General features: G+C 72.5%; 107 protein-coding genes and 5 pseudogenes (2 of these 112 cut by a window edge). 65 read left to right on the top strand and 47 right to left on the bottom strand.

All coding sequences use genetic code 11. The features are described from left to right. A protein-coding gene (locus ABZ215_RS03625) for an MBL fold metallo-hydrolase (RefSeq protein WP_354947527.1) crosses the window boundary here: on the bottom strand, positions 1-435 show its 5' portion. The gene continues 423 nt to the left of window position 1, outside the view; only the first 435 of its 858 coding nucleotides appear in the window; it begins with the start codon at positions 433-435; its stop codon lies off the left edge, out of view. Positions 436-502: 67 nt separating this feature from the next. Between ABZ215_RS03625 and ABZ215_RS03620 the strand changes: the two genes are divergently transcribed. The 4 genes from ABZ215_RS03620 to ABZ215_RS03605 are packed head-to-tail and all read left to right on the top strand — an operon-like array spanning position 503 to position 2,949. Then, the gene (locus tag ABZ215_RS03620) at positions 503-643 is read left to right on the top strand and encodes a hypothetical protein (RefSeq protein WP_354947525.1); all 141 of its coding nucleotides are present in this window, start codon (positions 503-505) and stop codon (positions 641-643) included. Further along, positions 630-1,934, top strand: coding sequence for an amidase (locus ABZ215_RS03615; RefSeq protein ID WP_354947523.1), 1,305 nt, complete (start codon positions 630-632; stop codon positions 1,932-1,934). The genes ABZ215_RS03620 and ABZ215_RS03615 overlap by 14 nt, the downstream gene beginning before the upstream one ends. 34 nt (positions 1,935-1,968) lie before the next feature. Continuing rightward, on the top strand, positions 1,969-2,391 hold the full coding sequence (locus ABZ215_RS03610) for a DUF5946 family protein (RefSeq protein WP_027936656.1): 423 nt from the start codon (positions 1,969-1,971) through the stop codon (positions 2,389-2,391). 9 nt (positions 2,392-2,400) lie between these two features. Continuing rightward, entirely contained in the window at positions 2,401-2,949 is a 549-nt protein-coding gene (locus tag ABZ215_RS03605) for a TetR/AcrR family transcriptional regulator (protein ID WP_354947521.1), read from the top strand. Between the two features lie 151 nt (positions 2,950-3,100). On the opposite strand, the gene bla is transcribed toward ABZ215_RS03605, so the two are convergent. Beyond that, positions 3,101-3,979, bottom strand: a complete 879-nt coding sequence (bla, locus tag ABZ215_RS03600; protein ID WP_354712532.1) for a class A beta-lactamase — start codon at positions 3,977-3,979, stop codon at positions 3,101-3,103. 73 nt (positions 3,980-4,052) lie between these two features. Between bla and ABZ215_RS03595 the strand changes: the two genes are divergently transcribed. Together ABZ215_RS03595 and ABZ215_RS03590 are read left to right on the top strand one after the other, a co-directional pair. Then, a complete protein-coding gene (locus tag ABZ215_RS03595; RefSeq protein ID WP_354712533.1) occupies positions 4,053-4,928 on the top strand; it encodes a LysR family transcriptional regulator in 876 nt (291 codons plus the stop codon). Beyond that, a complete protein-coding gene (locus ABZ215_RS03590) occupies positions 4,925-5,824 on the top strand; it encodes a serine hydrolase (RefSeq protein ID WP_020423277.1) in 900 nt (299 codons plus the stop codon). Before ABZ215_RS03595 ends, ABZ215_RS03590 begins: the two co-directional genes overlap by 4 nt. On the opposite strand, the gene ABZ215_RS03585 is transcribed toward ABZ215_RS03590, so the two are convergent. From ABZ215_RS03585 to ABZ215_RS03570, 4 genes are all read right to left on the bottom strand, one after another. After that, positions 5,821-6,162, bottom strand: coding sequence for a DUF1330 domain-containing protein (locus ABZ215_RS03585; RefSeq protein WP_354947519.1), 342 nt, complete (start codon positions 6,160-6,162; stop codon positions 5,821-5,823). The genes ABZ215_RS03590 and ABZ215_RS03585 overlap by 4 nt on opposite strands. Positions 6,163-6,838: 676 nt before the next feature. Then, positions 6,839-7,816: a TAXI family TRAP transporter solute-binding subunit gene (locus ABZ215_RS03580; RefSeq protein WP_354947517.1), complete on the bottom strand. Its 978-nt coding sequence runs from the start codon at positions 7,814-7,816 to the stop codon at positions 6,839-6,841. After that, on the bottom strand, positions 7,713-9,782 hold the full coding sequence (locus tag ABZ215_RS03575; RefSeq protein ID WP_020423280.1) for a TRAP transporter fused permease subunit: 2,070 nt from the start codon (positions 9,780-9,782) through the stop codon (positions 7,713-7,715). The genes ABZ215_RS03580 and ABZ215_RS03575 overlap by 104 nt, the downstream gene beginning before the upstream one ends. A 26-nt stretch (positions 9,783-9,808) precedes the next feature. Beyond that, entirely contained in the window at positions 9,809-10,522 is a 714-nt protein-coding gene (locus ABZ215_RS03570; protein WP_354947515.1) for a helix-turn-helix domain-containing protein, read from the bottom strand. Between the two features lie 82 nt (positions 10,523-10,604). Here ABZ215_RS03570 and ABZ215_RS03565 point away from each other — a divergent pair, with 82 nt between their 5' ends. Both ABZ215_RS03565 and ABZ215_RS03560 read left to right on the top strand, forming a co-directional pair. Next, entirely contained in the window at positions 10,605-11,699 is a 1,095-nt protein-coding gene (locus tag ABZ215_RS03565; protein ID WP_354947513.1) for a cytochrome P450, read from the top strand. Between the two features lie 11 nt (positions 11,700-11,710). Then, a complete protein-coding gene (locus ABZ215_RS03560; RefSeq protein WP_354947511.1) occupies positions 11,711-12,103 on the top strand; it encodes a hypothetical protein in 393 nt (130 codons plus the stop codon). Positions 12,104-12,139: 36 nt separating this feature from the next. Here ABZ215_RS03560 and ABZ215_RS03555 read toward each other — a convergent pair whose 3' ends face one another. Beyond that, complete coding sequence (locus ABZ215_RS03555) at positions 12,140-12,814, bottom strand: hypothetical protein (protein ID WP_354947509.1); 675 nt, start codon at positions 12,812-12,814, stop codon at positions 12,140-12,142. A 59-nt stretch (positions 12,815-12,873) separates the two neighbouring features. Then, a complete protein-coding gene (locus ABZ215_RS03550; RefSeq protein WP_354947507.1) occupies positions 12,874-13,764 on the bottom strand; it encodes an intradiol ring-cleavage dioxygenase in 891 nt (296 codons plus the stop codon). Between the two features lie 47 nt (positions 13,765-13,811). On the opposite strand from ABZ215_RS03550, the gene ABZ215_RS03545 reads away from it, so the two are divergent. The 7 genes from ABZ215_RS03545 to ABZ215_RS03515 all read left to right on the top strand — a co-directional run bounded on the left by ABZ215_RS03545 (position 13,812) and on the right by ABZ215_RS03515 (position 23,620). Then, positions 13,812-14,336 carry an Imm26 family immunity protein gene (locus ABZ215_RS03545; RefSeq protein WP_354947505.1) on the top strand — a complete coding sequence of 175 codons (525 nt, stop codon included), beginning with the start codon at positions 13,812-13,814 and terminating at the stop codon, positions 14,334-14,336. Positions 14,337-14,586: 250 nt separating this feature from the next. After that, positions 14,587-15,432, top strand: coding sequence for an ESX secretion-associated protein EspG (locus tag ABZ215_RS03540; protein WP_354947503.1), 846 nt, complete (start codon positions 14,587-14,589; stop codon positions 15,430-15,432). A gap of 19 nt (positions 15,433-15,451) precedes the next feature. Beyond that, positions 15,452-15,853: a hypothetical protein gene (locus tag ABZ215_RS03535; RefSeq protein WP_020423286.1), complete on the top strand. Its 402-nt coding sequence runs from the start codon at positions 15,452-15,454 to the stop codon at positions 15,851-15,853. Between the two features lie 27 nt (positions 15,854-15,880). Then, positions 15,881-17,755, top strand: a complete 1,875-nt coding sequence (locus ABZ215_RS03530; protein ID WP_354947501.1) for a hypothetical protein — start codon at positions 15,881-15,883, stop codon at positions 17,753-17,755. A gap of 5 nt (positions 17,756-17,760) precedes the next feature. Further along, positions 17,761-18,108 (top strand): type VII secretion target, encoded by a 348-nt coding sequence (locus tag ABZ215_RS03525; protein WP_020423106.1) that lies wholly within the window; start codon positions 17,761-17,763, stop codon positions 18,106-18,108. Continuing rightward, a complete protein-coding gene (locus ABZ215_RS03520) occupies positions 18,105-18,596 on the top strand; it encodes a YbaB/EbfC family nucleoid-associated protein (RefSeq protein ID WP_020423107.1) in 492 nt (163 codons plus the stop codon). Before ABZ215_RS03525 ends, ABZ215_RS03520 begins: the two co-directional genes overlap by 4 nt. After that, a complete protein-coding gene (locus tag ABZ215_RS03515; protein ID WP_354947499.1) occupies positions 18,590-23,620 on the top strand; it encodes an RHS repeat-associated core domain-containing protein in 5,031 nt (1,676 codons plus the stop codon). The genes ABZ215_RS03520 and ABZ215_RS03515 overlap by 7 nt, the downstream gene beginning before the upstream one ends. Positions 23,621-23,820: 200 nt before the next feature. On the opposite strand, the gene ABZ215_RS03510 is transcribed toward ABZ215_RS03515, so the two are convergent. After that, positions 23,821-24,834, bottom strand: coding sequence for a carbon-nitrogen hydrolase family protein (locus ABZ215_RS03510; protein WP_354947497.1), 1,014 nt, complete (start codon positions 24,832-24,834; stop codon positions 23,821-23,823). Positions 24,835-24,915: 81 nt separating this feature from the next. Then, the gene (locus ABZ215_RS03505; RefSeq protein ID WP_354947495.1) at positions 24,916-25,836 is read right to left on the bottom strand and encodes a helix-turn-helix domain-containing protein; all 921 of its coding nucleotides are present in this window, start codon (positions 25,834-25,836) and stop codon (positions 24,916-24,918) included. A gap of 110 nt (positions 25,837-25,946) precedes the next feature. On the opposite strand from ABZ215_RS03505, the gene ABZ215_RS03500 reads away from it, so the two are divergent. After that, positions 25,947-27,065: an NDMA-dependent alcohol dehydrogenase gene (locus ABZ215_RS03500; protein ID WP_354947493.1), complete on the top strand. Its 1,119-nt coding sequence runs from the start codon at positions 25,947-25,949 to the stop codon at positions 27,063-27,065. Here the strand turns inward: ABZ215_RS03500 and ABZ215_RS03495 are convergent, their stop codons facing one another. Beyond that, positions 27,066-28,577 (bottom strand): MFS transporter, encoded by a 1,512-nt coding sequence (locus tag ABZ215_RS03495; protein WP_354947491.1) that lies wholly within the window; start codon positions 28,575-28,577, stop codon positions 27,066-27,068. It abuts the gene before it with no gap. Positions 28,578-28,661: 84 nt separating this feature from the next. On the opposite strand from ABZ215_RS03495, the gene ABZ215_RS03490 reads away from it, so the two are divergent. Next, positions 28,662-29,252 (top strand): TetR/AcrR family transcriptional regulator, encoded by a 591-nt coding sequence (locus tag ABZ215_RS03490; RefSeq protein WP_354947489.1) that lies wholly within the window; start codon positions 28,662-28,664, stop codon positions 29,250-29,252. A gap of 52 nt (positions 29,253-29,304) precedes the next feature. On the opposite strand, the gene ABZ215_RS03485 is transcribed toward ABZ215_RS03490, so the two are convergent. Continuing rightward, positions 29,305-30,174 (bottom strand): exodeoxyribonuclease III, encoded by an 870-nt coding sequence (locus tag ABZ215_RS03485; RefSeq protein ID WP_354947487.1) that lies wholly within the window; start codon positions 30,172-30,174, stop codon positions 29,305-29,307. Positions 30,175-30,209: 35 nt separating this feature from the next. Next, positions 30,210-31,667, bottom strand: coding sequence for a phospholipase D-like domain-containing protein (locus tag ABZ215_RS03480; RefSeq protein WP_354947485.1), 1,458 nt, complete (start codon positions 31,665-31,667; stop codon positions 30,210-30,212). A gap of 49 nt (positions 31,668-31,716) precedes the next feature. On the opposite strand from ABZ215_RS03480, the gene ABZ215_RS03475 reads away from it, so the two are divergent. Together ABZ215_RS03475 and ABZ215_RS03470 are read left to right on the top strand one after the other, a co-directional pair. Continuing rightward, positions 31,717-32,010 carry a hypothetical protein gene (locus tag ABZ215_RS03475; protein WP_354947483.1) on the top strand — a complete coding sequence of 98 codons (294 nt, stop codon included), beginning with the start codon at positions 31,717-31,719 and terminating at the stop codon, positions 32,008-32,010. 442 nt (positions 32,011-32,452) lie between these two features. Continuing rightward, on the top strand, positions 32,453-33,424 hold the full coding sequence (locus ABZ215_RS03470; protein WP_020423119.1) for a nitronate monooxygenase family protein: 972 nt from the start codon (positions 32,453-32,455) through the stop codon (positions 33,422-33,424). Here ABZ215_RS03470 and ABZ215_RS03465 read toward each other — a convergent pair. After that, positions 33,390-34,328 carry a LysR family transcriptional regulator gene (locus ABZ215_RS03465; protein WP_237335361.1) on the bottom strand — a complete coding sequence of 313 codons (939 nt, stop codon included), beginning with the start codon at positions 34,326-34,328 and terminating at the stop codon, positions 33,390-33,392. The genes ABZ215_RS03470 and ABZ215_RS03465 overlap by 35 nt on opposite strands. Before the next feature lie 104 nt (positions 34,329-34,432). Here ABZ215_RS03465 and ABZ215_RS03460 point away from each other — a divergent pair, with 104 nt between their 5' ends. Both ABZ215_RS03460 and ABZ215_RS03455 read left to right on the top strand, forming a co-directional pair. Continuing rightward, on the top strand, positions 34,433-35,536 hold the full coding sequence (locus ABZ215_RS03460) for an LLM class flavin-dependent oxidoreductase (protein WP_354947480.1): 1,104 nt from the start codon (positions 34,433-34,435) through the stop codon (positions 35,534-35,536). Beyond that, entirely contained in the window at positions 35,533-37,890 is a 2,358-nt protein-coding gene (locus tag ABZ215_RS03455) for a glycoside hydrolase family 3 C-terminal domain-containing protein (protein WP_354947478.1), read from the top strand. Before ABZ215_RS03460 ends, ABZ215_RS03455 begins: the two co-directional genes overlap by 4 nt. Before the next feature lie 419 nt (positions 37,891-38,309). Here ABZ215_RS03455 and ABZ215_RS03450 read toward each other — a convergent pair whose 3' ends face one another. From ABZ215_RS03450 to ABZ215_RS03430, 5 genes are all read right to left on the bottom strand, one after another. Continuing rightward, the gene (locus ABZ215_RS03450) at positions 38,310-38,837 is read right to left on the bottom strand and encodes a hypothetical protein (protein WP_354947476.1); all 528 of its coding nucleotides are present in this window, start codon (positions 38,835-38,837) and stop codon (positions 38,310-38,312) included. 177 nt (positions 38,838-39,014) lie between these two features. After that, positions 39,015-39,791 carry a TIM barrel protein gene (locus ABZ215_RS03445; protein WP_354947474.1) on the bottom strand — a complete coding sequence of 259 codons (777 nt, stop codon included), beginning with the start codon at positions 39,789-39,791 and terminating at the stop codon, positions 39,015-39,017. A 14-nt stretch (positions 39,792-39,805) separates the two neighbouring features. Then, on the bottom strand, positions 39,806-40,750 hold the full coding sequence (locus ABZ215_RS03440; protein WP_020423125.1) for a TIM barrel protein: 945 nt from the start codon (positions 40,748-40,750) through the stop codon (positions 39,806-39,808). Beyond that, on the bottom strand, positions 40,747-41,685 hold the full coding sequence (locus ABZ215_RS03435) for a sugar phosphate isomerase/epimerase (RefSeq protein WP_354713230.1): 939 nt from the start codon (positions 41,683-41,685) through the stop codon (positions 40,747-40,749). Before ABZ215_RS03435 ends, ABZ215_RS03440 begins: the two co-directional genes overlap by 4 nt. 43 nt (positions 41,686-41,728) lie before the next feature. After that, positions 41,729-43,090 carry an MFS transporter gene (locus ABZ215_RS03430; RefSeq protein ID WP_354947471.1) on the bottom strand — a complete coding sequence of 454 codons (1,362 nt, stop codon included), beginning with the start codon at positions 43,088-43,090 and terminating at the stop codon, positions 41,729-41,731. A gap of 687 nt (positions 43,091-43,777) precedes the next feature. On the opposite strand from ABZ215_RS03430, the gene ABZ215_RS03425 reads away from it, so the two are divergent. From ABZ215_RS03425 to ABZ215_RS03365, 13 genes are all read left to right on the top strand, one after another. Further along, on the top strand, positions 43,778-45,166 hold the full coding sequence (locus tag ABZ215_RS03425) for an MFS transporter (RefSeq protein ID WP_354947469.1): 1,389 nt from the start codon (positions 43,778-43,780) through the stop codon (positions 45,164-45,166). Between the two features lies 1 nt (position 45,167). Continuing rightward, positions 45,168-45,647, top strand: coding sequence for a flavin reductase family protein (locus tag ABZ215_RS03420; RefSeq protein WP_354947467.1), 480 nt, complete (start codon positions 45,168-45,170; stop codon positions 45,645-45,647). A gap of 44 nt (positions 45,648-45,691) precedes the next feature. After that, positions 45,692-46,357 carry a TetR/AcrR family transcriptional regulator gene (locus ABZ215_RS03415; RefSeq protein ID WP_354947465.1) on the top strand — a complete coding sequence of 222 codons (666 nt, stop codon included), beginning with the start codon at positions 45,692-45,694 and terminating at the stop codon, positions 46,355-46,357. An 81-nt stretch (positions 46,358-46,438) separates the two neighbouring features. Further along, positions 46,439-47,428 (top strand): TIM barrel protein, encoded by a 990-nt coding sequence (locus tag ABZ215_RS03410; RefSeq protein WP_237335371.1) that lies wholly within the window; start codon positions 46,439-46,441, stop codon positions 47,426-47,428. Positions 47,429-47,438: 10 nt separating this feature from the next. Beyond that, positions 47,439-47,810: a DUF6379 domain-containing protein gene (locus ABZ215_RS03405; protein WP_020420829.1), complete on the top strand. Its 372-nt coding sequence runs from the start codon at positions 47,439-47,441 to the stop codon at positions 47,808-47,810. Further along, positions 47,807-49,252 (top strand): GMC family oxidoreductase, encoded by a 1,446-nt coding sequence (locus ABZ215_RS03400; protein ID WP_354947462.1) that lies wholly within the window; start codon positions 47,807-47,809, stop codon positions 49,250-49,252. The genes ABZ215_RS03405 and ABZ215_RS03400 overlap by 4 nt, the downstream gene beginning before the upstream one ends. Continuing rightward, positions 49,252-49,593: a hypothetical protein gene (locus tag ABZ215_RS03395; RefSeq protein ID WP_354947460.1), complete on the top strand. Its 342-nt coding sequence runs from the start codon at positions 49,252-49,254 to the stop codon at positions 49,591-49,593. Before ABZ215_RS03400 ends, ABZ215_RS03395 begins: the two co-directional genes overlap by 1 nt. After that, entirely contained in the window at positions 49,590-51,728 is a 2,139-nt protein-coding gene (locus ABZ215_RS03390) for a cytochrome P450 (RefSeq protein ID WP_354947458.1), read from the top strand. The genes ABZ215_RS03395 and ABZ215_RS03390 overlap by 4 nt, the downstream gene beginning before the upstream one ends. 53 nt (positions 51,729-51,781) lie before the next feature. Continuing rightward, on the top strand, positions 51,782-52,021 hold the full coding sequence (locus ABZ215_RS03385; protein WP_020420833.1) for an Atu4866 domain-containing protein: 240 nt from the start codon (positions 51,782-51,784) through the stop codon (positions 52,019-52,021). A gap of 27 nt (positions 52,022-52,048) precedes the next feature. Then, on the top strand, positions 52,049-52,549 hold the full coding sequence (locus tag ABZ215_RS03380; RefSeq protein WP_354947456.1) for a helix-turn-helix domain-containing protein: 501 nt from the start codon (positions 52,049-52,051) through the stop codon (positions 52,547-52,549). Between the two features lie 57 nt (positions 52,550-52,606). Beyond that, positions 52,607-53,113 (top strand): SRPBCC family protein, encoded by a 507-nt coding sequence (locus ABZ215_RS03375; protein WP_354947454.1) that lies wholly within the window; start codon positions 52,607-52,609, stop codon positions 53,111-53,113. After that, positions 53,113-54,189 carry an LLM class flavin-dependent oxidoreductase gene (locus ABZ215_RS03370; RefSeq protein ID WP_354947452.1) on the top strand — a complete coding sequence of 359 codons (1,077 nt, stop codon included), beginning with the start codon at positions 53,113-53,115 and terminating at the stop codon, positions 54,187-54,189. Before ABZ215_RS03375 ends, ABZ215_RS03370 begins: the two co-directional genes overlap by 1 nt. Positions 54,190-54,576: 387 nt before the next feature. Then, a complete protein-coding gene (locus tag ABZ215_RS03365; protein WP_354947450.1) occupies positions 54,577-55,371 on the top strand; it encodes an alpha/beta hydrolase in 795 nt (264 codons plus the stop codon). Between the two features lie 75 nt (positions 55,372-55,446). Here the strand turns inward: ABZ215_RS03365 and ABZ215_RS03360 are convergent, their stop codons facing one another. Further along, the gene (locus tag ABZ215_RS03360) at positions 55,447-56,649 is read right to left on the bottom strand and encodes a cytochrome P450 (protein WP_354947448.1); all 1,203 of its coding nucleotides are present in this window, start codon (positions 56,647-56,649) and stop codon (positions 55,447-55,449) included. A gap of 89 nt (positions 56,650-56,738) precedes the next feature. On the opposite strand from ABZ215_RS03360, the gene ABZ215_RS03355 reads away from it, so the two are divergent. The 4 genes and pseudogenes from ABZ215_RS03355 (at position 56,739) to ABZ215_RS03340 (ending at position 60,163) form a co-directional block, all read left to right on the top strand. Continuing rightward, positions 56,739-57,323, top strand: a complete 585-nt coding sequence (locus ABZ215_RS03355; RefSeq protein WP_237335377.1) for a TetR/AcrR family transcriptional regulator — start codon at positions 56,739-56,741, stop codon at positions 57,321-57,323. Between the two features lie 156 nt (positions 57,324-57,479). Further along, positions 57,480-58,501: pseudogene (locus tag ABZ215_RS03350) on the top strand (IS3 family transposase); the annotation flags it as partial. Between the two features lie 90 nt (positions 58,502-58,591). Then, positions 58,592-58,867, top strand: a pseudogene (locus ABZ215_RS03345) (transposase); the annotation flags it as partial. Between the two features lie 83 nt (positions 58,868-58,950). Next, positions 58,951-60,163 (top strand): annotated as a pseudogene (locus tag ABZ215_RS03340) (IS256 family transposase). Between the two features lie 64 nt (positions 60,164-60,227). Here the strand turns inward: ABZ215_RS03340 and ABZ215_RS03335 are convergent. Together ABZ215_RS03335 and ABZ215_RS03330 are read right to left on the bottom strand one after the other, a co-directional pair. After that, complete coding sequence (locus ABZ215_RS03335) at positions 60,228-61,145, bottom strand: dihydrodipicolinate synthase family protein (RefSeq protein ID WP_354947446.1); 918 nt, start codon at positions 61,143-61,145, stop codon at positions 60,228-60,230. 17 nt (positions 61,146-61,162) lie between these two features. Further along, on the bottom strand, positions 61,163-61,948 hold the full coding sequence (locus ABZ215_RS03330) for an SDR family oxidoreductase (protein ID WP_354947444.1): 786 nt from the start codon (positions 61,946-61,948) through the stop codon (positions 61,163-61,165). A 194-nt stretch (positions 61,949-62,142) separates the two neighbouring features. Here ABZ215_RS03330 and ABZ215_RS03325 point away from each other — a divergent pair, with 194 nt between their 5' ends. Together ABZ215_RS03325 and ABZ215_RS03320 are read left to right on the top strand one after the other, a co-directional pair. Further along, positions 62,143-63,234 (top strand): zinc-binding dehydrogenase, encoded by a 1,092-nt coding sequence (locus ABZ215_RS03325; protein WP_354947442.1) that lies wholly within the window; start codon positions 62,143-62,145, stop codon positions 63,232-63,234. 2 nt (positions 63,235-63,236) lie between these two features. Continuing rightward, positions 63,237-64,370 (top strand): DUF3500 domain-containing protein, encoded by a 1,134-nt coding sequence (locus ABZ215_RS03320; RefSeq protein ID WP_354947440.1) that lies wholly within the window; start codon positions 63,237-63,239, stop codon positions 64,368-64,370. 5 nt (positions 64,371-64,375) lie between these two features. On the opposite strand, the gene ABZ215_RS03315 is transcribed toward ABZ215_RS03320, so the two are convergent. From ABZ215_RS03315 to ABZ215_RS03290, 6 genes are read right to left on the bottom strand one after another with little or no spacing between them, the layout of a single operon-like run. Beyond that, a complete protein-coding gene (locus tag ABZ215_RS03315; RefSeq protein WP_354947438.1) occupies positions 64,376-65,278 on the bottom strand; it encodes a LysR family transcriptional regulator in 903 nt (300 codons plus the stop codon). Between the two features lie 9 nt (positions 65,279-65,287). Next, positions 65,288-65,848 (bottom strand): TetR/AcrR family transcriptional regulator, encoded by a 561-nt coding sequence (locus ABZ215_RS03310; protein WP_354947436.1) that lies wholly within the window; start codon positions 65,846-65,848, stop codon positions 65,288-65,290. Next, a complete protein-coding gene (locus tag ABZ215_RS03305) occupies positions 65,848-67,125 on the bottom strand; it encodes an amidohydrolase family protein (protein WP_354947434.1) in 1,278 nt (425 codons plus the stop codon). The genes ABZ215_RS03310 and ABZ215_RS03305 overlap by 1 nt, the downstream gene beginning before the upstream one ends. Then, positions 67,122-68,657, bottom strand: coding sequence for an FAD-dependent oxidoreductase (locus tag ABZ215_RS03300; protein ID WP_354947432.1), 1,536 nt, complete (start codon positions 68,655-68,657; stop codon positions 67,122-67,124). Before ABZ215_RS03300 ends, ABZ215_RS03305 begins: the two co-directional genes overlap by 4 nt. Then, on the bottom strand, positions 68,654-69,550 hold the full coding sequence (locus ABZ215_RS03295; protein ID WP_354947430.1) for an alpha/beta fold hydrolase: 897 nt from the start codon (positions 69,548-69,550) through the stop codon (positions 68,654-68,656). Before ABZ215_RS03295 ends, ABZ215_RS03300 begins: the two co-directional genes overlap by 4 nt. Further along, complete coding sequence (locus ABZ215_RS03290) at positions 69,547-70,359, bottom strand: alpha/beta hydrolase (RefSeq protein ID WP_354947428.1); 813 nt, start codon at positions 70,357-70,359, stop codon at positions 69,547-69,549. Before ABZ215_RS03290 ends, ABZ215_RS03295 begins: the two co-directional genes overlap by 4 nt. Before the next feature lie 59 nt (positions 70,360-70,418). Here ABZ215_RS03290 and ABZ215_RS03285 point away from each other — a divergent pair, with 59 nt between their 5' ends. Then, complete coding sequence (locus tag ABZ215_RS03285) at positions 70,419-71,102, top strand: TetR/AcrR family transcriptional regulator (RefSeq protein ID WP_354947426.1); 684 nt, start codon at positions 70,419-70,421, stop codon at positions 71,100-71,102. 129 nt (positions 71,103-71,231) lie between these two features. Here the strand turns inward: ABZ215_RS03285 and ABZ215_RS03280 are convergent. From ABZ215_RS03280 to ABZ215_RS03260, 5 genes and pseudogenes are all read right to left on the bottom strand, one after another. Beyond that, positions 71,232-71,318 (bottom strand): annotated as a pseudogene (locus ABZ215_RS03280) (hypothetical protein); the annotation flags it as partial. A 226-nt stretch (positions 71,319-71,544) separates the two neighbouring features. After that, positions 71,545-72,453, bottom strand: a pseudogene (locus ABZ215_RS03275) (AMP-binding protein); the annotation flags it as partial. A 290-nt stretch (positions 72,454-72,743) separates the two neighbouring features. Then, positions 72,744-73,748: a hypothetical protein gene (locus tag ABZ215_RS03270; protein ID WP_354947424.1), complete on the bottom strand. Its 1,005-nt coding sequence runs from the start codon at positions 73,746-73,748 to the stop codon at positions 72,744-72,746. A gap of 5 nt (positions 73,749-73,753) precedes the next feature. Beyond that, on the bottom strand, positions 73,754-74,080 hold the full coding sequence (locus ABZ215_RS03265) for a hypothetical protein (RefSeq protein ID WP_020420843.1): 327 nt from the start codon (positions 74,078-74,080) through the stop codon (positions 73,754-73,756). Between the two features lie 94 nt (positions 74,081-74,174). Next, positions 74,175-75,146, bottom strand: coding sequence for a LuxR C-terminal-related transcriptional regulator (locus ABZ215_RS03260; protein WP_237335520.1), 972 nt, complete (start codon positions 75,144-75,146; stop codon positions 74,175-74,177). Between the two features lie 197 nt (positions 75,147-75,343). On the opposite strand from ABZ215_RS03260, the gene ABZ215_RS03255 reads away from it, so the two are divergent. From ABZ215_RS03255 to ABZ215_RS03170, 18 genes are all read left to right on the top strand, one after another. Beyond that, positions 75,344-76,336 carry a substrate-binding domain-containing protein gene (locus tag ABZ215_RS03255; RefSeq protein WP_020420845.1) on the top strand — a complete coding sequence of 331 codons (993 nt, stop codon included), beginning with the start codon at positions 75,344-75,346 and terminating at the stop codon, positions 76,334-76,336. A gap of 35 nt (positions 76,337-76,371) precedes the next feature. Further along, a complete protein-coding gene (locus ABZ215_RS03250; RefSeq protein ID WP_354947422.1) occupies positions 76,372-77,865 on the top strand; it encodes a sugar ABC transporter ATP-binding protein in 1,494 nt (497 codons plus the stop codon). A 16-nt stretch (positions 77,866-77,881) separates the two neighbouring features. Continuing rightward, complete coding sequence (locus tag ABZ215_RS03245) at positions 77,882-78,886, top strand: ABC transporter permease (protein ID WP_237335381.1); 1,005 nt, start codon at positions 77,882-77,884, stop codon at positions 78,884-78,886. Then, positions 78,886-79,914, top strand: a complete 1,029-nt coding sequence (locus ABZ215_RS03240) for a zinc-binding dehydrogenase (protein WP_354947419.1) — start codon at positions 78,886-78,888, stop codon at positions 79,912-79,914. The genes ABZ215_RS03245 and ABZ215_RS03240 overlap by 1 nt, the downstream gene beginning before the upstream one ends. After that, positions 79,911-80,804 (top strand): DUF4380 domain-containing protein, encoded by an 894-nt coding sequence (locus tag ABZ215_RS03235; protein WP_354947417.1) that lies wholly within the window; start codon positions 79,911-79,913, stop codon positions 80,802-80,804. The genes ABZ215_RS03240 and ABZ215_RS03235 overlap by 4 nt, the downstream gene beginning before the upstream one ends. After that, complete coding sequence (locus ABZ215_RS03230; protein WP_354947415.1) at positions 80,804-81,544, top strand: SDR family NAD(P)-dependent oxidoreductase; 741 nt, start codon at positions 80,804-80,806, stop codon at positions 81,542-81,544. Before ABZ215_RS03235 ends, ABZ215_RS03230 begins: the two co-directional genes overlap by 1 nt. A gap of 13 nt (positions 81,545-81,557) precedes the next feature. Next, the gene (locus ABZ215_RS03225; protein ID WP_020420851.1) at positions 81,558-82,259 is read left to right on the top strand and encodes an FCD domain-containing protein; all 702 of its coding nucleotides are present in this window, start codon (positions 81,558-81,560) and stop codon (positions 82,257-82,259) included. Next, positions 82,256-83,401, top strand: a complete 1,146-nt coding sequence (gene dgoD / locus ABZ215_RS03220) for a galactonate dehydratase (protein ID WP_354947413.1) — start codon at positions 82,256-82,258, stop codon at positions 83,399-83,401. The genes ABZ215_RS03225 and dgoD overlap by 4 nt, the downstream gene beginning before the upstream one ends. Next, positions 83,401-84,279, top strand: coding sequence for an SMP-30/gluconolactonase/LRE family protein (locus ABZ215_RS03215; RefSeq protein WP_354947411.1), 879 nt, complete (start codon positions 83,401-83,403; stop codon positions 84,277-84,279). Before dgoD ends, ABZ215_RS03215 begins: the two co-directional genes overlap by 1 nt. Before the next feature lie 183 nt (positions 84,280-84,462). Further along, a complete protein-coding gene (locus tag ABZ215_RS03210; RefSeq protein WP_020420854.1) occupies positions 84,463-85,098 on the top strand; it encodes a TetR/AcrR family transcriptional regulator in 636 nt (211 codons plus the stop codon). A gap of 404 nt (positions 85,099-85,502) precedes the next feature. Then, on the top strand, positions 85,503-86,957 hold the full coding sequence (locus ABZ215_RS03205) for an NAD(P)/FAD-dependent oxidoreductase (RefSeq protein ID WP_354947409.1): 1,455 nt from the start codon (positions 85,503-85,505) through the stop codon (positions 86,955-86,957). After that, positions 86,957-87,859, top strand: a complete 903-nt coding sequence (locus ABZ215_RS03200; RefSeq protein ID WP_354947407.1) for a metal-dependent hydrolase — start codon at positions 86,957-86,959, stop codon at positions 87,857-87,859. The genes ABZ215_RS03205 and ABZ215_RS03200 overlap by 1 nt, the downstream gene beginning before the upstream one ends. Next, positions 87,856-88,845, top strand: coding sequence for a PDR/VanB family oxidoreductase (locus ABZ215_RS03195; protein ID WP_354947405.1), 990 nt, complete (start codon positions 87,856-87,858; stop codon positions 88,843-88,845). Before ABZ215_RS03200 ends, ABZ215_RS03195 begins: the two co-directional genes overlap by 4 nt. Before the next feature lie 8 nt (positions 88,846-88,853). Further along, positions 88,854-90,251 carry an aldehyde dehydrogenase family protein gene (locus tag ABZ215_RS03190; protein ID WP_354947403.1) on the top strand — a complete coding sequence of 466 codons (1,398 nt, stop codon included), beginning with the start codon at positions 88,854-88,856 and terminating at the stop codon, positions 90,249-90,251. A 5-nt stretch (positions 90,252-90,256) separates the two neighbouring features. Then, positions 90,257-91,144 carry a short-chain dehydrogenase/reductase gene (locus tag ABZ215_RS03185; protein WP_354947401.1) on the top strand — a complete coding sequence of 296 codons (888 nt, stop codon included), beginning with the start codon at positions 90,257-90,259 and terminating at the stop codon, positions 91,142-91,144. Positions 91,145-91,498: 354 nt separating this feature from the next. After that, positions 91,499-93,136: an ABC-F family ATP-binding cassette domain-containing protein gene (locus tag ABZ215_RS03180; RefSeq protein WP_354947399.1), complete on the top strand. Its 1,638-nt coding sequence runs from the start codon at positions 91,499-91,501 to the stop codon at positions 93,134-93,136. Positions 93,137-93,274: 138 nt separating this feature from the next. Then, positions 93,275-94,831, top strand: a complete 1,557-nt coding sequence (locus tag ABZ215_RS03175) for a penicillin-binding transpeptidase domain-containing protein (protein ID WP_354947397.1) — start codon at positions 93,275-93,277, stop codon at positions 94,829-94,831. Positions 94,832-94,936: 105 nt separating this feature from the next. Further along, positions 94,937-95,779 (top strand): phosphatidylinositol-specific phospholipase C/glycerophosphodiester phosphodiesterase family protein, encoded by an 843-nt coding sequence (locus tag ABZ215_RS03170; RefSeq protein ID WP_354947395.1) that lies wholly within the window; start codon positions 94,937-94,939, stop codon positions 95,777-95,779. Between the two features lie 657 nt (positions 95,780-96,436). On the opposite strand, the gene ABZ215_RS03165 is transcribed toward ABZ215_RS03170, so the two are convergent. Beyond that, the gene (locus ABZ215_RS03165) at positions 96,437-97,189 is read right to left on the bottom strand and encodes an NPP1 family protein (RefSeq protein WP_237335393.1); all 753 of its coding nucleotides are present in this window, start codon (positions 97,187-97,189) and stop codon (positions 96,437-96,439) included. A gap of 143 nt (positions 97,190-97,332) precedes the next feature. On the opposite strand from ABZ215_RS03165, the gene ABZ215_RS03160 reads away from it, so the two are divergent. Beyond that, positions 97,333-98,541: a YncE family protein gene (locus tag ABZ215_RS03160; RefSeq protein WP_354947393.1), complete on the top strand. Its 1,209-nt coding sequence runs from the start codon at positions 97,333-97,335 to the stop codon at positions 98,539-98,541. A 4-nt stretch (positions 98,542-98,545) separates the two neighbouring features. Here the strand turns inward: ABZ215_RS03160 and ABZ215_RS03155 are convergent, their stop codons facing one another. After that, entirely contained in the window at positions 98,546-99,037 is a 492-nt protein-coding gene (locus tag ABZ215_RS03155; RefSeq protein WP_020420869.1) for a MarR family transcriptional regulator, read from the bottom strand. A gap of 89 nt (positions 99,038-99,126) precedes the next feature. Between ABZ215_RS03155 and ABZ215_RS03150 the strand changes: the two genes are divergently transcribed. Beyond that, positions 99,127-100,038, top strand: a complete 912-nt coding sequence (locus tag ABZ215_RS03150) for an NADP-dependent oxidoreductase (protein WP_354947391.1) — start codon at positions 99,127-99,129, stop codon at positions 100,036-100,038. Positions 100,039-100,045: 7 nt separating this feature from the next. Here the strand turns inward: ABZ215_RS03150 and ABZ215_RS03145 are convergent, their stop codons facing one another. From ABZ215_RS03145 to ABZ215_RS03135, 3 genes are all read right to left on the bottom strand, one after another. Beyond that, the gene (locus tag ABZ215_RS03145) at positions 100,046-101,008 is read right to left on the bottom strand and encodes a DUF916 domain-containing protein (RefSeq protein WP_354947389.1); all 963 of its coding nucleotides are present in this window, start codon (positions 101,006-101,008) and stop codon (positions 100,046-100,048) included. A gap of 57 nt (positions 101,009-101,065) precedes the next feature. Further along, positions 101,066-102,622, bottom strand: a complete 1,557-nt coding sequence (locus ABZ215_RS03140; protein WP_354947387.1) for a metallophosphoesterase family protein — start codon at positions 102,620-102,622, stop codon at positions 101,066-101,068. Positions 102,623-102,743: 121 nt separating this feature from the next. Next, positions 102,744-103,943, bottom strand: a complete 1,200-nt coding sequence (locus ABZ215_RS03135) for a HupE/UreJ family protein (protein ID WP_354947385.1) — start codon at positions 103,941-103,943, stop codon at positions 102,744-102,746. Positions 103,944-104,083: 140 nt separating this feature from the next. Between ABZ215_RS03135 and ABZ215_RS03130 the strand changes: the two genes are divergently transcribed. Then, the gene (locus ABZ215_RS03130; RefSeq protein WP_354947383.1) at positions 104,084-104,737 is read left to right on the top strand and encodes a hypothetical protein; all 654 of its coding nucleotides are present in this window, start codon (positions 104,084-104,086) and stop codon (positions 104,735-104,737) included. A gap of 2 nt (positions 104,738-104,739) precedes the next feature. Here ABZ215_RS03130 and ABZ215_RS03125 read toward each other — a convergent pair whose 3' ends face one another. Beyond that, a complete protein-coding gene (locus tag ABZ215_RS03125) occupies positions 104,740-105,600 on the bottom strand; it encodes an RNA polymerase sigma-70 factor (protein WP_354947381.1) in 861 nt (286 codons plus the stop codon). Between the two features lie 55 nt (positions 105,601-105,655). Then, entirely contained in the window at positions 105,656-105,823 is a 168-nt protein-coding gene (locus ABZ215_RS03120) for a hypothetical protein (protein ID WP_354947379.1), read from the bottom strand. A 189-nt stretch (positions 105,824-106,012) separates the two neighbouring features. Between ABZ215_RS03120 and ABZ215_RS03115 the strand changes: the two genes are divergently transcribed. Beyond that, positions 106,013-106,402: an SRPBCC domain-containing protein gene (locus ABZ215_RS03115; RefSeq protein WP_354947535.1), complete on the top strand. Its 390-nt coding sequence runs from the start codon at positions 106,013-106,015 to the stop codon at positions 106,400-106,402. Between the two features lie 164 nt (positions 106,403-106,566). Continuing rightward, entirely contained in the window at positions 106,567-107,169 is a 603-nt protein-coding gene (locus tag ABZ215_RS03110; RefSeq protein WP_020420877.1) for a maleylpyruvate isomerase family mycothiol-dependent enzyme, read from the top strand. Here ABZ215_RS03110 and ABZ215_RS03105 read toward each other — a convergent pair whose 3' ends face one another. Further along, positions 107,170-109,473 carry a pyruvate dehydrogenase gene (locus ABZ215_RS03105; protein ID WP_354712232.1) on the bottom strand — a complete coding sequence of 768 codons (2,304 nt, stop codon included), beginning with the start codon at positions 109,471-109,473 and terminating at the stop codon, positions 107,170-107,172. It abuts the gene before it with no gap. A gap of 131 nt (positions 109,474-109,604) precedes the next feature. On the opposite strand from ABZ215_RS03105, the gene ABZ215_RS03100 reads away from it, so the two are divergent. Then, on the top strand, positions 109,605-110,084 hold the full coding sequence (locus ABZ215_RS03100) for an Lrp/AsnC family transcriptional regulator (protein ID WP_237335401.1): 480 nt from the start codon (positions 109,605-109,607) through the stop codon (positions 110,082-110,084). On the opposite strand, the gene ABZ215_RS03095 is transcribed toward ABZ215_RS03100, so the two are convergent. The 6 genes from ABZ215_RS03095 to ABZ215_RS03070 form a co-directional block, all read right to left on the bottom strand. Next, positions 110,081-110,269 carry a hypothetical protein gene (locus ABZ215_RS03095; protein WP_157358708.1) on the bottom strand — a complete coding sequence of 63 codons (189 nt, stop codon included), beginning with the start codon at positions 110,267-110,269 and terminating at the stop codon, positions 110,081-110,083. The two genes, ABZ215_RS03100 and ABZ215_RS03095, sit on opposite strands and share 4 nt — an antisense overlap. A gap of 109 nt (positions 110,270-110,378) precedes the next feature. Next, a complete protein-coding gene (locus tag ABZ215_RS03090) occupies positions 110,379-110,657 on the bottom strand; it encodes a hypothetical protein (protein WP_354947377.1) in 279 nt (92 codons plus the stop codon). Between the two features lie 204 nt (positions 110,658-110,861). Beyond that, positions 110,862-111,428 carry a dihydrofolate reductase family protein gene (locus ABZ215_RS03085; RefSeq protein ID WP_237335403.1) on the bottom strand — a complete coding sequence of 189 codons (567 nt, stop codon included), beginning with the start codon at positions 111,426-111,428 and terminating at the stop codon, positions 110,862-110,864. Between the two features lie 25 nt (positions 111,429-111,453). Continuing rightward, positions 111,454-112,032: a dihydrofolate reductase family protein gene (locus ABZ215_RS03080; RefSeq protein ID WP_354947375.1), complete on the bottom strand. Its 579-nt coding sequence runs from the start codon at positions 112,030-112,032 to the stop codon at positions 111,454-111,456. Between the two features lie 67 nt (positions 112,033-112,099). Beyond that, entirely contained in the window at positions 112,100-112,588 is a 489-nt protein-coding gene (locus ABZ215_RS03075) for a flavin reductase family protein (RefSeq protein WP_354947373.1), read from the bottom strand. 60 nt (positions 112,589-112,648) lie between these two features. Further along, positions 112,649-112,960, bottom strand: the final stretch of a protein-coding gene (locus tag ABZ215_RS03070) for an alpha/beta hydrolase (protein WP_020420885.1). Its footprint extends 522 nt past the window's final position; only the last 312 of its 834 coding nucleotides appear in the window; its start codon lies beyond the right edge, outside the window; the stop codon is at positions 112,649-112,651.

Below are 112,960 nucleotides of genomic sequence, written 5' to 3'. Positions count from 1 at the left end.
GTCCCGTTCGGCGCGTGAGGTCAGGTAGCGGGCCCGCGGGAAGGTCGGCACCCACTCGCCGTCCACCAGCCGCGTGTTCCAGCCGACGTGGTCGGTGTGCAGGTGCGTGAGCACCACCAGGTCCACCGACTCCGGCGCGAACCCCGCCGCCGCGAGCCGGTCGAGGTAACCGGTGCGCAGGTCATGCCACGCCGGGTTGGCGCGCTGCTTGCCGTTGCCGATGCCGGTGTCGACCAGGATCCGCAGACCGCCGGCCGTGACCGCGAAGCTGTGGCTGGCCAGGCGCAGCACGTCGCCGTCGGCGAAGTCGGGCCGCAGCCAGTCGTGCCGGTTCACGACGTCCGGCGTCGCACCTGGCAACAGCCAGGGACCGGTCTCGGGCGGCAGCAGCACCTCGTCGACCCGCTGCACGGTGATGTCACCCACGAACCACATGGCACCTCCTAAACGCAATGTGTTTGCGTTAAGCTTAAGGCAAACAGTTAGCTTTAGGAGGAGGATCATGTCATCCGAAGACCGGCCCGAGGTGGTGGCCACCGCCGACCACATCGACACCGTGGTCGGCGTCCTACGCGAACTCGACCTCGGCGAGACCGCGCCGGCGGCGGTCTACCAGGCGGGGGAGTCCGATGCGGCCCGCTGACCTGACCCTGGCCGCCGCGGCGGCGGCCGTGCGGAGCCGTGAACTGTCCCCGGTCGAACTGGTCGACGACGTGCTGACCCGCATCGAGGAGGCCGACGCCTGTCTCGGCGCGTACGTCGCCGTCACCGCCGACCGTGCCCGGGGCGTCGCCCGCGAGGCCGAGCGCGAGATCGCGACGGGCGGCGTGCGCGGGCCGCTGCACGGAATCCCGATGGGGCTCAAGGACCTGATCGACGTCGCCGGGCTGCCGACCACCGCGAGTTCCCGCGTGCGGGCCGGGCACCGGGCCGAGTCCGACAGCGCGGTCGCGGCCCGGCTGGCGGGGGCCGGCGCGGTCCTGGTCGGCAAGACCCACACGCACGAGTTCGCCTACGGGCTGATCACGCCGCAGACGGTCAACGCCCGCGATGGCGGGCGAATCGCAGGCGGGTCGAGCGGCGGGTCCGCGGTGGCGGTCGCGGCCGGGATGGCGACCTTCTCGCTGGGCACCGACACCGGCGGCTCGATCCGGGTGCCCGCGGCACTGAACGGGGTCGCCGGTTTCAAGCCGAGCTACGACCTGGTGCCGCGGGAGGGGGTGGTGCCGTTGTCCTGGTCGCTGGACCACGTCGGGCCGATCACGCGCACCGCCGAGGACGCCGCGCTCGTGATGGAAGTCCTGTGTGGAGTATCCACCGCGGAGCCGTCCGGGCTTCGGGTCGGCGTGCCGGGGAACTACTACTTCGACCACGTCGACCCCGAGGTCGAATCGGCGGTGCGGGCGGGGATCAGCCGGCTGGAGGCGCTCGGCGCGCGGCTGGTGGATGTCGAAATCCCCATGACGCGGTACGTTCAGGGAGTCCAATGGGGACTGATGGTCCCGGAAGCAAGCGCTTACCACGACCCGACTGTGCACGCGGTGTCCGAGCTCTACGCCGCGGACGTGCGGGTGCTGCTCGAAGCCGGGCGCCGGATGTCGGCTGTGGACTACCTGCGGGCCCAACGGGCGCGGACGCTCATGCGGCGTGAGTGGTCGCGTCTGATGGAGACGGTCGACGTGATCGCCGCCCCGGCCGTGCCGGTCACCGCGGTGCCGGTGGGGCAGGAGAGCGTGACCTGGCCCGACGGGACGACGGAGAGCGTCTCGGATGCCTACGTGCGGTTGTCGGCGCCGGCCAACATCACCGGGCTGCCGTCGCTGACCGTGCCCGTGGGGGAGGACCGGGCGGGGCTGCCGATCGGGATGCAGCTCATCGGCCGCGCCGGGGGTGACGGCGTGGTGCTGGGGCTGGGCCGGGCGTTCGAGCGTTGACCCTCCAGCCGGTGGAGACGCTAGCGTCGGACGCGTGACGTGTGCGGAGTGCGGTGGGGCCGGTCCCTGCGATGAGTTGTTCCAAGTGGTGCTGGCGCTGGACCACTCGCGGCAGGAGCCGTGGGGGCCGTTGCACGGGGTGACCGTGGGGTGTTTCCTGCTGCAGCACCCGAGCCGGCTGCCGGAGCGGGACCGGGGGCGGAACTGGGCGATCGTCCGCGCCTTCGTGGACGGTGGCCGCCCCGCGGTGGCCGGTCTCACCGCGGCGGTCCGCCGGGCCAACTCGCATCGGGCCCGTGGTGCGCTGCCGGAGTTCGATGCGCCGCCGGGTGGCGCGGGGCCGTTCGAGGTCACGATCGCCGACGTCGCCCAGGACGGGACGTTTCCGGCGGCGGGGTTCGAGGAGCGGGTCCGGGCCTGGGCGCGGGCCACGCTTGACGCACAATCGTTGCGTTAAGCTGGGGGTGTGAGCCGCAAGCCGATGGTGCGCCCCGGCGGCCGCAGCGCGCGGGTGCAGGAGTCCGTGCACGCCGCGGTTCGTGCCCTGGAGGCCGAGGCCGGGCGGGAGGCGCTGACGGTGCCGCTGATCGCCGCGCGGGCCGGCGTGACGCCGTCGACGATCTACCGCCGCTGGGGAGACCTGCACGAGCTGCTGTCGGACGTCGCGGTGGAACGCCTCCGGCCCGAGTCGCCGCCCGAGGACCACGGCTCGCTGGGGGCTGACCTGGCGGCGTGGGCGGAGCAGTTCCTGGAGGAGATGTCCGCGCAGCCCGGGCGCGCCTACATCCGGGACGCGCTGCTCGGGGACGACACCAACGCCGGCCGGTGCTCGGCGTACGCGGCGGAACAGATCGAGGTGATCCTGGCGCGAGCGGCCCAGCGCGGCGAGGCGGCGCCGGAGGTGGAGACGGTGCTGGACCACGTGGTGGCGCCGATGATGTACCGGATCCTGTTCCGCCCGGACGGCCTGTCGCCCAGCTACGCGCGGCGGCTGGTGGAGGAGTTGCTGGGCTGAGCTTTTGCCGGATGGCTGGACCTCTCGCGCGGTCACCGCTGTTCCTGCCGTGGGCACGAGCGGGCCGCCAACCGGAGCGCCGACTTGATTGGCTGGGCAATCGCGCGCACACGATTGGCCCAACCCCGATCAAGCCGCAGAGCAACCCCACCTACCGCAGCGCTTCGACCACCCGCGAGGTCGCCTCGGCGAGCAGCTTGTTGTCGTACGAAGCGTCGGCGGTCGCTCGGCTCGACATCAGCGCCAGCACGATCGGCGCACGGTTCGGCGGCCAGATCACCCCGATGTCGTTGCGGGTGCCGTAGTCGCCGGTGCCCGTCTTGTCCGCCACCGGCCACTCGGACGGCACGCCGGCGCGGATGAGCTCCGTCCCGGTCTTGTTGCGGCGCATGATCCCGGCCAGCAGATCCCGCTTGTCGGCAGGCAACGCCTCGCCCAGGAGGAACGCTCGCAGGCTGCCCGCCATCGCCCGCGGAGTGCTCGTGTCCCGGACGTCGCCGGGAATGGCCGAGTTCAGCTCGACCTCGAGCCGGTCCGGGTGGGTCGTCGTGTCGCCGATCTCGCGCAGCACGGCCGCCAGCCCTGCCGGGCCGCCCACCTCCGCGAACAGCAGGTTCGCCGCCGTGTTGTCGCTCTGCAGCAGCGCCGCCTCGGCCGCCTCGCGCACCGTCACGCTCCGCCGGTCCTTCGTGATCGGCGAGTTCGGCTGGATGTCCGCGTCGGTGTAGGTCACCACTTTGTCCAGGTCGACGTTCCGCCGCAGCACGGCGCCCGCCAGCAGCGACTTGATCGCCGACGCGTAGTTGAACCGCTCGTCGGCCCGGTGCGTGATCTCCCGCCCGGTCCCGGTGTCGATCGCGTACACCCCGAGCCGCGCGTCGAACCGCGCTTCCAGATCGGCGAAGTCCACCTGCGGCGCCGGCGCCACAGTCGAAACGGCGGGCGGCGGCGGGGGCGGTTCCGCGGCACACGCCCCGACCAGCCCGAAGACGAGCAGGACCACCACGGCGCGAAGAGTTCGAACAAGCATGGCCCCAGCCTCCCGTGCCCACTCGATGCCGTCGAAGACGAAAAAGACAGTTTCCATGCGGATCCGGCATAAGATGCGCGGCGTGGATCTCGTCGGCGCCTGCCGGGCCTTCGTCAGCGTCAGCGAGCGCGGCAGCTTCACCCTCGGCGCGGCCGCGGCCGGCATCCCCCAGCCGGTCGCCAGCCGCCGCATCGCCGCGCTCGAACAGCACCTCGGCGACCGGCTCTTCGACCGCTCGACCCGGCGCGCGGTGCTGACGCCGTTCGGCCGCGACGTGCTCCCCGCGGCCGCCCGGCTGGTCCGCCTCGCCGACGCCTTCGAACACGACGCCCGCCGCGCGCGCCGCCGCCCGTTGCGGTTCGCCGTGCCGGACTGGTGCTCCGCCCGCGAGCTCGCCCACCTCGACGCCGAAGCCCGCGACCACGACCTCGTCCTCGACTTCCGCCCCGCGCCGCCCGCCGAACGCGCCGGCCTCGTCCGCACCCAGGAGGTCCGCGCCGCCCTCACCGCGGTCCCCGAGGACGAAGCCCGCTGGCGGGTGCCGCTCGGTGTGGCCGCAGCGGTGCCGCCGGCCGCGCACACGGTCTACCTGGAAACCCTGCGCGTCGGCCGCGGCGACGACGGCCCGGCCCGGCGCGTGTGGCTGCAACCCGAGGACGACGTGCCGCACATCCGCGACCGGCTCACCCACCTGCGTGACGCCCTCGGGCTGCGGCCCTCGCAGGTCGTCACCGCGGAGTCGCTGGTCACCGCGGTCGCCGACGTGCTCGGCACCGCCGACCTCCTGCTCTGTTCGGAGGCGCAGGCCGCCGAGCTGGACCTGCACTGGCGGCCGCTCGGCGAGGTCCGCCTGGTCCGCGGCTACGCGCTGGCCACGACGTACAGTGACGACAGCGAGCGCCTGCGGCCGCTGTCGCGGTCGATCGGCCGATGCCTGGGGGAGACGTGAACACCGAAGCGCTGCTGCGCGAGCTGCGGGACCAGCTCGACGACGCCGGCCTGCGCGGCTCGTTCCTGGTGCGGGACCTGCGCAGCGGCGAGGAGATCGCGATCGAGCCGGACGCGCAGTGGCCGTCCGCGTCGCTGGTCAAGGTGCCGCTCGCGGTCGCCACGCTGGAACGGATCCGGCTCGGCGAACTCGACGGCGCCACCCAGCTGGACATCGAACCCGGCCGCATCACCACTCCCGGCCCGACCGGGCTGAGCCGGTTCCGCCACCCGGCGCGCGTCGCCGTCGACGACCTGCTCTACCTCAGCACGGCGATCAGCGACGGCGTCGCGGCCGACGCGTTGTTCGGCCTCACCCCGCCGCCTGAGGTCGCCCGGATCCTGAAGGGGTTCGGCATCGAGGGCATCACCGTCCGGCACCCGGTGCAGGAGCTGGCCGACACACCCGCGGAACGCTTCGAGCGCGGCGAGGTGCACCTGGCGTACGCGCTGGCCGTGGACGCGGGCACCGCTGGGCGCGGGCACCGCATCCCGCAACTCGACGTGACCCGCGCGAGTTCCGGTTCGGCGCGGGCGTTCGCGGACCTGCTGCAGGCGTTGTGGACGCCGTCGGCGATCCCCGCCGAGGTCGCCGCCCGGGTGCGGGAACTGATGCGGCACAACGTGGTCCGGCACCGGCTCGCGCCGGACTTCGTCTCCGACGCGTCGGTGTGGTCGTCCAAGACCGGCACGGTGCTGACGCTGCGGCACGAGATCGGGGTGGTCGAGCACGCCGACGGGCAGGCCTTCGCGGTGGCGGCGCTGACCGAGTCGCGCGTGGCGGCGGCGCAGCAGCCCGGCGCGGAGGCCGTGATGGCGCGGGTCGCCCGCCGGCTGCGGGACCACCTGCGGCTCTAGGCCATCGCGGCGCGCATCGCCTCGCCCATCGCCGCGGAGTCGTGGCCGGCCTCGACGCCGTCGACGATCACGACGCTGCCCGGGATGTGGTCCGCGCGCAACGGCACGATCTCCTGGTAGGCGGGGGAGTCGTACCAGGTGCGGGCGTCGGCGGCGGTGGGGAAGCCGATCATCACCAGGTGGCCGGGCCAGTCGCCCTCGCGAACCTCGACGGGCGCGCCGTGGACGAGGAACCGGCCGCCGAAGGGATCCAGGGTCGACTGGATGCGCTCCAGGTACTCGGCGATGTCGGGGTGCGGCTCGGCGGGCATCAGGTGGGCGATGACGTAGGCGGTCATGGGGTCCGTCCTTTCCGGAGGCTGATGACCCCATCCTGTGGCCTGCGGCGCGGGGCGTCGATTACGCGGGAGGTAATGCGGGGGCGGAAGTCGCGGGTAACGGCGCTTCCCGCGCCGGGGCACGGCGCGGGAGGTGGCCGGTCGCGAGCGGGTGGCGGCCTGGTTTGGGGGAGGCGGGGTGTTTCCGGCGGTTGGCGGCCGGAACCGGGCGGTTGGGTGGCCGGGGTTGCGGCGAGGTGGCCGGCCCGAGCAGGTGGCGGCCTGCTCCGGGGGAGGCTGGCTGTTTCCGGCGGCGGGCAGCCTCGTTCCGGGCAGGCGGCGCGGTTCCGGCGAGTGGTGACCGGGCTCGTGCGGGAGCCCCCGGCGTGCCCGCTCCGGCGGTTGGTCACCGGAGCGGTTCCGGCTTTGCTCGCGCGTAGGCATCCGCCCGGGCTTCCTCGGGAAGCCACCGCGTCCCGGAAGCTACCGCGTCGCGGAAGCTACCGCGTCGCGGAAGCTACCGCGTCCCGGAAGCCACCGCGTCCCGGAAGCCACCGGCGCGTCCCCGAGGTCACCGGCGCGGCCCGGCACCCTCCGGAAGCCACCGCGCCCCGGAGGTCACCGGCGCGGCCCGGCCTCCTCCGGGACGCCACCCTTCCTGAAGATCACCGGCGCGAGCCGCCCCCACCACCGCCGCTCACGGAGTCGCCAGCGCCTGCTGCGATCCAGGGTGCATCGGCACCGGCTCGGTGCGCGTCGCGTTCTCCCGGGTGATCTCCTTCGCCGCCGGGTGCACGCTCTCCAGGTCGGCCTTCTTGTCGAAGATCAGCTTCGTGATCGCGCACGCGTCGCTCGCCGGGAAGTCCTCCCGCACCAGCAACAGGTTCGGCACCACGATCGTCGGCACGTCCGCGGGCTGCCCGTACGTCGCCGCGGGGATCGTGCCCGTGTCGTACACCGGGTTGATCTGCTTGAGCGCCGCCAGCTGCGGGGTGATGTCGATGAACTTCACCTGCCCCTTCATCGTCGTCGTGATGTCGGTGATCTGCGCCGTCGGCAGGCCACCGGACCACACCAGCCCGTCGATCGTGCCGGACTTGATGCCGTCCGCGGTCTTCGCCAGGTCCAGCCGCTGCGCCTGCACGTCGGTGTCCGGGTTGAGCCCCGCCGCCTGCAGCAGCCGGTTCGCGATCACCTCGGTGCCGGACTTCGGCGAACCCGTCGAGATCCGCTTGCCACGCATGTCGGCGATGCTGTTGATCCCCGAGTCGGTGCGCACCAGCACCTGCGTCGAGTTCGGGTAGATCCGCGTCAGCGCCTGCACCTTCTGCGGCTTGCCGTCGAAACTCCCCTTGCCCTGCACCGCGTCCGCCGCGGTGTCGGCCAGCGAGAACGCGATGTCGTAGGTGCCGTCGACCAGCTGCTGGATGTTCTGCACGGACGCGCCGGTCTCCGCGGCGGTCGCCTTCAGCCCGGTGTTGTTGCTGATCAGCTGCGCGAGCCCGCCGCCGAGCACGTAGTACACGCCGCCGCTGTTGCCGGTGGCGATGGTGAGCCTGCCGCTGCCGGCCTCACACCCCTGGCTCCCGCCCGCCGCCGGCTGGTTCGGTTGCTTCCCGCCGCAGCCCGTCGCGATCAGGGCCGCCGCCACCAGCACCGTCAGCAGTCGTTTCATGCCGCCTCCTTCTGATCACGAGGTGCGCGGCCGTCGCGGCCACGCCGAAGGCCAGGCCCGCCACGATCGGCCCCGGCTCCAGGTAGAGCAGGCACACCGCGGCGGGCACGAAGAGCACGCGGACCACCGGGTGGACCGGCCCGAACAGCCACCCGCCGGTCACCACGCCGAGCGCGGCGACGGCGAGCGCGGACACCGCCAGCACCCACACCACCGTCACCGCCCCGGACTGGAGCAGCAGCGCCGCCCCGTTGTCGGTGAGCACGAACGCGATCGGCACCAGGAACGCAGGCAGCGTGTACTTCCAGCACTGCCACATGGTCTTCATGACCCGGCCACCGGTGATCGCCGCCGCCGCGACCGCCGCCAGCGCCGTCGGCGGCGTCACCTCCGACAGCACCGCGTAGTAGAAGATGAACATCGCGCGCTCGGCCGGCGCCACGCCCAGCGTCTCCAGCGCCGGCGCGATCACCACCCAGGCGATGATGAACGACGCCGTCACCGGCACCGCCAGCCCGAGCACCCCCACCGCGACCGCGGACAGCAGCACCGTCAGCACCAGCACGACCGTAGCGTTGTCGGTGACCGCCCGCGCCACGTCGACCAGCGCGTCGGCGAGTTCCAGGCCCAGCCCGGTCTTGGTGATCGTGGACGTGATCACCCCGGCCGCGGCGCACACCGCGATCACCGGCAGCGCGCCCCGCACACCCCGGGACAGCGCGCCCACCATGTCCACCGCCCAGCCGCGCAGGTCCCGCCGCCGGGCGATCAACGCGAACAGCGCCGCCACCCCGGTCGCGTACACCACGGCCGCGAACGGCGGGATGTCCAGCGCCAGGAACACCACGATGATCGCCAGCGACAGGAAGTGGTAGCCGCCGCGCAGCAGCAGCCGCCACGGGTCGCCGCGCTCGACGTCCACCGGCTTGGCGTGGAAGCGGCGGGCGTCGGCCTCCATCGCGAACACGATGCCCAGGTAGTAGAGCAACGTCGGCACCGACGCCCAGATCAGCACGGTCAGGTAGGAGGTCTGCAGGTACTCGGCGATGATGAACGCGGCCGCGCCCAGCGTCGGCGGCGACAGGATCGCCCCGATGCCCGACGCGGCGAGCAGGCCGCCCGCGTGCTCCTTCGGGTACCCGGCGCGCTTGAGGATCGGCCAGGTGATCGAGCCGAGGCTGACCGCGGTCGCGGTGCCCGAGCCGGACACCGTGCCCAGCAGGAACCCGGACAGCACCGTCGTGCGGCCCGGCGCCGTGCGGGACCGGCGGAACGCGGCGAAGGAGATGTCGACGAAGAACCGTCCCGCGCCGGAGGCCTCCAGCACCGCGCCGTAGATCGTGAACAGCACGATGTAGCTGGCGGCCACGTCCAGCGGGGTGCCGAAGAAGCCGCTCGCGTCGTTGTAGAGGGCGTTGATGATCTGGCTGAAGTCCACGCCGGCGTGCGCGATGCCCCAGTCCGGCGGCAGGTAGCCGCCGTAGTAGGCGTAGGCGAGGAACAGCAGGCAGACGACCGGCAGCACCCAGCCGGTGGTGCGCCGGGTGGCCTCCAGGATGAGCAGGAGCAGCAACGCGCCCGCGACGATGTCGAGCGTGGACAGCTGGCCCTGCCGGTCGAGGAAGTCGTCGTAGCCGGACAGCACCGGGTACAGGCCCACGACCAGCGCGACCACGGACAGCGCCCAGTCCAGCAGCCACGGGTTGTCCGGGGAGCGCCGCGACCGCGCCAGCGGCCGGTAGCAGAGGAACACCAGCGGCAGGGTGCAGCCGAGGAAGATCACCAGGTAGAACTGGTTGCCCTTGCTGTAGGGGAAGAAGACCTGCTTCAGCACGAGCAGGGCGACCGCGAGCGCGGCCAGGTACACCAGCAGGTCGGGCCCCCGCGACAACCGCCGCGCTGGCCGTTCTTCGTCGTGCTCGGCGACGATGTCGCTGACCTCGTCGCCCTTCACGGGCTTGGTCATCACCGCTCCTTTGCGATGATCACACCTTAGGTCGCGTACCCGTCATACGGAAGGTTTCGCCAGTGCTCGGCCGCCTGCGCCATGTCGCGGCGCAGGTGCTCGAAGAACCGGCCGGTGTCCCGCAGCCGGGCGCCGGCGGGGGAGTCGCCGAACACCTGCGCGCCCTGCCGCGCGCAGTCCGCCCACAGCGTCATCGACCGGACGCTGACCAGCCACGCCTGGTACCAGACGTGCTCGTCGATGACGTACCGCTGGCGGCGGCCGTCGCGTTCGCGCCGCGCCAGGCCGCGCTCCTCGAGCCAGCGGACCGCCTTGGACACCGAGGCGGGGCTGACCCGCAGCCCGGCGGTGAGCTCGGCCGCGGTGAGGCTTCCGGTGTCGCAAGTGAACAGGCGGACGAGGACCTTCGCCATCATCGGCGGCACCCCGGTCTGGACCATCATCGCGGCGAAGTCCTGCTCGAACCGCCGCGGATCGCCCCCGCTCGCCGCGGGTGGTTCCGGCGCCGGGGCCGGCCTGCGGCGGTGGGCACGCCAGGCGGTGGCCTGCTGGGCGCGGTCGGCGCGGTAGCCGTGGGCGCCGCCGTTGCGGGCGACCTCGCGGATGACCGTCGACTTGGGCCGTCCCAGCCTGCGGCCGATCGCCGCGTAGCTGAGCCCCATCGCCAGCCCGGCGGCGATGCGCCGGCGTTCGCCGAACGTCAGCCGGGTACGGGCCGGTGCATTCGACTCCACACTCATTGCATCGATGCTAGATCATCGACCTGGGAGTTCCTTGTTTGCCGGTTGCTCCGCGTTCGCCGGTGTTCCTAGCGTTCGCGAAATGCTGAAGCGATTGACCTACCCGGACGGGCACCTCGGCTGGGTGGCGACGAGCTACCAGACCGTCCGCGCGGTGCTGGCCGACCCGCGGTTCAGCGCCCGGTCGGACCTGCGGCACATGCCGGTCCCCGGCGCGCCCGGCAACGGGGTGCCGGCGCGTCCCGGGATGTTCAACTCGATGGATCCGCCGGAGCACACGCGCTACCGCCGCCTGCTCGCCGGCCAGTTCACCGTCCGGCGCATGCGGCAGCTGACGGGGCGCGTGCGCGAGATCGTCGACGAGCACCTCGACGCCATCGCCGCGGCGAGCGGGCCGGTGGACCTGGTGCGTGTCTGGGCGCGGCCGATCCCCGCGCAGGTCATCTGCGAGCTGCTCGGGGTGCCCTACGCGGACCGGGTTCGGTTCCAAGGGCACGCGCTGGACCTGTTCCGCGTGGACCGGACGCCGGAGCAGGCCGCGGCGGCGTACTCGGCGGTGCACGAGTTCGTGCGCGACCTGGTGGCGGCCAAGCGGGACGCGCCTGCCGACGACCTGCTGAGCGGCCTCACCGCGGCCGACCTCACCGACGAGGAACTGGTCAACATCGGCTTCGTGCTGCTCGGCGCGGGCCTGGACACCACAGCGAACATGCTCGCGCTGGGCGCGTTCACGCTGCTCACCCACCCCGGCGCGGCGGAGGTCCTGCGCGCCGAGCCGGGGCGGGCGGTCGAGGAGCTGCTGCGCTACCACAGCGTCATCCCGTTCACGGTGCGCGCGGCGCTGGCGGGCATCGAGCTGGACGGCGAGCGGATCGCCGCGGACGAGTGCGTCACCGTGTGCCTGCCCGAGGCCAACCGCGACCCCGCGCGCTTCCCCGATCCGGACGTGCTCGACCTGCTGCGGCCGTCCGCCGGGCACGTCGCGTTCGGCCACGGCGTGCACCAGTGCCTCGGGCAGCAGCTCGCCAGGGTGGAGCTGCAGGTCGCGTTGCCGGCGCTGGCGACGAGGTTCCCGTCGCTACGGCTCGCGGTGCCGGCCGCGGATGTCGTGGTGCGGACGGGAAGTCTGGTGCGCGGGGTGGCGCAGTTACCGGTGATCTGGGCGACTGAGCGGTAAAGGTGTCTCTGGTGACGGGGATGTCGACCGGGATCGTGGCGCGGATGGCGGCGTTGCGGGAAGCCGGAGAGCACGCGCTGCCGATGGACGCCTGCGAGGGCGAGGACCTCGAACGCGCCGCCGCCGGCGGTGGAGGACGTGCCGCTCGTCTTGGCGCGGGACCAGTTGGCGGTCAACCTGCTCGCACCGGCGCGGCTGGTCCAGCTCGTCAGCTGCGCGGCCGTCCCATCCTCGGAACCGGTTCTGATGATGCCGGGCTGGACGACCACGACGTCGATCCCGAACGGCGCGACCTCCACGCAGAGACCCGCTACGCCATCGGCTGGATGGCGGAGAAATTGCTGGAGCTCAACCGAACCCTGCCGCTCCGCGAGTTCGACGCGCTGGTCACCTGCGTGTGGTAGGGCCACTGTGGACGGTCAGGCGTGTTCGCCGAGGTTTCACTCCCAGCCGTTGAAACCGTCCAGTCCGTACGGGGCCAGCACGAGGCTTCCGGTGGTGTTGCGGGAATCCAGGACCACCGTGCCGACGTAGTTCTGGCCCGGCGAGAGCGCGAGCGGGAACAGCTTGCTGCGCGACAGGCAGCCGATCGCCGGTGCGCTGCTGAGGCTGCCGCCGGTTTCGGTGACGCCGTCCGGGCCGATGATCGAGAAGTTGTTCGGGTTCAGCAGGCTCGGCGCGAAGTCGCCGCTCATCGACGACGAAGTCGTCACCGTCATGTCCAGGAAGATGAACCGCCCGTTCTCCGGCTTCTGCGCGTACGGCTCGGTGCAGCGGCCGCCGACGGTGACCTTGGTGAGCGTGAAGGCGACCTCCGGCCGGCCGGCGTAGCTGCCGAAGCCGATGGTCTCGCCGATCTTCACCTCGACGTTTCGCCGGGGGTTGACCGGGATCACCGGCGTGGGCGACTTCGAGGTCGTGGGCCGGGGCCGGGAGGTGGTGGCGGGCGCGGCCTTGATGCTGCCGTTGTCTGCCGTGACGGCGAGCGTCACGCCGACCGACACCCCGGCGACGACGAGCGCACCGGCGATCGCGAGGGCGACGATGGCGCCGATGTTGCGCCGCGGCGGCTGTGGCCACTGCGGGTAGGGGTAGCCGGGCGGCTGACTGGTCACGAAGATCCTCCTGATCGGTGCGCACGGCTTGTCGTGAGCAGGAGGATCTTCGTTACCGGCTAGCGCGACGGCGGCGTCCCACCCGGACCGGCGCCGGCGGACGGGGTGGTCTGGGTGTCCACGCGCACCGCGAGGCTCACGGTGTAGCCGCCGGTGACGTCCCCGGTGACGGTCGCCAGCTGGGAGGCGCCGCCGTCGTCACCGAAGACGTTGTCGCTGGACAGGCTCACCTTCCGCAGGTTCGCGACGGAGTCCTCGTAGCCCGATTGCTGGTAGACGGTCTGGCACACGTCCTGCGGCAGCGCGACCTGCGAGGTGGCGATCGCGTTCGACGAGTCGGCGATGCTCGCCTGATCGGGGTAGACCTCGAAGTGGATGTGCGGCCACCGGCCGTCGTAGCAGGCCGGGAAGACGCTGGTGAACCGCACGCGCCCGTCGGCGTCGGCGATCTGCACGCCACGCAGGAAGTTCTGGTCCTCGACGCCGTCGGAGTACATCGAGTAGCCGCCCTCGCGGGTGCAGTGCCACACGTACACCGCGACGCCGGCGAACGCGGCACCGCCGTTGGCCAGGTCGGACACGGTCAGCTCCAGCGTCATCGGCACGCCCTCGGCGGTGCCGGTGGACTCGCCGAAGCTGGAGCGGATGTCGCTGCGCACGATGCCGCTCTGCGCCAGCACGTCCGGCCCGTTGGAGCCGTCGCCGGGGTAGGGGCCCGCCGTTTCATCCGGGATCTCGCCCGTCGCGGCCGAGGTGGTGGTCGTCGTGGAGCCGGTCGACCCGGCGCCGCACGCGGTGAGCGCGACACCGGCCGCGCCGATGCCGAGGAACCGCAACGCCCGGCGGCGGTCGAACAGGGTGCCGATGTCGAAGCCGAGCCCCTGGTCGACGACTTCGTCGTGCGGGCGGGGGAGGGGGCGGCCCTGGTAGGCGGGCTGGTTGTCTCGCATGGGCACCATCGTCGGGTCTCGTGCTGTGTGCCGGGTTTGCCTAGTCTGTGAGGCAGGCAAGCGTTCTGGGAAGAGGGCGGGGCGGGACGATCACCGGAGCGACCGAGCCGCGGCTCAACTTCCGCAAGCCGGCGCCGTCGCTGCGCGCGGGCGACGTGTTCGCGATGCTGATGCCGGACGATATGTACCTTTTCGGCCGCATCGTCACGACGAACGCGGCCGGCCCGATGGGCAAGGGCATCGTGGTCTACGTGTTCCGAGCCCGGTCCGCGACCCTGGCGCCGCCGCCGCGAGCCGAGCTGGTGCCGGATCGGCTCCTGCTCCCGCCGCAGTTCGTCAACCGGTACCCCTGGTCCCAGGGCTACTTCGAGACCATCGAGCACCGGCCGCTGTTGCCCGGCGAGGTGTTCCCGGTGCATTGTTTCCACGAGGTGATCCGGGACCGCTACGTCGACGAGAACCGCGCGCCCCTGCCGGGGCCCGTGGAACCCGTGGGGCAGTTTCTGCGCAACAGCGTCCGCACCCTGGACGATGCCGTCAGCGAGGCGCTCGGGATCCCGCTCACCCCATGACACCCGTGCTCAAATGAGCGCTCCGCCGCGGTGCCCGCGTGCCCCTGATTCGCGGCTCTTTCGGGCAACGCCGGAGGAAAACGGCGTTCCGTCACCCCTCCGGTGCGTTGTGATCTCCACCGTGTGCCGGTGGGTCGCTCGACAGCGGGCGCCCCGGCGCCGACACTGATCAACGAACAAGCCACACTGGCCGTCCACGCCTCACGGCCCCGCGTCCGAGGCCGGAATCCGAAAGGTGACACAAGCGTCGATGGTGTCTCGGTTCGACTTCACGCTCGGCAGCGTGGAGGCCGTCGTCGTCGGGCGGGCGCTGGGCGTCGACGTCCGCGTGTTCCCCCTGCGCATCAGCCACACCACCGTGGACCCGCTCCGCTTCGCCAGACTCGCGCTCCGGGTGCACGCCGACCTCGAGGACCGCGGCCTGTCCACCCGCGGCCGGCTCGACCCGGGCGTGCGCACCGCGTTCGAGCTGCTCGGCGACCACCGCGTCACGGTCACCGCGAGCGGGACCGACTCCCGCGCCGGTGACCTCGCCGTGCACGCCGCCACCGACGGCGCGCAGGCGCTCGTGATCCGCCAGGCCCCCGGCGAGGACAGGCTGTGGTTCTCCCTGTTCCCGGACGAGGACCTGGTGCCCCGCGTGGCCGGCTCGCTCACCCCGGCCGACCCCGCGCCGGGCACCCCGCTGTCGGTGTCGCGCCGCGAGGACGAGCGCCCGCGCTCGGCGCTGGCCGCGCTGCGCCAGGCCGAGGAGGAGTTCGACGAGGAGGAGACCGAGGCCTTCGGCAGCCTCCAGGTCACCACGGTCGTGCGGTCGCGGCGGCCGGCGCGTGCCCGCGCGGTGTCCGAAGAGGACCGGCTCGAAGAGGTCTTCGCGGCGCCGCGGCGCGGCGGCGGCTACTTCACCGCGCACGGCCGCGGACGCCACGGCGAACGCCGCTCGGCCACCCCGGTCACGTGGCTGGACACCGACGACGGGCGGTACCTGGTGAGCACCCGGACCGACGCGACCGGGACGATCACCGCGACCTACACGCCCGCGGGGTTCCCGGCGGTCGCCGAAGCCGTCCGCGACATGATCGCTGCCGTCTACTGAGATCGGGGAGGAACCGGGGATGAGCGAGGAAGCGCCGAAGGCGGAGAAGGCGGTCCGGATGGTGCAGGCGGTCGCGTTGAAGCGGCTGGCCACCGAGGGCGGGTTCGCCGTCGACGAGCGGACCGGCGACAAGATGATCCAGGCGCTGCAGGGCATCGTCGACGCGCTCGAGTCGCGCTGGTCGGCGCTGCAGGCGTTCGGGCAGGCGCCGCCGATGAGCGACACCACCACCGCGAAATGGGTGTCGGACGTGATGGTGAAGACCGCGAGCGACGAGCGCGGCCTGCTCACCCAGCTCACGCAGGCCAAGGCCGAACTGCCCACCTACATCGAGGCGATCAAGCTCGCCCAGAAGAACTACCGGTCCCAGGATGGCGACACCGGGACCACGTTGCGGCGATACCGCGCCGAGCAGGCCTGACCGAGCAACCTCGAAGGGGAGAAGATCGTGGAGCTGTCCGACGTCGGCGGTGGGGTGCAGGACGTCACCGCGGACCCGAGCTCGCCGTACTACATCGGTCCCATCGGCCACGACCACACCTCGGGTGACGAGATCCGCGAGGAGGTCACCAAGCAGGTCGACGAGGAGATCGCGAAGGGCTGGCTGGGGGACGTCGTCACCCCGCTGCTGCGCGACGAGACCATCCAGCGGCGCTACGAGCAGCGCATCGTCGCCGTCCGCGACAGCGTCGACGACGGGGTCGAGATCCGCGACCACGGCCCGGCGCCCAGCTCGCTGTGGGACAACGCGACCCACCAGCAGATGCTCGACGCCATCACCACCAACGCCGACTCCGCCGCGGTCGCCGTCACCTCCGAGGAGTGGGTGCGGCTGGGCAAGGAACTCACCGAGCACCAGCAGAACCTGGCCGACGCCATCAACGACAGCCTCGCCGACTGGCAGGGGGAGGGCGGCGACGCGGCCCGCAAGCACCTCGCCGACGTCGGCCTGTGGCTCGGCAACACCGCCAAGGGCGCCACGCTCACCGGCCGCCAGCAGGAGATCCACTCGCAGGCGCTGAACGAGACGCAGAAGCAGATGGCGGCCAACCCGCCGGTGAACTTCGACGTGCAGGCCGCCAACGCGCACCTGCAGACGATCACCGACCCGGTCGTGTACGCGCAGCAGGCGCAGCTCGACCAGCAGGCGCTGCAGCAGTCGGAGGCCGCACGCCAGCAGGCCGCGCGGATCATGACCCAGTACGACGACACCGTCGCCGGCGCCACCATCACCCCGGCGTTCGTCGCGCCGCCCAAGCTCGGCGGGCCGAACGCGCAGATCGCGTCGCTGCGCACCGGCGCGACCGGGCCGGCTTCGGCGCGGATCCCGGCCACCGAAGCCGGTGCCGCGCAGGCCGCGAGCCTGCGCTCGGCTCCCACCGCGGGCGCTCCCGCGGCCGCCGGCGCGGGCACCGGGGACGTGACCGCGGCGGTGGCCGCGGCGAACCTGAACTCCCCGCCGCTGCCGACCGGGACCTCCGTCCCCGGGACCGCCGTGCCCGGCCTGGACACCTCGGGCGCAGGCACCGGGGTCGGCGCGCCCGCGCTGAACACCTACAGCGGTGCGTCCGGCTACGGCAGCGGAACCGGCGCCGTGCCGCATCTGTCCACTCCGGACTACCCGACCGGGACCCCCGCGAACTACAGCGGCGGCACGCTGCAGAACCACTCGTCGGTGCCCGACCTCGACATCCCGGACTCGACGGTGGCCGCCTCGGCGGTCGACACTGGCACGTCCGGCAGCTCGTCGGCGCGCATGCCGACCATCGGCTACTCCGGCGGGATCAACGGCGACAGCATCGCCAGCCGTCTCGGCGGGCCCACCGTGAGCGGCAACCCGCTGGCCGGGCTCGACTCCGTCAGTGGCCCGGCGGGCACCCCGCTCGGCGGCGGCACCAGCACCGGGGCCAAGGGCCTCGGCGGCGCGGGCGGTGCCGGCGCGGCGGCGCTCAAGGGCCTCGGTGGTGGCGGCGCCGGTGGCAGTGGCCTCGGCGGCCTCGGCGGCGTCGGTGGCGCGTCGGGCGCGAGCGGTGCCCGGCTCGCCGCGGGTGGGGTCGCCGGTGCCTCCGGTGCGGCGGCGGCCGCCGAAGAAGCCGCGGCGGCGCGTGGCGCGGCGGGCGCGACCGGCGCGGCGGGCCGCGCAGGCACCCCGGCCGCGGGCGGCATGGCCCCGCACGGCGGCAAGGGCCAGGGCGCGGAGGACAAGGAACACCGCGTCGCGGACTACCTCGAAGGTGACCCCGACCTCTTCGAAGGCGGTGACGTGGTCGCCCCGCCGGTCATCGGCGACTGGAAGAAGAACAAGCAGGAAGAGAAGAAGTAACCCTCGTGTCCTACGAAGTCGACCCAGACGAGCTGCGCACGCACGGCAGTCACCTCGACGCCCTGTCCGACCGGCTGAACACCGCGGTGGACGCCGCCAACACGGTCGTCATGGACGACTCCGCCTACGGCCTGCTCTGCGCCTTCCTGCCGCCGATCGTGAACGCGACGACGCAGGGCGACGCGGTCGAGGCCCTCAAGGCCGCGGCCGAGGGCGTGCGGATCACCGCGGAGAACATCCGCACCGCGGCCACCAGCTACGAGGACCAGGACGCGACCAACGCCGAGCCGTTCGAGCGGCAGCTGCGCGAGGCCACCCCGGTGAGCCCGCGGATCGGCACGGTGATCCGGTGACGTCGGCGAACGGACTGGGCGACCTCATGCGCGACCCCGACGAGGCGGCCGCGCGGATGAACGCGTGGGCGCAGGGGCTGGCGGAGAAGGCCGAGCGCTACCGCGCGGCGCAGGCGCGTACCGAGGAGATTCGGCTGACCTCGGCCAACACCGACGGCTCGGTGCGCGTCACGGTCCGCGCCGACGGCAGCGTCACCGATCTGGACCTGTCCGGGCGGGCCCGCACCATGCCGCTGGACGAGCTGTCCGCGCAGATCCTGGCCACCATGCGCCGCGCGCAGGCGGGCATCGCCGCGCAGGTCGCCGAGGTGATGCAGGAGGAGGTCGGCGACGAGGACCCGCAGACGCGCTCGCTGCTGGTCGACAACCTGCGCAGCCGGTTCCCCGATCCGGACGCCGACACCGACGACGAGCAGGCGGCCGCCGAACCCGCCGAGGAGCGGCCGCAGGCCCGCACGGACGACGACGAGGAGAACAACCCGTGGTGAACCCCCTGGTCGCGCAGGAGCAGAGCTCGACGACCGCGATCTCGGGGATCTCCCTCCTGGAGGGCGCGCAGGACCTCAAGAAGGCCATCGAAAGCGGCGACTGGGCCTCCGGCGCGCTGGGGGCCGCCGCGGCCGGGCTCGACGCGCTCGGGTTCGTGCTCGACCCGTTCGGCTCGATCCTCGCCGCCGGCGTCGGCTGGCTCATCGAGCACGTCGGCCCGCTCAAGGACGCCCTCGACGCGCTGGCGGGCAACCCGGACGCAGTCAAGGCCCACTCCGAGACGTGGAAGAACATCGCGGCCGAGCTGGGCGAGATCGGCACCGACCTGGCCAACGCGGTCAACAGCGACCTGACCGGCTGGACCGGCCCGTCCGCCGACACCTACCGGCAGCAGGCCAAGGACGTCGGCGACCTGCTCGCCGCGGCGAAGGAAGCCGGGGAAGGCACCGCGAGCGGCATCGAGACCGCGGGCACCGTCGTCGCCGCCGTGCGGACCCTGGTGCGCGACATCATCGCCGAGGTCGTCGGGCACATGATCTCGTGGGCGCTGCAGGTGATCGCCACCCTCGGCATCGCGCTGGCGTGGGTCGTGCCGCAGGTGATCAGCGAGGTCGCCAAGACCGCCGCCAAGATCGCCGACCTCACCGGGAAGCTGACCCACGCGCTCAAGGCGCTCTCGGAGCTGCTGAAGAAGGCCGGCGGCATCTTCACCGACACCGCGGGCAAGCTGAAGAAGATCAAGACCGACAAGCCGCCGACGTCGGCCAAGCCGGACAGCCTCCCCGCGGGCCCGAAGAGCGTCGACCCCATGGCGGGCAAGGGCGGCGGCACCATCCCGAACAGCACGCCGAAGACGCCGCCACCGGACGCGGCGAAGGTCGCCCCGCCGCCCAAGCTCAACGACACCCCGGGCGACACGACCAGGGCATCGTCCACACCGGACACCCCGCCGGTCTCGGCCCCGCCGAAGCTGGACGGCCCGCCGCCGGGCGGCACGGCCAAGTCCGCACCCGAGCCCGGCCCGGCCCCCGTGTCGGCGCCGCCGAAGCTCAACGACGTCACCACGCCGTCCGGCGCCCCGAAGAGCCCGCCGAAGACCGACGGCACGCCGAAGCTGAAGGACCAGGGCGACAACCCGCGCTCGATCGAGAAGCTGCGCTGCGAGAAGGACCCGATCGACGTCGCCACCGGGCAGATGGTGATGGCCGAGGTCGACGCGGAGTTCCTCGGCACGCTGCCGCTGGTGTTCGAGCGCACGCACTTCTCGTCGTTCCGCGCCGGACGGCTGCTCGGCGCAGCCTGGGTGTCCACACTGGACCAGCGGCTGGAGGTGCACGACCGCGGCGTGAGCTTCGCCGCCGCCGACGGCACGCTCCAGCACTTCCCGCACCCGGCCGACGGCGCCTGGACGACGGCGGCCCGCGGCCCGCGGCGCTCACTCACTCGCACCGACGACGGCGGGTACCTGATCGAGGACCGCGAGCAGGCGCGGGTGCTCTACTTCGCGCCCGGCTCCGGTGAACTGCCGCTGACCTGGACCGGCGACCGGCACGGCAACCGGATCGAGTTCGTCCGCGACGAGCGCGGCCTGCCCGCCGAGATCCGGCACAGCGGCGGCTACCGTGTCCGCGTCGAGACCGACGGCGAGCGGATCACCGCGCTGCACTCGGTCGCCGCGGGCGGCGAGGTCGAGCTGGTCCGCTACGGCTACACCGCGGGCCGCCTCACCGACGTCACCAACGCCTCCGGCGCGCCGTTCCGCTACTCCTACGACGCGGCCGGCCGGGTCGTCGCCTGGGCCGACCGCAACGGCGAGTGGTACCGCTACGTCTACGACCACGCCGGCCGCGTGGTGCGCACCGAGGGGTCCGGCGGGTTCCTCACCGGCACCATGGAGTACAGCGACGGCGTCACCTACTCGACCGACTCCCTGGGCCACCGCACGGAGTTCCACCTGAACGCGGCGGGCCAGGTGGTCCGGGAGGTCGACCCGCTCGGCCACGCCACCGCCTTCGAGTGGGACGACGCCGACCGCCTGCTGAGCACGACCGACCCGCTGGGCCGCACCACCCGGTACCGCTACGACGACGATGGCGACCTGGCCGCGGTGATCCGGCCGGACGGCGCGGAGACCACGATCGAGCGCGACGCCGCCGGCCTGCCGGTGACCATGACCGAGGCACCCGGCGTCGTCACGCGCTGGGAGTACGACGAGCGCGGCAACCTGAGCCGCGTGACCGAGCCCGACGGCGCGGTCACCACTTACACCTACGATGCGCGCGGCAACGTCACCGCCGTCACCGACGCGCTCGGCAACACGCTCACCGTGGCCTGCGACGCGAGCGGCCTGCCGGTCGCCGTGACCGACCCGCAGGGCGCCGTGACCCGGTACGACCGCGACCGGTTCGGCCGTGTCGCCGCGATCACCGGCCCGCTCGGCGAGGTGGAGCGCTTCGGGTACACGGTCGACGGCAAGCTCGCCTGGCACCGGCACGCCGACGGCGCGCTCGAACAGTGGGTGTTCGACGGCGAGGGAAACAACCGGGCGCACACCGACGCGACCTCGGCGGTGACCCGCGCCGAAGTCACCCACTTCGACCTGCCTTCGGCCGAGATCCGGCCGGACGGCACCCGCGTCTCCTTCGCCTACGACACCGAAATGCGGCTGACCGCCGTCACCAACGAGCAGGGGCTCGTGTGGCGGTACACCTACGACCCGGCGGGCAACCTGGTGCGGGAGACCGACTTCACCGGCGCCTCGGTCGGCTACCGCTACGACGCCGCGGGGCAGCTGGTCGAGCGGACCGGCCCGGCCGGGCAGACCACCACCTACCGCTACGACGCGGCGGGCAACCTGGCCGAGGAGACCACCGGGGGAGTGACCACCCGGTACACCTACAGCACCACCGGCTGGCTGCTGTCGGCCGAGGACGGCACGAGCCGCGTCACCTTCGAGCGGGACGCGGCGGGCCGGGTCCTCGCCGAGACGGTCAACGGCCGCACGGTCCGCTCGGTCTACGACGCACAGGGCCGCCGCGTCCGCCGGGTCACGCCGTCCGGCGCGGACAGCGTGTGGGAGTACGACGCGACCGACCAGCCGGTCGCGGTGCACGCCGCGGGCCGGGCGCTGCGGTTCACCCACGACCTGGCCGGCCGCGAGGTGCGGCGCGAGTTCGGCGCGGCCGCCCTCACCCAGTCCTGGCTGCCCGGCGGGCTGCTCGGCGCGCAGACCCTCACCGGGCCGGCCGCACCGGCCGGTCACCGAGCCTTCAGCTACCGGCCGGACGGCCTGCTCACCGGGATCGAGGACACGCTGACCGGCCCGCGCGGTTTCGCGCTGGACAACCGCGGCCGCGTGACCGGGGTGCGCACGCCGCGCTGGCACGAGCGGTACGCCTACGACGCCGCGGGCAACGTCACCGAGGCGGTCTGGCCCACCGTGACCGACCAGGACCTGCTCGGACCGCGGGCCGTCGCGGGCACGGTGGTCACCGCCGCCGGCCGCGCCCGGTACGCCCACGACGGGCAGGGCCGGGTCGTGGCGCGCGACCGCGGCGGGCAGGTGTCGCGGTTCTCCTGGGACCCGCGCGGACGGCTGGCGGGTGTGCTGACGCCGGACGGCACGTCCTGGCGCTACACCTACGACGCCCTGGGCAGGCGGATCGCGAAGGAGCACCTCGCCGCGGACGGCGTGCACGTGCTGGAGCGGGTCGACTTCGCGTGGGACGGCCAGGTGCTCGCCGAGCAGGCGGTGTCCACACCGGACGGTGCGCGGGTGACGGTGTGGGACTACGAGCCGGACAGCTTCCGCCCGCTGCTCCAGCGGGATCGGCTGCCCGGCCAGGAGCTGGTCCACGCCGTCGTCACCGACCCCGCCGGCGCGCCCGCCGAGCTCGTCACCGACCAGGGCGGCATCGCGTGGTACGCGCGGACGAGCCTGTTCGGCGCCGTGGTGGAGCGGTCCGCGGGCCCGGTGGACACGCCGCTGCGGTTCCAGGGCCAGTACGCCGACGCCGAAACCGGCCTGCACTACAACTTCTTCCGCTACTACGACCCGGCGCTCGCGCGGTACCTGAGCCCGGACCCGCTCGGGCTCGAAGGCGGGCCGAACCCGCACGCCTACGTCGGCAACCCGCACGCGTTCGCCGACCCGCTCGGGCTCACCCCGCAGAGCTGCTCGGCCGGCGGCACGTCGAAGCAGAGCACGGGCAAGCGCAAGAAGCCCGCGCTGACGGTCAACACGAACGTCCCGGCCGTCCCGGTGACCAAGAACTCGCCCGGCGGAAGCCTGTACCAGCAGCTGTCCCCGGGCGGCAAGTACGGCGCGCAGAAGACGGACAAGCAGGGCAAGCCGAAGTTCAACCGCAAGGGCGAGAAGGTCTACAAGTACAACCGGCGCGAGGCGGCCGGGTACGACAACCCGAGCCACGACCACGGCAACATGCTGCCGCTGTGGAAGGACGCGGCGAAGTCGCCGATCCCGATCGACCCGGTGACCGGCCAGGAGATCAAGGGCAAGCAGCTCAAGGACTGGCTGATGGACCCGAACCGGCGCTTCGACACCAAGGAGCCCGGCGACGCCGGGTACGCCGGGCTGCCGGGCAATGAGATCAAGGGGCACGGCAAGGGCGTCCTCGGGCACGAGCCGTCGGCCAGCACGCACTGGAACCACCACGGCGGCATGCAGAGCACCCGCGCGGACAACCTGGAGCACAACAAGGAGACGAGCACCTACCACGGCATCGAGGACCGCGGCCGCTCCAACGCCAGCGGTTCGTCGGAGGAGCGCTACGAGAGCCCCGGCCCGGACAACGGCGCGAACCGCGCGTTCTGGGACCGGGACGACCCGGGCTTCAAGGACCAGGGCGGGCCTTGGCACTCGTGGCAGAAGATCGCGCCACCGCCGAACGCCGCCGGCCCGGCCGGCCCGGCCGGCCCGTCCACACCGGACAGCCCTGCGTCGCCGGACGGCCCGCCGGCGAAGCGCCCCCGCCGCGACAGCGACGTGAGCATGGCGGACTGACCACTTCCGGCGGTCAGGCACGGCCCGCTGCGCTGGGACCCGGACGGGCGGCCGATCGCCTTCACCGGCACCGCCGTGTGGGAGGTGCGGGACGGCAGGCTCGCACACAGCTGGGTCGAGCGCGCGTCCTGGGAACTGCGCCAGCGTCTGACGGCCTGACCCGCGCGGGTGCCCCGGAGAGCGGGGCACCCGCGGCGGTGTCAGCCCGGCAGCAGCTCGCTCAGCTCCTCGGCCGGGTGGGGCGGCGTGGTCACCGCCGGGTCCGCGGGCGCCTCCACTGTGCGCGGTGCCGGGTTGCGGTTGACCAGCAGGCGGAACACGTCCGGCCGGGAGTAGTGGCCGACCGGGTCGGCGGCGGACTTGGCGATCGCGATCAGCGCGGGGTCGAGGTCGGCGTAGAGGATGCCCTCCTCGGTCTCGGCGAGCGGTTCGGCCAGCGGCGTGCCCTCGGGGCCGAAGATGCGGGCGAAGCCTCCGCCGCGCCGCAGCAGCTGCCGCTTGGCTTCGGTGTCACAGAACAGGTCCTGCGCCGCTTCGCCGATCACCGAGCACGCGACGAGCACGAAGGCCTGGCCCTCGACCGCGTACACCAGGCTCGCGGCGGTGTTCACCTCCGGCCCGAGCGCGGTCGCCGCGCCGCGGTAGACCGAGAAACTCGGCCACGACGCGACGTGGATCTCCTCGCCGAGGCTGTACATCGCGTACTTGGTCAGCGGCTGGAAGTGCTCCCAGCAGTTCAGCCCGCCGATCCGGCCCAGCGGCGTGTCGTGCACCTGCAGGTCGCTGCCGTCGCCCTCGCCGTACACCGAGCGCTCGACGTGGGTGGGCTTGAGCTTGCGGCGCACCGAGATCAGCTCGCCGGTGTCCGAGATGAACGCCTGCGACATGTAGAGGCTGCCGCCGTCGCGCTCGCTGAACCCGAGCACCACGTGCACACCGTGGTCGGCGGCGGCGCGGCGGAGCCGCCGCATCTCGTCGCCGTCGCGGGTCATCGAGTTCGCGGCGTACCGCGGCACGAACGCCATGCCCGCGGCGGGGGAGTCGAGCCAGATCCACCACGGGTAACCCGGGACGAACGTCTCGCCGAACGCCACCAGCTTCGCCCCGCCCCGCGCGGCCTCGCCGATCAGCGCGACCGCCTTTTCCACGCTGCCCGCCAGGTCCAGCCACACCGGCTCCGCCTGCACCGCCGCGACCCGAACCGTGCTCTCCATGACGCCTCCTCCGTGCTTTCCGTTGGTGGAGGGCATCATGCGGCGGGCGGGCGCCCGCCGGACTGTCCGCGCGTGCCGGGGTCACTGACCGCGTGTGCCACCCGGGGTCGTGCCGAACTCGGCGCGGAAGGCGCGGTGGAACCCGGATTCGCTGTCGAAGCCGCAGCGCGCGGCGATGGTGGCGACCGGCCGGTCCGGGTGCGCGCGCAGCATTTCGCGGGCCTGCTCGAGCCGGATCCGGCGGATCTCCCTGGCGACGCTGCCGGGCGCGAACACGCGGTACAGGGTGCGCCGGGAGACGCGGCAGGCCCGCGCGACCATGTCGACGTCCAGCCGGGGATCGGCCAGGTTGCGGCGGATGAACGCGACCGCCCGCTCCCGGACGAGGGCACGCGCCGGCTCGGGCGCGGGCTCGGTGCGGGCCGCGAACGAGGCCGCGGCCGACAGCAGGCCGAGCGCGTGCGGCAGCAGCGGGGTGGCGGTGCCGGCCTTCGCGGCGCCGGCCAGTGAGGTGAAGAACGCGGGCACCACCTGACCCGGCCCGGGGCCGAGCGTGCGGGCGGTGAGGGCGCGGGTGTCGCGCAGGGCCAGCTCCCGCTTGGGCACCTGGACGACCAGCTGGCGGAAGTCGTCGTCGAAGCGCAGCGTGTACGGGCGGGTGCTGTCGTAGAAGGCCATGTCGCCGCCGGTCAGCTCGGCGACGCGGCCGTCCTGCTCGACCCGTCCGCGGCCGCGGAGCTGGATGCTGGCGAGCAGGTACTCGTCGGCGCCGCGGGCGATCAGGCTGCGGGTGCGGCGGACCACCTGCCCACCGGCGACCACAGTGGACAGTTCGAGCGCGCCGACCGGAACGTGCTCGATGCGCCCGGCGAACGGCCCCGCCGTCACCGGGGCGGCCGCCAGCTGGACGAACGTCTCGCAGATCATCTCCCGCCAGTAGGCGAACGCGTCCTGCGCGGGCACCTGCGAGGTGCTCAGCTCCACCCGGGACTGCCGGTCCATCCCGGGATTGTCACCCCGCGCGGGGCTCTTGTCGAGCCCGGCGTGCTTGACGCGAATTAGAACCTGTTCTACCTTCGCCAGGTCGACGTCTGTAGAGGTGAAGGTGGGCAATGATGCGAACCCGTGCGGCCGCGCTGCTCGAACAGCCGGGCAAGTGGCAGATCGTGGACATCGACCTGGACGAGCCGAAGGAGCACGAGGTCCGGGTCCGCTTCGCGGCGGCCGGCCTGTGCCACTCCGACGACCACGCGACCACCGGTGACATGCCGACGCCGCACCTGCCCCTCATCGGCGGGCACGAGGGCGCGGGCGTCGTCGAGGCGGTCGGGCCGGGCGTGCGCAACCTCGCCGCCGGGGACCACGTCGTCGCGCAGTTCGTGCCCTCCTGCGGGCGCTGCGAGGCCTGCTCGTCCGGCCGCGGCAACCTCTGCGACCTCGGCATGTACGCCCTGAGCGGCTGCATGGCCGACGGCACCTACCGCGCCCACCTGGACGGCGCGGACGTCGCCCAGATGACCATGGTCGGCACCTTCGCCCAGCACGCGATCGTGCCCGAGTTCTCCCTCACCAAGATCGACCCGGAGATCCCGTTCCACGTCGCCGCCCTGCTCTCCTGCGGGGTGCCGACCGGCTGGGGATCGGCCGAGTACGGCGCCGAGGTGAAGGCCGGCGACACGGTGATCGTGATGGGCGTGGGCGGCGTCGGCATGAACGCGGTGCAGGGCGCCCGCGCTCGCGGCGCCGCGTATGTCCTCGCGGTCGACCCGGTCGCCTTCAAGCGCGACAAGGCCCTGGAATTCGGCGCCACCCACGCGTTCGCCGACATCGACGAGGCCGCGGACTTCGCCCGGTCGGTCACCAACGGGCAGGGCGCGCACTCCGCCGTCGTCACCGTCGGCATCACCACCGGCGACCACGTCGCGCAGGCGGTCAACGCGATCGGCAAGTTCGGCACCGTCGTGGTCACCGGCATCGGCGACGTCAAGGACGAGGGCCTGCCGATCAACCTGTGGGCGCTGTCGATGATGCAGAAGCGCATCCAGGGCGTCATCTTCGGCATGGGCACCCCGAGCTACGAGATCACCCGGCTGGCCCGCATGTACCAGGCCGGCACGCTCAAGCTCGACGAGCTGATCACCACGACCTACCGGCTGGACGAGGTCAACCAGGCCTACGCCGACATGCACGCCGGGCGCAACATCCGCGGCGTCATCCTGCACGAGAGCTGATCAGCGCGGCGGGCGCAGGCACGCGGCGGCGACGACGCCGGCCGCGACGATGCCCGCCAGCGCCAGCAGGCTGAACCACATCCCGTCGGAGAACGCGGCCCGCGCGGCGTCGGCCACCTGCCGGCCCGCCGGGCCCAGCCGTTCGGCGACCGCCAGCGCCCCGGCGAGCGACCCGTCCGCGGCCTCCCGCGCCACCGCCGGAAGCGCCTCCGTCGCCGGGCGCACCGCCGGGGTGTAGGTCGCCGACAGCACGCTCCCGGCGAGCGCGATCCCCAGCGCCGCACCGATTTCCCGCGTCGCGTCGTTGACCGCCGACGCGACGCCGTACTTGTCCGGCGGCACGTTGTCCAGGATCGCGCTGGTGGCCGCGGGCGCGGTGAGGCCGAGCCCGCCGCCCAGCACGCACACCGCGATCGCCAGTTCCACGTACGAGCTGTCCGGCCCGAGCCGGCCCAGCAGCAGCACCCCGGCGACCACGACGACCAGCCCGAGGCAGGTCAGCGCGCCCAGCCCGATCCGCTGCGCGATGTGCGCCGAAGCCATCGACAGCGGCAGCAGCGACACCGCGATCGGCCACAGCACCAGGCCCGACTCCAGCGGCCCGTAACCCTGCACCAGCTGCAGGTACTGCGCCAGCACGTACAACGCGCCGAACGCCGCGGTGAATTGCGCGGTCACCGACACCGACCCGGTGGCGAAGGCGCGGTTGCGGAACAGCCGCACGTCCAGCAGCGGCGCCGCGTGCCGCGCCTCGAACCATGCGAAGACCGCGCCGAGCGCGACACCGGCCACCAGCGCCACGATCACCTCAGCGTCGGCCCACCCCACGTCCGCCGCCCGCAGGATGCCGAACACCACTGCCCCGATCGCGAGCGCGCCGAGCGCGGCGCCGGCCGAGTCGAACCGGTGGTGCACCCGCTCGCGCGAGGTCGGCACCGTCACGCAGGCCAGCGCCAGCAGCAGGGACAGCACGGCCGGGCCGAGGAACACCGAATGCCACGAGAAGTGCTGCAGCAGCAACCCGGCGATGACCAGCCCGCCGAGACCGCCGAGGCCGGCCACCGCCGCCCAGATGCCGATCGCCCGCCCGCGCCGCTCGGGCGGGAAGCTCGCGTTGATGATCGACAGGGTGGCGGGCATGATCATCGCCGCGCCCAGCCCGGTCAGCGCCCGCGCCGTGATCAGCCAGGCCGGCGACTCGGCGAGCAGGGGAGCGGCGCAGCCTGCCGCGAACACCGCCAGCCCGATGACCAGCACGCCGCGACGGCCGTAGCGGTCGCCCAGCGCGCCCATCGGCAGCACCAGCGCGGCCAGCACCAGCGTGTAGACGTCCACGATCCAGGTCTGCTGCGCCTGCGTGACACCGGTGTCCGCGGCCAGCGCGGGCAGCGCGGTGTTGACGATCGTGACCATGGCGATCACCAGGCCGACCGCCGAGCACATCACGCCCACGGTCCAGGCGCGGCGCGCTGCCGAAGACGACGAGAGCCCGGACCGTGCGACGACGCGCATGCCACCTCGTTCCGACAGGAAACGAAACCGTCGGTATCGTAGCAGTACTGGCAGTTCTGAAAACAGGTCTGGGAGAATCCGGCCGTGACGACGCAGCAGGTGCCGGGCCGCCGTGATCCGCGGCTGGACCGGTCGCGCTCGGCGATCCTGTCCGCGGCCGTCGCCCTGCTGTCCGAGGGCGGCGTCCGGGCGGTGACGATCGAGGCCGTCACCTCGCGCAGCGGTGTCGCCCGGTCCACGCTGTACCGGCACTTCCCGAACAACACCGAACTGCTGGCGGCGGCCTTCCGCGAACTGCTGCCACCGCTGGACCCGCCCGCCGGCGGCACGCCGCGCGAGCGCCTGCTGCGCCTGGTGCGGGCGCAGGCCGGGCAGATCGAGGGCGCCCCGGCGATGGCCGCGCTGGTGTGGATGGCCGCGATCGGCCTGGACAGTGGGGGCGCGCCCGACGAGGGCGAGCGCGGCAGGCTCGCCGCGCTGCGCGAGCACGTCGTGGACACTTACCGCCGTCCGTTCGACGCGGTTCTCGCCGACTGCCTGCCCGGCGAGGAGGACGTCGACTTCGCGGCCGCCCGGCTCGTCGGCCCGCTGCTGTTCAACGCCCTGATCCTGCGGCGCCCCAGCGACGCGGCCTTCTGCGCGCGCCTGGTGGACGACTTCCTGGCCCGTGCCTGACCGGCGGAGCTGATGTCCGCGCTGCGCCGGGCGTGGCGCAGCGCGGACCGAGTCACTTCGACTGCGGCAGCGTGACCTTGCCCTTGCGTCCCCGCGCGGACGGCGGCGGCACGACCGGGCCGATGTCGCCGTCGGGGGCTTCGTCCAGGTCGACGATCACCGGGGCGTGGTCGCTCGGCCCGGTGCCCTTGCGGGCGTGCCGGTCGACCCACGCCGCCGCCACCCGCCCGGCCACCGGGGCCGAGGCCAGCACCAGGTCGATGCGCATGCCGAGGTCCTGGTGGAACATGCCGGCCCGGTAGTCCCAGTAGGTGAAGACCCGCTCGCGCGGCCAGCGGTCCCGGACCACGTCCCGCAGGCCCAGGCCGGTCAGCGCGGCCAGCGCGGCGCGCTCGGGTGGCGTGACGTGGGTGTGGCCCTCGTAGGCCGCCGGGTCGAACACGTCGGCGTCGGCGGGCGCGATGTTCATGTCGCCGCACAGCATCGCGGCTTCCGGTCCGTCCGCGACGACCTCCCGCAACGCCGCCAGCCACGCCAGCTTGTACTGGTAGTGGTCGGAGCCGGGGGTGCGGCCGTTGGGCACGTACAGCGAGTGGATCCGGACGCCGCCGCAGGTCGCGGCCACCGCGCGCGCCTCGGGGTGCGGGAAGCCCGGCGCGCCGGCCAGGCCGGTGACGACGTCGTCGAGGCCCACCCGGGACAGGATCGCGACGCCGTTCCAGCGCGGCTCACCGGCCAGTGCGGTCTCGTAGCCGCGGTTCGCGAGCTCGTCGCCGAGCAGGTCGCGGAAGGCGTCGTCGGCCAGTTTGGTCTCCTGCAGGCACACGACGTCCGGCTGCCGCTGGTCCAGCCACGGCAGCAGCCTCGGCACCCGCTGCTTCACGGAGTTCACGTTCCAGGTCGCCACACGCACGCCGCCCACGCTAGTGCGGATGCGCCCGCGGCGCCGCCCTCGGCTCAGCCGTCGACGAGCAGGCCGCGCAGCGGGCCCTGCAGCCGTTCCGCGCGGCGGGACACCCCGGGCAGCAGCACCAGCCGGTGGGTTCGCGGCTCGCCGCGGCGTTCGCGCTCGGCCTGCTCTTCGGCGATCGGGCGCCACAGGTTGTCGATGACGTCGGCGGGGTCGGCGTCCAGGTCCGCGGCCGGCCGTCTCAGGTGCTCGGCCCACAGGCGCAGCCGGGTGGCGCGGATCAGGTCGCGGTCGTCGGTCGCGACGTTGACCTCGGTGTCGTTGAACAGCGAGTGCTCGTTGAGGTTCGCCGAGCCGATCGTCATCCACTCGTCGTCCACGATGCCGAGCTTCGCGTGCACGTACACCGGCGCCGACGACTCGCCGTCGTGGCTGCTGATCGTGGTGGCCAGCAGGCGGTGGCTGCCGTCGTCGGCGTCCAGGAGCCGGCCCAGCTGGCCGCGCGTGGTGTCCGCGCCGTTGCTCGGTTTGCGTGGCAGCAGCAGCACCACGCGGAACTTCTCGTCCGGCGGGTCGCACAGCTTGTCGATCAGGACCTCCGCGATCTCCGGCGACCACAGGAACTGGTTCTCCAGGTACACCAGCCGTCGCGCCGAGCGCAGCGCGCGCAGGTAGGCGTCGAGGATCGTGAACTCGCCCTGCGGCGCGAAGGCGTAGGTCTTGTCTGGGACCGTGCGCAGCAGTTGCACGTTGCTGGTGCCCGCCGGTTCTGGCGTCGCGGGCTTGGGCAGCTCCTCGCCGGCCACCTCGGTCCAGCGCCGCCGGAAGTGCTCCGCGACGTCGGCGACGACCGGCCCGTGCAGCCGGGTCATCAGGTCGTGCCAGCCGATCGGCCGGTCCGGCGGGTGCTCGCGGCTGTCGTGGCGGTCGCCTTCCAGCGCCGTGAAGTCCACCCCGCCCACGAAGGCGACCTCGTCGTCGACGACGACCAGTTTCTCGTGGTGGCAGTGCATCGTCCGTTCGCGGGCGTCCAGGACGCACCGGACGGCGGTGTTCTCGGTGAACTTCCGCTGCTCCGCCCGGACCATCCCGCGGGTGGGCTGGAAGGCGGGCACCGGCGGGCCTGCCCACACGAGCAGGCGCACGTCCACGCCGCGCTGGGCGGTCGAGGCGAGGAGGTCGCGCAGGGTCGGCGCGTCCGGTTCGCGGGTCAGCCGGAAGTCCGGGCTGGCGTGCCAGTTGGCGATGTGCACGTGGGACTTCGCGCCGCGGATGGCGGCCGCGATGGCGGGCAGCGCTTCTTCGCCGTCGACGAGCACCTCCAGGCGGTTGCCGTGCCGGGTGACGGCCCGCCCGCCGAAGCGGTCCTCGGTCCCGGTGGGTTCGAGGACCTCGCCCCAGCCGAGCCTGCGCAGGCGGCGTTCGTGGTGGGCGCAGAGCGCGTGCTCCAGCCCGTCGCCGAGGCGTTCGTCCACCTTGTCCAGGAGTGAGCGGAACGTCGTCATACTCCAATGTCACTACAGATCGGGCGGGTTCGCCGGGCAAGATTGGCGGATGAACCGGCAACGGGAGGCGCTGCGCAGTTGGGAAGAAACGTGGTCCGTGGCGTTCGCGGCCCGCGGCCACCGGGTGGTGATCGAGGTCGAACCCGCGGTGGAGCCGCCCCCGAGCGCGCTGTGGCACTGGTGGATCACCTTCCGCGCGGGCGACGCGGAACTCGACGCGATCGCGGCGCCCCAGCCGGAGGCGCTGGCCTTCGAGGACGAGCAGGGCCGATTCGAGGAGGTGGTCCCGCTGGGCGCGGTGGCGGACCACGTGCTCCGGCGGTTGGCCGGTGATGTCGGATAGTGGGGGCGCACCTGGCTGGGCCGAGGCGATCGCCGGTGCCGTCGGGTGGCGCACCGCGTCGGGAACGTGGCAGCGGTTTTGTGTGGAGGTGGTCCCGCTCGGCGAGGTGGCGGACCAGGTGCTCCGGCGGCTGGCCATGATGTCGGGTAGCGGGGGCGGACCCCGTTGGGCTGAGGCGATCGCCCGGCGCCGTCGGGTGGCGCACCGGTCGTTCTTGTCTCAGTGAGTGACGAGGGATGGACTTCCCGCCCGCGCGCGGAGGTCGATCGCCGCGCAAGTCAGGCCTCTCGGTCCCGGTGCACCGCGAGCTGCATTTCGTCACAAGCCGCTGGGAGCCTGTCAAGCCTTCCGGCTCAAGGAGATGAACTTCACGGCTCATACCTAGCGCTCGTTCAGCCGCGTTATCGTCGGCTCTCTCAGGACACCGGAAGGGACTGACGCAATGGTGCGCACGCGGTTCTGCGACGTCTTCGGGGTGGAGTACCCGATCGTGCAGGGCGGGATGCAGTGGGTGGGCCGCGCGGAGCTGACCTCGGCCGTCGCCAACGCGGGCGGCCTCGGGTTCCTCACCGCGCTCACCCAGCCGACTCCGGAGGACCTCGCGAAGGAGATCGCGCGCTGCCGGGAGCTGACCGACAAGCCGTTCGGCGTCAACCTGACCATCCTGCCCTCGATCAACCCGCCGCCGTACGCCGAGTACCGCGACGTGATCGTCGAGTCCGGGGTCCCGGTGGTGGAGACCGCGGGCTTCAACCCGGCCGAGCACCTGCCCGCCTTCCGCGCGGGCGGGGTCAAGGTGCTGCACAAGTGCACCAGCGTCCGCCACGCCGTGAAGGCCCAGGAGCTGGGCGTGGACGGCATCTCCATCGACGGCTTCGAGTGCGCCGGCCACCCCGGTGAGGACGACATCCCCGGCCTGGTGCTGATCCCGGCCGCCGCGGAGAAGATCACCATCCCGATGATCGCCTCGGGCGGGTTCGGCGACGCGCGCGGGCTGGTGGCGGCGCTGGCGCTGGGCGCGGACGGCATCAACATGGGCACCCGCTTCCTCGCCACCGCCGAAGCCCCGGTCCACGACAACGTCAAGGCGCAGCTGGTCGCCGCCACCGAGCGGGACACCGAGCTGATCTTCCGCCCGCTGCGCAACACCGCCCGCGTGGCGAGCAACTCCGTCTCCCGCGAGGTGGTCGGCATCCTGGACCGGGGCGGGAAGTTCGAGGACGTGCGCGACCTGGTCGCCGGCGCCCGCGGCCGCAAGGTCTTCGAAGACGGCGACCTCGAACTGGGCATCTGGTCGGCGGGCATGGTGCAGGGCATCATCAACGACGTGCCCACCGTCGCCGAGCTGATCGAGCGCATCGTCACCGAGGCGCGCGAGCTCATCGCCGGCCGGCTGGCGGGGGTGCTGCGCTAGGCAGGGCGCGCCCGGCCTCGCCGAACACTTCCCGCATCCAGCGGTGCTCCGGGTCGTCCTCGTGCGCCGGGTGCCACCACAGCGCCTCCACGAGCGGCACGGGCTCGAACGGGCACGGCAGGACCCGCACACCGTCCAAACCGGACAGCCGCGCCGCGAGGTGGCCCTGGATCAGCCCGATCCGGTCCGTGCCCGCGACCAGGTGGGGGAGCGCGAGGAAGCTCTCCACGACGGCGGTCACCCGCGGTTCGATCCCGAGCGCCTGCAGCTGCCGCGCGACGGTGGTGAACGCGGTCGCGGACAGGTAGGTGAACACCCACGGCAGCTTTCGCAGGTCGTCCATCGTCAGGGCGTCGCCGACCTGCTCGTTCGCCGTCGCCACGACACAGCACCAGGTGTCGGAGAACAGGTCCAGGTGCGGGACGCCGTGCAGGAACCCGTGCGGCAACAGCACCGCGTCGGCCCCGCGCAGGCTCTCCGGCGCCTGCTCGACGACCGGCGGTGAGGCGGGCTCGAACCGCAGGCGCATCCCCGGCGCGCGCTCGTCGAGGATCGCGCCGACCGCGCCGCCCAGCACGGCCATCACGTAGTCCGACCCGAGGATCCGGAACTCCCGGTCCGAGGTCGCCGGGTCGAACCCCGGGTGGCGGCTGAACGCCTGCCGGACCCCGGTCAGCGCCGCCTCCGCGCGCGGTCGCAGCTGCGCGGCCAGCGGTGTCAGCTCGTAGGCGTTGCCCTTTCGGACCAGCAGCTGGTCGCCGAAGTGCCGCCGCAACCGCGCCAGCGACGAGCTCAGCGCGGGCTGGCTGAGCCCGAGCCGGGCGGCGGCGCGCGTGACGCTCTTCTCCCGCAACAACATGTCGAGGGGGACGAGCAGGTTCAGGTCCAGGTTCGTGAGGTTCATCGTCTCCCTCTTCGCTCGCCGTTGACCCGGGGACGCGGAGCAGTCTACGCTAAAAATCCGAATCAAGATTCTGAATTTATTTTGACCGACCACTGGAGGTCGCCGTGCACTTCTCCGCGTTCCTGACCACCCGGTCCGCAGGCCCGGCGGACGACCGGCCCGTCATCGAGGCGATGGTCGACCACGCGGTGGAGGCCGAACGGCTCGGTTTCGACGCCGTCTTCCTGCCCGACCACCACTTCACCGGCTACGCGCCACCGGCCAGCGACCCGGTGGTGTTCGCCGCCTACCTCGCCGCGAAGCTGCCCCGGCTGCACTTCGGGTTCTCCGTGCAGACCATCCCGCTGCACCACCCGGTGCGCTTCGCCGAGCGGCTCAACCTCATCGACCAGCTCACCGACGGCAAGGTCCTCGTCGGCACCGGCAGCGGGACCACACCCGAGGAGATGATCGGCCTCGGCATCAACTACAAGGACACCGCGCGGCTGTCGGTGTCCAATCTGGAGATCGTGGAACGCCTGTGGGCCAAGAAGATCTCCGACCCGCCGGTCGAGTTCGACAACGGGCACTACCGCGGTTCGGTCGTCTCGCGGATCGTGCCCGCGCCCTACTCCGCGGACGGCCCGCAGCTGATGTCGGTCGCCGCCCGCCCGTCGAGCACGCAGCGCGCCGCGGACAAGGCCCAGCCCGCGTTCATCCTCGCCTTCACCCCGCCGACCATCGACGACGGCCGTCCGCTGGAGCACCTGCGCCGCTACTTCCAGGCCTACCGCGAAGCCCTCGAAGCGGCCGGGCACGACGAGGCCCGCGTCGCCCGCGCGCTGGAGTGGACCACGCACACCTACCAGCACGTGCACCTCGCCGAGACCGACGAGCAGGCCGAGGAGGAGCTGCAGCTGCTGATGGAGCAGTACCAGGAGGCGATCGAGCGCGAGCACGTCGCGAACGCGGCCGCCGAGCGGATCACCGGCGTGGCGCTGCCCCCGCCGCCGGACGCCCGCAAGCCCGGCTACCAGCGGACCTGGTGCCTGTGGGGCAGCCCGGAGACCGTCACCGAGCACCTGCGCGAGATTCAGGGCATCGGGATCGGCAACGTGCTGGGCGGTTTCCTCGGCGGCCCGCTGACCCCGGAGCGCGTCGCGTTCGGCCGGCGGTCCATGGAGCTGTTCGCCACGCGCGTCATGCCCCGCTTCCGGGCCGCGGCGTGACCGGCGCGCTGGACACGGCGCGCAAGGCGGCGTTGACGGCGGGGGAGACCGGGTACCGCACCCCGGCCGAACCCGCCGCCGGGCTGCGTCCGGTCCACCTGGTCGACGGCCCGCTCGGCCTGGTCAGCCCGACCTTCGACGAGCGGGAGACGTCGCTGCTGCTGCCCAGCGGCATCGCGCTGGGCGCGACCTGGGACCCGGACGTGGTGCGCGCGGTCGCGGCGGCGGAGGGCTCGGAGGCCCGCCGCCGCGGCTTCGACGCCGTGTACGCGCCCAACCTCAACCTGGCGCGCACCGGGCTGTCCGGTCGGACGTTCGAGATGCTGTCGGAGGACCCGCTGCTGGCCGGGATGCTCGGCGCGGCCTTCGTCGAAGGCTTGCAGGGACAGGGCGTCGCCGCGGTGCCGAAGCACCTGGTGTGCAACGACACCGAGACCGAACGGCAGCGGATGAGCGCCGACGTCGACGACACCGCCCTGCGCGAGGTGTACCTGCGGCCCTTCGAGCACGCGGTGTGCGCCGGCGCGTGGGCGTTGATGACCGCCTACAACCGCCTGAACGGCAAGCCCTGCGCCGCGCACGCGGAACTGCTGGCGATCGTGAAGGAGGAGTGGGGTTTCGACGGGCTCATGGTGTCCGACTACTTCGCCCTGCACGAGACCCTCGGCCCCGCGCTCGCCGGGCTCGACCTGGAGATGCCGGGCCCCGCGATCCACTTCGGCGGGCGCTTGGCCGAGGCGGTGGAGCGCGGGGAGGTGCCGCGGGAACGGCTCGACGACGCCGTGACGCGGCTGCTGCGGCTGGCCGGCCGGGTGGGCGCGCTGGAGGGTAGCAGCCGCCAGGTCACCGCGCCCGTCGTACCGCCGGAGCACGCTCACCAGGTGCTGACCGACGCGGCCGTGGCGTCGTTCGTGTTGTGCCGCAACGACGGTGTGCTTCCGCTGGAGCCGGGCGTCCGGCTGGCGGTGATCGGGCCGAACGCGGACCGGCCCTGCTACCAGGGCGCGACCTTCGGCCGGATCCGGCCCGAGGGCGGCGCCACCACACCGCTCGATGCGCTGCGCAAGCGCTTTCCTGGTGCGGTGATGCACGAACGCGGAGTGGACAGCGTCCCGGCGGCGACGCTGGGCGCCTTTGAGGTGTCCACTCCGGACGGGCGGCCGGGTGTGCTGCTGGAGCACTTCCGCGGTGGTGACCTGGTGCTGTCCGAGGTGCGTGGTGACAGCGCTTTCATCTGGTTCGGCGAGGTGCCCGGCGCGGGGCCGACGACCGAGCCGGGAGTGCTGCGGCTGACCGCCGTGTTCAGGCCTGAGGTCGGGGGGCGGTGGACGTTCGGCGCGGGCGGTTCGGGTGCCGCTGTGTTAGCTGTCGACGGTGTGGTCCTGGCTTCGCGGCCGGCTCCCGCGCCGGGCGACGTGATGGGGCAGGTCGCGCGGGCGGAGACCACCGGCGCCGGGATCGAGCTGCGCGCCGGGGAGCCGGTGACCGTGGTCGCCGAGATGACGTCGGCGGGCAGCCGGGTGCAGGCGCTGACGGTGTCGTGCACCCCGCCGCCGGAACCGGGGGCGCTGGCCCGTGCGCGGCAGGCGGCGGCGGAGGCCGATGCGGTGGTGCTCGTGGTCGGGGACGAGCTGGAGACTTCGCGCGAGAGCCGGGATCTGGCGACCTCGGCGCTGCCGGAGGCGCAGCAGGAGCTGATCCGCGAGGTGGGCCTCGTCAATCCGCGGACCGTGGTGGTCCTCAACGCCGGACGGCCGGTCGACGCGCCGTGGGCCGGCGACGTCGGCGCGGTGCTGCAGGGCTGGTTCGGCGGGCAGGGGTTCGGCGACGCGCTGGCGAGGGTCCTCGCGGGCGACGACGAACCCGGCGGCCGGATGCCGGTCACGGTCCCGCTGCGCGACGAGGACCGGTCCACGCACGGCGAGACGCTGGACGCGGACCTGCGCCGCGACTACCGCGCCGCGGAGCCCACCGGATACCGGCACCTGGCCCGAACCGGGAGGCGGGCGCGGTTCGCGTTCGGCTCGGGGCTCGGCTACACGACGTTCCGCTTCGGCCCAGCCCGGGTGGACGGCGACCTGGTGCGGCTGGACGTGACCAACACCGGCCAGCGCCGCGGCCGCGAGGTGGTGCAGGTCTACGTGCGCGCGCCGGGCGAGGTGGATGCGCGGCTGGCGGGCTTCGCCGGGGTGTGGTTGGAGCCGGGGGAGACGGCCGGGGTGGCGGTTGCGCTCGGGGAGCGGGTGTGGCAGCGGTGGTGCGGTGGCGGGTGGGTGGTGCCGCCGGGTGGGCATGAGGTGCTCGTGGGCCGCTCGGTGGAGGAGATCAGGCAGACGCTGACGCGGGAGTGGTGACGCAGGTGGTGGGGAAGCCGCCCCCACCACCTGCCGGTCAGCCGCCGAAGCATCGAGGGCACAATCGCTCGGCCATGGGCATGGGGGGCTGGCCTTTGCGCACGGGTTGCACCGCCACATTGCCAAGAGCAAGCCGAAGCTCGCCGCTTCCACCGCGGCGCCGCACCGGTGGATTGCGATGGGACTCGCTCCGGCCGGTCAGCCGCCGTCGACAGCAGATCCCTCGGCCCTGCGCAGGGCCGGCACGTTCGCCCACGGGGCGCACCAGTGCATCGCCGAGAAGCGGGCCGCCTCCACGGTGGGCGGCGCAGTGGTGGAATCCGCGGCGGAACTCGCGGTCGGCCTCGCTCCGGGGTCAGCCGCCGAAGCATCGACGGCACAATCGCTCGGCCATGCGCATTGGCTGCTGGGCCGGCCGGTCAGCCGCCGAAGTTCATGTTCACGTCGCTGACGAACCAGGCCGCTCCCAGCTGCCGCAGCGCGAGGTTGAGCTGGAACGACCCGCCGCCGGTGGCGCCGATCAGCTGCAGGTCCCGCAGCGAGTGCCCGTTCACGTGCACGTCCGTGTCCGGCACCAGCGCGGTCTGGCCCTGCGGCGTGATGTCGGCGACCGTGACTTGCGCGGGCAGCGTCACGACGTCCTTCCGCCACGCCTCGCGCAGGCCGTCGAGCGTCGAGCCGGCCTGGGTGCACATCTCCGGGCTCACCCGCTGCGGCGGTTCCGTGCCCTCGTCGACCATCAGCTCGCACGCCGCGTCGTACCGGTTCTCCAGCACCGCCGACACCCAGGCCGCGGTGGCGGCGGCCGGCGTCGTGGCGGCCACCTCCGCCTCCACCGAAGGCTTGGCTGCCGCCGGCGGGACGATCTGCGCCTGACCGCCGTCGCCGCACGCCGTCAGGCCGAAGACCAGCGCGACTCCCGCCGCGACACCGAGCACCCTGCGCACGCCCGGCCCGCGGCCGGTTCTGTCATACCTGGAAATGGGACTTCTCCGCTCGAACTCCGGTTGGGGGAGCCGAACGATACCGAGCCCCGAACCCGGTCCTTTGTGGACCAGCGCGGGTGGCGCGGGCGGCGCAAGTGGTGCGGCCGGATGGCGCAACGGCCACCCGGCCGCACCACGTCAGAGCGCGGCGGCGATCTCCGTGATCGCCCGCAGCGAGTCCGCCGAACCGGTCGTCGGCACGTACTCCAGCCCGAACGGTCCCGCGTAACCCAGCTGCCGCAGCTCCCGCAGCCGCGCGGCCCAGTCGACGGTGCCGCTGCCCGGCTCGCCGCGGTCCGGCAGGTCCGCGATCTGCACGTGCGACACAATCTCGATCGCGCCGTCCAGTTCCCGCGCGGGCGTCTCGCCCATCTGCAGCGAGTGGTAGGCGTCGTAGAGCAGGGCCAGCCCGGGCGAGCCGACCGCGCGCACCGCGGCGACGCACTCGGCCGTGGTGTCGAACAGGGTGCCCGGGTGGTCGACGCGGGTGTTCAGGTTCTCCAGCACGATCGTCACGCCGTGCTCGGCCGCGACGTCCGCGCCCGCCTTCAGCGCCTCGACGACGATGCCGTGCTGCACGGCCCGCTTCCGGTACGGCAGGCCGACCCCGGAGCCGGTCACGATCCGGGTGCAGCCCAGGCGGTTCGCCACCTCCGCGGCGGCGCGGACGTGACCGACGAACGCCTCGTGCGTCCCGGGGTCGGCGAGGGTGAGCCGTCCCTCGACGAGCATCGTGTGCAGCGTGGTGCCGGTGTCGGAGAGCGCTTTCTCCACGCGGTCGAGGTCCTTGTCGCTGTGCGACCAGATCTCCACCACGCCGAAGCCGTGGTCGGCCGCGGCGCGGATGCGGTCGCCGATGTCGTCGCCGGTCTCCCGGAACAGCAGTTCGACGTTGACGGACAGGGGCAGTGACACGGGATCTCCCTCGATCAGCGGTTGGGGTCGAACAGGCGGCGGGCGTACCAGCCGTTGAGCATGGCGCTCCGTGCCGGGTTGGGCGTCTGCTCGCTCTCGAACACCGCCCAGCCGGACCAGTCGCGCAGCAGGGCGGCGACGGCGGGGAAGTCGACCAGCCCGCCGCGCGTGCCGCATTCGTAGAACCAGCGGTCGATCTCCCGCGCGCCGCCTTCGGCGAGCATGCTCGCCGCGGCGTGCGGGGCCAGCCGCTCACCGGCTTCGTCGACGTAGCGGGTGTCCTTGAGGTGCAGGTGGTCCACGCGGTCGAGGTTGCCGGACAGCACGTGCACCGGGTCGAGGCCGGCGACGGTGAGTTCGGCGGTGTCCACGGTCAGGCCCACCAGGTCGGGGTCGGTGCCGTCCAGCAGCTCCGCCAGGACCTTCTCGTCGGCCGCCGCGGACAGGCAGTCCACGTGCAGCGACACCCGGACGCCGGACTTCGCCGCCATCGCGCCGACCGCGTTCCACCCGTCCGCCGCGTCGCCGAGACGCCCGTCGGTCAGCGCGCCGTGCTCCGGCAGCGCCCGCACCACCAGCCGGTCGGCCCCGGCCTCCGCGAGGAACTCTGCGAACGGCCGCAGCGACTCCACGATTGCGGCGTGCTGACCGGTGTCCAGAATGGACCGGCCGCGGCTGAGCTCCTCGTCCACCGGCTCACCGGGATCGACGTAGTACGAGCACACCCGCAGGCCGATCTCCCGCACGAGGTCGAGGAAGGCGGTGGTGGAACCGTAGGTCGCCGCGATGGAGGAGGGGCGGCCCAGCGGGTCCCACCGGCCGGTGCCCGCCCGCAGTTCCACACCGGTGAAGCCGCACGCGGCGATCACCTTCAGCGCGCGCCGGTGCTGTTCGGGGCGGGTGAAGTCGTCGAAGTTGGGTTTCCACTGATTGATGGCGTAGCCGAGGCGGATGGTCATGCGCAGATCTCCGAGAGGACGTTGCGGGCGTACCACATGGACAGGGCGGTGGCCTCGGCGTAGTCGCCACCGATGTTGGCCTTGTCGTGCTCGACGGTGATCCAGCCGGTGTAGCCGGTGTCGCGGATCGCCCGCATCAGGCGCGGGAAGTCGACCAGCCCGCCCTCGGTGCCCATCTCGTGGAACCAGCGGTCGGTCTGCGGCGCCATCAGCTCGGCGTCCGGGCTGTGCCGGTACGCCTCGGTGGTGTCGACCTGGCGGGTGTCCTTGAAGTGGAATCCGGAGCAGCGCTCGTGCAGGTCCAGGAACAACGCGACCGGGTCGAGCCCGGCGATGCAGTGCTGCGCGGTGTCGCAGAAGAAGCTCACGTACCGCGGGTCCGACCAGTCGTAGAACTTGCGGATGTCGGACTCGGTGCGGATCGCGCAGAAGAACTCGTGGTGCGCGGTCGTCCGCACGCCGAACTCGGTCAGCGTCATCTCGCCGACGCGGCTCCAGCACTCCGCCGCGGCCTTGATCTTGTCGTCGGTGACCGGCGCGGCCGCGGTGTAGAGGCTCGCCGGCATCACGATGAGGTTCTCGATCTCCAGCGCCTGCCACATCCCCAGCATCCGGCGCGTGCTCTCGACGATCTCGTCGTGGGTTTCGCGGACGTGCGGATCGGCCAGGCGCGGGTCGTACATGATGCCGCGGAACAGGTTCACGATCTTGTCGATGCCGTGGTCGCGCAGGTAGTCCTGGTAGTTCGCGACCGAGCCGAACATGCCGCTCAGCGCGAAGACCTGGAAGTCGAACATGTCCAGGCCCTCGAACCCGACCGCGCTGATCTGCTTGACGAAGTCGTCCATGTGGCGGCGGGCGGTGTACTGCGTCACGGGCCCGCGCGGGCTGTCGGCCCGCCAGTGGTCCATGTAGCTCCATCGGAGCGCGGTCATCGTCGATCAACTCCAGAAGGTCGGGACTGCCATTGAAACATAATCAGGATTTTGATTCTAGTAATCGTCGCGGGAGGGCGAGGGCGCACAGCAGGCCGGCGGCGAAGCATGCCGCGGTGGTGGTGAAGACCGGCGCGTACGAACCGCCTGCCGCCCGGGCGACCAGGGCGCCGAGCACGGCGGCGCCGACGGTGACCCCGGTTTCCCGCACGAAGGCCAGTCCGGCCGTGACCGCGCCGACCACCCGCGGGCCGCCCGCGTCCTGCGCCACCACGACGACGATCTGCATGAACAGCCCGGTGCCCAGGCCCAGCAGCGCGAGCAGGGCGGCGACGATTGGCAGCGGCGCCGCGCTGGTGCTCGCCAGTGCCGCGGCCGCGCCGCCGGACAACGCGCACCCCGCGACGGGGAACGGGCGCCACGCGCCCCAGCGGCGCACGGCGAACCCGGAGGCGTTGACCCCGGCGACGATCCCGGCGGTGACCGGCAACAGCAGGAGTCCCGAGGTGGTCGCCGAGGTGCGGTACACCTCCTGCACCCATGTCGGCACGTAGGCCAGCACGCCGAACAGGCCGATCCCGCCGGCCAGCGCCAGAACGCAGCACAACCACACGGTGCGGTCTCGCAAGAGCGCCACCGGGAGGACCGGGTTCGCGGCCCGCCGCTCCCAGCCGAGAGCTGCTGCGCCGGCTAGTGCGGTGAGCGCCGCTCCCGTTGTGGTGGCCGCGTTCCAGCCGGTTTCGGCGGCCGCCGTGGTGACCAGGACGAGCCCGGTGGCCGCAGTGGCGAGCAGGACCGCGCCGAGCGTGTCGAACCGCGCCCGCCCGGCGTGGCCGCGGCCGGCCGGGACGGCGGTCCGGACGAGCACGGCCGCCGCGGCCCCGAGCGGCAGGTTGAGCCAGAAGACCCAGCGCCAGGACGTGACGTCGGTGAGCCAGCCGCCGAGCAGGGGACCGGCGACCGTGGCGATCGCGTACACGGCGCCAAGCGGCCCGAGGAACGCGGCGCGCTCGCGGGCGGGCAGGGCGCCGGCCACCACGGCCTGCGGCAGCACGAGCAGGCCGGCGCCGCCGAGGCCCTGCGCCAGCCGTGCGGCGGCCAGGAAGCCGACGTCGCCGGCGAACCCGCAGGCGGCGGACGCGGCCACGAACGCCGCGATCGAGAGGGCCAGCACCCGGCGGTGGCCGAAGCGGTCGCCGAGCGCGCCGGCGGCCGGCATCGCGGCGGTCAGCGCCAGCGCGTACGCGGTGACGACCCACGAGACGCGCGAGGGCGCACCCAGTTCGGCGACGATCGCGGGCAACGCGGTCGCGACGATCGTCTGGTCGAGCGCGCCGAGCGCCGTGACGAGCACGAGGCAGCCGAACAACGCGCGACGCCTGGTGCGGGGTGGGGCGAGGGGCACGGGACTCCCTGGGATGGCTGGATGCGGTGAGGTGGGTGGGGCGTGGGGTGGGGGTGCGGCGCCGGGCAGACGGGCGGCGGGTGATCTCCGCGTGGCGCCCGCCGTGGGGTGGGGGCACCGCGTCCCGCGGACGCGCGGCGGGGCGCGACCTCCGCGAGGTGCCCGGTGGGCACGGAGGAGGCCTTGGGTGGCGGGGTGCGGCGAGGTGGGTGACCGATGTGAGGTGGGGGCACGGGAAAGCCCTCGGGCGGCGGGTGGGTGCGGCGAGGTGGGTGTACGGCGCTTGGTGCCCGTCGTGGGGTGGCGGCACGGCACGGCGCCGCGCCGCTGCGCGGCGGGCGGCGCCCTCCGGTGGCCGGGTGCGGCGAGGCGGCTGAACAGCACCCGGAGCGGGGCGAGAGACACGGACGACTCCCTGGCAGCGACGGCGGCGACCGGGCGCGGGGAGGGGTCGGCTCCCCGACGGGCGGCTCGCGGGCGCACCCCGCCGTCGCCGGGATTATGCACCACCGGCACCGCGGCCCAGCTGGCTCAACGGGACATTTCCGCAGGTCAAGCGCGCGACATCGCTTCCGTGGATAAGCAGAATCCGAACTATGAATTTCCTTTACCATGGGGTCGTGCCGCATCGTGGTCAGGGTCTTCCCCGGCGCCACGACGGCGCCGTGTGCGCAAAGGAGCGGCACTGTGGACATCACCAGCGACGTCACCCCGCGGGTGACGCCCGGACACGCGGTCCGGCTCGGATGGCGGGAGAAGCTCGGCTACGGCGCGGGCGACCTCGCCTCGAACCTCTCCTGGAACCTGGTCGGCGGCTTCCTGCTCTACTACTACACCGACGTGGCCGTGGTGCCGGTCGCCGCGCTCGGCACCCTGTTCCTCGTCGCCCGCCTGCTGGACGCGATCATCGACCCGGCGATCGGCGTGCTGGTCGACCGCACGCGCTCGCGCTGGGGCAAGGCGCGGCCCTACCTGATCTTCGCGTCGATCCCGTTCGGCGTGCTCGGCGTGCTCACCTTCACGGTCCCGGACATCGGCGACACCGGGAAGCTGATCTACGCCTTCCTCACCTACCTGACGCTGGGCCTGCTGTTCTCGCTGGTCAACGTCCCGTACAGCTCGCTGCTGCCGATGATGACGCGGGACTCGCAGGAACGCATGCAGATGGGCGGGCTGCGCGCGATCGGCAGCTCGGTCGGGTCGATCATCGTCACCGCGGGCACCACGCCGTTCGTGGCCCTGCTCGGCGGCGGGAACGAGCAACGCGGCTGGACGATCGCGACGCTGATCTTCAGCGTGCTGTCCGTCGGGTTCTTCGTGTTCACCTTCGTGGCCTGCAAGGAGCGCTACGCCCTGCCCCCGGAGACCGACGCGCTCCGCCCCGGCGCGGCGCTGCGGACGTTGTGGGGCAACAAGGTCTGGAAGATCACCTTCGTCTACGGCGTGCTCAACTTCGTGCGCCTGGGCATGGTGCTCGCGGTGACCGTCTACTTCGCACTCGCCGTGCTGCACGCGCCGTGGGCGATCTCGGTCCTGCTGCCGCTGGTGTCCGGCGCGATGATCGTCGGCGGGTTCGTCGCCCCGGCCTACTACCGGCGTTTCGGCAAGCGGCGCGGCAACGTCCAGGCGCTGGCCGTCGGGTTCGTCTTCTGGGCGGCGATGATCCCGCTCGAGAGCAACTTCCCGGCGTTCCTCACCTGCTACATCGTCGGCACGCTGGCGATCAACCTGTCGATGGTCTCGATGTTCACCATGGTCGCCGACACGGTCGAGTACCAGCAGTGGCGGTTCGGCACCCGCAACGAGGGGCTGCTCTCGTCGGGCATCAGCTTCGCCACCAAGGTCGGCTCGGCGGTCGGCTCGGCCGCCGTCGCCTACGGGCTGGGCGTCGCGGGGTACACGCCCGGCGAGGCGTCCGGCTCGGCGCTCACCGCGATCCGCCTGATGTTCTACGGCGCCCCGCTGCTGCTGATCGTGTTGCAGGCGCTGACGATGCTGTTCTGGGACCTCGACGGCAAGCACGAGCAGATGGCCGCGGACATCGACCGCGCCACCCGCGCGAAGGAGGAGGACTGACGTGAACCCGTCCGACGGCGCCGAATTCCGGCGGGCGCTGGGCCACTACCCGACCGGCGTCTGCGTGGTCACCGCCGGCGCCGGGATCGCGATGGTGGTCGGCACCTTCACCTCGGTGTCGCTGGACCCGCCGCTCGTGGGTTTCCTGCCCGACCGGGCCAGCACCTCGTGGCCGCGGATCCGGGAGACCGGGCGGTTCTGCGCGAACGTGCTCGCGGCCGGGCAGGAGGAGCTGTGCCGGGACTTCGTGCGCAAGGCGCCGGACCGGTTCGCCGTGTACGGCCTGCCCGGCCCGGCGCCGTACGGGCCACGCCTGTGCGGCACGGTCCTGCGGGTCGGCTGCGACATCGAAGCCGTGCAGCCGGCCGGCGACCACGAGCTGGTGCTGGGCCGGGTGCGCGTGCTGGAGGTCGACCCCGAGGCGGGCGAGCCGATGGTGTTCCTCCGCGGCCGCTACGCCGCGGCGGCGGTGCCGGCGTGATCCCGGTGTCGCCCGCGGTGACCGGCGTGCCGTACGGTCGGCCCGTGGAGAGCGTGAACGCCCGGGTCCGGGAGCCCAAGCAGGAACGCAGCAGGCTGTCGTTCGACAAGGCGCTGGACGCGGTGATCGCCCTGCTGGTCGAGCACCGCTCGGACTCCTTCACCCTCGCCGACGTCGCGCAGCGCGCCGGCGTGTCCACCGGGTCGATCTACGGCCGGGTGAGCAGCAAGGACGACCTGATCCGCACCGCGCACGCCCGTGAGATGGAGCGGATCGCCGAGGAGCAGCGCGCCGCGTTCGCCGCCGAGCCCCCCGCGGGGGAGACGTTCGGCGAAGCGGTCGAGCGGGTCATCGGCACGGCCGCGGAGCTGTTGCGCCGCAACGCCGCCGTGCTCGGCCCGTTCATGCTGCTGGCCAACACCGACCCGCAGATCGCCGAGCTGGGCGGTGCGGCGCACGCGGAGCTGCGGGACGCGTTCGTCGACGCGCTCGCCCAGCGCGAGGACGAGATCGGCCACCCCGATCCGCACCGCGCGCTGGAGTGGAGCTTCACCGTCGTGTACAGCGTGCTGGCCCGCTGGCTCGCGCTGGGCAGCACGCAGCAGGCCTCCGGCGAGGGGGAGTGGTCGGACATCCTGGCCGACCTCGCGCGGATGGTGCTGGCGTTCCTGACCCAGCCGGAACCGCCGCCCAGGAAGCGCCGGCGCTAGCACTTCCCGCGGATGGCGCTGGCTTTTTCGCGCCCGCAAAACTAGAATCATCATTCTGAATCTGAACCAGGAGGAACCCCGGTGACCGCTCCACCCGACCGCCCGCGCCGCGGCGTGAGCCTGTACTCGTTCCAGGAGGAGTACTTCCTGCGCACCATGTCCGTCGAGGACTGCGTCGCCGCCGCCGCGGCCATGGGCGCCACGGGGATCGAGATCATCCCGGAGCAGTCCATCCCCGGCTACCCGGTGGTGACCGACGAGTTCGCCGAGCGGTGGCACGGCTGGATGGCCGCCTACGGCACGACCCCGGTCGCCACCAACGCCTTCCTCGACACCAAGCTCCACGCCGACCGCTGGCTCACCCTCGACGAGCAGGTCGCCTCCGTGCGCCGCGACATCGACATCGCCGTCCGGCTGGGCGCGGGCATCGTCAAGGCCACCATCAACTTCTCGCCCGAGGTGATGGCCGCCGCCGCGCCCTACGCCGAGGACCGCGGCGTCCGGCTGCTGCTCGAAGTGCACGCGCCGTTCCACTTCTCCCACCCGTGGATCCTCGAGCACCTCGAAGTGATGCACCGCGCCGGGCCGCACGTGCTCGGGCTGATGCCGGACATGGGTGTGCACGTCCGGCGGTTCCCGCGCGTGGTCAGCGAACGCGCCCTGCGCGACGGCGCGGACCCCGCGCTGGTCGACTACATCGTGCGGACCTACGACGACCACGGCGACACCCACGCGCTGATGGACATCGTGAACTACCGCGGCGGCGGGCCGGTCGAGTTCGGCCTGGCGCGCCAGGCCACCCACTACATCTGGACCGAGCCGAAGGAGATGCTGGAGCACCTGCCGTTCATCGGGCACGTGCAGGCGAAGTTCTACGAGATGACCGATGAGGGGTACGAGTACAGCATCCCCTACGACGAGATCGTGCCGGTGCTTGCTGGCGGCGGGTTCACCGGCTACCTGTCCAGCGAGTACGAGGGCAACCGGCACATCCAGGACGCCTTCCCCGTCGACAGCGTCGAGCAGGTGCGCCGCCAGCAGGAGATGCTGGCGCGGCTGCTCGGCGAGTGAGGAGACCCCGATGTTCGACCAGTACATCGTGTGCGGCCTGCGCGCCCGCGAACGATCCGGCGGCGAGGTGGAGGTGCGGATGCCCTACTACCGCGGGCTGTTCCTGTCCATGGTGGAGGCCGTCGACCTCGTGCTCGACGGCGTCCCGGTGCCGCCCGGGCGCACCACGTTCACCGTGCACGGCAACACCTACACCTTCGCCGAGATGCCCGGGATCACCGGCGACCGGTGGGAGATGGGGGAGCGGGCGGTGCTGGGTTTCGACACCGGCGAGCCGCTCGCGCCGGGTGAGCACGACGTGGAAGTGTCCGTGCGCCTGCGCATCTCCTACATGCCGGTGCCCGGTGGCGGGCGCGACCGCAAGCGGCTGGTGGCGGCGTGAGGGCCTTCCCCGGCGCGGTGGACGTGGCGATCGTCGGGAGCGGACCGTGCGGCGCCGCGTACGCGCGGATCCTGTCCGAGACCCGGCCGGACCTGCGGCTGGCCACGTTCGAGACCGGGCCGATGCTGGCCGACCCGCCCGGCGTCCACGTCAAGAACATCGCCGATCCGGTCGCGCGGGAGCGGGCGCAGCGGCGCTCGGAGGGGCCGGGCGGCGCGGCGCGCGGGCGGCCGGGGACGTTCCTCCTCGGCGGCGACGCGCTGCCCGCCGCGGCGATGTCCAGCAACGTCGGCGGGATGGGCGCGCACTGGACGGCCGCCTGCCCGCGGCCGGGTGAGAGCGAGCGGATCGGGTTCCTGCCGGACCTGGACGACCTGCTCGGCGAGGCGGAACGGCTGCTCGGGGTGTCCGCGCACGCCTTCGACGACGCGCCGTTCGCCGCCGAGGTCCGCAAGCGGCTCTCCGCTGAGTTCGACCCCGGCCGTGACGAGGACCGGCGGGTGCGGCCGATGCCGCTGGCCGTGCGGTGCGAGCCGGACGGCTCGCTGGTCTGGTCCGGCGCGGACGTCGTGTACGGCGAGGCGACCCGGCGCAACGAGCGGCACACGCTGTTCCCGGAAGCGCTGGTGACGCGTGTGCTCGTCGAGGACGGCCGCGCGGCCGGCGTGCTGGTGCGGGACCTGCGGGACGGCGGCGAGCACGAGATTCGCGCCGCGCGGGTCGTGGTCGCGGCCGACGCGCTGCGCACGCCGCAACTGCTGTGGGCGTCCGGGGTGCGCCCGCCCGCGCTCGGCCGGTACCTCAACGACCAGCCGCAGGTGGTGTTCGCGGTGCGGTTGCGCGACGTCGGGCCTGCGGACACCGATCCACGCGGCCGGTCGCGGATCGTGCGGCAGAGCGGGGTGAGCTGGGTGCCGTTCACCGACGCCGAGCCGTTCCACGGCCAGGTGATGCAACTGGACGCGTCCCCGGTGCCGCTGGCGCCGGACGACGTGCCCGCGCCCGGGTCGATCGTCGGGCTCGGCTGGTTCTGCGCCAAGGACGTGCGGGCCGAGGACCGGATCGTGTTCGACGACGCGGCGCGCGACGGCTACGGCATGCCCGCGATGCGCATCGAATACGGGCTTACGCCGCGGGACGAAGCCGCGCTGGACGCCGCCCGCGCCGCGGTGCGCCGGGCCGCTTCGGCGCTGGGTGAGCCGCTGGACGACGAGCCGATCACGCTCGCCGCCGGCGCGTCGCTGCACTACCAGGGCACCGTCCGAATGGGACTCGCCGATGACGGGACCTCGGTGTGCGACCAGGATTCGCGCGTGTGGGGAGTCGAGGGCCTGCACGTGGCGGGCAACGGCGTCATCCCCACGGCGACCGCCTGCAACCCGACCCTGACCTCGGTCGCGCTGGCCGTCGCCGGCGCCCGGCGCATCGCGGAGGAGATCTGATGGACGTGTCGAAGATCGCGACGGTGGTTCCGGTCGCCGACCTGGCCGCCGCCGTCACCACGTGGACGCGGCTGCTGGGCGCGGAACCGGCGTTCGTCGACGGCGACCGGTGGGCGCAGTTCGACGTGGCCGGGGCGCGGGTGGCGCTGGCCGGGACCGACAGCGTGACCTCGCACCCCGCGCTGCTGCTGCGGGTCGCCGACGTGGCGGCCGCCCGAGCCGAGGCCGCGGCGGCGGGCCTGAAGACCGGCGAGATCACCGAAGGCCCGCACGAGCTGCGGTGTCTGGTGTGGACGGACGAGGGCGCCGAGATCGTGCTGCACAGCGGGAGGGTGGCGTGAGCTGTCCCTTCACCGATCCCCGCGCGTTGTTCGGCGACCTGGCGGAGGCCCGTTCGCGACCAGGCCTGACCTGGAGCGAGTCGATGGGGCGCTACGTAGTGTCGCGCTACGGCGACATCGTCGAGGCGCTGCACCAGCCGGAGGTGTTCTCCTCCAGGCCTGCCGTGCCCGAACTGCCGTCACCGTGGCGGGAGAGGTTCGCCGGCCGGGTTCCGGACCGGGGCACGTTGCTGGGGCACGACAACCCCGACCACGACCGGCTGAGAGCCGCGGTCAACACGTTCTTCATGCCGCGGCGCCTGGCCCGGTTCGAACCCTGGATCGAGCGGAACGCGCACGCCCTGATCGACGAGTTCGCCGACCGCGGTGAGATCGAGCTGAAACGCCACTTCGCCCTGCCGCTGCCGTTGCGGACCATTGCCCACATCGTCGGCCTGGACGTGGACAAGGCCGACTGGATCGGGTTCGCGCTGGCATTCTTCCTCGGGCCGAAGGACACCCACTACCGGGCGTCGCCCGAGGAGAAGGCCGATGCGCTGCTGGAGTTGCACGAACACATCCGCGAGGTGATGGCGGACCGCAGGCGCGACCGCCGCGACGACCTGATCAGCCACGTCTGGAACGTGCGCGACAGCGGCGAGGCCGAGATGACCGACTTCGAAATGCTGTCCCTGTTCCCCGGCCTGATGCTGGCCGGACACGAGACGTCGTCGAACCTGCTGTGCACGGGGCTGGCCCACCTCCTCTCGCGCGACGGCGCGTACGAGGCGGCACAGCACGACGACGCCAGCCGGGCCCGGGCACTGGAAGAGTTGCTGCGGTACGAATCGGCGATCACCGGAATGCCGCGGGTGGTCACCCGCGACACGGAGCTGGGCGGGACCCGGTTGCGGGCGGGTGACGAGGTCTTCCTCGCCTACGCCTCGGGGAGCCGGGACGGTTCCGTGTTCGACAACCCGGACGGCGTCCTGCTCGACCGCGGGTTCGAGCGACCACACCTGGGGTTCGGCCAGGGCGTCCACGCCTGCCTCGGCGCGCCGCTGGCGAGGCTGCTGCTCAAGACCGAGTTGCGCGTGATCCACGAGCGACTCCCCGGACTCCGGCTCGCGACGCCGTACGACGAGCTGGAGTACGGTCCGGTCGGCGAAGGGCGCGGCGTGCCGGAACTGCTCGTGCGGTGGAACCCCGGCGGCCCGCGCCCGGCACGGGTGCGGACCCGGCCGGGCATCCAGGCCGTGGTGGCCGGCAAGTCCGTCGTCGCCGACGGGGTGGTCGAGCTGGAGTTCACCCCGGTGAACGGCCGGTTCCCGGCGTGGGCGCCCGGTGCGCACGTCGATATCCGGTTCGCGCCCGGCCTGACGCGTCAGTACTCGCTGTGTGGTGATCCGGCCGAACAGGACCGGTGGCGCGTCGCGGTCCGGCGTGAGGCGGACGGTCGCGGCGGATCAGTTCACGCGCACGACCGGCTGGCGGTGGGTGATGTCGTGACGCTGACCGGGCCACGCAACAACTTCGCGCTCGCCCCGGCGCCGGAGTACCTGTTCATCGCGGGCGGCATCGGGATCACCCCGCTACTCCCCATGCTGTCGCGGGCCGGAGTGCCGTGGCGGATGGTCTACTTGGGACGCACCGTGCGGAGCATGCCCTACCGCGATGTCCTCCGGGGCCTCGGCGACGTGACGATCTGGACCTCGGATCGCGGCCGTTTCGACCTCGATGCGCTCCTGGCCTCGGCGAAGCCGGGCACGGCGGTGTACTGCTGCGGACCGGAGCGGCTGCTGGCCGCGGTCGAGGAGCTGTGCGATCGACATGCGCTGGCACTGCACGTCGAGCGCTTCGCGCCCAAGCCGCAGGAGTTCGGCCGGAACGCGGAGTTCGAGGTCGTGCTCGCCGGGAGCGGGCGCACGGTCCGCGTCGGTCCGGACGAGTCGGTGCTGGACGCGGTGAACCGAGCCGGCGCCGGGGTGCCGTCGACTTGCCGGGAAGGCACTTGTGGTACCTGCGAGGTGCGGGTGCTCGGTGGCAAGGCCGATCACCGGGATTCGGTGCTCACCCCCGAGGAGCGGGCAGCCGGGGAATACCTGATGCCGTGCGTCTCGCGGTCGCAGACTCCCTCGCTCGTGCTCGACCTGTAGAGGGGGTGCGGCGCTCCCTGGTTGCGCCGGTGCGCGGGGAGCACCCTGGGGGCATGGAGAACCACGACTTCGTCGGCATGTGGGTCACCGCCGACGGCCACATCCGCCAGGAACTGCTGCCCGACGGGCGCTACGACGAGGCCCGCGGCAACCGGAAGAGCGCCTACACCGGCCGCTACACCGTGACCGGCAACCACATCGACTACGTGGACGACACCGGCTTCACCGCGACCGGCGACGTCCGCGACGGCGTGCTCTACCACGAGCACCTCGTCCTCTACCGGGAGAGCTGACCGGCGCGGCGGGGCTACCCTGGCCGCATGAAGAGGACGTCGTTCGCGAACTGGCCGTGCTCGATCGCCCGCACCGTGGACCTCCTGGGCGACGCGTGGACGCCCCTGGTGCTGCGCGAGGCGTTCTACGGCGTCCGCCGGTTCGACGACTTCCAGCAGTCGCTGGGCATCGCCCGCAACACGCTCACCGACCGGCTGCGGCGGCTCGTCGAGGAGGGGCTGCTGGAGCGGCGGCCCTACCAGGACGAGCCCCGCCGCCACGAGTACCTGCTCACCGAGAAGGGGCGCGACTTCTTCGGGGTGCTCGCAACCCTGTCCCGGTGGGGCGACCGCTGGCTGGCCGGTGAGGAGGGCGCGCCGATCACCTTCCACCACGACACGTGCGGCCACGACACCCACGCCGAGGTCGTCTGCGCGCGGTGCGGCGAGCCGCTGCGCGCGGACGACACCCGGATGCGGCTCGGGCCGGGCTTCCCGGAGCGGCTCAAGAGCAGGCCGGACGTGCGCGACAGGTTCTTGACAGGCTGAGTCTCATTACGCAACTGTAGTGGCCGGGCCCCGCGACGACGAGGAGGACGGCCGGCGATGGAGTGGACGGGCGCGCGCTACGCGGACACCCCGACGGTGGAGGTGCGGACCTGGGTCGACGCCCCGCCGGAGCGGGTGTGGGCGCTGGTCTCCGACATCGGCCTGATGCCCGGGATGAGCGACGAGCTGCAGTCGGTCGAATGGGTCGACGGCGCGACCGGTCCCGCGGTGGGCGCCCGGTTCGTCGGGCGCAGCAAGCACGAGGCGCTGGGGGAGTGGGCCACCACGTCGGAGATCGTCGAGTTCGAGCCGGGGCGGGTGTTCGCCTGGGCGGTCGGGGATCCCGCCGAGCCCAGCGCGACGTGGCGGTTCCGGGTGGAGCCCCGCGACGGCGGCACGGAGCTGTCGCAGTGGATGCGGCTCGGCCCGGGGCGGTCCGGGCTGTCACTGGCGATCGACCGGATGCCGGAGAAGGAACAGAAGATCGTGTTCGTGCGGATGCGCGAGTTCGAGCGCAACATGACCGCGACGCTGGAGTGCCTCAAGAAGCGCGCGGAGGCCTGATGCGCACGGCGACGACCGTCGAGGCCTCCAGCGGGTTCGGCGAGGTGACGGACTTCGTGGTGGAGGCCGAGAAGCTCGGGCTCGACGTCTGCTGGGTCGCCGAGGCGTGGGGTTCGGACGGGCCGTCCGCGCTGGGCTGGTTCGCGGCGCGCACCTCGCGGATGCTGCTGGGATCGGGGATCATGCAGCTCGGCACGCGGACTCCGGTCGCGGTGGCGCAGACCGCGATCACACTGTCCAATCTGTCCGGTGGGCGGTTCCTGCTCGGGCTGGGCGCGTCTGGGCCCCAGGTGATCGAGGGTCTGCACGGGGTGCCGTTCGCGCGGCCGCTGGCGCGGATGCGGGAGACCGTCGAGATCGTGCGGCGGGTTGTGGCGGGCGGTAAGATTTCCTACTCCGGCAACGAGTTCACGATCCCGCTGCCGGGTGGGGACGCGGTGCCGATGCGGCTGTCGATGCGCGCCGAGCACGAGATCCCGGTCTACCTGGCGACGTTGTCCCCGGCGATGCTGCGGCTGACCGGCGAGATCGCGGACGGCTGGCTCGGCACGAGTTTCGTCCCGGAGGGCGCTGGGGAGGCGTATTTCGCGCACCTGGACGAGGGGCTGGCGCGCAGCGGGCGCACCCGTGCGGATCTGGACGTGTGCCAGGGCGCGGAGGTGGCGTTCGCGCCGGACGAGGACGCGCTGGCCGCGATGGTGGCCGGGCGGAAGAAGGAGCTGGCGTTCAGCCTCGGCGGGATGGGTTCGGCGTCGACCAACTTCTACAACAAGGCTTACAGCCGCCAGGGCTGGGCCGAGGTCGCGGCCGAGGTGCGGACTCGTTGGCAGGCCGGGGATCGCGACGGCGCGGCCGCGCTGGTGACCGACGAGATGGTGCTCGGCACGACGCTGATCGGCACGGAGCCGATGGTGCGCGAGAGGCTGCGCGTGTGGCGGGACGCCGGTGTGGACACCGTGCGGCTCTACCCGGCGGGGGACACGCTGGACGCCCGGCTGGCGACGCTCGCGAGGGCGATCGAGTTGGTGCGGGAGCTTTCGCCTGCAGTGAAAGGGAGTTCATCGTCGGTGCTGTGAGGTCCAGCTTGACCGGCGGTGGGCTGGTGGTGTGTGTGCCCGGCGGGGGCATGCTGGGCGACCGGCTGGTGACGCTCGCGAGGGCGGTCGTGTTGGTGCGGGAGCTTTCGCCTGCAGTGAGAGGGAGTTCGCCGTGGGTGTCGTGAGGTCCAGCTTGACCGGCGGTGGGCTGGTGGTGTGTGTGCCCGGCATGCTGGGCGCCCGCCTGACGACCCTCGCGAGGGTGATCGAACTGGTGTGGGAGCTTTCGCCCGCAGCGACGGAGGGTCCGCGACCGGTGGCGTGAGCTGCCTAGCGGCGCCGGGCCGGTAAGGGCGACGATCGATTGGTTCGCCCGCAGCGAAAGGGATTCCACCAGCCTTGTCGTCACGTCTAGCGTGGCCGGACATGGAAACCTTGACCGGCACCGCCGCTGGTGTCCCGTACACGGCTCTGCCACCGGCCGGGGGTGGCCGCGCGCCGTTGGTCGTGACCTGGCACATGCTGGACGCGCCCCGGACCGACGCGGCGTTCGCGGCCGCCTTGCCGATGCGCGGGGTGCCGGCGTGGCGGGTCCACCTGGCCATGCCGATGTGCGGCGCGCGGATGGTGGACGGCCGCCTGGACGCGGCGATCGAACTCGCCCGGCGGGACGCGTTGCTGGCTTTCCTGGCGCCGTTCGTCCGGCAGGCCGCCGGGGAATTCCCGGCCGCGCTGAAGGACCTTCGCGCGCAGCTGCCGGTCGACGACGGCCCGGTCAGCGTGCTCGGCGCTTCGCTGGGCGGCGCGGTGGCGCTCGAAGTCCTTGCGGCGCAACAGGTCCCCATCCGCTCGGCGGCGCTGGTGAACCCCGCCGTGCGGTTGCGGTCGGTGGTCCCGCTGACCGACGGCCTCGCCGGACGCCCGTACGAGTGGACGGAGGAGGCGCACCGGGTGGCGGACGCGTTCGACTTCGTCGCGCGGGCCGGCGAGCTGGCGCCGGTGCCGCTGCTGCTGGTGAGCGGCGAGCGGGACCACCCGGACCTGCGCGCGGACGCCGCCGCGCTGGTCGCCCGGCTGGCGGACGCGGAGCTGGTCGACGTGCCGGAGCTGGCGCACCCGCTGGCCGAGGAACCGGGCCTGGAGCCGGCGCCGCAGCTCCCGACGGCAAAGGCCGTCGACGAGGTGCTGACGGACTGGTTCACCCGGCAGCTCGCCGGCTGAGAAGCCGCGGCCCCTGCACGCCAGCGCCGCGGCGGACCGCTCGGCCTGCCGGGCGCCCGGAGCGGAGTTGTCGGGTCAGTGGTCCCAGGTCAGCAGCATCCGCTCGGGGCCTCGGGTGGACAGGCCCGCCTTCCAGTCGATGCCCGCCTCGCCGTCGGCGAAGCGCAGGCCGGGCAGCCTGCGGAGCAGCGTGTCGAGCGCGACCTGCAGCTCCATGCGGGCCAGGGGCGCGCCCAGGCAGTGGTGCACGCCGTGGCCGAAGCCGATGTGCGAGGTGTCCTGGCGGCGCAGGTCGAGTTCGTCGGGGTCGGCGAAGACGCGTTCGTCCCGGTTCGCCGACGCCAGCGCGGGCAGCACGGCCTCGCCCGCGCGCACCAGCACCCCGCCCAGCTCGATGTCCTCCGTCGCGTACCGGGCGATGCCGGCGCCGAGCCCCAGCGGCACGAACCGCATCAGCTCCTCGACCGCCTTCGGCACCAGGCTCAGATCCGCGCGCAGCACGGCCAGCTGGTCGGGGTGCGTCAGCAGCGTGTAGACGAAGTTGGGGATCTGCGACGCGGTGGTCTCGTGCCCGGCGACCAGCAACGCCGTCGCGAGCATCACCAGTTCCTCTTCGGACAGTCGATCCTCGTTGTCCCGCGCGGCGACCAGCCCGCTGAGCAGGTCGTCCCGCGGCTCCGCGCGGCGCTGCGCGATGAGGCCCTCCAGGTAGGCGTGCATCCTGCCGGTGCAGTCCGCCACCTCCTCGGGCGTGAACTTCGTGGTGGACAGGAACGCGTCGGACCAGTGGCGGAAGTCCACGCGGTCCTCGTAGGGCACGCCGAGCAGCTCGCAGATCACGGTCACCGGCACCGGCAGCGCGAACGCCTCGACCAGGTCGGCGGGCGGGCCCTGGTCGAGCATCGCGTCGACCAGCCCGTCGGCGATCTCCTGCACCCGCGGCCGCAACTGCTCGATGCGCCGCACCGTGAAGGCCTTCTGGACCAGCCGGCGCAGGCGGCTGTGGTCCGGCGGGTCCATGCTGAGGATGCCGCCGGGTTGCGACGGCTGCGGCCGCATGCGGGGTTCGTCGTGCTGGAGGCTCGCCGCGCGGCTGAACCGTGGGTCGCCGAGCACGACCTTCACGTCTTCGTAGCGGGTGGCCAGCCAGCCCGGTTCGCCGTAGGGCAGCCGGACCCGGGTGAGCGGCTCGCTCGCGCGCAGGTTCGCGAACAACGGCTCCATGTCCAGCCGATCCGGCTCGCTGAACGGGTAGCTCCGGGGTTCCGCGGTGGTCATCACCAACTCCTCGACGGGTGAACTTCGCCCGAATCATTCCGACATGTGGTGTTTTTCCAACACCTGTCGGAGACCATTAGACTGATCCGGTGTCCGCCCCGCAAGTACCCGATCGCCGTAGCCGCCGGTCACGGTCCGCGCTCGAGGCCGCGCTGCTGGAGCTGATCGCCGAGCGCGACCTGGGTCAGATCTCGGTGTCCGACCTGACCAAGCGGGCGGACGTCAACCGCTCCACGTTCTACGAGCACTACACCGACGTGCACGACCTCGCGGCGGCCGCGTGCACGGACATGTTCGACGAGCTGGTCGCGGCCGCCCACGTGCTGCTGCCCAACGAGGACCCGGCGCCGATCGACGCGCTGGCCAGGATCTTCGCGCACGTGGCCGAGCACGCGCGGCTGTACGGCGCGTTGCTCGCCGGCAGCGCCCGGGTGATCAACCACCTGCACCAGCGCCTCGCGATCGCCATCCACGTGCACCTGGCCGGCACCGCAGCCCCCACCCACGCCGACGACCCGGCGGAGATCCCCCACGACCCGGCGGCGGCGCTGCTCGCGGGCGCCCTGCTGGGGACCGTGATGGACTGGCTGCGCCGCGGCTGCCCCGGCACGCCGGAGGGCATCGCCGAGGAAATCTGGCCGCACCTGGTGGCGGCGGGTTCGGTGAGCCGCTGATCCAGTCGCCCGTCGCTGTGGTGGCCGGGGGCGGTGTGTTGATCGCTGAGGCTAGGGCGGTGGGTGTGGTGGCCGGGGGCGGTGTGCTGTTCGCTCGGGCTGCGCCGGTGGCTGTGGTGGCCAGGGCGGTGTGTTGGTCGCTGTGACCTTGGCCTCGTGGCCCGGACACCTGACGACGTGATCGCCGTGGCCCGTCGCGGCGAGATTCCGTTGAAGCAGGTCGCCAAGGACTTTGGGATTTCCGAGTCGTGTCTGGCCAACTGGCTGCGTGCTGCCGAGGTCGAGGACGGCACCCGCCGGGCGTGACCCGCGAGGAGTCCGCTGAGCTGCGGGAACTGCGTAAACGCAACCGGCTGCTGGAGCAGGAGAACGAGGTGCTGCGCAAGGCGGCTGCCTATCTGGCGCAGGGCAATCTGCCGGGAAAATAACCTTCCCGCTCGTCCGTGAACTGGCTGCGACCGGCGCCCCGATCAGGGTGCTGGTCGCGGTGGCGTGCAGGGTGCTGGGTATCTCCCGGCAGGCCTACTACCAGTGGCTTCGCGATCCGGTCTCACAGCGGGATTGGGATGACGCGCACCTGATCAATGCCGCCCTCGAGTTCATGCCGATGACCCGACCGACGGGTACCGGTCGGGTGTGGCGGATCTGCTCGATGCAGAAGATCTTCTCGCTGCACGTCAGGAAGAAGGGCCTTTCCCGCGCGGCGGGGCCGCCGGTGCACGACGACCTGTTCGCCGCAGCTTCACCGCCGATGCGCCGAATGTGCTGTGGCTGACCGACATCACCGAACATGCCACCAGGGAGGGAAACTGTAACTGTGTGCGATCAAGGACTGCTACTCCAACAAAATCGTCGGATACTCCGTCGACACGCACATGCGGGCCTCACTGGCCGTCAGCGCGCTGCGCAACGCGATCGCGCTACGCGACCCGGCCGGCACCGTGGTCCACTCCGACCGAGGGGCCCAGTTCCGCTCCGCCGCCTACCGGCGAATGCGCCGCAGTCACGGGCTGGCCGGATCGATGGGCCGTGTCGGCGCCTGCGGTGACAACGCCGCGATGGAATCATTCTTTTCGTTGCTGCAGAAGAATGTCCTCGACACTCGCCGGTGGCGCACCCGCGACGAACTGCGGCTGGCGATGGTGTCCTGGATCGAAACGAAATACCACCGCAAACGGGACGGCCCAGGGTTCGGTTGACTCCTGATCTGTGAGGCCGAGGGTCTTGCTGGAAGGATGAGGATCGTGCCGTAGCCGTTTCCGAAGGAGTTCCGTCGTGACGTGATCGCGGTCGCCCGTCAGGGCGACCAGTCGGTTGCCCAGGTCGCGAGGAGTTTCGGAATCTCGGAGTCCTGCCTGTCACGGTGGCTGAAGATCGCCGACCGCGAGGACGGTGTCAGCGCCGACAGCCCGACTTCAGCCCCGCACGGGGACCTGGAGGCGGAGAACCGGGAGCTGCGCAGGCGCACGAAACAGCTGGAGCAGGAGAACGAGATCCTGCGCCGCGTGACCGCCTACTTCGCGCGTGATGTGCTCCCACAATGATGTACCCGCTGGTGACATCTGGGGCTGTGACTCCACGTAAGAGTGAGAAGCCGTTGTCGCCGGAGCAGGCCGTTGCGGTGGCGATGGTGGCCGAGGCCCGGCAACGGGGGCTGGAGCTGACCGGCCCGAACGGGCTGTTGGAGCTGTTCACCAAGAACGTGCTGGAAACCGCGCTGAACGAGGAGATGACCGAGCACCTCGGCCATGAGAAGAACCGTGCTCAGCCCGGTCGTGATTCTGCGAATGTGCGTAACGGTGCGCGGAAAGAGACGGTGCTCTCGGACGCGGCCGGCGAGGTGGAGATCGAGGTGCCGCGGGATCGGGAATCGACGTTCGAGCCGCAGATTGTGAAGAAGCGGCAACGTCGGCTCACCGATGTGGACGAGATCGTGCTGTCCCTGTATGCGAAGGGGATTTCCACCGGGGAAATCTCGGCGCATTTCGCCGAGATCTACGGCGCCTCGGTGAGCAAGGAAACGATCTCCCGGATCACCGACAAAGTCGTGGCGGAGATGCAGGACTGGGCCAGCCGCCCGCTGGACGCCGTCTACGCCGCGGTGTTCATCGATGCGATCGTGGTCAAGGTCCGCGACGGCCAGGTGGCCAACCGGCCCTTCTACGCCGCCATCGGTGTCACGGTGGACGGCCGCAAGGACGTGCTCGGCCTGTGGGCGGGCAGCGGTGGCGAGGGCGCCAAATTCTGGATGAGCGTCCTGGTCGATCTGAAAAACCGCGGCGTGAAGGACCTGTTCTTCCTCGTCTGCGACGGGTTGAAAGGCCTGCCCGAGGTGGTGGAACAAGTCTGGCCGGCCGCGATCGTGCAAACCTGCATCATCCACCTCATTCGCAATTCGTTCCGGCTTACTTCGCGGAAGTACACCGACGCGCTCAAGCGGGACCTCAAAGCCATGTACGAGGCACCCAACGCGACGGCGGCGGAAGCCGCTTTACAGGAGCTGGACGATAAATGGTCGACCCAGTATCCGGCGCTGGTCCGGCTGTGGCGCAACGCCTGGGCCGAGTTCGTGTCGTTCCTCGATTACGACGTCGAGATCCGAAAAATGATCTGCTCGACTAACGCGATCGAATCACTCAACGCCCGCTACCGGCGTGCGGTGCGGGCCCGCGGCCACTTCCCGACCGAACTGGCCGCGATGAAGTGTCTGCATCTTGTGACCCGCAGCCTGGACCCCCACCGGCACAGGCCGCGCCCGATGGACGATGCGCTGGAAACCCGTACTCAACGCCTTCGCCATCACCTTCGGTGACCGCTGGCCGGACGCCGAAACCTACTAACCAAACCGCCAGAAACACCGATCACGGGATAGACCCCCAGCTCGCTGGCGAGAACCGCTGAACGTCAGATCCGGGCGCGCGGATCGTGCCTGCCGAGGCGCGCCAGCAGCAGATCGACTTCGTCGCGTTCGGTCTTGGTGAGGGAGCGTCCCGGCTTGCGCTGGGTGTCGGCGGCCAGCAGGCCGCGCCGGTACAGGACGTACTTTCGGACCGCGAGGCCGATCCCCGGCTGCTGCTCGTAGCGGATCAGGGGGAGGTGGGCGTCGAAGAGGTCGTGCCGTTCCTCACCGGCCAGGCGGACGACGTCGACGAGCAGCTCGGGAAAGCAGTAACCGGTCATGGCACCGTCGGCTCCGCGGTCCATTTCGAAGTCGAGGAACAGACCACCGTTGCCGCACAGGATCGACAGGCGCGGCATCTCGCCGTCCGCCTCCGCCGCGCGTAGCGCGCTGATCTTCTCCAGACCCGGCCAGTCCTCGTGTTTGAGCATCACCACCGACGACACCTCGTTCGCGATCCGCTGCAGTACCGGCACCGACATGACGACGGAGAAGGTCAGCGGGTAGTCCTGCACGACGAGGGGCACACCGGGCCCGAGCGCGGCGGCGGCCTGGGTGTAGTAACCGACGATCTGGTCGTCGGTCCGGAGGCTGGTCGGCGGGGCGATCATCACGCCTGCCGCGCCCTGGGACATGACCTGGTCGGTGAGGGTGCGCATCGAGCCGAAGCCGGGCGCGGACACGCCGACGACGACCGGCAACTCGGTCCGGTCGAGGACCACCCGGACGATCTCGGCGGCTTCGTCGTGGGTCAGCTTCGGCGCTTCGCCCATCTGCCCCAGCACGGTGAGGCCGTCGACCCCGGCGGCGCCGTAGAAGTCGATGAGGCGGCGGAGGGAGTCGAGATCCAGCCGCCCGTCGGGGAGGAACGGGGTCGGCACGATCGCGTAGACGCCCCGGGTGGACCGGTCGATCAAGCTCATGGCGGCGCTCCTCGCGCTCAGATGCTGGGGATGAGGCCGCCGTCGACCCGCACTAGCGAGCCGGTGACGTAGGAGGCCGGGACACTGGCGAGGAACGCCACGACCGCGGCGAACTCGGCGGGGTCTCCGTAGCGGCCGACAGGGATCGAGGCGGTGCTCTCCTCGACGACTTCATCCGCCGATCGCCCTTCGCGTTCGGCCCGGCCCTCGTCGAGGGCGCGGACGCGGCCGGTGCCGATCCGGCCGGGGACCACGACGTTGGCCGTGACTCCGGCCCGGCCCACCTCGCGGGCCAGGGTTTTCGACCATCCGAGCAGAGCCGACCGGAGTGAGTTGGACAGGCCGAGGTTCGGTATCGGGGCCACGACACCGGAACTGGTGCTCGTCACGATCCGGCCCCAGCCGCGATCGCGCATGCGGGGCACCACCCGGTCGGCGATCGCCACCACCGAGAGCACCATGGACCGGAAGTGCTCGGCCCAGACGGACGAGGGGTTGCCGAGGACCGCGGTCGGCGGCGGACCGCCGGTGTTGTTGACCAGGATGTCCACCGGACCGAGTTCGGCTTCGACCCGCGTGACGTTGGCGTCGATCACCGACAGGTCGCCGAGGTCCCACGCCAGGGACAGCGCGCGGCCACCGTCGTCGCGGATCGCCTCGGCGGTGCGTTCCGCCGCGTCGGCGCGGACGTCGGCCACGGCGACGACCGCGCCTTCTGCGGCGAGCCGCCGGGCGGCCGCCCCGCCAAGACCTCCGCCGGCGCCGTGCACCAGTGCGACCCGATCTGCGATACCGAGATCCATTGCGCTCCTTCCGGTTCCCGTTCCACCGAACCGGTTCTCGCGCCCGGCGCGCAAATACCAATACCGTGGCCCTCGCATAGCCGCTTCCTATGGACATAGGGCACGGCTATCCGCGGTGCCGGGGTTTGGTCTTGGACACCCGCGACCTGTGCCCTGAAGCTGGACGGGACCGCCGAGGAAAGGAGGAACCGCTGATGGCCGCGATCCCGGACGTGATGCGGGCGGCCGTGCTGGCCGAGCCCGGGCGGATGCGCGTGACGGAGCTGCCGGTGCCGGAGCCGGGGCCTGAAGACGTGCTGGTGCGGGTGCACCGCGCTTCGCTGTGCGGCACCGACCTCAAGATCCGCAGCCGCGCCTTCTTCCCCGACGGTGGCCCGCCGCCCGGCACGTTCGTCCCCGGCCACGAATACGCCGGCCGGGTCGTGGCGGTGGGGTCCACTGTGGACGAGTTCCGCGTCGGCGACCGGGTCGTCACCGAAGCCCACCGGGGCTGCATGAGGTGCGTCAACTGCCTTTCCGGGGCCTACACCGCGTGCTTGAACAGTGGCCGCCGCGAGAAGGGCCACCGGACCCAGGGCATGACCGTCAATGGCGGGTTCGCCGACTACGCCCTCAACCACGTCTCGACGCTGCACCGCCTGCCCGACGCTGTCAGCTTCGATGCGGGCGTCGTGCTGACGACCGTGGGCACCGTCATGCACGCATTCGACGTGCTGGGCGATCTGGTCGTCGGCGCCCGGGTCGCCATCCTCGGCCCGGGACCGATCGGGTTGCTCGCCGTTCAGGTGGCGAAGGCGCTCGGCGCGGATCTGGTCGCGCTGCTCGGCACCCGGGAGTCCCGGCTGAAACTGGGGAGGGCCTTCGGCGCCGATCTCGCCCTGGACGTCCGGGACGGCACCGCCGTCGAGCAGGTCCGCGACGCCACCGGCGGGCAGGGCGTCGACGTCGTCCTGGAGTGCTCGGGGGCACCCGCCACTGTCGACCACGCCTTGGGACTCGCCAAACGCGGCGGCGAGATCGTCCTGGTGGGCTTCTTCGGCCAGCCCGTGACCGCCGACCTCAACCGGGCCGTGATGAACGGCCTCACACTGCACACCGTCCGGGGCGAAGGGGCCGGATCCCTCGCCCGCGCCATCTCCCTGGCCGGCCAAGGACGGCTCGACACCGATGCCCTGGTCACGCACCACTTCCCGCTCGAGGAGGTGGCCGAAGCGTTCGACACCTACGCTGAGCGGAGAGGAGACGCGATCAAGGTCATGCTCGACATAGCGAACGACCCGGTCTGAACATGGACGAACACTCGGCTGTCCAGCACATGACGCGGGTCGCCACCGAACTCCTCGATGCGCTCCCGCCGGCCGTACGCGCCCGCGCCCAGCAGCTTCCCATCGACGATCCCGCCGTCGAAGCCGAACGGGTCCGGTGGTTCTACACGCCCACCGACCACGGCGGGGTCGCGGTGCGTGAGCTGCCGCCCCGGCAGCAGAGCCTGGTCATGCAGCTGCTGGCCACCGGGCTGACCAGGCCGGCCTACGTCACCGCTTGCACCGTGATGGGCCTGGAGAACGTTCTCGACGAGCTGGAAGGCTGGCAGGTCGACTGGGGCCGCGAGCGCGGCCGGGATCCCGGGCTGTACTGGGTCCGCGTGTTCGGGCGCCCGGGCGACGACACGTGGGGCTGGCGCGTGGGCGGGCACCACCTGTCGGTGAACCTGCTGGTGCGGGCCGGGCGGATCGCCGCGGTGACGCCGTCGTTCCTCGGCGCCGACCCCGCCTGCTCGCCGGCCCTGGGCGGGACGTTGCGTCCACTCGGCGGGACCGAAGATCTCGCCCGGACGCTGATGCGGTCGCTTCCCGCGCCCGAACGGGCCCGGGCTCTCCTGCATCCGCGCGCGGTTTCGGACATCGTCTCGGGCAACCGGGCCCGGGTGCGGCCGGGCGACCAGATGATCCACATGCCGGACCTGTTTCGCGGCCCGCTGCCCACCCCGCGCCTGGCCGCGCTCGTCGACCGGATCGACGAAACCGCGGAGACCGGCTCCGGGTACACCGAAGCCGACCACGCGCGGCTCGCCCTCGATCGCCGACCGCAGGGCGTCGCCGGGCGGGACATGACGGCCGAGCAGCGGCGGCTGTTGCGCGACCTGCTCGCGACGTACACCGACCGCTCGCCGCAGCCGGTCGCCGACGCCCACCGCCGGCACTACCTCGACGACCGCAACCTCGACCTCGTACACCTGGCCTGGGCCGGGAGCCTCGCCCCGGGCGAACCGCACTACTACCGGCTCACCGGACCGCGGCTGCTCGTCGAGTACGACAACACGCAGCGGCACGCCAACCACGCGCATTCGGTGTGGCGTGATCCGGACGGCGACTTCGGCCTCGACCCTCTGGCGGCGCACCGTGCCACGGACCCACACTGACGACGTCAGCAGACGAGTGCGTTCGACGGCACCTCTCGGCTGGTGACCAGCGGCAGCTCTGTCGAGCTCAGCAGGTCGGCGAACCGCCGGGCGAGCTGCATCATCGGGCCGCGACCGTAGGCGGTCAGCTCGCGGTAGAGCGGAGGGTTCGTGGAACGGACGTGGTGGCGCCAGCCGTGCGGGACGGCGTTCGCGGGGACGATCGTCAGGCCGACCCCCTCGACGGCGAGCCGCAGGGCCGCGGCGACCTGCCCCACGCACGCGACGACCCTTGGCGTGAAGCCGAGCGAGCGAGCCGCCCAGTCCAGAACCTCCGACATCCCTTGTTCCGGTTCGAAGTGGACCCACTTGGCCTCGGCGAGCTCGGCGGGCGAGGCGGGCTCCGGGCCGAACGGTCCTTCCCCGGCCACGACCAGGCTTTCGAAGCCGAGGGTCACGATGTCGCCGTCCAAGTCCCGTGGCCGCGGCCCGATGGCCAGGTCGCCGTGGCCGGAGCGCATCGCGGCTTCGAGGTCACGGCGGTGGGAGTGGTCGTGTAGTCGCAGCACGGTGGTGGGGTACCGGTCGTGCCAGCGCACCATGCCCGACGGCAGGACCCCGGAGGCCACTGACCGGACGGTCAGCACGTGCAGCTCGCCGACGATGCCCTGCACCAGATCCGCCACCGACCGGCGGCCCGACTCGACCGCGGCGAGTGCCGCGCGAGCCTGGGGCAGGAAGAGCCGTCCCGCCGCGGTGAGAACGCTGCCCTGGCGGCCGCGTTCGAGCAGTGCGGCGCCCAGTTCCTTTTCCAGCGCTTGGATCTGCTGTGACAGCGACGGCTGGGCGACGAGCAGTTCCTGCGCCGCACCGCTGAAGGAACCGGCGTCGCAGATGGCGACGAAGTACTCGAGTTGACGCAGACGCACGGCAGCAACTCACTGTTCAGGGCCGGTCAGGCCGTGGAGGACGAGGTTCGTGACGGTGTCGGCAACGCGGCTGTCGCCGGGGTCGTCGGCGGGCAGGGCGTGGTTGAGGCCGGCGAGCATGACGCCCACAGCCGTCGCCAGCAGCTCGGGGTCGCCGGGGAGCGGCTCGCCGCGGTCGCGCCGGTTTTCCAGGTGCTTGCGCAGCGGGGCTGTCCAGGCGGTCAGCTCGTCCCGCAACCGTCCGGAGGCGGGGGCGGCGGCGATCGCCTGCTGCAGCAGGCCGATGGCGGTGGTGCGGTGGGTGCGTAGTGCGGTCCAGCAGGCCGTGACGTGCTCGCGGATCGGATCGTCCGGGCCGGGGGCCGCTGTCCCGGTGAGTTCGCCGCGCAGCACTGTGAGGAGCTGTTCCTTGTCGTCGAAGTGGGTGTAGAAGGAGCCCACGGCGCGGCCGGCCGCGGCGGCGATGTCGGCGATCTTGGTGTCGAGGTAGCCGCGTTCGCCGAACAACCGTTTCGCCGCGGCCAGCAGGTCGGCCCGGGTGCGGCTCGCGAGTTCGTCCCGCTTGCCCATCAGCCCGTGAGGTGGGGGATGAGGTGATCGGCGGATTCGTGGAGCTGGGCTCGCACGGCGCCGAGGTCGACGTCGAGGAGGGCGTGGCCGCGTTTGCGCCAGCGCCCGGCGATCATGACCGCTTCGATGTCGCCGGCCGTCGCGTGCAGGGCCGCGGCGACCGGGTTCGGCGCCGGAGCGTCGATGACGACGAGGTCGGCTTGCATGTCCGGTTCGAGCCGGCCGACGCGGTCGGCGAGGCCGAGTGCTCGCGCGCCTTCGACCGTGGCCCAGGCCAGTGCCTGTTTGGCGGTGATCGTGGTGGTGAGGGAAAACGAGCCGTTCGCCCGGCGGTGGTCGTCGTGGTCATGGCCGCGCTGGTGCGCCAGGGCGATGCGGGCGGCGGAAAGCACGTCGGCGGGGGTGATGGCGTCGGTGTCGGTGCCCAGCGACGGCGCGGAGCCCAGCCGGAGCAGGTGCCCGGTGACGGGGAAGCCGTGGCCTTGGCCGAGTTCGTTCTCGGGCGTGCTGGTGAAAGTGGCGCCCGCGTCGACCAAGGTCTTGAGCCAGTCCTCGGTGAGCCCCGCGCCGTGCACGACGTTGGTGCGGGGGCTCAGCAGTCCGGCGTCCCGCACCGCCGCCCAGCCGGGGCCGGGTTCGCCGCCGCTCTGGTGCATCGACACCACGAGGCCGCGTTCGGCGGCGGCGCGGAAGTCGGCGACCGCGGTGTCCGGAGTGGACAGCTGGGGTCCGCGGACGGCCATGCCGAGGGTGAGCAGCGGGCCGTCGGGCAGCCGGTCGAGCTCGCCGACGGGGTGGGTCGCGTCGGGTGCGGAGTAGGGGGTGCCATGCAGGAACACCCCGCGGATGCCGGACGCCGTGAGGCCCTCGATCGCGGCGTCGGTGTGCTCCGGCGTGGGCGTGTTGTGACACCAGTCGCCGAGGGTGGTGGTGCCGCGATCGAGCTGGTCCAGCGCGCCGGCGAGGGTGCCGATCCGCATGTCCTCGGGACGGTAGTGCCGGGCCACGGCACCGTGCATGCGGCCGAGGTAGTCCGCGAGCGTCCAGTCGGTGCCCACGCCACGCAGGGCGCTCTGCCAGGTGTGCAGGTGGGCGTTGACCAGGCCGGGCATGATGACCCGGCCGGTGACGTCGACGACTTCCGCGCCGGTCGCGTCGAGGCCCTGGCCGACGGCGGTGATGGTGCCGCCGTCGATCAGGATGTCGGCGCGTTCGGCGTCGGGCCGGTGCGGTGCCATGGTGATCACGCGGGCGCCGCGCAGCAGGACGCGGTTCATCCGGCCACCTCCGGGGTCATGGTGCGCACGGCGGCGCGGGTCGAGGTGAGGAAGTCGTGGGTCGCGACGTGCCCGAGGTAGCCGTCGGGCCGGACGAGCAGCAAGGCGTCTCCCTCGAGCCCGTGAACACGGCGGAAGTCACCCCGGTGATCGGTCAGGACGTGGTCGGCTTTGGCCTCGGCGCCGACGACGACACGCTGCAGCGGCGTCCCGGCGGCTGGCCAGTCGAGTTCTTCGCTCGCCGCAGCCGCTTCCGCGCCGTAGGCGACGACGGTGAACTGCGGCCCACGGTAGGTGTCGAACAGGCGCACCGCCTTTCCGTCCGTGCCGCGCAGCTCGGTGTCCGGCGCGCGGTCGCCGACCTGCAGCGTCGTCGTGCGATCGGTTCCAGCGGGCGCGAGCGGGCCGCCGTGGTAGGTCAGTGACAGCTGCTGTTCGTCCTTGCCGCGGCGCAGGCTCGACGGGTCGAGCTTGGCGAGTCCTTCGTACTTCTTCGTGGACAGGCCGAGCACGCCCGCGGCGATGGGGAGGCGTTCGGCTTCGTAGCTGTCGAGCAGGCGTGGGTCGGCTCCGGCGAGGACCTGGGCGAGTTTCCAGCCGAGGTTGTAGGCGTCCTGGATGCCGGTGTTGAGACCCTGTGCCCCGGCGGGGGTGTGCACGTGGGCGGCGTCGCCGGCGAGGAAGACCCGGCCGCGGCGGTAGGCCTCGGCCAGGCGGATGTTGGGCCGGAACACCGACCGCCACCGGATGTCGCGCACGGCGATGGCCCGGTTGCGGGTGTGGGCCCGGATCCGCCGGGTGATCGCCTCCTCACTCTCGGGCGGCTCCTCGTCCGGGGACAGGCGGATCATCCACTGGAACAGGTCCGTGTGGGGCAGCGGGCAGGCGCCGACGAACCGGCCCTGCAAGCCCGGCCAGACGTGCCACCGGTTACCGGATAGGCCGGAGGTGACAGCGTCGACAATGAGCATCCGATCGCCCTCGCGGGTCTCGCCGAGGAACCCCAGCCCGAGCTGCTTGCGGACCGCACTGGAACCGCCGTCGGCGCCCACGAGGTAGCGGGCGGTGATCCGTTCGGGGCCGTCGTCCCCGAGCACGGTGGCGGTGACCGCCGTGCCGTCCTGCTCGAACCCGGTGAGCTCGCGGCCGTATTCGACCCGGCCGCCGAGCTGGGCGAGCCGGTCGTGCAGCACGGCATCGGTGCGGTACTGGGGCATCAGCCGGGTGTTCGGGTAGGGGACGTCGGCGGTGCGGTCGCGGTTACGGAACATCCGCCACGGGACGGTGACCGGACCCAGGTGAATACCCAGGCGGGGGTAGTCGCTGCTGCCGGCGAGGACGTCGTCGAGCACGCCGAGGTCGTCGAACACCTCCAGGGTGCGTGGCTGGAGGCCTTTGGCGCGGGAGCCTTCGAAGGAGTGCGGGGCCTTGTCGATGATCCGGACGGCCAGGCCGCGGCGGGCCAGGTCTATGGCGAGGGTGGTGCCGGCCGGGCCGGAGCCGGCGATCAGGACGTCGAGGGTGTTGTTCATGGTTCCAACCGATCCGGGTGGGAAACGGCGAACGACGCGAGCAGGTCGCCGACGTCGTCCGGCCGTTCGAACGGGGCCATGTGGCCGCATTCGGTGATGACGTGGGTCTGCCGCGGGCGCAGCAGCTCGCGGACGGTGTCGAGGTTGGTGACCGGGGTGACCCGGTCGTCGTCGCCCCACACCAGCAGGACGGGCAGCCCAAGCTCGCCGGTGCTGCGGAACAGGTCCTGCCGCTCGTACAGCGGAAAGTCCTGCAAGGTCCGGAAGAACGCGTAGAGGGAGCCTTCGGACCGGTAGGCGTCCCGCACCATGGCGACCAGCCGGTCGGAGAGCCCGGGGTCGCGGACGTTGTGTCCGAGGTGGTCTTCCAGGAGCTTGCGACCGAAGCGGCGGGCGACGAATCCGGCCACGACGTCGTTGCGCAGCAATCGCTGCGGCAGGGGACGCTCGCCCAGGCCCGCCGGGCCCACGATGGTGAGCGTGGCCACGGCTTCCGGGCGCTGGTTGGCGTAGGCCATCGCGACCAGGGCACCCATCGAGGTGCCGACCACGTGGTGCGGCCCGGCGAGGCCGAGTGCGGCGGTGAGCTCGGTGAGCTGCCGGACGAACAACACCTCGTCGTAGCGGCCCTGGACCCGGTCGGAATAGCCGCGGCCGTAGGCGCTGCAGGCGAGGGTGCGCAGGCCGCGGGCATGCAGCCGCGCGGCGAGCTCGTCCCAGTAGAACAGCGGGATCGTGATGCCGCCGACCAGCACGACGAGCTCACCGTCTTCGGGACCGGCCAGCTCGTAGTGCGTCACCCCATCGGTCAGGTCGACGAAACTGCCGCGCAGGGTCCGGCGCGTGGTCGCGTCGAGCCGGCGGTCCTCATCGGACGCGACGAAGTACTTCATCGCCGCTCCTCGTGCCGGGACAGGAATTCGGCGATCGCCCCGGCGACCCAGTCCGGGTCCTCTTCCGGCAGCAGATGGCCACCGTCGGCGTGGACTCGCTCGACAGCGCCCGGGATGTCGCGAGCGAAGTGCTGCCCGTCGACGCCGGCGCTGCGCAAGACCAGCGTCGGTACTGAGATCTTCGGGATCTCGGTGCTGCGGTCCGGCTGGTCGGTGTTGGCGAAGTCGACGAACGCCGACCGGTTTCCCGGGCGACTGGTGAGCGCGTGTACCCGGTCGACCATGGCGTCGTCCACGATCGCGGAGTTCGCGCCGACCGCTTCCCGCAGCCCGCGTTCGGTCGCGCCGCGCGGGAGCCAGCGCCGCAGCAGCGGGCGCAGCAACGGATTCCGGGCCAGCCGCAAACCGGCAGGCACCGTCTTCTCCGGATAGCCCGTGGCGTTGACCAGCACCAGCGCATCGACCCGTTCCGGGGCGTCCAGGGCCAGGTTCCAGGCTATGTTGCCGCCCAGCGAATTCCCGGCCACCGCGAAGTGCGGCACCCGCAGCGCGGTCATGAACCGGGCGATCGTGCCTGCGTAGGTCCGCACGCGGTAGTCGCGGTCGGGCCGCGGCCCGGTCCGCCCGAAGCCGGGCAGGTCCGGCCGGATCACGTCGTAGGACGTCGACAACAGTGCCGCGACCCGCTCGAAGCCCTCCAACGACGACCCGCTGCCGTGCAACAGCACCACCGCGGGCCCTTGACCTGCGCGTTCGTAGTGAACGCGCAGGCCGTCGACCGAAACTGACTGGATGTGGGTGCTCTTCATAATGGCAACAGTGTTGCCGTTATTGCGCCGGGTGTCAACCTGTGGTCATACTTCTGGGCGTGTCGAGATCCTCCCAGTCAGCCGAAGCCAGTCCGTCCGCACGACGATCGCGGGGCCGTCCTGCCGTCCCACTGGACCGGATCCTCGCCGCGGCGTTGCAGCTCGTCGACGAGGCAGGCGCCGAGGCATTGTCGATGCGGAGCCTCGCCCAGCGGCTCGAATCCGGCACGGCCACGCTCTACCGCCACTTCGGCAACCGGGCAACGTTGATCAACCACGTCATCGACCGCGTGTTCAGCGAGGTCGAACTCGACTCCCGGGCACTGGCGGAGCTGCGCTGGGACCAGGCCTGCCAGGCCGTCGCCCAGGCGATGTTCGACACGCTGGGCAAGCACCGAAAGATCGCGCCCCTGCTGATCGAGCAGACCCCGACCGGACCGAACGCGATGGCGCTGCGAGAGCGCTGCCTGGCCGTCCTGCTCGACGGCGGGTTACCACCGAGCCTCGCGGCGCGCGCCTACGCGACCCTCGCGCGCTACGTCCTCGGGTTCGCCATCCAGCTCGCCGGCTCCGAGAACGGGGCCGAGCGAGAGCGGGTGTCGGCGCGTTTCCACGATCTGTCGTCCGCGGACTTCCCGGCCACGCGCGCGGTCGCGGACTCCCTGCCGGTGCCGCTGGAGGACGAGTTCGCCTTCGGCCTGGAATTGATCGTCAACGGGTTGCGTCAGCTGCACGCCCAGTGATGTCCTGTCGGCCACTGTTCCAGCCCGCCAACAGATCTTCGTCGGCGTCAACCGGTGCAGTGGCGGCGGCCAGGCGAGCAGGTCCGCCTCAGTCGCTGTGGCGCCGGGAGTGAGGGTCACGTACGCGACGGGCACCTCGCCGGAGCGCTCGTCGGGGCGGCCGACCGCGCTGGCCGCGGTGAACTCGGGGTGGGCCAGCAGGGTGTCCTCGATCATCGCCGGGTCGATGTTGTGCCCGCCGCGGATGATGAGGTCCTTGGCCCGGCCGGCCAGGTGCACGAACCCGTCGGCATCGCGCCGGGCCAGGTCGCCGGTGTCCAGCCAGCCGTCGCGGAGTTTGCCGAGGCCGTAGGACGCACCCGGTTTCGTCCCGTCCGACGACGTAGCCGGGGAACACGGTGGGGCCGCTGATGGCCAGGACACCGGTTTCGCCGGCGGGCAGTTCCTCCCCCGTGCCCTGGCGGACGACCTTCACCCGCTGGTACGGCATGCGCTGTCCGACGGTGCCGGGACGCGGTGCGTCGGGGAAACTGCGCGCGCTCGTGCACGTGGCTTCGGTGAGCCCGTAGCCCTCGACGAGCGTGATGCCGGTGTGCCACTGGAAGCTCTCCCGCACCGCGGCGGGCAGGGGCGATGCGCCGACCAGTGCGTAGTGGAGGCTGGAGATGTCAGCGTCCACCGGGCACTGCGCGAGCACCGCGTACACCGTGGGCACGGCGCTCATCGCCGCGATCCGGTAGTGCTCGACGATCTTCCAGAACTCCCCGTACAACGCGAGGTCCCGGTATCCCAGCGGACCGGACCACACTGCCTGCTGGCCTTTGAACAGCGGCGCGAGCAGGGTGACCACGAGGGCGTTGACGTGGAACAGCGGCAGCGCCGCGAAGATGACCGAGTCGTCCCCGAGCAGCGAGTTGGCCGCGATCATCCACGCGTCCGCGACCTCGTTGCTGTGGGTGTGCGCGGCCAGTTTCGGCGCTCCGGTCGTGCCACCGGTGTGGAACAACGCGGCGAGGTCCGTGGCCGAAGGCGGTTCACCGCCGAACACGGAGTGGTCCATTGTGGATGCCAGCTCGGCGAGGTACGCGACCCGGAGGCCGTCGATGGCGGGCAGTGGGGCGGGCTCACCGGTCGCGGCGGTCGGGCGCAGCACGAGGACGACGTCCAGCCCGGGGGCGAGCGCCCGGGCGGCCAGGGTCGCCGGGATCAGGTCGGCGCAGTTGGGCGCCATCAAGGCTACTGCGTCGCCGCGCCGGACCCCGAGTTCGCGCAGCAGGTTCGCGTAGCGGTGCACGTCGGCGAGCAGGTCGGCGAACGTCCGCCGGACGGGTTCACGCCAGCGCGCGGCCACGGGCAGCACGGTCGTCGCCGTGCGGTCGGGCCACGTTGTGGCGGCGCGCGAGAGCAGTGCGTAGGTCGACTCCGGCAACGCCCGGTCGGTGAGCGGGACGGCTTCGATCGCCGCCAGGTCGGCGGGGACGATGATCGCCCGCACCCGCGGGAGTGTACTGCCCCGATCAGTCCGCGATCAGGCCCACGAACCGGCGACGCGGCTCGGAGAAAGCGCTCACCGCGGGCGATCGTCGGCAGGACGCGGCGCTTCCGCACTCCGGCGCCGGACCACCACGGCACTCACCGCGGCTACCCGGTCTCCAGCCGCTGCGCGATCGGGCCGCGGGCAGGTGCCGGCGGGTCCTTGGGCAGCTTCTCCACGGCGCGCGCGAACTCGTCCCAGTTCGCGGCCTCCTTGAGCCGGAACTGCGCCGGCTTGAAGTTCGGGCTCGTGACGTCCAGGCCGAGTTTCGCGTCCTTGAAGAAAACCCTGCCGTTCTCCTTGGCCATGTCCTCGAGCATCGCGGTGAAGTGGCCGGCGAGCCGGTCGCCGGCCTCGGCCAGGTTGTTCCGCGCCGCGCGCACGTCGGCCCGGAACTGGGCCATGATGCGCTGCGGGTCGGTCTCCTCCCAGGTCTTCGTCAGCTGCTTGATCTCGCCGACGACCTTCGCCACGTTCTCCACCCCGCCCACCACGTCCCCGGACTTGGCGGCGGAGATCAGCCCGGCGGTGCTGTAGAACATGTTCAGCGCGAACTCGACCTTCGCGGTCGTGCGGTCCTTCTGCGCGTCGGCGAGGGCCTTGGTGATGTTCGCGGCGAACTTCTCGGCGTTGTCCTCACCGGTGCGCACCAGCAGCGCGTACTGCTCGAGCACCTTGTCCAGGTATGCCGCATATGCGGACTGGTTCCCGACGAACGCCTTGAGGTCGTTGAGCCTGCTCGTCACCGCGCGGGCGGCCGACCCGGTCCACTCGGCCAGGTTGCCGGTCGCGGTGGTGAACTTCTCGTCCACGTCGTCGACGGTCACGTTCGCCGCGGCCAGTTCCCGGCGCGCATCGTCGGCGGCCGCGGCCGCGCCGCCCTGGTAGCCGTGCAGTTCGCCGAGCAGGGAGTAGGCCTCCCAGACCACGTCCTTCTTCTTCGCCGCGTCGATCGACAGCTTCCGGACGTATTCGTCGGTCTGGGTGCCCACCCCCTCGATCACCGGCGGCGGCGACTGCTGGAGCAGGATCTTCGCGCAGTCCTCGATGACCCCGGCCAGTCGCAGGAACTCGGCGAACAGCTGCTCCCGGTACTCCTCGTACGCGCTCAAGCCGGTCAGCCCTCCTGGCCGTCGGCGCGGGCGTACAGCGCCTTGATCTTCAACATGGCCTGTCCCGCGTACTCCAGTTCGTCCTTGACGTGCACCTGGCGGCGCTCGACCAGGTCGGTCATCCGCGCGATAACCCCTTCGAGCTTGCGCAGCGGCAGGTTCTCGGTGTCACCGCGCAACAGGTCGTCCAACGTGGACCCGTCGGTGAACTGGACGTTCGCCCGGCACTTGTGCACCCGTCCCGCGACGTCCTGCGCCCATCCGCCCGCCTCGGTGAGGGCCTTGCCCGCCGCCTCCAGACTGCTCAGGTCGACCTCGTAGCCGTTGCTCAACGCAGCCTCCCCTCCACGCTCCCCGCGATCGGGCGAGTGTGCCGCGCGGACGGGACGGCCGTACAGGTCCATTCCGGACAATGTCCGGTTGCGGTCACAACCAGCCGCGGCGGACGGCGGCCACCCCGGCGGCGAACCGGCTGTCGACCTGCAGGACCTCCAGGATCGCGCCGACGTGGCGGCGGACCGTGCGCACCGCGGTGCCGGTCTGGCGGGCGATCGCCTCGTCGGTGAGGCCGGCCGCCAGCAGGTGCAGAACCTTGTGGCGGGCGGGGGTGAGCTCGGCCGGGGCCGCCTCGCCGATGGCCGTGGTGTCCGGCGCGTGCCAGAGCGCGTCGAACCACTCGGCTAACAGCCCGAGCAGGGCGGGGGAGCGGATCAGCAGCGCGCCGTCGGCGCCCGTGCGGTCGATGGTGACCAGCGCGACGTGGTCGTCGACGTGCATCATCTTCACCGGCACCGACCGCCGGATGCGGGCCTGCTCACCGGCGCGGACGGACTCCTCGATGCTATGCGAGCCCCACTCGTCCGAGGCGTGCTCGGTGTCGTAGAGCATGCGGAACTCCACCCCGGCGGCGATGGCGTCGGGCGGCGGCAAGAGCAGGCCCTCGGTGGTCGGGTTGTGGCCGGACCTGGCGTTGAAGGTGGCGCGGAGAAGGCGGCGCGGGGAGCGGTAGAGCCCGGCCGCCAGCCGGGCCATCTCGGCCGGATCGCGGACCGCCTGGACGTCCTCGCCGTCGAGCGCGTCCTGCGACAGGCCGGTGGTCGGCGCGACCAGGTCGGCGAACCGCTCCCACGACTCCGCCAGGCCCGCCTGCAGCGCCGCCAGGTGCCGGTGCTGCCGGTCGATCAAGCGGCGCAGCGCGATCACCGGGTGCACCACGCGCACATACCGGTGGTCGCCCGCGCCGGCCATCGTGACGAGGCCGGCGTCGAGCAGTTCCCGGCCGGCGGGGTCGTCGAGGTCGAACCGGCCGGCCCCGGGCCCGGCCGGGATCTCGCCCGCGGCGTGCAGGCGTTCGTACGCCTCCGCGGCCGCCTCCGACACCAACCCAGCCAGCACCATCGCCACCACGGTTCCTCCTGACGCCCGGAAACGGGGACATCATCACCCGGCCGCCCGTCCGGTGCGCGCAGTGGGCACCCACCGCGAGAGCATTAATTAATAATTAATCTTGACGCGCCCACCCCCGGCAAGCGAGACTCGTCCCGCAAGCGAGCGGGTCCGCGACAAGCCGGCACCCGGGTCAACGAAGGAGAGACATGGGCGCAACGAGGCGTCTCGGCCGCGCCGGGCTGGCGTTGCTCGTCGTGGCGGCGCTCGGCCTGGTCACCGCCTGCGCGGGCAAGGTGGGCGAGAACGGCCGGTTCGGCGTCGTCTACATGGACGCGCAGGGCTACTACGCCGGCGTGCGGGCCGGAATGCAGCAGGAGGCCGAGGCCCTCGGCCGCGTGCCACAGCTGCTGCAACTCAACGCGCAGGGCGACGCGTCGAAGGAGAGCACGTTCGTCGACCAGGTGAGCGCCGCGAAGGTGGACGCGCTCATCCTGTCCCCGGCGTCGGCGACCGCGTCGGTCCCTGCGATCCGCCTCGCGCACGCCAGCGGCATCCCCGTCATCTGCTACAACACCTGCATCGCCGACGAGAGCGCCCGCAAGTACGTCTCGGCGTACGTGCTGGGCGATCCGGTGCGCTTCGGCGCCCTGCTCGGCGACCAGGCCGCCGACCACTTCCTCGCCGCGGGCAAGACCGCGCCGAAGATCGCCGTCGTCAACTGCGAGTTCGTCGAGGTCTGCGTCCAGCGCAGGCTCGGCTTCGAGCAGGCGCTCAAGGCCAAGCTCCCGGCCGCCGCGATCGTGGCGAACCAGGAGGGCGCGACGATCGACGACGCGGTCGACGTGGCCGAGCGGATCCTCACCGCGCACCCCGACGTGGACGCGTTCTACGGCGAGGCCGGCGGCGCCACCATGGGCGCGGTCCGCGCCGTGCAGGCCCGCGGCAAGGTCGGCCAGACCGTCGTGTTCGGCAGCGACATGTCGACCGAGGCGGCGCAGGCGCTGGCCGCGAACACCGTCCTCAAGGGAGTCGTCGACATCTCCGGCATCGCGGTCGGCAAGCTCGCCGCGAAGGCCGCCGACCAGGTGCGGCGCGGCGAGCTGACCGAATACACGGTCGTGCCGGCGCCGATCGACCTCTACGCCTCGCCCGAAGACGGCCGCGCCTGGCTGAGCGCGCACCCGGACGGTGTCCCGTGACCGTCCACACCAGACCGCAGAGCGAAGGAGAAGCCGTGGCTGCCAACGTCATCGAGGTCGACGGCGTCACCAAGCACTACCCCGGCGTGCAGGCGCTCACCGACGCCGCCATGACCATCCGCGAGGGCGAGATCCGCGCTCTGCTCGGCCGCAACGGCGCGGGCAAGTCGACGCTCATCCGCGTGCTGTCCGGGGTGGAGCGAGCCGACGCGGGCACCGTCACCGTCGCGGGCGAGCGGCTCGGCGACGGCGGCGTGCGCCGCGCGGCCGAGCTCGGCGTCAGCACCGTGCACCAGGAACTGAGCCTGGTCGCCGAGGTCAGCGTCGCGGAGAACCTCTACCTGGGCCGCTGGCCGCGACGCGGCGGAGCCGTCGACTACGCCACGATGCGCGCCGGCGCGCGGGCGGTGTTCGGCAGGCTCGGGCTGGGCATCGACCCGGCCGCGCCGGTCGGCGAGCTGTCGCTGGCGCACCGGCAGCTCGTGGAGATCTGCCGTGCGGTGCGGGAACAGCCGCGGCTGCTGATCCTCGACGAGCCCACCAGCGCGCTCGCCGCGGGCGAGGTCGACATCGTGCTCGACACCGTCACCCGCATCGCCGCCGAGGGCGTAGCCGTGCTCTACGTCAGCCACCGGCTCGAAGAGATCCGCCGCATCGCCCACAGCGCGACCGTGATGCGCGACGGGCGGGTCGTGGACACGGTCGACGCGACCGGCACCGGCACCGACCGGATCGTCCAGCTCATGCTCGGCGACTCCGCGACGGCCGCGCAACGACCGCCCGCGCGCGAGGTCGATCGGACCGGCGTGCCGGCGTTGTCGGTGCGCGGCCTGTCGGTGCCGCCCAAGGTCCTCGACGTCTCGTTCGACGTGCACCCCGGCGAGATCCTCGGGCTCGGCGGGCTGCTCGGCTCCGGCCGCACCGAGGTGCTGCGCGCCATCGCCGGGTTCACCCCGGCCGCGGCGGGCACCATCGCCGTCGACGGCCGGGACGTCACCCGCCCGACCCCGGCGGTGATGAAGCGCCTCGGCGTCGGCATGACCCCGGAGGACCGCAAGGACGAAGGCGTCGTCCCGCTCCTCGGCGTCGACGAGAACCTCGTGATGTCGGAGTTCGGCACCGTGAAGTCCGGGCCGGCCATCCGGCCGGCGCGCGTCCGGCGGGCGGCGCGGCGGCTCATCGAGCGGCTGTCCATCGCCACCGCGGCGCCGGAAACCCCGATCGTCAACCTCAGCGGCGGCAACCAGCAGAAGGCCGTGATCGGCCGCTGGCTGCACGCGGGCAGCCGCATCCTGCTGCTCGACGAGCCGACCCGCGGCGTGGACGTGCAGGCCAAGGCCGAGATCTACCGCCTGGTGCGGGAGGTCGCCGACGCCGGGGCCGCCGTCGTGTTCGTCTCCGGCGAGCTCGAGGAACTGCCCCTGGTGTGCGACCGGGTGCTCGCGCTGCGCGCCGGACGCGTCGCCGGCGAGCTGACCGGCGCGGGCCTGACCACCGATTCCGTGCTCTCCGCCGCGATGGCGGCCTGAGAAACAAGGGAAGACCATGACCGTTATCGACTCCCCGGCCGAGCAGCGTCGCAGCCGGGCGGGCCGCCGGTTCGGCGGGCGCTCGCTCAACGAGATCGGCCTGATCGCCGCGATCGTCGTGCTCTACGTCGCGCTCGGCAGCAGCGCCGCCGGGTTCCTCAGCCTGGACAACCAGCTCGGCATGCTCCGCGACGCCGCCACCGTCGGCATCGCCGCGTGGGGCGTGACCCTGGTGATCATCGCGGGCGAGATCGACATCAGCATCGGCCCGGCCGTCGCGTTCTCCTCGGTGCTGGTGGCCAAGGGCGCGGCGGAATGGGGCCTCGGCGTCGCCGGCGGCATCCTGCTGACCCTGCTCGCCGGTCTCGCCTGGGGCGCGCTGGCCGGCTGGCTGCGTGCCCGGTTCGACGTGCCGTCGTTCATCGCCACCCTCGGCGTGTGGAGCGCCCTGGGCGGCCTCGGTCTCTACCTCACCGACGCGCTGCCGGTCGTGCTGCCCGACAGCGGGCTGATGACCGTCCTCGGCGGTTCGGTCCTGGGCATCCCGACCCCGGCGATCATCATGGTGGTGCTGTTCTTCGTCTTCGCCTACGTCGCTCGCTACACCGCCTACGGCCGCTCGGTCTACGCGGTGGGCGGCAACGCGCCCGCGGCGCGGATGGCGGGCATCAACCTCGCGAAGATCCGCATCCTGCTGTTCGCCACCACTGGCCTGCTGTCGGCGATCACCGGGATCCTGCTGGCCGCGCGGCTCGGCTCCGGCAACGGCGGCGCGGCCTCCGGGCTGGAGTTCGACGTCATCGCCGCGGTCGTCATCGGCGGCACCGCGCTCGCGGGCGGACGCGGATCGATGCTCGGCACGCTGCTGGGCGTCGTGTTCATCACCGTCATCGGCAACGGGCTGGTGCTGCTCGGGGTGGACTCGTTCCTGCAGAACGTGGTGCGGGGCGTGATCATCGTGGTGGCCGTGCTGGTGAACGTGATCATCACCAAGCGGGCGCGGGCGACGAGGGAGAGCTAGTGAGCGACCAGATGAGGGGCGTCTACCTGCCCGGGAACTCCACGGCGGTGCTGCGTGACCTGCCGGTGCCGGAGCCGGGCCACGGCCAGGTGCTGGTCGAGGTCGGCGCGTCCGGGATCTGCGGGTCCGACATCGGCTACATCTACCACGAGCACAAGGGCCACCGCGGCGTCGACGGCCCCGCCTACCGCGGCGTCGTCGCCGGTCACGAGCCGTCCGGCCGGATCGTCGCCGCGGGTCCCGGCTGCCGCCGGTTCGGCGTGGACGACCGGGTGATCGTCTACCACATCGCCGGGTGCGGGGTGTGCGACAACTGCCGCCGCGGCTACCTGATCAGCTGCACCGGCCCGCAGCGCCAGGCCTACGGGTGGCAGCGCGACGGCGGGCACGCCCACTACGTGCTGGCCGAGGAGTCGACCTGCGTGCCGCTGCCCGACGAGCTGTCCTACGTGGACGGTGCGCTGATCGCCTGCGGCTTCGGCACCGCCTACGAGGGCCTGCGGCGCATCGGCGTCAACGGCGACGGCGACCTGCTCGTCGTCGGGCTCGGGCCGGTCGGGCTCGCGGCAGGCATGATCGGCAAGGGCATGGGCGCGCGCCGGATCGTCGGCGTGGAGCCGTCCCCGCAGCGGCGGGAGTGGGCCGCCGGACTGGACGTGTTCGACGAGGTGGTGACCCCGGACGCGGAGGTCGCGCCGGCGTTCGCCACCACGATCGACTGCTCGGGCTCGCGTGCCGGCCGTGCCACCGCGATCGTCGGTGCGGCGGAGTGGGGCCGGGTGTCGCTCGTCGGCGAGGGCGGCACGCTGGAGACGGAGGTCTCCGACGCGTTGCTGCACAAGCAGTTGACGCTCTACGCCTCCTGGGTCACGTCGGTGCCCGCGATGAGCGAGCTGGCCGTCAACCTCGCGCGCTGGGGCCTGCGGCCGGAACGGGTCGTCAGCGACCGGTTCCCGCTCGATGAAGCCGACAAGGCCTACGCGCTGGCCGCGGGCGCCAGCGCGGGCAAGGTGGTCCTGCTGCCGTGATCGACCGCGACGGCGAGGTGCTCTGGCTGGACAACGGCCTGGTGCGCCTCGGCCTGGTGCCCGCGCTCGGCGGGCGGCTGCTGTCCCTGTCCACTCCGGACGGGCGCGAAGTGCTGTGGCGCAACGAGAAGCTGCTCACCGACCGGCTGGAGCTCCGCCAGGAGCACCGGCCGCACGGGGGCAGCCTCGGCGACTGGGTGAACTACGGCGGCGACAAGACCTGGCCGGCGCCGCAGGGCTGGGAGCGGGCGGACCAGTGGGCCGGGCCGCCCGACCCGGTGCTCGACTCCGGGCGCTACGAGGTGACGGCCGAGCAGACCGCGGACAGCGCCGTGGTCACCCTGACCAGCGGCGACGACCCGCGCACCGGCCTGCGGCTGACCCGGCGCTTCGAGCTGGGCCGCCGCAGCGGCTACCGGATGACGCTCACCGCCCGCAACACCAGCGCGCGCACGGTGCGGTGGGCGCTGTGGAACGTGACGCAACTGGGGCCGGGCGAGGTGCGCGTGGACGGCCCGGCCGAGGTCACCGAGCTGCTCGCGGGAACCGCTTTCCCGGAGTGGCACGAGGTGCCCGGCGGGGTGCGGGTGCCCGCCCAGGACGTGGTCGGCAAGCTCGGCTTCCCGGGCGCCACCGGGCGGATCACGCACACCGCGGACGGCCTGACCTGGACGCAGACGTTCGCGGTGGACGAGGACGCCGAGTACCCGGACCGGGGGTCGCGGGCCGAGGTGTGGCTGGAGTGCCCGCAGCCGCGGCCGCTGGCCGCGCTCGGCGACCTGGACCCGCCGGCGCGGATCGTCGAGTGCGAGGTGCTCGGCCCGCTGACCACGCTCGCGCCCGGCGAGGCGACGACGTTGACGATCGACTGCACGATCGAGGGGGAGTGATGCGGGGAAAGGTCGCGGTGGTCACGGGCGCCGCGCAGGGAATCGGAGCGGCGACCGCGATCCGGCTCGCCGCCGACGGCGCGGCGGTGGCGCTGCTCGACGTCGCCGACGCCACGGACGTCGCCCGGCGGATCACCGACGCCGGCGGCCGGGCGCTCGCGCTGACCTGCGACGTCAGCTCCGAGGCGGACTGGGCGCGCGCCGTCGGACGCTGCCGGGAAGAGCTGGGGCCGGTCGACGTGCTGGTCAGCAACGCCTACACCGTCGACGTGCGGCCGGCGCACGAAACCACGCTGGCGTCCTGGGAGCGGCAGTTGTCGGTCAACCTCACCGGCACGTTCCTCGGGTTCCGCGCCTGCCTGGACGACCTGTCGCGGGAGGCCCGCGGCGCGGTGGTGCTGACCTCGTCGGTGCACGCGCTGGTCGGCCTGCCAGGGCGGCCCGCGTACGCGGCGACCAAGGCCGCGCTGACCGGGCTCGCGCGCCAGCTCGCCGTCGAGTACGGCACCGTCCTGCGGGTCAACTGCGTGCTGCCCGGACCGGTCCTGACCGCGGCGTGGGACGGCATCGGCGAGGACGACCGGCGGCACAGTGCCGAGGAAACCGCCGTGAAAAGGTTGGGCACTCCGGAGGAAGTCGCGGCGGCGATAGCGTTCCTGGCCGGTGACGACGCCTCGTTCGTCACCGGCGCGGCGCTGACCGTCGACGGCGGCTGGAGCGTCTACAAGAGGTCTTCGTGAGGAGGTACGGGGGATGACCGCCTACAGCGGCCGGGGCGTGCACGGGCAGACCGTGGCCACGCTCGGCGCGCGCATCGTCGCCGGGGAGATCGCCGAAGGCGCCGTGATCGACCTCGCCGAGCTGGGGCGCGACCTCGACGTCAGCATGACCGTGCTGCGTGAAGCACTGAAGGTGCTGGCGGCCAAGGGACTGGTCGAGGCGCGCCAGAAGCGGGGGACGTCGGTGCGGGCGCGGGTGCACTGGAACCTGCTGGACAGCGACGTGATCCGCTGGCGCAGCGAAGCCGGCGACACCGCGGCCGTGCTGCGCGACCTGGCGGAGGTGCGGGCCGTGGTCGAGCCGGCGGCGGCGTCGATGGCGGCGCTGCGGCGCGACGAGGACGACCTCGCCGAGCTGGACGCCGCGCTGGCGGACATGCGCACCGCGGTCGGCCCGGCCGCCCAAGTGGCCGCGGACCTGCGCTGGCACCGCGCGCTGCTGCGGGCCACGCACAACGAAATGCTGTCCCGGATGGACGTGTTCATCGAGCCCGCGCTGCGGTTGCGCGACGCGCTCGTGCACGAGGCGCACGACGACGACCCGGAGCCGAGCCACGCGGTCGTCGTGGACGCCGTGCGCCGGGGCGCGCCGGAGGAGGCCGCGGCCGCGGTGAGCGCGCTGCTGGACAAGGCGTCCTCCGACGTCGCCGGGATCATCGGGGAGAAGGACGCGTGAAGATCGTTTCGGTGGAGACGTTCCTGGTGCCGCCGCGCTGGCTGTTCTGCCGCGTGGCCACCGACGACGGTCTCGTCGGCTGGGGCGAGCCCGTCGTGGAGGGGCGTGCGGAAACCGTGCGGGCGGCCGTCGACGAGTTGTCCGACCTGCTGCTGGGCCGGGACCCGCGCCGCGTCGAGGACCTGTGGCAGGTGATGACCAAGGCCGCGTTCTACCGCGGCGGGCCGGTGTTGTCGAGCGCGGTGGCCGGGATCGACCAGGCGCTGTGGGACATCCTCGGCAAGTCGCTCGGGGTGCCGGTGCACCAGCTGCTGGGCGGCGCGGTGCGGGACGAGGTGCGGGTATACGGCTGGATCGGCGGCGACGAGCCGTCCGCGGTCGCCGAGGCCGCCGCGGCGCAGGCCGAGGCCGGGCTGACCGCGGTGAAGATGAACGCGTCCGGGCGGATCGGGCGGATGCCGAACCGGGCCGAGGTCGACGACGTGGTGTCGCGGCTGGCGGCGGTGCGCGAGGTGCTGGGCGATTCCCGGGACGTGGCGGTCGACTTCCACGGCCGGTTCGGGGTCGCGGCGGCGCGGCGCGTGATTCCGGAGCTGGCGCCGTTGCACCCGTTGTTCGTCGAGGAGCCGGTGCTGCCGGAGTACGCGCACCGGCTCGGCGACGTGGTGTCGGCGAGCGCGGTGCCGGTGGCGTGCGGGGAGCGGTTGTACTCGCGGTCGGAGTTCCTGCCGGTGCTGCAGGCGGGTGTCGCGGTGGTGCAGCCGGATCTGTCGCACGCGGGCGGGATTTCGGAGGTGCGGCGGATCGCCTCGCTGGCGGAGACCTTCGACGCGCTGGTCGCCCCGCACTGCCCGCTCGGGCCGCTGTCGCTGGCGGCGAGCCTGCAGGTCGCGTTCGCCACGCCGAACTTCCTCATCCAGGAGCAGAGCATCGGCATCCACTACAACGCCGGGGCCGAGCCGCTGGACTACCTGGCCGACGTGCGGCCGTTCGCGTTCCACGACGGCGCAATCCGCCGGTGGGACGCGCCGGGGCTGGGGGTCGAGATCGACGAGGACGCGGTGCGCAAGGCCGACGCCGTGGGTCACCGGTGGCGGCCGCCGGTGTGGCGGCACCCCGACGGATCGTTCGCGGAGTGGTGATGAGTCCGGAGTGGACGGTGTTGTCGGCCGAGCGGTTCGCGCTCGGTGAGGGTTTGCGTTCGGTGTCCGGTGGTCTGGTGATGACGGACATCCTCAGTGGACGGTTGCTGTCGGTGGACACCGGCGAGGTGCTGGTGTCCCTGGACGAGCCGCTGGGCGCGGTGGCGCCACTGGCCGGGGGTGGGTGGATCGCCGCGGCCGGGCGGGGGATGGCGGTGCTGGACGGCGGGGTGCGGTGGCTCGCCCGGCCGGTTGATGCGTCGATGCGGATGAACGACGGCGTGGCGGACGCGTCGGGACGCTTCTGGGCGGGCGCGATGGCGTGGGACGCGCGGCCGGGGGCGGGACGGCTGTTCCGGGTCGATCCGGACGGTTCGGTGCACACGGTGCTCGAGGGCCTGACCGTGCCGAACGGCCCGGTGTTCGCCGGGGACACGATGTACCTGGCGGACAGCGCGGCCGGGGTGATCCACCGGTACGAGGTGTCCGAGGCGGGGGAGCTCGGCCCCGGTGAGCTGTTCGCGCGCGTCGAGGAGGGCAGCCCGGACGGAATGACGGTCGACGCGGAGGGCTACGTGTGGTCGGCGATCTGGGGAGCGTCCCGCGTGGTGCGTTTCGCGCCGGACGGGACGGTCGACCGGGTGCTCCTGGTGCCGGCCGTCCAGCCGACGAGTGTCTGCCTGGCGGGTGGCCGGCTGATAGTCACGTCGGCGACGCACGGGCTGGCCGCGCCGGGGCCGCTGGACGGCGCGGTGCTGACAACGCCGTGTTCTGTGGCGGCGGCGCCCGCGTGTGCGGCCCGTGTGCGGCCCGGCTTGCCCACGGTTCGGCTGGGCAAGACCATTACGCCCGAGGACGTCCGTTCGCTGGACGACTGAGTGGGTGCGGTCGCCTCCCACGGCGAATCGGCACGTCCGGCGCCGTCAACGGGGGCGGACGGGGCAGTGCTGGACCTGCGGCGGCTGCCTGTCCGGCTCGCGTGGGAGCCGGGTGCGCCGCCGCTGGGGAGGGCCGGGTGTGGGCTGCCCCGGCCGCGTAGGCGCGCGTGACAGGATGGCCGCATGGTTGCCGGATCCGCGGGTCGTCCCTGGCGGGGTGTCGACGCCGATGAGCGGCAGGCCCGCCGGCGGGAGCGGCTCGTCTCGGCGGCCTTCGACATCATGGGCACCGACGGCGCCGCCGCGGTGACCATGCGCGGCGTCTGCCGCGCCGCGAAGCTGACCGAGCGCTACTTCTACGAGAGCTTCGCCCGGCGCGAGGACCTGCTGGTCGCCGTGCTGGAGGACGTTGCCGGGCAGGCTCGTGAGGTGCTGCTCGCCGCGCTCGCGGAGGCCCCGGACGACACCGCCGCCATGGTCCGCCACGCCGTCGCCGAGTTCACCGCCTTCGTCACCGGCGACCCGCGCCGCGGGCGCATCCTCTTCGTCGAGTCGCTGGCCGCGCCGGAGCTGTCCACCCGCGGCGGCGAACTGGTCGGCGAGTTCACCGCCACCATCGCGCAGGCCCTGCGCAGCCCCGCGCTGGCCGGCGAGAACGCCGACGACCGCGACGTGGACCTCAACGCCCAGGCGGTTTTCGGTGCGCTGGCCTACCTGTTCCAGGGCTGGCTCGCCGGGCGGCTGGACGTGTCCCGGGAGCGGTTCGTCGCCCACGCGGTGCAGGTGATCGAGCACCTGGCGCGGGCGCACTCCGCCTGACCTGCCCCGCACACCGGCGCATGCGCCCGGCTCATGGCGCCCCGCGGGCGCGCGCCGCCTGGCCGGGCCGCCGCCCGCGGGCGCGCGCCGCCTGGCTTGCCCTACGCAGGCGCATCCGCCCGGCTCATGCCGCCCCGCGGGCGCGCGCCGCCTGACCTGCCCCACACAGGCGCATCCGCCCGGCTCATGGCACCCCGCCGGCCACGCCGCCTGACCTGGCCCCCGCCCCCGCGGGCCCACTCCGCCTGACCTGCCCCGCGCAGGCGAATCCGCCCGCATTCCGCTCGATCTGCACCACCCCGCGAGTGCCCCAACACCCCTCCCAAACCTGACATCACCTGATGTTGACATCACCCGATGTCTCTTTTACCGTCGGCGGAGTACCAGGCAGCGAGGAGGCTTCCATGCGTGAGCGAGTCCGGGTGGCGATCATCGGCGCCGGGTTCGGGGGGCTGGGCACCGCGATCGGCCTCAAGCGCGCCGGCATCGACGACTTCGTCGTCCTCGAACGCGCCGCCGACGTGGGCGGCACCTGGCACGCCAACACCTACCCGGGCGCGCAGTGCGACATCCCGTCCATCCTGTACTCGTTCTCGTTCGCGCCGAACCCGCGCTGGAGCCGCCTCTACCCGTACCAGCCGGAGATCCGCGACTACCTGCGCCGCTGCGCCGAAGACTTCGGCATCACGCCCCACCTCCGCCTGCGCCACGAGGTCCGCGAAGCGAGCTGGCGGGACGGCGCCTGGCACATCACCACCGACCGGGGTGCCTGGGAAGCGCAGGTGCTCGTCGGCGCGATCGGCCCCTTCAGCGAACCCGCGGTGCCGGACCTGCCGGGCCTGAACCGCTTCCGGGGCACCACCTTCCACACGTCCACTTGGGACCACGACCAGAACCTCGACGGCCGCCGCGTCGCGGTCGTCGGCACCGGTGCCTCCGCCGTGCAGATCATCCCGCAGCTGCAGCCGCGGGTCGCGCGCCTCACCGTCTTCCAGCGCACCCCGACCTGGATCATGCCCCACCCGGACCGCCCGGTCACCGGTCTGCGGCGCCGCCTCCTCGGCCAGGTCCCCGGCGCGCTGAGCCTCGCCCGCACCGGGTTCGACCTGGTGCAGGAAGCCCTCGTGCCGGGCCTGGTGCACCAGCCGCTGCTGCTCAAGGGCATGGAGGCCGTCGCCCGCGCCCACCTGCGCCGCCAGGTCCGCGACCCGCGGCTGCGCGCCAAGCTCACCCCGTCCTACGCGTTCGGCTGCAAGCGCCCCACCTTCTCCAACGCCTACTACCCGGCGCTGGCCCAGCGCAACACCGACGTCGTCACCGAGCCGATCAAGGAGGTGACCGAACGCGGCATCGTCACCGGCGACGGCGCCGAGCACCCGGCCGACACCATCGTCTTCGGCACCGGTTTCCGCATGACCGACCACCCCGGCTTCACCCGGCTGCGCGGCCGGGACGGCCGCACCCTGGCCGAGGTCTGGAACGGCAGCCCGCGCGCCTACCTGGGCACCACGGTCGCCGGCTTTCCCAACTTCTTCCTGCTGCTCGGGCCGAACTCGGTCGTCTACACCTCCCAGGTCGTCACGATCGAAGCCCAGGTCGCCTACATCCTCGACTGCCTGCGCGAAATGGACCGAAGAGGACTGTCCACACTGGAGGTCAAGGCGACGGCGCAGCAGGACTACGTGCGGCGCGTCGACCACGGCCTGCGCAACTCGGTGTGGAACACCGGCGGCTGCCGCAGCTACTACCTCGACTCCGCGGGGCGCAACTTCACCTTCTTCCCCGGTTTCAACCGCACCTTCCGTGCCACCACCCGGCGGGTCGACCTCGCCGACTACCACCTGGAGAGGACGGCGTGATGTTCCGCATCGGCAAACCCCGCATCGACCCCCGCGGCGCCCGGCGCTACACCGGTGAGGCGTACGCGATCGCCGCGCGCGACGTGCACTTCTCCTGGGACGACGTGCCCCTGCACTACATCCCCGGCGAGCCCATGGCGACGCACCTGATCAACGTGATGCACCTGGTGCTCCCCGAGGGCGAGCGCGCCATGTCGGCGGCACTGGCCGAGGCGCTGCCGCTGATCGACGACCCGCGGCTGCGCGAGGAGGTCACCGGTTTCGTCGGGCAGGAAGCCGTGCACGCCTCGTCCCACGAAGGCGCCCGGGGCCACCTCGCCGAGCTCGGCCTGCCCGTCGAACCGGTCGCCCGCAAGATGGACTGGCTCGTCGACCGGGTCCTCGGCGACCACGGCCTGTCCGGCAAAGCCAAGCACGCGTGGCTGTGCGAGCGGCTCGGCCTGTTCGCCGCGATGGAGCACTACACGGCGGTGGTCGGGGAGTGGCTGCTCGGCGCCGACCACCTGCAGCGCGCCGGCATGCACCCGGTCATGCTGGACCTGATCCGCTGGCACGGCGCGGAGGAGGTCGAGCACCGCAACGTCGCCTTCGACGCCTTCATGCACGTCGACGGCGGCTACGCCCGCCGCGTGCGCACCGCGTTGATCGCCAGCTTCACCCTCGCCGTGCTGTTCGTCGGCACCGGCCGCTACCTCTACAACGCCGATCCCACCCAGGACAAGGGCGGGCCGTGGTGGCGCGAACTGATCAGCGCCACCCGCCGCGGCGTGACGCCCAAGCTGTCGATCTTCCTCACCGAGATCCCGAAGTACCTGCGGCCCAGCTTCCACCCGTCGCAGATGGGCAGCATGGACAAGGCCGTCCGCTACCTGGCCCAGTCGCCGGCCGCCAACGCCGCATGACCACCGCGGGCATGCGCCTGGCCGCGGCGGCCAGCGGCGCGTACCGGCGGGTGTTCGCCGCCGGGCCGGTCGCGCCGCTGCTGTCGCGGCCGAATCCGGTGCGCCGCACCGGTTACGACCTCGACGTCGTGGTCCAGCGAGTGCGGCAGGAGGCCGAGGACGTCGTCAGCCTGACGTTGGCGGGCGACGACCTGCCGGCGTGGCTGCCGGGCGCGCACCTGGACGTGTTCCTGCCGTCGGGGCTCCAGCGCGCGTATTCGTTGTGCGGCGATCCGGCCGAATCGACTTACCGCATCGCCGTGCGGCGTCTCGGTGCGGGCTCGCGGGAAGTGCACGCGCTGCGGGAGGGGGACCGGCTCCGGGTGCGCGGGCCGCGCAATGCGTTTTCCCTGGTCGGCAACGCACCGTCCTACCTGTTCGTCGCCGCGGGCATCGGCATCACGCCGATCCTGCCGATGGCCCGTGCCCGCCGCGGTCGCCTTGTCTACTTGGGACGGTCGCGGGCGACCATGCCGTTCCTGTCCGAACTGGACGACGCCGAGGTCCGCCCCGACGACGAGTGCGGTCCGCCCGACCTGCGGGAGATCCTCTCCCTCGCCGAGCCGGGGGCCGCGGTGTACCTGTGTGGTCCGCCGCCGTTGATGGCCGGAGCGCAGCGGATCCTGCGCGCGATCAACCCCACGGCGTCCCTGCACACCGAGCGGTTCAGCCCGCCGGTGGTGGAGGGCGGGAGGCCGTTCGAGGTCCACCTGCGCCGCAGCGGGAAGACGGTGGAGGTGGGTGCGGAAGAAGGCGCTCTCGCCGCGATCGGCCGGGTGCTGGACGTGCCGTACTCGTGCCGTCAGGGGTTCTGCGGCACCTGCAAGGTCCGCGTGCTCGACGGCGAGGTCGATCACCGCGACCGTCTGCTCACCCCAGCCGAACGCGACGACGCGATGCTCGTCTGCGTTTCCCGCGCCACCGGCCGTCTCGTTCTCGATCTCTGAGGAGTGTCATGACTGTCGTCGACCACGACGTGACCACCGGCGTCACGGCCGCCGTGCAGGCAGCGCGAGCGGCCGCGCCGGGCTGGGCCGAGCTCGGCTTCACCGGGCGGTCCCGGCGCTTGCGAGCCTGGCGGCGGGCCATCGCCCGGGGCGCGACCGAGCTGGCCGGGCTGATCCACCGCGAGATGGGCAAACCGCTGCCGGACGCGATGCTGGAGATCGCGATGGCTCTGGAGCACCTGGCGTGGGCCGAACGCAATGCCGAGGCCGTGCTCGGCCCGCGCACGGTGCGGCCCGGCGCGCTCACCGCCAACCACAAGTGCGTCGTCGAGTACCGGCCCCACGGCGTGGTCGGTGTGATCGGGCCGTGGAACTACCCGGTCTTCACGCCGCTGGGCTCGATCGCGGCCGCGCTCGCCGCGGGCAACACGGTGGTGTTCAAGCCCAGCGAGTACACGCCCGAGGTCGGCCGCTGGCTGGGCGAGGCGTTCGGCGACGCGTCGGTGCTGGGGGTCGTCACCGGCGACGGCCGAACCGGCGCCGCGTTGTGCCGGTCCGGTGTGGACAAGATCGGCTTCACCGGCTCCACCGCGACCGGCCGCCGGGTCATGGCCGCCTGCGCCGAGTCGGTCACGCCGGTGCTGATGGAGTGCGGCGGCAAGGACGCCCTGCTCGTGGACGCCGACGCCGATTTGGACGCGGCCGCGGACGCCGCGGTGTGGGGCGGCATGTCCAACGCCGGTCAGACCTGCCTGGCGGTCGAGCGGGTGTACGTCCACCGGGACGTGCATGACGCGTTCCTGGAGAAGGTCGTCGCTCTGGCGCGTGGGGTGCGGGCCGGCGAGCACATCGGGCCGGTCACCATGCCCGGCCAGGTGGAGGTCATCGACAGCCACATCCGCGACGCGCTGGACCGCGGCGGCCGCGCGGTGCTGGGCGGGCCGGACGCCGTGCGGGGCCGGTTCGTCGAGCCGACGATCCTCACCGGCGTGCCCGAGGACAGCGCCGCGGTCACCGAGGAGACGTTCGGGCCCACGCTGACCGTGACCGCGGTCGCCGACATGGACGAAGCGGTCGAACTCACCAACCGCAGCCGGTACGGGCTCGGCGCGACGGTATTCGCCCGCCGCGACGGCGAGGCGATCGCGCGGCGGATCCGGTCCGGCGCCGTGTCGGTCAACGCCTTCGTCGCGCACGCGACCGTGCCCGCGCTGCCGCTGGGCGGCACCGGGGCGTCCGGCTTCGGGCGGGTGCACGGCGCGGACGGGCTGCGTGAGTTCGCCTACCCGCGCGCGACCACCGCGCAGCGGTTCCCGTCACCGGTGCCGTTGACGTCGTTCCGCCGGCCGCCGTGGGCGGACACGCCGGTGCGGGTGCTGCTCGCGGTCCGGCACGGGTGGCGGTGACCGTGGTGCTAGCGACACTGCGCGACCTCGGATTGCCGCTCCCCGGCGGGCGGACCTACCGCGTCGCGGGACGGACGGTGCTGATCACCGGCGGCGGCGCCGGCATCGGGCGGGGGCTCGCGCGGGTCCTGCACGCGCGGGGCGCGGTGGTGGCGCTCGTCGACCGCGACGGCGCCGCGCTGGAGGCGGCCGCGGAGGAACTGGGGGACCGGGTGCTCACCGCAGTCGCCGACGTGCGCGACCGGGACGGGATCGCGTCGGCGGTGCGGGGTCTGGCCGGCCGCGCGGGCGGGCTGGACGTGGTCGTCGCCAACGCCGGGGTCACCCCGCCGCCCGCGACGCTGCGGCAGATCGAGCCGGGCGAGTTCGACCGGGTGCTTGCGGTCAACGTCACCGGTGCGTTCAACACCGTGCGGCCCGCGCTGGACCACCTGATCGCCCGGCGGGGGCACGTGGTGGTGGTGTCCTCGGCGGCGGCTTTCGTGCCCGGCCCTGGCGGCGCGGCGTACATGGTGAGCAAGGCGGCGGTCGAACAGCTGGGCCGCGCGTTGCGGCTGGAGCTGGCCGGGCACGGCGTGACGGCCGGGGTCGCGTACTTCGGGGTCGTCGACACGCAACTGGCGCGCACCACCCTCGACGACGACCCGCTCGGGCAGGCGCTGGAGAAACGCCTGCCGCGCCCGCTGCGCCGCCGCATCACTGCGACGGAGGCGGCCACAGTGCTGGCCGACGCGATCGCCCGCCGCGCGGGGCGCACGCTCGCGCCGGCGGCGTGGCAGCCGTGGGCGCTGCTGCGCGGGGTGGTGAACGTGGCCGCGGACGCCTACCTGGCCGCCGACCGGACGACGCAGGCGCTGATCCGCGAGCTGGAGGAGCGGGGGAAGGCGGGGTGATGGCCGGTGGCCGGGGCATCGGCCGAGGCCGGGGCACCGCGCCGCGATGGTGATCGCTTCGCGCCACGCGATGGTGGCGGTTCTGCCGGGCAGAGGCGGCGGGTTCGTGTCGCGGGGGTGGCGGCTGGCCTCGCGCCGCGAACGGCGGCGGGTTTCGTGTCGCGGGGTGGCGGCGGGTTTCGTGTCGCGGCCGGCGGCGGGCTTCGCGCCGCACCTTCCCGGGCGGCTTCCCGCCAGACCGCGCGACCGCGGCCGGCTCTCCCCGCGCCGCGATATCTTCGCGCCGCGACGTGGCCGCAGTTCAGCACCGACCTGCCGGACCACCTGACCTGGCCCTGAAGTTAGGGTTGCCCGGTGAGTGCGACCCTCCAGGCCAAGGACCTGACCGCGGGCCACGGGCACCGCACCCTCTTCTCCGGCCTCGACCTGGTGGTGGCGCCGGGTGACGTCGTCGGGCTGGTCGGCGTCAACGGCGCGGGCAAGTCCACGCTGCTGCGGATCCTCGCCGGGGTGGACACGCCCGAGGCGGGCGAGGTCCGGCTCACCCCGCCCGCGGCGACCGTCGGGTACCTGCCGCAGGAACCGGAACGCAGGCCGGGCGAGTCGGTGCGCGAGTTCCTGGCTCGGCGCACCTCGGTCGCGGCGGCGCAGGCGGAGCTGGACGCGGCCACCGAGGCCCTGACCGCGGGCGCCGACGGAGCCGACGACCGCTACGCCGTCGCCCTCGACCGGTGGCTGGCGCTGGGCGGCGCGGACCTCGACCACCGCGCCGAGGAGGTCGCGGTCGAGCTGGGCCTGTCGGTGGACCTCGACCAGCCCATGACGTCGCTGTCCGGCGGGCAGGCCGCCCGCGCCGGGCTCGCGTCGCTGCTGCTCAGCCGCTACGACGTGTTCCTGCTCGACGAGCCGACCAACGACCTCGACCTGGACGGCCTGGCGCGGCTCGAGCGGTTCGTCACCGGGCTGCGCGCGGCGACCGTGCTGGTCAGCCACGACCGGGAGTTCCTCGCCCGCACCGTCGACCAGGTGCTGGAGCTGGACCTGCCGCAGCAGCAGGTGCGGCTCTACGGCGGCGGGTACGAGTCGTACCTGGAGGAGCGCGCCGTGGCGCGGCGGCACGCGCGCGAGAACTACGAGGAGTACGCGGCGACGCGCGCTTCGCTGGAGGAGCGGGCGCGCACGCAGCGCGCCTGGATGGAGAAGGGCGTCCGCAACGCCCGCCGCAAGGCCGCGGACAACGACAAGGCCGGCCGCAAGTTCCGCGCCGAGGCCACCGAGAAGCAGGCCGCGAAGGCCCGCCAGACCGACCGGATGATCGAACGGCTGGAGGCCGTCGAGGAGCCGCGCAAGGAGTGGGAGCTGCGGATGGAGATCGCCGCCGCCCCGCGGGCCGGCGCGGTCGTGGCGACGCTGCGGGGAGCCGTGGTGCGGCGGGACGCGTTCACCCTCGGGCCGGTGGACCTGCAGATCGACTGGGCCGACCGGGTGGCGATCACCGGTGCGAACGGGGCAGGCAAGTCGACGCTGCTGGCCGCGCTGCTCGGGCGGGTTCCGCTCGACGCCGGGTCGGCGTCGCTGGGGTCCGGGGTGGAGGTCGGCGAGGTCGACCAGGCGCGCCGGCTGTTCCTCGGCGACCTGCCGCTGGCCGAGGCGTTCGCGCGGGAGGTCCCGTCCCTCGCCGACGCCGACGTCCGGACGCTGCTCGCGAAGTTCGGCCTGGCGGCCGCGCACGTGCTCCGCCCCGCGGCGACGCTGTCCCCGGGCGAGCGCACCCGCGCGGCGCTCGCGCTGCTGCAGGCGCGCGGGGTGAACCTGCTGGTACTGGACGAGCCGACCAACCACCTCGACCTGCCCGCCATCGAGCAGCTGGAGTCCGCTTTGGACAGCTACCGGGGCACGCTGCTGCTGGTGACCCACGACCGGCGCATGCTGGAGGCGGTCCACGTGACCCGGCGGCTGGAGGTCGTGGACGGCAAGGTCACCGAGCTCTGAGCCGTGACTTTCTCCGCGCCCGCGACGAGGTGACGCGCCCGGGCATGGGGCGCACGCTGCGGCGATATCGGTTCACGTATCGCCCAACGGGTGGCGTGGTCTTGGACAGGCGTACCACTTCGGTGCTGGGGTGGCGCCATGAGAACGAAGAAGTGGCTGCTGACCTGCGGCGTGGTCGCGGTGATCGCGATCGTCACGGCAGCGATCGTGGTTCTGCGTGGCCGCCCGGGCGGCGCACCCGCCGGGGACGGTGTCGCGGCGGCGGTCGGGCAGTACCTGCGCGCGTGGTCGGCAGGCGACGACCGGCAGGCCGGTGCGCTGACCGACGATCCCCGTGGCGCCGGCACGGTGCTCGCCGCGTCCCGGTCGGGTCTCGGGGCCTCCGCGGTGACGGCGACGCTCCAGGACGTCAGCGGCGACACCGCGCGCGTCCGTGTCGAGTGGACACTGAGTCAGGGAGGGGTGTGGACCTACGACACCGCGCTGACCGTCGTCCCGGGTGACGGCGCGCCACGCGTGCACTTCACCCCGGCGGCGATCCACCCCGAGCTCGGCGAGGGCGACCGGATGGTCACGCGCTCCGCGGCCACCGGGGTCGCCCTCGTGGACCGGGACGGCGCGCCGTTGCTGAGGTGGGGCACGAGCGGCCCGGAGGCCGTCGAACCGTCGCTCGCGCCGTTGATCCTGCCCGGGCTCGGGCGACTGCTCGCGATCGACAGCACTGCCTGGACCGTGTCGCGGGTCGACCGGCAGGGCCGGGAAGAAGTGCTCCACCGCGCCGGACAGCCGCCCGCAGCGCCGATGAGAACCACGCTGAGCCGCACCGTTCAGCGGGCGGCGCAGGCGGCGGTGGACGGTGCGCCGGGGCCCGCGATGCTGGTCGTGATCCAGCCGTCCACCGGGGACATCCTGGCCGTGGCGCAGAACGCGCAGGTCACCGACGGCAACCCGCTGACCGGCCTGTACGCCCCGGGATCCACGTTCAAGATCGCCACCGTGACCGCGGCGCTGGAACGGGGACTCGCTCGCGCGGACGAGCAACTGCCGTGCCCGGCGACCGTCCGGATCGGGCAGCGGACGATTCCCAACGAGGACCTGTTCGCCTTCCCCTCGCTGCCGTTGCACTCGGCGTTCGCGCACTCGTGCAACACGACCTTCGCGCAGCTGGCTTCGCGGCTGCCCGCGGACGGGCTGGCCGAGGCGGCCGGACGACTGGGCCTGAACGCCGACTTCACCATCCCGGGAATCACCACCGAGGCGGGCAAGGTGGTGCCCGCGACCGGCTCGGCCGATCAGGTCGAGTCGGCGATCGGCCAGGGCTCGGTGCAGGCCAGCCCGTTCGGGCTCGCGTTGATGGCGGCGACCGTCGCGGCGGGCGAACCCGTGACGCCGCAACTGGTTCGCGACCGCCCCACGACGGTCAACGAGGGTTACACCGCGCCGTCCCGGAACGTGATCACCGAGCTGCGGACGATGATGCGGGAGGTCGTCACCGGCGGCACCGCGACCGGCCTGCGGGCGAGCGGAACCGTGCACGGCAAGACGGGCACGGCGCAGTACGGCGACGGCAGCCAGGCGAACGGCTGGTTCGTGGGCTACCGGGGGGACGTCGCGTTCTCGGCGCTGACCCTCGCGACCAACTCGTCGAAGCCCGCCGTCGCGCTGTCCGCGGCCTTCCTGAACCGGCTGCCCTGACCGCCGTGCGGCCCGAAAGATCCGCTTCGCGCCCCGTTCACCCTGGCGACCGGCCCCATCCACCGGCGGTGGTTAGACAGTGCCGGTGCCGGAGAAGGGAAACCGATGAAACGACTGCTGTTGCTGATCTTCGCCGTGGTCGTGGCGGGCGGTGCGCTGCCTGCGACGGCGGCGCCGCGGGTGCAGCCGCTCGAACACGCCCACGCCCACAACGACTACGAGCACGACCGCCCGCTGGCGGATGCTCTCGACCACGGCTTCACCTCGGTCGAGACCGACGTGTGGCTGGTGGACGGCGAACTGCGAGTGGCGCACGACCTCGTCGACGCGCGGCCCGGGCGCACCCTGACCAGCCTGTACCTGAAGCCGCTCGCCCAGCGGGTGCACGCCGGCGGCGGCCGGGTCTACCCGCGGTGGCGCGGGTCGTTCCAGCTGCTGATCGACATCAAGAGCGACGGTGCGTCGACGTACCAGGCGGTGGACGCGGCGCTGCGCGAGTTCCGGTTCATGCTCACGCAGTGGACCAACGGGCACGAGCGCAGCGGCGCGGTCGAGGTGGTCATCAGCGGCAACCGGCCGCGCGCGGACATGCTGGCGCAGCGCAGCAGGCTGGCGGGCTACGACGGGCGGCTGGCCGACCTGGGCACCGGCACGCCGGCCGGTTTCATGCCGCTGGTGAGTGACAACTGGAGCAACGCCTTCACGTGGCAGGGCGTGGGCCCGATGCCGGCAGCCGAGCGGGCGAAGCTGCAGGGGATCGTCGCGCAGGCCCACGAGGCCGGCTACCGGATCCGCTTCTGGGCGACGCCCGACACGCCGGGCGCCGCGCGGGAGGCGGTGTGGCGGGAGCTGCTGGCGGCCGGGGTGGACCACATCAACACGGACGACCTGGCCGGGCTGCGGGAGTTCCTGCTGGCCAACGACCCAGCCGAGCGCCGGGTGGCTTGATCCGGTTGGTGAGGGCGGCTTGAGCCGTTTCACCACGGACGGTGGTGGCTGGGCGCGGGCGGCGGCTTGGTTTCGGCGGACGGGCCGCCGCCGGCGCTGCGGTGCATGGACTGGCCGGCCGCCGGATCTTCAGGTGGGTGGGGGCGGGGTGGCCCGTCACCATCGGTGGGTGGGAAACGAACTGCCGGTGGGCCGGACGGTTGAACCCGAGTCGGCTGGGCTCCGGCCCGCCGTCAGGGGCGGCGGGGTCGCGCGGCCCGGCCGAATCCCCCGGTCCTCCCGGCGGCTCGGCGACCTCGCCCCGCACCGCGGCTCGGCCGATCGGCCCGGTCCCGGTGGCCCGGCCGAGCGTCAGGCGGCTTGAGCCGTTTCACCACGGGAAGGTGATGGGCTGGGCGCGGGCGGCGGATTGGTTTCGGGGGCAGGGCCGCCGCCGGCGCTGGGATGAACCCACCCGGCCTACGGCGTGCCGGACGGTTGAACCCGAGGCGGCTGGGCTTCGGCCCGCCGTCAGCGGTGGCGGGGTCGCGCGGCCCGGCCGCGGGAGTTCCCGCTGGCCAACGGCCCAGCCGAGCACCAGGCGGCTTGATCCGGTTGGTGAGGGTGGCACGAGCCGCCCTCACCAACCGTCCGGAACTCGCTGTCCGTCAACCAGTCCTACGCAGCCGGATCGAACGGAATCCCCGCGGGCTTGGCCTTCGTCAGGTTGCTCGCGAACGCACTGTCCTTGATCGCGAAGCTCGCGGATCCGAAGTCCGCGCCCATCAACCGGTCGCGGATGCCCGCCGGGTAGTTGTCCCAGCTCACCAGGTCCGGGTACTGCCACGTGCCGTAGTGGTTTTCCGGCGTCTCGGTCATCCCCGCGAGGCGGAAGCAGTGCGTGCTCGCGCCGTCCTTGTGGTAGACGACCTTCGCGTGCGTGCCGTCCCAGCCGACCTGCGCGCGCGGGTAGGTGGAGTACTCGCCGTGCGCGGACACCGACACGTACTCCGCCTGGCCGCCCTGCACCCAGACCACCACGTGCTCGATGTCGTGCCGGTGCCCGCAGCAGTCGATGCCCGGCACCGCCTGGTCCTTCTCGAAGTACAGGTCGTAGACGTAGGCGCACCAGCCGTTGTTGCACTTCGACCGCGAGTACGAGTTCGTGTTGTCCAAATCGGACTGGTCGTGGCAGTTGCCGTTCAGGGCGCCGGAGTTGTTGAGCCCCGGGTTGAGCGTGCCGTCCGGGCCGATGGCGGGCGTCGGGTAGCAGCCGTCGCCGTCGTAGTCGAACGCGGGCTGCCACTTGCCGTCCTCGGCGGCGTAGCTCGCGGGAAGCGCTTTCGGCGGCTCGGCCCACGCGGCGGCGGGCAGCAGGACGGTGAACAGGGTCGCGATCACGGTGACGACAGCGGCTCTTCTCGCGCGCATGACTGACCTTTCCCTCGGCGATCTCGTGGGAAAGTACCGGGATCGATCCACAGCCGGTGGTCCCGCGCGTGAACAAGTGCTTACGGACCGCTCCCGAGTTGCGCTACTCTCCAGTAGGTAGCCGCTTCCAACGGAGGAAGACCATGCGTGCTCGCGCGTTCCTGCTCGGTGCCCTCATGCTCGCCGCCGCGCCCACGGCCGCCACCGCCGAGCCGGCCCTGCAGGAGGTCCTGCTCGTCGGCAACAACTGGGAGGGCACGGCCGACGTCCTCGCCTCGACCGGGGACTTCCACCGCATCGGCCGGATCGACGTCGTCCCGGACAAGGACGAGCGGCTGCGCGAGATCTACCTCAACCCGGTCCGGCTCGCGTTCTTCCTGGGCATCCGCGAGACCGTGGGGGAGGGGCACGACCAGTTCGTCGACGACATGTACTCCACCCCCGACGGCTCCGCGATCGTGGTGTCCCGCCCCAGTTTCGCCGACGTGGTCTCGATCGACACCGGTACCGGCGCGATCAACTGGCGCTTCCCGGTCTCCGGTTTCCGCGCCGACCACATGGCCGTCTCGCCGGACGGGCTGCGGGTCGCGGTGTCGGCGTCCACCAGCAACCGGGTGCACGTGCTGGACATCCGCACCGGCGCGGAACTGGGCTCGTTCGCCACCGGCGACAAGCCGCACGAAAACGTTTTCTCCGCCGACGGCCGCTACCTGTGGAACATGTCCATCGGGGAGGTCAACAACGACCTCGACGCGCCGTTCCTGGACCCGTTGAAGGGCGATCGCCGCATCACCGTGGTCGACGCCACGACGTTCCGGCAGGTGCGGATCATCGACGTGCGGCCGCGGCTGGACGCCTTCGGGGCCGACCACTCCGACGCCGTGCGCCCGGTCGCGTTCAGCCCGGACGAGTCGGTGCTCTACTTCCAGGTGTCGTTCTTCAACGGCTTCTTCGAGTACGACGTCCCCGGCGACCGGATCACCCGCGTGAAGACGCTGCCGAAGAACCCGGCGACCAGCGACGACCGCACCACGTTCGTCAACGACTCGCGCCACCACGGTCTGTCGATGAACCCCGCGGGCACGAAGCTGTGCGTGGCGGGCACGATGGACGACTACGCGACGGTGGTCGACCGCGCCACCCTGCGGGAGGGCCCGCTGGTGACGGCGAGCAAGCCGTACTGGGCCACGGTCAGCGGCGACGGCGCCGCGTGCGTCATCTCCGAGAGCGGGACCGACCAGGTGACCGCCATCGACTTCGCGACCGGGCAGAAGATCACGTCCGTGCCGGTGGGCGACCACCCGCAGCGGGTGCGGCTGGCCTACCTCCCGGCTGGCTGGACCGGGGTCTGACCGGTCAGGTCTTCTTGCGGCGCGCGGTGGCCGAGCGCGGCGGAGCGGCGCGCATCCGCTCGCGCACCCCGCTCAGGATGCCGCTCAGCGTGGTGAGGTCCCGCCGGGACAGCCCCTCGAACAGCATCGTGCGCACCACGTCGACGTGGCCGGGCAGGACGCGGTTCACCATGTCCCGGCCGGCGTCGGTGATCGTCACCGTCACGCTGCGCTCGTCGTCCTCGGACTGGCGGCGGGTGACCAGCCCGGCCTTGTCCAGCAGCCCGGCCTGGTAGGTCAGGCCGCTGCGGCTGTAGACGACCCCGTCGGCCAGGTCGGTCATCCGCTGGCTGCCGCCGGGGGAGTTCGCGAGCCGGGCGAGGATCTGGAACTGCACCCAGCTCAGCGGCCCGCTCGCGCGCAGCTGCTGCTCCACCGCGTGCTGCAGGAGGCTGCTGACCTCCATCAGCGCGAAGTACGCGTCCAGCTGCTCGGAGTCGAGTGCGTCGTGGCTCACGCCCGGAATTCTACTTGCTTCGACTTCGAAGCGTGCTATGGTCGAGATGTGCTTCGAATTCGGAGCAAACGTCGAATCGAGGAGTGATCATGAGAGCAGTGCGGTACAGCGAGTACGGCGGCCCGGACGTCCTGCGCCACGAGGAGGCCGAGCGGCCCCAGCCAGGGCCGGGCCAGGTGCTGGTGCGGGTCGCGGGCACCAGCTTCAACGGTGTGGACGCCCTGGTCCGCGCCGGTGTGCTGCAGGAGGTCTTCCCGGTGCGCCTGCCCCACATCCCGGGTGTGGACGTGGCCGGGACCGTCGAGGAGACCGGCGACGGCGTGACCGGCTTCCGGCCCGGCGACGCGGTGATCGGGTTCCTGCCCATCGTCGACGGCGGCGCGGCGGCCGAGTACGTGCTGGCCCCGGCCGAGGTGCTGGCGGCCGCGCCGGAGTCCGTTCCGCTGGCCGATGCCGCGGCGCTTCCGGTGGTGGGCCTCACCGCGTGGCAGGGGCTGTTCGAGCTCGGCCAGGTGCGGCCGGGACAGCGCGTGCTGGTGCACGGCGCGGGCGGCGCCGTCGGCGGTTACGCGGTGCAGCTGGCGGCCCAGGCCGGGGCGACGGTCATCGCCACCGCCCGCGACGAGCACGCCGATCGGCTGCGGTCCTACGGCGCGGCGCAGGTCGTCGGCCGCGAGGCGTTCGGCGAGGTGCGGGAGCCGGTCGACGTGGTGCTGAACCTGGCGCCGGAGACCCCGCCCGAGCTGACCGCGCTGGTGCGCGCGGGCGGGATCGTGGTGACCAGCGCGACGCCGCCGGAACCGGACGTGGCCCGCGGCGTGCGCGCCGAGCGGGTGTTCGTCCGCAGCGACGCCGGGCAGCTCCGGCATCTCGCGGAGGAGGTCGACGCCGGGCGGCTGCGCATCCACGTCGCCGACCGCCGCCCGCTCGCCGAACTGCCCGCGGTCCACGAGGCGGCCGGCGCCGGGAAGCTCGCCGGCAAGACGGTGCTCGTGCCCTGACCGGCGGTCAGGCGGTGGGCACCGGCTCGGCGGGCTCCTCCCGGGGAGCCGCCTTGCGGTTCCTGGTCCGGCGCCGGACCAGGAACACGACCACCACCAGTCCACACAGGACGATCACCAGCGGCACCCACGGCACGGCCCACCCGTTCCCGGTGGTTGTCACGGCGGGCAGCACCGCCGTCGAACCGGCCGCGTCGGTCAGCAGCGGGGTGAGCGTGACGCTGCCGGTCAACCACACCGCGGGCACCACGCCGTGCACCGGCACCGAGACCGGCCACTTCTCGCCGGGCAGCAGGGACGGCGTGTCGGCGACCGGATCCGCCGCGCGGGACCAGCTGCCGAACGGCCCCGACACCGAGGCCGACTGCCGCACCGCGACGATCGCGTTCCCGGTGTTGTGCACCGTGTACGTCAGCACCGCGTCGCCACCCGAGTAGTCCACGCGGACGTCCTCGGCCAAGACACCGGGCGCCAGCGCGCCCCCGACGCGCAGCCGGATCCGGATGCCCACCCGCCGCTCCACACCGTCCTGGACCAGCGACGTCACGATGCCGCCCATCCGGTCGCCCGGCGTCGCTCCGGCGGGCACCGCCAGCGTGAACGGCACCTCGCTCGTCTGTCCCGGTTGGACGGTCACGCTGCCGGTCGCCGGGGACACCCACGCGCCGACACCCGTCGACGCGGTGTCCCGGGTGAGGAGGTCCAGCTTGCCCTGCGCGGTGGTGAACGCGTCGGCGGCGTAGACGGCCAGTTCGAGCGGCGCACTGCCGTTGTTGGTGACGACCAGGCCGTCCGTGAGCTGTTCGCCCGGGTCCAGGGTGTAGTTGTAGTTCACCCGGTCCGAGCCGAACTCGCCGTCGGCCGTCGCCACCGACCAGGGCACGTCGTCCTGCGCGGCGGCGGGCACCGCGCCCGTCAGCACGGCGAACAACGCGGCCGCCGCCGCGGCGGCCGCTCGAAGAGTCAGCATGGGACAGTCCTAACCGGAGAGGGCGGGCGCCCCGGGGACGCCCGCCCGGTGGGAAACTCAGCTCAGCGCGGTGACGGTGGCCTTGCCGTCCATCGGCTCCTGGCCGACCCAGTCGGGACGGCCGGGCTTACCGCCGTGGCCGTGACCCCGGTCGCCGGTGGTGTGGATGACCACCTTGTCGACGAGCGAGCCGACCGGCCGCGCGGGCGTCGCGCCGCTGTCCGGTCCGCACCACGACACCCGGCCCAGCTCCACCGCGGCGTTCGGCGCCGCGCAGGTGCCGCTGCGCACGTTCTCGACCACGAGCTTGTCGTCGCGCACCTGGACCTTCACGTAGGTGCGGACGTGCTCCTGGTTCTCCACCGAGTTGGCCCAGTGGTGGTCCGGGTTCAGCGGGTCCGGACCGTAGTCCGGGTCCTTGCTGGTGTCCGGCGCGGTCAGGTCGTAGTACTTCGAGCCGGACGCCGAGTTCGCCGTCACGTAGATGACGCCGCCCGGGCCCTGGACCACCTGCGTGGCGCCGGGCTGCTCGGCCGGGTTCGCCTTCTGCCCGTTCTTGATCTCGTAGCTGCGCGAGTAGCTGTGGTCGTGGCCCTGCAGGACCAGGTCGACCCCGAGGTTGGAGAACGCGGTGGGGAAGTCCTTGCGGCGCTGCTGGTTGTCCGTGTCGTTGGCGTGGTCGGCGGGCGAGTAGATCGAGTGGTGGTAGACGAGCACGATGTGCTTGGCGTCCTTGCCGTGCTCGTGGATCACGTCGGTGACGTAGCCGATGTGCGCCTCGTCCGAACCGGCGGCGTAGGCGTTGCTGTTCAGGTCGACGAACAGCACGTCCTTGTAGATGTACCAGTAGTCGCCGCCGGAGCGCGCCGCGGCGTCACCGTTGTAGAACGGCGCGGAGCGGTCCGTGTTCGGGGTCCAGAAGTGCTGCTCGTAGGCCTTGCCGCCGACGTCGTGGTTGCCGATCGTGGCCGCCCACGGGTACTGGCGCAGCCTGTCGGAGGCGAGGAACGCGTCCCACTGCGTCTCGTTGTTCGCCGACTCGACCTGGTCGCCGCCGGAGACCAGCAGCTCGGCGTCCGGGTTCGCGGTCAGCGCCACGTTCAGCGTGTCCGCCCAGCCCGCGCCGTCGCGGGCGGTGTCGCCGGACGAGCCGATCTGCGGGTCGCCGAAGAACAGGAAGTCGAAGTCGCCCTTGAACTTCTGCGTGCGGAACGTGTAGACGGGCGACCAGCCGCCCTCGGTGCCCACGCGGTAGGCGTACTCGTTGTTCTGCTTCAGGCCGTTGATGGTGGCGTGCCCGTTGTAGCCGCCGTTGACCGTGTTCGCGGCGACGGTGGCGGGGAACGTGGTGGCGTTGCGGGGGAATTGCCCGTTGCGCACCTTCGACGCCGGGGCGACCTGCACGACCTGGGCGGTGTTCGCCGAGGTGTACCAGCTCACCACGCGCTGCGACTCGGTGGCGCCGACGCCCAGGACGATCCCGGCCGGCTTGGCGGTTTCGGCGGCGCCGGCCGTGGTGACCAGACTGCTGCCGAACACCACCGTGACGCCGAGGACCGCCGCGGCGGCGCCGCGGGCCACACGACGCCGATCGCCCGATCTGGAGTTTTTCATCAGTTCCGTCCGTTTCGGATTCGACGGGGTTGGGAAGATCGACTGGAGCGTCGTCCGCGTCCGTGTGCCCTAGGTGAACGGAACCGGTCGCACCGGTGTCCGGTCCTCGAAGAACGTGAGGTCACAGACCGGAAATCCGCTCGGCGAACCACAAAAGCCCCATCACCGTCACGCCCGCGGCGATCGCGCCGGTGGCCCAGCGGCCGACGACCGGCGAGCGGCGGCGCAGCAGCGCCAGCAACGGGAAGGCGATCGCGATGATCGCCAGCTGCACCACCTCGATGCCGACGTTGAACACCAGCAGCGACCACAGCAGCGACCACGACCACGCCTGCTCGATGCCCAGCGCGCCGGCGAAACCGAGTCCGTGCACGAGTCCGAAGCAGAACGTCACCCCGAGGCGCGCCCACCCGGTGCGGTCCAGCGCGAAGCGGCCGGACGCCTCCAGATCGATCGCGTCCGCGCCGCGCCGCCACCACCGCCACAGCGGCCAGGCGGCGACGATCGCGATCGACAACGCGATCACCGGTTCGACGAACGCGTCCGGCACCCGGACTGCCCCGAGCGCGGCGAGGATGAAGGTGATCGAGTGGGCGAGCGTGAACGTGGTGGCCGCCAGCACGATCTCGCGCGGGCGGCGGGAACCGGCGATCAGCGCCAGCAGGAACAGGATGTGGTCGATCCCGGTGAGCAGGTGCTCGGCGCCCAGCCGGAAGAACTCCCAGAACCGCTGCGCTCCGGACTGTTCGGTGGAGAACGACGGGTGCGCCGCGTCCAGCGCGGCGCTGCCCGAGGTCAGGTCCAGGTCGTAGGTCACGATGGTCTTGGTGTCGCGGACGTAGCCTTCGGCGTCGGGGAACAGTCCACTGCGGACCTCGTGCACCGTCGACACCGGACACCGGACATCCAGGACGAGACGGGCGTACGGGACGCCTTCCCGTTCCTCCATGGTGAATCCGCCGTCCTGCACCGGGGTGCAGGCGCTGCCCTGCGCGGTCACGGCGAAGCGCTCCGCCACGTACTTCAGGACAGTGCCGGCGTGCGCGTCCAGCGCGGCGGCCTGCGCGACGGGATCACGGGCCTCGAACGCCGCGGTGCCCTGGCGGAACAGCGGATCGTCGTCCTCGTAGTCGGCGGCGGAGACGACCAGCAGGTCGTACTCCAGTCTCAGCTCGACGCGGACGTGCCCGGGGCCGGGCGAGGTGAGTCCGGCGTAGACGGTCGAGGTGAAACCGTGCGCGGCGGCCGGCGCGGCGGTCAGGACGAGAGCCACGGCCGCGGCGGCGACAGCGAAAGCGGCGCGTCTGAGGGGGCGGGACATGCCCGCACACTGCTCACCGGAGGTGAACGGCCGACGGCTGCCGGGCGAACAGGCGGCGGACGGATCCCGACGACAGCCGCCGCGCCGCCGCTGATCGGGTAGGAATGGGACATCCCCTGTCCCCGTGGAGGGAGATTCCCGTGCGCGTTCCCGCTGCCGGTGTGCTCGCCGCGATCGCCGTGCTGCTGACCGGGTGCGGCCCGTCCGGCGACTGGTCCGGACCACACGCGGCGCCCGGTCCGGTCGGGACGCTCGCGCCCGGCTTCGTGACCGCGCCGCCCACCCCGGAGGCGACGATCACCCCGAGCCCCGGCTCGTGGGACGGCGTGCGCCCGGCGCCCGGTTACCGCGTCGTCCTGCTCACCGCGGGGGACGACGCGCCGACGAAGACGCTCACGGACGCCGTGACCGCGTGGGCGGAGGCGGAAGAGGTCAGCTTGAAGACGGTCACGGCCGCCGGGCCGGACGACTACGTCCCGGGCATCAGCCGGGCGATGGACCTGAAGCCGGACCTGATCATCGCGGCGGGCAACGCGCTGGTCGACCCGCTCGCGCTGGTCACCGCCAGCCACCTGGACCAGCAGTTCCTGGTGCTCGGCGCGGAACTGGCCGAGCCGACGGAGAACGTGACGGCGGCGAACTGGCCCGGCGCCTCCTTCCGCGGCGAAGGCCTGGACATGTCCTCCTCCTTCGACGCGGCGTCGTTCACGCCCGCCCGGGCCGCCGCCGCGGTCCGGGCCGGCGTGGCGAGCGTCCTCAACCACCTGACGGGCATCGTCGTCCGGCTCCCGTAGGGTCACCGCCGCAGCTCGGCCACCTTGTCCAGCCAGCCCAGCTTGTGCGGGTTGTTGATCCCGTAGATGCGGGTGATCCGGCCGTCCTCGACGACGAGGCTCAGCGCGGCGGCGGCGTCCGCCACGTCGAGCCGGACGCCCGGCATGCCGTTGACCCAGGTCGCGCTCGCGGTGAAGCCGGTGAGCTCGGCGGCGCGCGCGAGCAGCGTCGCGACCCGCTCGGCGCCGACGACCGGCTTGCGCGCGGCGGGCACCACGCCGCCGCCGTCGGAGATCACGACCACGTCCGGGGCGAGCACGTCGACCAGGCCCTGCACGTCGCCGTTGGACACGGCGGCGAGGAAGCGCTCCACGGCCGCCTCCTGCTGCGCCCGGTCGACCTGCATGCGCGGCCGCCGGGCGGCGACGTGCTCGCGGGCGCGGTGCGCGATCTGCCGCACCGCGGCGGTGCTCTTGCCGAGCGCCTCGGCGATCTCGTCGTAGGGCACGTCGAACACGTCGTGCAGCACGAACACCGCACGCTCCGCCGGCCCCAGCGTCTCCAGGACGGTGAGCATCGCGATCGACACGTTCTCCGCGAGCTCCACGTCCTCGGCCACGTCGGGGGTGGTCAGCAGCGGTTCGGGCAGCCACTCGCCGATGTAGTCCTCGCGCCGCCGGTACACCGAGCGGAGCCGGTTCAGCGCCTGCCGCGTCACCACGCGGACCAGGTAGGCCCGCGGGTCCCGCACCTCCGCCTGGTCCACGTCGGCCCAGCGCAGCCAGGTCTCCTGCACGACGTCCTCGGCGTCGGCGGCCGAGCCGAGCATCTCGTAGGCCACGGTGAACAGCAGGCTGCGGTGGGTGACGAACGGGTCGGTCAACGTTCCTCCTCTGGTCGTTGCCCATCCAGACACCGGCGGCCGCCCGGATGTGACATCACCGCTCCCGCCGGCCGTCCGCGATGGCCGTCAGCGCGGACTTGAAGACGCGGTAGGTGTCGTCGCCCAGCTCGCGGCGGTGCCGGTCCTCGATGTCGGCGAGGATGGCGCGCGCCCCGGCGATCTCGTCCAGCCCGGTCTCGCTCGGCCCGGTCTCGCTCGACATGACGAGCTTCGCGCGGCGTCGCCGGTCAGCACGGCCAGCACCGTGCTGTCCCGGGCTCACCTGGGGTGGCCCTGCTCGCCGAGGCGGTGGAACAGCTCCTCCCGCAGCCTGCGGCTCAGTCGTCCGATCAGCATCCCCATGTCCGGCTCCCGTTCGGTCATCGCACACTCTGTTGGTAATGAATCTTGACTGAGCACCGTCGACTACAGCATCACTCGCACGCTCGACGCCCCGGTCAGCAAAGTCCGGGACGCCTGGACGGTGCCGGAGAACTACGGCAAGTGGGCCGGCGCCGAGGAGGTCGACCTGGACGTGCGGCCCGGCGGGGCGTGGAGATCGGTCATGGTCATCCCCGGCGGCACCCGCGTCCCGCTGACCGGGTTCTACGCCGAGGTCGAACTGGGCAAGCGGCTGGTCATCGGGATGGACGTGCCCGGCCGCGACGAGCAGTCGCTCATGGTCGTGGAGTTCGCCGCGGACGGCGACCGCACCGAGATCACCCTCTCCCAGACCTTCGGCCGGGCCGAGGACCGCGACCAGGCCGAGCAGGGCAGCACATCATGCTGCTGGACGGCCTGACCGCCTACCTGGCGAATGCCTGAAGCAGGACCCGCCGGCTCGGGGCGCCCCGCGTCCTCAGTCCCGGGACGCCCCATCCGCTCGGTGGTCTTCCTCGCGACGCTCGCCGTGGACGGCGGCAGGTCCCGCTCTAACGGCGGGCCCGCCCGCCGCGACCTAGGAGCGTGGACGACGCCGACCTGTGGCGGGCCGTCGACACCCAGCGCGTGGCGATCGCGGACCTGCTGGACGACCTGACCGACGACGAATGGGCCCACCCGTCGCTGTGCGAGGGGTGGACGGTGCGGGACGTCGCGGCACACCTGGCCAGCCAGTACCGGATCCGGTTGCGGGACGCGCTCGCCGGGGCGATCCGGGCGCGCGGCAACATCGACCGCGCGATCCACGACGCCGCCTGCGCCTACCGCAAGCCCGCGCCGGAGCTGGTGGCGGAGATCCGGGACCTGGCCGGGTTCCGCCGCATCCCGCCCGGCATCGGCCTGGAGGAGGTGCTGATCGACATCCTCGTCCACGGCCTGGACATCGCATTGCCGCTGGGCCGGTCACTCGCCGTGCCGCCGGACGCCGCCGCGCACGTCGCGCAGCGGCTGTGGGACAAGCCGCGCATGTTCCACGCGCGCCGGCACTTCGGCGGGCGCCACTACCGGGCCACCGACACCGGCTGGTCGGCGGGCGACGGCCCCGAGGTGAGCGGCCCGGCGTGGGCGATCATGCTGCTGTTCGCCGGGCGCCCGGCCGCGCGGGCGCACCTCACCGGCCTGCGGTAGTCAGCCGGTGACGTCGAGCGCGGCGCGGACGATGCTGTCGCTGTCCAGGCCGTGGTGCCGGTAGACGTCTTCGAGCGAGCCGGACTGGCCGAAGCCCGTCACGCCGAGCGCCGTCGTCCGGACGCGGTTGATCGTGGCGAGGAACGCCAGCGTGTGCGGATGTCCATCCAGGACGGTCACCAGGGGAGCGGCGCGGTCGGCGGGGAAGGCGGCGTCCAGGATCCAGGTGTCGGCCCGTTCGTGGCCCTGCCGGGCCCGGACCGCGCGGTGGAGCAGGTCGGGGCTGGTCACGCACACGACGTCGGCCGGGACGCCGATCTGGTCGAGCCGGGCCGCGGCGTCGAGCGCTTCGGGCACGAGCGCGCCCATCACGGCGATGGTGACGGCCGCGCCCTCCGCGCGGCGCAGCGGATACGCGCCGGCGACGACCTGGCGGCGTCGGCGTTCGCGTGCGGCCGGGTCCGACGGCACGTCGGCGAGGGTCTGGTCGACCGGGCGGGTGGACAGCCGCAGGTAGGCCGAGCTGCCGCCCGGCTTGCCGAGCTGGGCCATCGCCGCGAGCAGCGTCCACTCGGCGTCGATCGCGAACGCGGGTTCGTAGGAGAGGCAGCCGGGCTGTTCCAGTCCGATCGACGGGGTCTTGATGGACTGGTGCGCGCCGCCCTCGGGGGCGAGGGTCACGCCGGACGGGGTGCCGATAAGGATGGACTGGCCGCCGGCGTAGATGCCGTAGGACCACGGTTCGAGCGCGCGCTCGACGAACGGGTCGTAGAGCACGCCGATGGGCAGCAGCGGCTGGCCCCAGCGGCTCCAGGTGGCGCCGAGTTCGCCGAGCAGGCCGACGAGGTTGGTCTCGGCGATGCCCAGTTCGATGTGCTGGCCGGTCGGCCGTTCCCGCCAGTGCAGGATGGTTTCGCTGTCGTCGGCGAACCAGTCCGGTCGTTCCTGGACGGACCAGACGCCGACCTTGTTGACCCAGCCGCCGAGGTTGGTGGTGGAGCTGACGTCGGGGCTGACCGTGACGACGCGGCGCGCGGTGTCCGGGGCTTCGCGGGTGAGGTCGAGCAGGGCGCGGCCCAGCGCGGCCTGGGTGGTCGCGGTGCCGGTGGGGGTGCGGCCGAAGTCCGACGGCACCGGCGGCGGAGCCGCGGCCGGGATTTCCGGGCGGCGCAAGCGTTTCGCGGTGGCCCGGCAGAGCTCCTGTTCGGGGCTGCCGTCGGCGAAGGGGCGCCAGGGGTCGTCGAGGTCGGTGCCCAGCCGCTCGGCGAGTTCCCGCATCTGGGCGTCGGTGAGCAGGGCGGAGTGGTTCTGCGGGTGGCCCTTGGTGGCCAGGCCGTGACCCTTGATCGTGTAGGCGAAGACGACCGTCGGGCGGGTGTCGTCGATCGCGGCGAAGGCCTGGTCGAGTGCGGTGAGGTCGTGGCCGCCGAGGTTGGCGATCGCGTCGGTGAGGGTGGTGTCGTCGAGGTCGTCGAGCAGGGCCGCGATGGCGGGGCTGTCACCGGGCAGCCGGCGGCGCAGTTCGGCGGCGTCGCAGCGCAGCAGGCGCTGGTACTCCGGGTTGGGCATAGCGTCGATGCGCTGCCGCAGTTCCGCGCCGCCGGGGCGGGTGAACAGTTCTTCCAGCAGGCGGCCGTACTTGAGGACGATGACCTGCCAGCCCGCGGCGGCGAACATGCCCTGCAGCTTGTCGGCGGCGATGTTCGGCACGACGCGGTCGAGGGACTGGCGGTTGAGGTCGACGATCCAGACGATCTCGCCGAGCTCGGCCACGCCCGGGTCGAGGACGGCCTCCCACACCGCGCCTTCGTCGAGTTCGGCGTCGCCGACGAGCGAGTACTGGCGGCCGGTGCCCGCGCCGCCGAACTTGGTGTCGACGTAGCGCCGGGAGACGGCGCCCCAGATCGGGGCGGTGGCGCCGATGCCGACCGAGCCGGTCGAGTAGTCGGCCGGGTCGGGGTCCTTGGTGCGGCTGGGGTAGCTCTGCAGCCCGCCGAACTCGCGCAGCCGCGGCAGGTAGGACGCGTCCAGCTCGCCGAGCAGGTGGTTGATCGCGTGCAGCACCGGCGAGGCGTGCGGCTTGACCGAGACGCGGTCCGCCGGGCGGAGGTGGTTGAACCACAGTGCGGTCATGATGGAGACCATCGACGCCGACGACGCCTGGTGGCCGCCGACCTTGAGCCCCGACGGGTTCGGGCGCACGCGGTTGGCGTGGTGGATGATCGCGCTGGACAGCCACAGCACCCGGTCCTCGACCGCGCGCAGCACGTCGGTGGCGGGTGTGGTCGTGGTGGGGGTGCTCATCGGGCCGTCCTCGATCCGGGTGCAGGTTGCTCACAGTGAACCAACCTGCTGAACTGTTGCTCAACACCCCGGCTGGAAATTGAGCAATCTGCCCAGCGCCGGAGCTGGTGTGCGAGGGAGAGGCGAGCACAATGCCCCAGGACGGCTTCGTCGACGCGGTGGACGCCCGGATCCTGCTGGAACTGGCCGAGCACCCGCGCGCGACCACGCTCGCGATCGCCGACCGGGCCGGGATCTCCCGCAACACCGCGCAAACCCGGATAGCGCGCCTGGAGGCCGGCTCGCTGGACTCGTTCGAACGGCGGATCTCACCGGCCGCGCTCGGGTACCCGCTGACCGCGTTCATCACGGCGCAGGTGACGCAACGGCTGCTGGACGAGGTGGCCGCCGCGCTCGCCGGGGTGCCCGAGGTGCTGGAGGTGCAGGGAATCTCCGGGCCGGTCGACCTGATGGTGCACGTGGTGGCGCGCGACGCCGACGACCTGTACCGGATCGCCGGGCTGATCCTCGCCATCCCCGGCGTGGAGCGCACCAACACGGCCTTGGTGATGCGCCAGCTGGTCGACTACCGGATCAAGCCGCTGCTCCACCAGGCGGCGGGGCCGAGTTAGCGGCCCGGGCGGCCGCGCTCGCGGCGGATGCGCAGAAGCACACCCAGCACGAAGCCGAACACCGCGCTGCCGGCGACGGGCAGGAACCACGGGGCGCTCGGGTAGATGCGGAACCCGACCACGACGCAGACGACCAGGACCACCGCGCCTGCCGCGGCGGCCGTGTAGGAGCGTCGTCGAGTCACGTGCCCTCCCGGGCCTGGGCCAGCCGCGGCGGCAGGGTGCGAGGGGGTGTGTCACTCCGGTTCGGCGGGAACCGCGGTGAGCGCCGTTGAGCTACGTGCCCCGGCGACGTCACGCCAGCTCGGCGGAAACCACCGCGGGCAGGTCGCGCAGGCGGGCCAGCAGGTGGTCGATCTCCTCGCCTGGCAGCAGGACCGCGCAGACCATGCTGCTCTCCCGGACGCCCTCGCGGATGTCGACCGACAGTTCGTGCACCGGGCGGCCCTGCTGGGACAGGGCGCCGATCAGGGCGGGGACCTGCGTGGCGCCGCCGGTGAAGTAGGTGGCGATGCGGCGCCGGACGAGCATCGTCGAACGCGGGGCCGGGGTGTGGAACGTGCTGACGGACATGGCGGATCTCCAGGAAGATCGAGAAACCGGACGGATCCGGGCCAGGTCCCGAAAAAGCGATCGCCGACACTGCGCGCCGGCGACCTGGGTTCAGCCGGCGCGCCGGGCTACGAGTCGCTGGGACGTCAGGCGCTGCACGGCGCAAGATTAACACGACACCGGCCCGATCGCCGACACCCCGGCCCGGGGTGCCGACGACGGGTGCTACCGGGTCACCCGGAACCGCAGGTGTGTCGCGGCCGGTGTGACGAGCACGTCGGTGCGTTCCAGCTCGACCGCCGACGGCAGGGTGTCGAAGAGCCGCGTGCCGCCGCCGATCAGGAGCGGGACCACGTGCACGTGGATCTCGTCCACCAGCCCGAGCGGGAGCGCCTGCTGGAGCACGGTCGCGCCGTGCAGTCCGACGAACTTGTCCCCGGCGGCCTCCTGCGCCGAACCGATCGCGGCAGCCACCCCGTCGCTGAACGTGTACCCCGACGGGTACCGCTCGGGCGGCTCGCGGTGGGTGACGACGAAGCACGGGACGCCGGGCAGCGGGCCGCCCTCGCCCCAGATGTCGACGCACTTGTCGAACGACTTTCGGCCCATCACCACCGCGCCGGTGACGTCGATCGCCTGTCGCAGCAACGCCCTGTCGTCGTCGGTGGCCGCGTCGAACAGCCAGTCGTGCAGCGTGCCGGCGCCGTCGCCGAACGGGTTGTCGCGGCTGTCGTTCGGCCCGGTGACGTAACCGTCGAGCGAAACCGACATGTCGGAGATGACGAGTGCCATGGAACTGCCCCTTCCGTGGATGTTGTCACTCCTGCGTCGGACGAGCGTGCTCGGATTCGACAACCCGGTACCGCAGGTGGGTCGCGTCGTGGCCGTCCAGCCGGCGGGTCAGTCGTAGTTCGGCGGCGTGGCCATCGAACAGGCGGCGGCCCGCGCCGAGCAGGACCGGGACCAGGTGGATCTCCAGTTCGTCGAGCTCACCGGCGGCCAGCAGCGCCTGGGCCGCGCCCGCGCCGTGCACCAGGATCGCCTCCTCGCCCGCCGCGGCGCGGGCGTCGGCCACGCAGGCCGCCACCTCGGTGTAGTAGCGGGCGCTCCCGGGCGGCTCGTCGTCGGGGTGGTGGGTCAGCACGTGGATCGGCACGCCGTCGTGGTGGTCGCCCTGCCAGCGGCCCGCCAGCTCGAACGTCCGCCGCCCGGTGATCACCGCCCTGGTGGCCATCGCTTCGCCGAACACCTGGCCGTCCGGGCCGGGCGACTCGCGCCGGTCCAGCCAGTTGAACAACCGCCCGCCGCCGCGGCCCAGTTCTTGTCCGGGGCGATCGTCGGGGCCCGCGATGTAGCCGTCCAGCGACATCGCCATGTACAGCCGGGTCAGTGCCATCGGACCGTCCTTCCGCTCGGGTGTCTCACCACCACGTCGGACGGGGGCGCCGGTTTTCGACAGCCCGCTACGCCTCGTTGCCGGGGGAGAGGTCGCGCACCGACTGGAACCCGAGCTGCGGGCCGAGCCCGGTCGCGGTGGTGCCCTCGACCGGGCGCAGCAGCAGCCCGACGTGGTCGCCGGTGTCGTGCCGGGACAGGATCTCGCCCGCGAACCAGCCGGCGCAGTCGTCGAGCACGGGGACGCCGCCCGGGCCGGGGTGCCAGGCGCAGCGGGCGAACTTGTCGGTGTCGAAGCCGGTGTGGCTGCCGAACAGCTCGGCCAGCCCGGGCACCGACGTGTCGAGCCGGTGCACGACCACCGTCGACGCCCCGGCGGCGACCTCGAAGGTGTGGTTCTTCTTCGACAGCCACACCATGAACCGCGGCGGATCGATGCTGCACTGCGCGGCGAACCCGACCAGACACCCCGCGCGCCGCCGCCCGTCGGTGGTCGTCACAACGAACATCGGGTAGTCCAGCGCGCCGACGACCGTCTCGAACCCCTCAGCTGCCACGGCTCAGTTCTACCCGAGCCGTGGCAGCCGAGGGGCGCCGCGCACCCGCCACCCGGAACCTCAGCGGCCGAGGAACTCCAGCAGCGCGGTGTTGACCTCGTCCGGGTGGGTCCAGGCGATGTTGTGCGGCCCGCCGGGCACGGTGACGAACTCGAGGTCCTTGACGAGACCGGGCAGCCGCGCCGCGGTGGCCTCGTACGGCAGGATCCGGTCGGCGTCGCCGTGGATGAGCAGCACCGGGACGTCGATCTTGGGCAGGTCGTCGCGGAAGTCGGTCAGCCAGGTGTCGACGCAGGCGTAGGCGGCGTGCGCCGAGGCGGCGACCGCCACGTTGAAGCTGTTCTGCCACGCCTGCTCGCTGATGCGGGTGCC

Origin of the sequence: Amycolatopsis sp. NPDC006131 (assembly GCF_040614175.1) — a bacterium.
GTDB lineage: Bacteria > Actinomycetota > Actinomycetes > Mycobacteriales > Pseudonocardiaceae > Amycolatopsis_E > Amycolatopsis_E tucumanensis.
The sequence above is the reverse complement of the archived record's forward strand: the minus strand, read 5'-3'. Positions and strand labels throughout refer to the sequence as shown.

Excerpts from the sequence above, each read along its gene's own strand:
- ABZ215_RS03620 (WP_354947525.1), top strand. The coding sequence starts at position 503 with ATGTCATCCGAAGACCGGCCCGAGGTGGTGGCCACCGCCGACCACATC.
- ABZ215_RS03615 (WP_354947523.1), top strand. The coding sequence starts at position 630 with ATGCGGCCCGCTGACCTGACCCTGGCCGCCGCGGCGGCGGCCGTGCGG.
- bla (WP_354712532.1), bottom strand. The coding sequence starts at position 3,979 with ATGCTTGTTCGAACTCTTCGCGCCGTGGTGGTCCTGCTCGTCTTCGGG.
- ABZ215_RS03595 (WP_354712533.1), top strand. The coding sequence starts at position 4,053 with ATGCGCGGCGTGGATCTCGTCGGCGCCTGCCGGGCCTTCGTCAGCGTC.
- ABZ215_RS03585 (WP_354947519.1), bottom strand. The coding sequence starts at position 6,162 with ATGACCGCCTACGTCATCGCCCACCTGATGCCCGCCGAGCCGCACCCC.
- ABZ215_RS03580 (WP_354947517.1), bottom strand. The coding sequence starts at position 7,816 with ATGAAACGACTGCTGACGGTGCTGGTGGCGGCGGCCCTGATCGCGACG.
- ABZ215_RS03575 (WP_020423280.1), bottom strand. The coding sequence starts at position 9,782 with ATGACCAAGCCCGTGAAGGGCGACGAGGTCAGCGACATCGTCGCCGAG.
- ABZ215_RS03570 (WP_354947515.1), bottom strand. The coding sequence starts at position 10,522 with ATGAGTGTGGAGTCGAATGCACCGGCCCGTACCCGGCTGACGTTCGGC.
- ABZ215_RS03565 (WP_354947513.1), top strand. The coding sequence starts at position 10,605 with ATGCTGAAGCGATTGACCTACCCGGACGGGCACCTCGGCTGGGTGGCG.
- ABZ215_RS03550 (WP_354947507.1), bottom strand. The coding sequence starts at position 13,764 with ATGCGAGACAACCAGCCCGCCTACCAGGGCCGCCCCCTCCCCCGCCCG.
- ABZ215_RS03540 (WP_354947503.1), top strand. The coding sequence starts at position 14,587 with ATGGTGTCTCGGTTCGACTTCACGCTCGGCAGCGTGGAGGCCGTCGTC.
- ABZ215_RS03535 (WP_020423286.1), top strand. The coding sequence starts at position 15,452 with ATGAGCGAGGAAGCGCCGAAGGCGGAGAAGGCGGTCCGGATGGTGCAG.
- ABZ215_RS03510 (WP_354947497.1), bottom strand. The coding sequence starts at position 24,834 with ATGGAGAGCACGGTTCGGGTCGCGGCGGTGCAGGCGGAGCCGGTGTGG.
- ABZ215_RS03505 (WP_354947495.1), bottom strand. The coding sequence starts at position 25,836 with ATGGACCGGCAGTCCCGGGTGGAGCTGAGCACCTCGCAGGTGCCCGCG.
- ABZ215_RS03500 (WP_354947493.1), top strand. The coding sequence starts at position 25,947 with ATGATGCGAACCCGTGCGGCCGCGCTGCTCGAACAGCCGGGCAAGTGG.
- ABZ215_RS03495 (WP_354947491.1), bottom strand. The coding sequence starts at position 28,577 with ATGCGCGTCGTCGCACGGTCCGGGCTCTCGTCGTCTTCGGCAGCGCGC.
- ABZ215_RS03480 (WP_354947485.1), bottom strand. The coding sequence starts at position 31,667 with ATGACGACGTTCCGCTCACTCCTGGACAAGGTGGACGAACGCCTCGGC.
- ABZ215_RS03475 (WP_354947483.1), top strand. The coding sequence starts at position 31,717 with ATGAACCGGCAACGGGAGGCGCTGCGCAGTTGGGAAGAAACGTGGTCC.
- ABZ215_RS03470 (WP_020423119.1), top strand. The coding sequence starts at position 32,453 with ATGGTGCGCACGCGGTTCTGCGACGTCTTCGGGGTGGAGTACCCGATC.
- ABZ215_RS03465 (WP_237335361.1), bottom strand. The coding sequence starts at position 34,328 with ATGAACCTCACGAACCTGGACCTGAACCTGCTCGTCCCCCTCGACATG.
- ABZ215_RS03440 (WP_020423125.1), bottom strand. The coding sequence starts at position 40,750 with ATGACCATCCGCCTCGGCTACGCCATCAATCAGTGGAAACCCAACTTC.
- ABZ215_RS03435 (WP_354713230.1), bottom strand. The coding sequence starts at position 41,685 with ATGACCGCGCTCCGATGGAGCTACATGGACCACTGGCGGGCCGACAGC.
- ABZ215_RS03405 (WP_020420829.1), top strand. The coding sequence starts at position 47,439 with ATGTTCGACCAGTACATCGTGTGCGGCCTGCGCGCCCGCGAACGATCC.
- ABZ215_RS03395 (WP_354947460.1), top strand. The coding sequence starts at position 49,252 with ATGGACGTGTCGAAGATCGCGACGGTGGTTCCGGTCGCCGACCTGGCC.
- ABZ215_RS03385 (WP_020420833.1), top strand. The coding sequence starts at position 51,782 with ATGGAGAACCACGACTTCGTCGGCATGTGGGTCACCGCCGACGGCCAC.
- ABZ215_RS03380 (WP_354947456.1), top strand. The coding sequence starts at position 52,049 with ATGAAGAGGACGTCGTTCGCGAACTGGCCGTGCTCGATCGCCCGCACC.
- ABZ215_RS03375 (WP_354947454.1), top strand. The coding sequence starts at position 52,607 with ATGGAGTGGACGGGCGCGCGCTACGCGGACACCCCGACGGTGGAGGTG.
- ABZ215_RS03370 (WP_354947452.1), top strand. The coding sequence starts at position 53,113 with ATGCGCACGGCGACGACCGTCGAGGCCTCCAGCGGGTTCGGCGAGGTG.
- ABZ215_RS03365 (WP_354947450.1), top strand. The coding sequence starts at position 54,577 with ATGGAAACCTTGACCGGCACCGCCGCTGGTGTCCCGTACACGGCTCTG.
- ABZ215_RS03360 (WP_354947448.1), bottom strand. The coding sequence starts at position 56,649 with ATGACCACCGCGGAACCCCGGAGCTACCCGTTCAGCGAGCCGGATCGG.
- ABZ215_RS03335 (WP_354947446.1), bottom strand. The coding sequence starts at position 61,145 with ATGAGCTTGATCGACCGGTCCACCCGGGGCGTCTACGCGATCGTGCCG.
- ABZ215_RS03330 (WP_354947444.1), bottom strand. The coding sequence starts at position 61,948 with ATGGATCTCGGTATCGCAGATCGGGTCGCACTGGTGCACGGCGCCGGC.
- ABZ215_RS03325 (WP_354947442.1), top strand. The coding sequence starts at position 62,143 with ATGGCCGCGATCCCGGACGTGATGCGGGCGGCCGTGCTGGCCGAGCCC.
- ABZ215_RS03320 (WP_354947440.1), top strand. The coding sequence starts at position 63,237 with ATGGACGAACACTCGGCTGTCCAGCACATGACGCGGGTCGCCACCGAA.
- ABZ215_RS03310 (WP_354947436.1), bottom strand. The coding sequence starts at position 65,848 with ATGGGCAAGCGGGACGAACTCGCGAGCCGCACCCGGGCCGACCTGCTG.
- ABZ215_RS03305 (WP_354947434.1), bottom strand. The coding sequence starts at position 67,125 with ATGAACCGCGTCCTGCTGCGCGGCGCCCGCGTGATCACCATGGCACCG.
- ABZ215_RS03300 (WP_354947432.1), bottom strand. The coding sequence starts at position 68,657 with ATGAACAACACCCTCGACGTCCTGATCGCCGGCTCCGGCCCGGCCGGC.
- ABZ215_RS03295 (WP_354947430.1), bottom strand. The coding sequence starts at position 69,550 with ATGAAGTACTTCGTCGCGTCCGATGAGGACCGCCGGCTCGACGCGACC.
- ABZ215_RS03290 (WP_354947428.1), bottom strand. The coding sequence starts at position 70,359 with ATGAAGAGCACCCACATCCAGTCAGTTTCGGTCGACGGCCTGCGCGTT.
- ABZ215_RS03260 (WP_237335520.1), bottom strand. The coding sequence starts at position 75,146 with ATGGTGCTGGCTGGGTTGGTGTCGGAGGCGGCCGCGGAGGCGTACGAA.
- ABZ215_RS03255 (WP_020420845.1), top strand. The coding sequence starts at position 75,344 with ATGGGCGCAACGAGGCGTCTCGGCCGCGCCGGGCTGGCGTTGCTCGTC.
- ABZ215_RS03245 (WP_237335381.1), top strand. The coding sequence starts at position 77,882 with ATGACCGTTATCGACTCCCCGGCCGAGCAGCGTCGCAGCCGGGCGGGC.
- ABZ215_RS03230 (WP_354947415.1), top strand. The coding sequence starts at position 80,804 with ATGCGGGGAAAGGTCGCGGTGGTCACGGGCGCCGCGCAGGGAATCGGA.
- ABZ215_RS03225 (WP_020420851.1), top strand. The coding sequence starts at position 81,558 with ATGACCGCCTACAGCGGCCGGGGCGTGCACGGGCAGACCGTGGCCACG.
- ABZ215_RS03215 (WP_354947411.1), top strand. The coding sequence starts at position 83,401 with ATGAGTCCGGAGTGGACGGTGTTGTCGGCCGAGCGGTTCGCGCTCGGT.
- ABZ215_RS03210 (WP_020420854.1), top strand. The coding sequence starts at position 84,463 with ATGGTTGCCGGATCCGCGGGTCGTCCCTGGCGGGGTGTCGACGCCGAT.
- ABZ215_RS03205 (WP_354947409.1), top strand. The coding sequence starts at position 85,503 with ATGCGTGAGCGAGTCCGGGTGGCGATCATCGGCGCCGGGTTCGGGGGG.
- ABZ215_RS03200 (WP_354947407.1), top strand. The coding sequence starts at position 86,957 with ATGTTCCGCATCGGCAAACCCCGCATCGACCCCCGCGGCGCCCGGCGC.
- ABZ215_RS03195 (WP_354947405.1), top strand. The coding sequence starts at position 87,856 with ATGACCACCGCGGGCATGCGCCTGGCCGCGGCGGCCAGCGGCGCGTAC.
- ABZ215_RS03190 (WP_354947403.1), top strand. The coding sequence starts at position 88,854 with ATGACTGTCGTCGACCACGACGTGACCACCGGCGTCACGGCCGCCGTG.
- ABZ215_RS03175 (WP_354947397.1), top strand. The coding sequence starts at position 93,275 with ATGAGAACGAAGAAGTGGCTGCTGACCTGCGGCGTGGTCGCGGTGATC.
- ABZ215_RS03170 (WP_354947395.1), top strand. The coding sequence starts at position 94,937 with ATGAAACGACTGCTGTTGCTGATCTTCGCCGTGGTCGTGGCGGGCGGT.
- ABZ215_RS03165 (WP_237335393.1), bottom strand. The coding sequence starts at position 97,189 with ATGCGCGCGAGAAGAGCCGCTGTCGTCACCGTGATCGCGACCCTGTTC.
- ABZ215_RS03160 (WP_354947393.1), top strand. The coding sequence starts at position 97,333 with ATGCGTGCTCGCGCGTTCCTGCTCGGTGCCCTCATGCTCGCCGCCGCG.
- ABZ215_RS03150 (WP_354947391.1), top strand. The coding sequence starts at position 99,127 with ATGAGAGCAGTGCGGTACAGCGAGTACGGCGGCCCGGACGTCCTGCGC.
- ABZ215_RS03145 (WP_354947389.1), bottom strand. The coding sequence starts at position 101,008 with ATGCTGACTCTTCGAGCGGCCGCCGCGGCGGCGGCCGCGTTGTTCGCC.
- ABZ215_RS03140 (WP_354947387.1), bottom strand. The coding sequence starts at position 102,622 with ATGAAAAACTCCAGATCGGGCGATCGGCGTCGTGTGGCCCGCGGCGCC.
- ABZ215_RS03135 (WP_354947385.1), bottom strand. The coding sequence starts at position 103,943 with ATGTCCCGCCCCCTCAGACGCGCCGCTTTCGCTGTCGCCGCCGCGGCC.
- ABZ215_RS03120 (WP_354947379.1), bottom strand. The coding sequence starts at position 105,823 with ATGTCGAGCGAGACCGGGCCGAGCGAGACCGGGCTGGACGAGATCGCC.
- ABZ215_RS03105 (WP_354712232.1), bottom strand. The coding sequence starts at position 109,473 with ATGAGCACCCCCACCACGACCACACCCGCCACCGACGTGCTGCGCGCG.
- ABZ215_RS03100 (WP_237335401.1), top strand. The coding sequence starts at position 109,605 with ATGCCCCAGGACGGCTTCGTCGACGCGGTGGACGCCCGGATCCTGCTG.
- ABZ215_RS03090 (WP_354947377.1), bottom strand. The coding sequence starts at position 110,657 with ATGTCCGTCAGCACGTTCCACACCCCGGCCCCGCGTTCGACGATGCTC.
- ABZ215_RS03085 (WP_237335403.1), bottom strand. The coding sequence starts at position 111,428 with ATGGCACTCGTCATCTCCGACATGTCGGTTTCGCTCGACGGTTACGTC.
- ABZ215_RS03080 (WP_354947375.1), bottom strand. The coding sequence starts at position 112,032 with ATGGCACTGACCCGGCTGTACATGGCGATGTCGCTGGACGGCTACATC.